The sequence below is a fragment of the Aliiglaciecola lipolytica E3 genome (assembly GCF_000314975.1).
Taxonomy (GTDB): Bacteria; Pseudomonadota; Gammaproteobacteria; order Enterobacterales; family Alteromonadaceae; genus Aliiglaciecola; species Aliiglaciecola lipolytica.
Genome location: NZ_BAEN01000049.1, coordinates 1 through 115343 on the forward strand (window position 1 = coordinate 1; position 115343 = coordinate 115343).

Consider the following 115343-nt stretch of genomic DNA (forward strand, 5'->3'; position numbering starts at 1 on the left):
TTATCAGATATTTCAGATCGTATTGATATCAACTTAGGTAATGATAAAGGTGTACATGATGGTGTGTGGTGGCAAGACAAGTTAGTTTTTACACAAGTCGATGGAGTTTTATTAATTTGTGATCCAGTACAACGAAAAATGATCGAAATAATAGACCCGTTTGGAAAATTAACAAACCGGCCTTTGGGGTGGTGTAGAGGTTTGCATATAGAAGGAGATATATTTTATATTGGTTTTTCTAAATTACGTAAGACAGGTGTGAAATCACGCTTAAAATTTTTGTCACAACGGAATTTTAAGTATGCTTCAGGCAATAACGCTCTAGTGGTCAAGGTTGATATGAAACTGAGACAAGTCGTCGATACCTTCGTAACTCCCGATGGTATGTTAGACGCTATTTATGGAATTTTACCTTCCGAAGAAACCCGTGAACAAACTTAGCGTCACTAAAAAAACCAATTCACTAGCCAGCGTCATTTGGTCTGTTTTGTCTCGTTGGGGCTCTAAGTTGATTGGTATGATAACTACCATTTTCTTAGCTAGATTATTGACCCCGAGTGATTTTGGGATTATTGCAATAGCAATGCTAGCTATAGGGCTGCTAGATGCTTTTACTCAAGCGGGCTTAAATTTATACTTGTTGAGAATAAAAGAAAAACAACGTTACATGTATGACACTGTGTGGACAGTTGGCATTTTTCAAGGTCTACTTATTTCCCTTCCTCTTGTGATATTCGCCCCCACAATTGCTGAATTCTATGATCAAGAGAATTTGCAATCAGTCATTTATTGTTTGGCGGCGATACGATTATTACAGTCATTTAGCAATGTTGGATTGTTAATAGCGCAAAAACACTTGAACTTTAAATTGGATTTTGTTGTTACTGTTTATTCCAGAATGCTGTATTTTATTGTCACTGTTAGTTTGGCTTTTTACTTACATTCTTATTGGGCAATAGTGTTTGGTCACTTCGCTAATGTACTAGCGATAGTGATATTGAGCTTTGTTCTGCACGAGTATCGTCCTAAGATTCGACTAACCGGTTGGCAAGATATATTCAGATACTCTAAGTCTACAGTGCCTTTAAGTATTGGTCGCTACTTCAATAATCAAGGTGATTCACTAGTCGTTGGAAGGGTAGCTTCAACTGATTTTCTAGGAATTTACAATGTATCTATGAACTTAGCCTCGATGTTTACTAAGGAGTTACTTATTCCCGTTATACGAGGACTTTTGCCTAACTTATCAATATTGCGTACCGACCCCAATTTCACACATCAATTAACATTGGTATTTTCATTGTCTATATACATTTTCTTACCGGTAGGTGTAGGTCTAAGCTTAGTATCAAAAGAATTTATATTGGTGTTCTTAGGGGAGCAATGGATTGAAGCTATACCTTTAATGTTTTGGTTTAGTTTATATGCCATGCTAGGCGGCATACTCATGTTTTTTAGTGAACAATTTTTAGTTATATTGGAAAAAGAGACGCTTTCAAATAATTTGATGTGGTTCCGTAACCTAATGTTATTGCTAGCAATTATAATAACTTTGTGTTTCTACGACGTTCAAACGCTTCCTAAACACCTGTTTTTCGCGATTAGTGCTTCCTTTCCAATAGTTTTATTCATATTAAGCCGAACATTAGAATTGTCATTGTTACAGATACTTAGAGGTTGGATTCGTCCCATTTGTGCGGTAATTGTTATGTATGTAATGCTCCAAAGTTTTCCTATTTTACAATTTCCAATTTTAACCATATTAGTGCTAAAAGTACTTACCGGTTTATTTGTTTATATGCTGACTTTAACACTTTTATATAAACTTTTTGGAAATCAACAAGCAAGCGTTGAATCTGTGCTGTACAACAGGTTTATTGGCGATAGAATACCCAACAACTCGAAGACTAGCTCAAATAAAGGTAGGTAGTAAAAGTGCACGAATCATCAACTTGGTTAACATTTGAACACGGTGAGAGAAAGGTTATTCACGTAGCCAAATCCCAGCATTTAGAATGGGCAAGTGGAGACTCAAATTATTTGTGCCTATTTGGCTATGTTTTTGTTGATGGATGCCCTGCAGATGCTACTGAACTGATGAGTATTTTTGATTTACAAGAAGATTTAACACAGGTTTATCAAAGGCTATCTGGTCAGTTTTGGGTGTTGTATGTTAACCAAAATCGTCCTGTTGTGTTGTTTAACGATCAAATTGGAGCGAAAAATTGCTATTTTCATGAAACGGAGAATGCTTTGTTTTTCTCTAATTGCTTAAAAGATATAAAGCTTCATGAAGATACAAATTTGCAGGTGAATCATCAGGCTCTTTATAATTATATTTATTTTCATTGTATTCCTTCTCCGACAACTATCTATGAATTGACGTCTAAACTCGAGCCTGGAAAAGCTGTTTTATTTGATTCAATTAATGGAAAAACAACTGAATTGTTGTATTCACCTATATTCGCAAGCTCTATTAACAATCAAAAACAAGCTCAAGAAGAGTGTTTGGAGATTGTCGAGGATTGTGTAAAAAGAGCAGATTTCGGTAAAGTTGGTGCATTTCTTAGTGGCGGTTTAGATAGTTCAACTGTAGCTGGAATGTTGGCAAAGATTAACAAGAATAAAGCGAAAACATTTTCTATAGGGTTTAAAGTTAAAGGGTATGATGAAACGGAATACGCATTAATTACAGCTAAACATTTCGATACGCAACACGAAGTACTTTACCTAGAGCCAGAAGAAGCTGCTAAGAAATTTGTGGAAGTCGCCCAACATTTTGATGAACCATTTGGTAACTCATCTGCAATGGCGGCATTTTTCTGTGCCAAATACGCTAAAGAGAAAGGCATTGAAGTTCTATTAGCCGGTGATGGTGGAGATGAACTGTTTGCAGGAAACGAGCGTTATGCTAAACAAAAAGTATTCGAATTGTATAATCGGCTCCCAAGTTTTATGGGAAATGTACTTAACAACGCATTTAATAACCGACTAGGACGAAAAATACCTGGCGTTCAAAAAGTAGCCAGTTATCTGGAGCAAGCTCGGGTAAAATTACCCGGCCGTCTTCAAACTCATAATTTTGTAAATCAGATGGGAGCAGAAGCAATATACTCTGAGGCTTTACTGGCAGGTGTAGATAAGCACATTCCCATTTTACAATTAGAACAACGATTTAATGAATGTAAGAGTAATCACCCAGTTGACCAAATGCTGTTTTTGGATTGGAAAAATACCCTCGCTGATAATGATTTAGTAAAAGTAACTAAAATGTGTGACTTAGCTGGAGTGGAAGTAAGGTTTCCTTTATTGGATAAAAAGCTTATTGATTTTAGTTGCAAAATTCCTGCGGAAACAAAATTACCAGGTGGTGAATTGCGCGATTTTTATAAAAAGTCGTGTAAAGGATTCTTAGCTGATGAAACGTTAAATAAAAGCAAGCATGGGTTCGGCTTACCATTTGGGGCTTGGATGAAGGAAAATCAACAACTTAAAGACATAACGATTGAAGCTCTGGCTAGCTTTAAGAAACGAAATATTGTAAAGAATTCGCTTATAGACACAGCACTTAATTCACACAATACCGTGCATACAAGTTATTACGGTGAGTTAATTTGGATCATGGTAGTACTCGAGCTATGGTTACAGAAGGAAGAGCCAGATTTCAAAGTTTAACTTTATTTATAAACAGCAACAGTCACAAGTGTTATTGAAATAAGCTTGTGACTGCTAGATTGCATTTATAAGTTTGCATTAATTTGTGTGGGCTTTTACGAATTCGTCTATAACTGCAGAAAGCTGCTCGGTTTTTTTCTCTCTTAACGATTTATTCGAGAGCTTGAACTCTTGCGTTTCAGCTAGTTTTTGTAATTGAGCTGCGACGTTCTTCAAATGTGATTTTTTACTTTCTGATGTTGGTGGAGGAGTCCAAGATTCAGGATGATATCCTATTCGTTTACTTAACCTTTTGACTTTGTTGATGAGCTTACTTTTCGTATTCAATCCAATGTCACCTTTCCAAGTCGGTGGAATATGTGAAAAAGATACTTCTAATTCCAAGGATTGCGCCCAATCTTGCCATTTAAAATCATTGATATAATCGTAGGCTTTCACTGGGTGCCACGGTACATTGTAAGCGTCAGCTAAAATTGCGCCATGCATGGCTTCAGTAAGCACTTTCTCACATTTGTTCAGCTCGCTGATAAACTTTTCAACGGACCACCTTGGATCGATAAATTTAATGCCTGCTAAATCACATACCTTTTGCCACTGACCAAAGATAACACTGTCTACGTGAGGAATATAGGCAACAGGGTACTGCTTTTTGATCTCTGGTTTGAAATAGTGCGGCATTAAGTATGCCCCGTCTAATAAACATTTTACATCCGAAGTATTTACAGCTTTTTGACTCTTGGGGCCTCGCAATGCAACAAAGTTCCACTCGCCCTTGTCTAAAGGTGGTGCGCTACCATACCCTACACCAGACGATAGTACTGTATATTGTTTAGCTTCAGGTATTCTATGGTTAAGCAATGTGCCTACACCAATAATCAAATGTGAATCGTCATCGTCGAGAACTTCACCAATTACCTTTGGCCATAGCCACGCGTTCAAGTCATCGCCAACATTGCCACCTTCAGCTTTAAAATAATATAATTTCAATCTTCTAATTCCATCTGTATTTTTACTTTTTGGGGCTGGTAAATATTGACTTTAAAATTGCTCTAAATAAAAACAGCCATGTTCTCAATGCGCTGGGCCTGCATTTTAGGGCCTGCCAAAACGACTGTACAGACTTTTTATACCAGCCCTGTTTATAAGCACCTAATCCATAATCAAAATATCGAGTAAAACTTCTACGTTTAAACTGATTTAAATTGGGTAACTTTCCATCAGGGCTGCACATTCCATATTTATTGATAGCAGAGCGAACTATATCACTAGCGAAATCTTTATTTTTTACCGTTTTCGTCAATGAGTCAGGAGCAACTCGATAATAGGTTAACGTTTGCTTGATTTTGTAAAATTTTGCAATTCGGCTGGCCCTAATAAATAAATCCCAATCTTCAGCAATTGTCAGCTCTTGATCAAATAAGCCTATTTGCTGAATAACTGAATATTTAAGCATAGCAGTACTGGTAAGTACCCAATTAGTGAGCAGTTGTTGATGATAAACCCACCCCGTCAATGATGGCTCTAATATAAATTCAGTGTATTTAGGGCACTTTCTTAATGGGTCATCAAAGTTACCACTTGCGTTAGGTCCCCATGCTGTAAACTCACTGAATATTACAGAGATATCTTCTTGTTTTTGAGCAAGCTGTGCGAATAATTCTAGCTTTTGAGGATGCCAAACATCATCACCATCTAAAAAAGCAATCCAGTCACCTGTTGCTGCTAAAATACCTTCATTTCGTGCAGAAGAGACTCCCCCGTTAGGCTTGTCGATGATTATCATATTCTCTATATTGCAACGTTCTATTGCTGCCAAAGAACCATCGGTAGAACCATCATTAATTACAATAATTTCGTCTGCAGGGTAAGTTTGATTTATTACGGAGTTTAGCGTTTCATTAATGAAAGCTTCACAATTATATACGGGTATTATTACACTGATTTTTATAGGTTTTACCATAATATTAAGAGTCATGACTAATATTCTAACCGTTACCTTTTACTTAGGCTACTTCAATTGTATTAGAAGCACTAAACGCATTATTCTGATATCTCGTATGTAGGTAAACTCTTGACGCTGTGAGCTAATATAAGAAAAACTGACGCTTATTCTTAGAAGCGAGTAGTTGCTATTTTCTAATAATTGTTAGCCAGTAGTTTTTTCTTGTATTTAGCGTTGTTCGTTTTTTAATGCAATAACATAGATACCAAGGTTAACAATTAACACAACGAAAAAGTGATTTCTTAAAAATTTTATTTATGTGGTTTATACGAAAGCCACCTACAAACAGTTGAAAATTTAGTCAATGGCCCACCAGAATGATTTCTAATCGTTCAAATGAGTAGTTATGATTTTTAATTCAGATGAAACATACAAGAAAGCTAACTTTTTATATTAGTAAAGTTAACAAGTTAATTGGCTAAAAATTGATTCTACTAAATTTTATATTAAAAAGTGAATCTAAATAATTCGTTTAAGTTGGAGCATGAGGATATGAATAATTTCTTAAGTTAAGTACCAACTTACTGTAGACTTGAAAAGCCTTAATTTCGTAAACGACATAGTTTTATAAATCTATGTAAAATATAAACTTAGTGATAAGAAATATACAAAAATATGTCATCATTGCGACGCGCTCTTCTATATTCATTTGCTGGTAAATATTCGGTTCTAACCATTGATTTTTTGGCAGTGATGTTGATATCTCGAATTTTGACACCTGAAGAGATTGGATTGTACTCAATTGCCGCAGCCAGCATCGTAATTGGACAAGTTTTACGAGATTTCGGATTGTCACTGTATTTGGTAAAAGAAAAAGATCTTACAACCGAAAAAATTCAAACCTGCTTTACTATATCTATTGCGATTTGTTGGGTTATTGCTATTTTTTACTATTTTATGTCTTCTAAGGCTGCTGAATTTTTTGGTCGTGCTGATGTTGAGACACTAATTAAAGTTTTATCAATAAACTTTGTAATTATCCCTTTTGGTACTTTGTCTTTGTCGTTGCTAAAACGGGAAATGTATTTCGATAAGATAATGAAATCCGATATCTTTAGTACTGTTTTACGAGTAACCGCAACGATAACTTTAGCAATGCAAGGGGAGGGGGTGTATGCCCTTGCAATAGGCTCGGTAGTTGGGACATTAGCTAGTGTGTTTTTTTTATTACGATATTCCAAGTTTATATACTACAGATTCAATTTAACTGATCTAAAAAGTGTTATTGGATTTAGTTCTGTTATCAGTTTTTCAAATTTAATTAGTGAATTTAGACAAATTCTTCCAGAGTTTGTAATTGGTAAATATCATTCAATCGAAGGGGTGGCTTTTTATTCAAAAGCATCTGCAACCTCAGGTATTTTTTCCAAGCTTATTCTACAAGCTATTTCTCCAACGATTCAGCCATTTTTAGCAAAAGTAAAAAATTCTAATGCTAGTTCAGCGCAGCCTATACTGAAAATTTTTAATTATATCCAAGTGTTTTCTATACCATTTTACGTATTTGTACTGGTTTTCGCGGATCCCATTGTAGTGCTTTTATATGGCGATCAATGGCAAAGTGTACCACCGCTTTTGGAAATCATTTGTCTATCAATGATTATTATTTCGTTATTACCTTCAGTTGAACAAATGTTGAATGTAATGGGGCAAGAAGTGTACGTTCTAAGGCTTACAATCGCTATGTTTGTTTTAAGAGTTGCCTATATTTTTGTTTTTGTTATTTACGACTTAGAATTAACCCAATTACTTTATTTGTTCATGACATTATCTGTTTTGCGACTAGTACTTTTACTTCCTCAAATTGTTAAAACATTTAATATAAATTTTAATAGTTATTTACGAGTAATGGGAATTAATGTATTGATCTCTATTGTATTGGGCATTGAGTTTTATATGGTTACACAGTTTACGAAACTGAATTTTTATAATCCATTTATAATGCTGACAATGCTATCAATGGCTTTTGCGACTTGGTTTCTAATGTTGATACTTACAAAACATGAAATACTGAGTGAATTGACTAGAATTGCAATGATTAACAATATATTGCGAAAAATGATGAGAGATTGATTTTGAAATTAGGATTTTTTGAATCTGAAAATAAAAACGTAGGTGATGATCTAAACCCTTATCTTTGGCATAGAGTTTTTCCAAATTTAGATAGCTCGACTGAAAACTCTATATTGATTGCGATCGGATCTATTTTCGACAACAGATTCGATGCTTACAAACATAAAATTGTTTTTGGTAGTGGGGCAAGGTCGAAAGATTCGCTTCCGCAAATTGACCAAAGTTGGGACATACGTTTTGTTCGGGGACCGAATACGCAAAAAGCACTTTTGTCACAGGGGATAAGCTCAAAATACATTACTGATCCGGCTATATTAGCCGCAAATTATTTTGAAAAATCAAAGCAAACCGACGATATTGGTTTAATACCTTATTTTCGAACGGAGCAAGCACCCTGGCAAGCAATTGCTGATAAATTGGGTTATAAACTTATTTCTCCTTGCTCATCAGTTGAGCATTTTATGGCTGAGTTAAGTAGTTGCAAACTTGTGGTGACAGAAGCTATGCATGGTGCGATATTGGCAGATACGTTGAGAATTCCGTGGGTACCTTATACTTCATTTACTTCATCATATGAGGGAGACACTCATCATTTTAAATGGGCAGATTGGTGCCTATCAATGGGGTTGGAGCACAACGAACTAGTTTTAAAACGTTTCTGGACTGATGAAGCAAAAAGCCTTTCAGGAAAATTAAAATATGAACTTAAAAAGAAAATGATTGCTTCTGATATTCGTAAAGTAGTTGCTTCAGGTAATTATTTTTTAAGTTCTGATGCAGCTTTTAAAAGTGCATTAGAAGCTGTAAACGAAGAAACTTATGCAATGAAAAAAGTTTATGACTTATAAGAAATCCCATATGAGCCATTGTGAATGTTAAAAATAGCAGCTTTTCCGTCTGAAGATAAAGGTAACCCTTACATTGAAAATTTCTACTCAGCTTTATGTGATGAAGAAATTGTAACGGTTCCTACAAAAGGTGCAGCCCAAGATTGGCTAAAAAATAACATTGAAGATTATGATGTTGCACATTTTCATTGGCTCATTGATTTTTATAATAATGAAAGCTGGAAAATATGTTTTAATCACGCTTTAAGATTCATTCGAACTTTGATCTTTTTAAAAAAGAATAAAAAGAAGATTCTATTTACCCTCCACAATACGTTTCCTCACGAGTCCCGCAGTCGCTTTATAGATTGGTTAGTTAGATTCTTTATTTTACATTTATGCGATTGCGTAATTGTTCACTCTAAGAGCGCAAAAAGACAATTAGCTTACTTATTTGGAAAGTTTTCAAATACCGTAGTTATGTATCATGGTCACTATAAAGAAAACTATTCTAATTTAGTCGATTCTACTGCAGCCCGCACCAAATTGAATATAAAGCCGAACGAAAAAGTCATTTTATTTCTTGGTGCAATAAGACCATATAAAGGTGTGATAGAATTAGTCGAGGCGTTCCAGAAACTAAAATCGTCTAAATTAAAACTATTGATAGCTGGCAGTTTGAAGCCCTCTCTGTTTGGCAGTAATTTAGAGGGTAAAATAGGCAAAGATAATAGAATTTTGTTTCACAACAAGTTTATTGAAGATGAAGATTTGCAAACCTTCTTCAATGCGAGTGACTTAGTTGTACTTCCTTTTAGAAATTCGCTAACTTCTGGCAGCTTGCTGTTATCTTATACTTTCAATAAGCCAGTTCTTGTTCCAAACATATCCTCTTTAAAAGAATATGAGATTCTTGACCTTACCTATACAATAGACTCTGATTTGGAGCTGTCAATATCAAAAACTCTTGAATCATTAACTACTCCAGATAAATCAATAGTCGATCTAGAAATGAGTAAATATAATTGGGATTCAGTTATCTTACCTGTAAAACGCAAGCTAAAACATCTTGGTTGGCACCAACAATAATTCTAAAGTGAAAGACTATTAGGTATTTTTTTACAATGAATCGTTCAATCTTATTCGTCACTAGTCATAGTTATTTACCTCAAAAAGTTGGTGGGGCAGAAGCTTCTACACATCAGCTATGTTTAGAAACTATAAAGCGAAACTGTAAGGTAGCTGTGCTCTCGTCCTTGGGGGCTGGAGACTTCATTTCTTTCAAAACGCGTGTGAAGATGAAAGTATTAAAGTCAGAAATTGTATCGGACAATATTATGAAGTATCCAGTTTTCCGAGTTTGGAATTTGGAAGAAAAATTACCGAAAATTATTAATCAACTAAAGCCTGACTGGGTTATTTTGCAGGCTGGAGAGTGTATTAAACTAGCAAAAATTGCACTGGAAACTACTGGAAATCATAATGTTTCTATATATGTAAGAGATGTAAACTTCTCAAAGCATGGTGGTGAGTATTTTGCCGCGGATAAACTAACTTATATATCAAACTCTAATTTTACTTCGCAAAAACTTTTAGAAAAATTTGGACTTCCGTCTACCGCAATCCCGCCTATGGTCGATTATTCAAAATACAAAGTTCCACTTACAGGTAAACAAATCGTATTTATATGCCCCTTTCCAGAAAAGGGCGTGGAGTTAGCAACAGAAATCGCAATTAACAATCCTCACTTACCATTTTTGTTCGTTGAATCATGGACATATACTAAAGAAGTGAAATCTTATTTAGCACAATTCGTAGAGCCATTGGTAAACGTTGAGCTGAAATCTAAACAGTTGGATATGAAGGCTATTTATTCAAAAGCCAAAGTTGTTATTATCCCTAGCCTGTGTGAAGAAGCTTGGGGAAGAGTTGCAAGCGAAGCTCAAGTTAGTGGTATTCCAGTTGTTGCCAGAGCAATCGGGGGGTTAATTGAATCGGTTGGCGATGGGGGAGTTTTAATGCCACCAGATGCCTCTGTGTCTGAATGGAGTGAAATTCTTAATAAGTTATTTAATGACAAATCATTTTATGAAAGTATTAGCCGCCGAGCAAAAGATTATTCTAAACGGAAAGATATTGCGGTAGATCAACTTACCGATTTGTTTCTCAATACAATTGAAAAAAATAAAAATTAAACTCTAGAATAAACTTTCATTAATTTAGCAGCCGTAGCTGCCAATGAAAAATGGCTTTCTGCTCTAACTCTATTTGCAGTTTGCATTTTTTGTATTTTGCGTTCGTTATTAAATAACTCTATGATTTGTTTAGATATTTTCTCAGAGCTGCTTGAAGGTTCAAATAAAATAGCGCCTTCTGTAGTTAAGTAATCACTTATCCCACCTACATCAGAGCAAACGATTGCTTTGCCACACGCCATCATTTCTAAAACTGCATTGTTTGCGGTACAGTCAATAAGTGGCATAAAACCTAAAGTGGCCTTTTGATAAACACTTCTAAGTTGCTCATCTGAAATTCCTGAAAGCAAATTGACGTTTCTAAAACTATCAAAACGATACCATTCGTTTTTTGGTATTAGAAAATCAAATTCGACATAATCACTACCCATTTTTTGAGTAAGAGTAGCAACCACTTCTTCGAGTAAATCTAAATCTCTCAATATTCCACCAAGGCTTACGATTCTTAGTTTTGATGATTGAGAAACGAGATCTTCTGGTTTAAAAAAGTCTGTATCAACATGGTGGTGGACAACATGTATATTCTCTTTCGGAAGATAATTTTCGAACCAGCCTCTCTGACTTTCAGACATTAGAATCACTGCATTTAAACGAGACAAAATTGCGCGATTTACTCTTTCATTTAATCTAACAGGTGGATAATGATAAGACGCAACTATCTTTTTGTGTTTATTTTGCCAAAGTGGAGTATAAAAATAGGTATCTTCACCATATATAAAATGACATATTCCGGGTTTAGATGATGCAACGGTCGATAAGGCTCTTAACTCGGGCATTAGACCTTCATCACCAACAGCTTGAGGACGTAGTGAATGGAGTCGCCATCTTAAACTAGTCGGAATGTGACTTGCAATTAATGATCTTAATCCACCTTTTGCATGCGGAATTTTCATATATTCGAATACAGTGTTGTAGCCAGAATGATTCGCATGATGCTTGATACGCCTATGGACTACAGATACGTTTAAGTTACTTAAATCATACGTTTCCGTCATAGATTGTTATACCTTACTGATTATCTTTAGTTGCCGCAGTATGTGGTTGTTTTTGTCGAGAGTTGTCGCTAATTTTTGAAGTGTCGTTTTCGTATTATCAGCAAATGACTTCTGGTCTAGTTGACTTACTTTTATCAGTTCTGGTCCGAGTAAATTCTGATCATCTATCTCGAACAATAGACCTTGTTGCTTTGTAATTTGATACACAGGGAAACTAGGATAGGTTGCTTCCCATCCACTAATTACAACAACTGGCTTTCCAAAAGCTAATGGTTCTAATACATTATGGTTTTTTCCAATATATGAAAAATCTGAAACTGCATATAACCCTCTTAATTCCCCAAAAGTATCTAGCACTAATACATCAAGGTTAGGCGAAATTTGGGTTTCTAGTTGAGAGCGAAACTCGTATTTAAATTCGTATTGGGTTAACAACTGTGCTATTTCATCTAATTGTTGCTGTTTTTCCGGATGGCGAGGAGCCATAATCATTATCGCGTCACTTTTATGTTCTTTAAATTTCTTAAAAGCATCGATTAATACTTTATATTCCGATTTGTCAGACAGAGAGCCTGCAACAAAGATGGACTGCTTATAACTCTTCAGTTGGTTATACAAATCACGTGCTTGAAGGCTTTTAAATTGAATTGTAAGATCACTAACAGCATCAAATTTTAAATTGCCAGTCACGTGTAAATTTGACTCTAAAGCACCTGCTTTGGATAACTTATCCTTAACTGACTCTGTCTGCACCATTAGCGCGTCAAATAATTTAACGTACTCTTTAGAAAACAACTTTCGCTCTATAGAGTCTTGTTTACAAGATGGTGCGTATTCATATAACCATGAGTTGACTGTCACTAAAGTAATCTTTTGTTTTTTGAGATATCGTAAAAATGCATAGGCTAATCGACAAGGAGCGTCGTTTGGTAAACACGGAATTTCACATAAAATGAAGTGGTGTGTAGGAAATAATTCGTAAATCGCTTTGGCTTCGTCTTTCCAACCGGTAAGTTGTACGATCACTGCATCTGGAAATTGCAGTTTGTAAGCATCTGCATAACAATCTCGATCAGTAATTAAAACCAAGGAATAGTCAGCAGCTAATGTTTCAATGATCGGTTTACATCCGTTTAATTCACCGATGGTTGAACAGAATACCCATATATAAGGTTTTCTTTTTAGCGTAGGGTTTTCGATTGTATTGGTATAGATAAGCGGTTTGTTTTTTTCACCTATAACGCCCAAAATTAGCGAGTAAAACCACCATTTGAATAATTCCATAACTTTTAGCAGATTTCTTTTTTTTAATAGTGTAAAGAGTTTAACGAACAATTAATATAGGGAAGATCGTTTATAACCAAAGATTTAAGGATAACATTCAATTATCCTGAACGCTTTTGACTCTAATAACCTAATCGGAGAGTGCATGTTCAATTTACTTTTCAAAATCCTGGGAAATAGTAAAAAACTCAGCATTTTGATTTACCATCAAGTCTTACCCGAATTCGATCCTATGCGACCGTATGAAATGTACGCAGAGGTTTTTGAGCAACAATTGAAATGGTTACAAGAAAATTTTGTTTTGTTAACGTTAAAACAAGCGGTAGAAATGCTTGAGCAAAATAGATTACCCAAAAATGCAGCAGTGATTACATTCGATGACGGTTATGAAAATAATGCTAGTGTTGCTTTGCCTATTTTGAAAAAGCATGACGTTGTTGCAACGTTTTTTATTGCCTCAGATTTTTTAAATGGGGGCACGATGTGGAATGATATTGTTATTGAATTTGTCCGTAATTGGCCGACAGAAAAATTAATATTGGAAGAATTTCCGGAAGAATACTATCCAACTTCAAACATAAATGAAAAGTACTCTAGTGCAGAAAAAATTTTACTAAAATTAAAGTACCTACCTTTCCAAGAACGCACGCGTATCATTCAACGATTAAAACCTTTAGCTTCGCCAAAAGGGCTCATGATGAGTGATACGCAAGTGATTGAGTTACATACATCTGGTATGGAAATAGGGGGACACACATGCAGCCATCCAATACTGGCAAAATTGGATGAGTCGAACGCTAGACAACAAATATCAGAAAATAAACACTATTTGGAAAGCTTACTAAAACAGCCATTATTTAGTTTTGCTTATCCAAATGGAAAGCCTCAGCATGATTACCTTCCAAGAGATGTGAATTTAGTTAAAGAATTAGGTTATGCCTGTGCTGTATCGACCGCTAACGGCGTTTCAACGAGAAATACTGACAGGTATCAGTTACTGCGATTTTCTCCTTGGAAACGTGATAAGTTCGGCTTTTTAACATTGTTAGCGAAGAATTACTTTTATTAATTTAATAAAGTAATAATGGCTACATTGTTAATTTTTACTAAATATTAGTTTTCCCATCGATTTGCAGCAATTAACATATTTTTTAAGCCAGGAAGTGGGTATCCCATTGAATATGCTTTTTTTGCATGTTCAAGAGCTTTCGTTTCATGCCCTGTCTGCATCAAAAATAAACCAAAATTATAATGGGCTTCGGCATTGTTTGAGTTATATTGGACCGCTGCTTGATAGTGTCTGCCTGCAACTTCATAATTTTTATATTGGTGGTAAAAAATAGCAATGACTAAATGCACTAATCCGTCATCCGGTGCTCGATTAAGAGCACGCTGAAAATAACATTCTTTTTTAGGCCAGAATCTGTCTTTACGTAATGAATGTTGGGGTGAATAATCGGGTCTCATTTGATTTTTTGCAGCAACTAGTAGTGCTTTTGGGTGGTTCGGGAACTTGTTTAATACATAATCTAAGTCTCCTTCTAGAGAGCTTGCGTTTCCGTATTCTCCTCGTTGAACACCTTTAGTGAAATGAGCGCCTTCAACTTTTTTTCGCAGTTCATTAGTTTTGTAATCCGTTCTGCGATAATCAGTTCCTTTTGGGGTGTGGCCACAATTGAATACACTATCAGTAAAATCGGGTGGTATTTTTGTTTCAACTGCTATTGAATCTGAGGTAGAAAACCAAAGAATTAATAGTAAGCAATAGTGTAAATGCTTGAATTTGCGTATAAACAACATAATATCCTCTACTTTATTGGTATTGCAGTGAACAATGACGCACAACTTTTAAGCTATTTTAGTTTTTTAGCAAGCCTAATTGCAAATTTAAACAATTTATTCGGATAAAAAGTGACGTGTTCTATTTCCCTTAGAGTCGAATCCAGTCGCTTATGCCATTCCATTGCCTTGCCGTAAAACTCAATATTGTTAATACCTTCAAGATCCCGATGCTGAGAATAATGTTTAATCATTTCAATTTTAAGCATAAGAGCTGGGGACTGCTTATTAAATTTTTCGTTATATGTCGTTTTAAGAATAATTAAGCAGTCGTCTTGCTGAATACACAAGTCTACCGCGACAATTTCTTCATTGATTAAGTAATACCAACAACAGGCTTTGTTGGAGTCCGCTAGTTCGCCTAATGCTTGTTGATAGAATTTGCCTTGTGTATTGTCCGGAGAAATAGCCGTCCCTTCATCACCTTTCCAACCACTACTTTCTAATTCCCCATATTTTATTATCGCTTGCTTAACTTCCGCTGGTGACGTTACTTTTTGCCAAGAAAGTCTATCTTCAGCTCTCGTAGCTCGGTTAATAACCTTGTTGTAGTTTTGTCGCATGTTTTTGCCAAGCGATTGAAAGAAACTATCGAAATCATCAGGAATAGGACGATTCCCTGACGTAATGTATGGCATAACATCAAAGTCTTCAGCAGGGGTGAAACTTGTATATTTAGAGTCCATTTGCAACATGTCAATCATCATGACTTTGCCCGGGAGGGCTTTACACAAAGTGCTCATTGTGTCTTTTTCGATTTGCGGTTGACGATGTAAAAATAGTCCAAGTGGACATTGAGATGGCATCGCTGTTGCCCAGCGTCCTTTGCCAAGTGGCTTAAAGAATCCTGCATATTGTAATTCTTCATTTTGATAGGCACATATAAATAATTCATCACCGTCAAAAAAGTGGGTGATTAAACCCCGAATAAATTCTGGCTCAAAAAAAGCTAGATTCATGGTTTTATGATTGAGTTCTGCCCAAGCATTTTGATGGTTAGAAAATTCAGAACAACTAAATACTGACAAATTCATAAATCTATCCTAGGGGTGTAGTTCATTTAAAGTATTTACAATAAAGTTTAATTGTTTAGTCGAAAGTTGCTGATGACATGGGATTTGAATGAGTCTTGAGCGATAATTTTGACTAACTTGGCATTCACTTACTGCAACTTCTTCCCAACGCAATATTTGAATCCCCTTTTTTCGAATATCAAAGAAGAATTTTTCGTCTGTTAGTAAAAAGGGAATCACATAAGGAATATCTTCTTCATTTAAACTTGTAAATAAAGGGGTCCCAACATCTGGGTTGTTAACATTGTTGATTATATATTCGAAATTCTTGCGTCTTTTTTTTCGAATCAATTTTAAATTACTATGACAAAATATGCTTTTAGTATTTCTATAGCTCGCTGACACTAAATCGATAGGTTGAAAATAGCGAAGTGCGATATCTTCGTTTTCAGCAGGTTCAAAAACTTCATTTTGACCAGAGTTTGCTACTTTTTTAAAAACGGATTTAATTTTACTAATAAATTGCGGTATACCAACTATAAAAGCACAAGCTTTCGCTTCTTCTGCCCAACCCACATGCGTTAATTGAGCTTCGTATTTTTGTTTTAGATACAAAGCGCCACCGTCAATGGTGGGAAGAATTTTATTGATACTACAAATACTCGCGCTTACATCTGGAACTTGTTTGCCGGAATCTGAAAAATGATCAACAAATCGAAATAACGAATGTGCGCAATCTTCGATAATCTCAACCGGTCGTGTATGTAAAAACTGAATCACTTCATTATTGTTTTGGCCAAAGCCAAAATACCTAACTACTACACAATGGGTAATATCACCTTTTGACATTGCCTGTTCTAATACGGATATATCAACAGACAGATCGGGTTTTACAGGGTAAAAACGGATTTCATAATCCAACCATATGAAAGGCTCAACTAGAGCAGGGCAGTGATAAGCAGGAATTAAAATGATATTTTTCGCGTTTTTCTTTTTTAGAGCACTGCCAGCAATACCGATTGCACCGCGTCCATTGCGTGTAAATGTGGTTTGTCTTACATCCCCCTTAGTATGTTGAGCTAAGTCTAAATCTCTGAGTCTAAATTTAGGTGTAGCTGCAACGCTCGGCGCAGGAAATTGACTTGCATCTGCAAGGGGATTTAAAAATTTAACTACCATGTGATTCCGCTAGTCTTTGCTTGGTGAGGCTTTTCTTCATGAAAAACTCAGAATTCCTAGGCGTATGCTAAGGTATGTTTAGCAAAATTGCTATCTTGAAACCCCAGTTTACTGCAAAGTTATTTTTATTGGCTTACGGTCAATTGAAAATAAACTAGAGAGCATAGTAATTTAGTATCATTGATGCCTTTTGATGTTTTGTAAGTTATTATCAACTTCCTTATAAAACATGTACCTACAGGAAGCAATTGTGATAAAAGGTTTTTTTCTACCCAGCGCCGAAGGCAACTTGTTTGTCAGTCAATATGGGCAGGCCAATCCGCAAAAAACAATTCTACTGCTTCCATCCATTTTTGAAGAGCTAAATCTGTGCAGGGCGGTCGTTACTAAGCAGGCAATTTACCTAGCTCGACAAGGCTATTGTGTTTTTTGTTTAGATTATTTAGGGACCGGTGATAGTGAAAAAGAGATCGAACAAGTCAATGTCACTACATGGAGAGAAAACATTGCTCGCGTACTGCAATGGCTGAAATCGTTAGAAATTAGCAGTATTTCCCTTTGGGGGGTGCGCTTTGGTGGATTATTGGCATTGACTGAATTGGTAGAGATTCAAAAAGTAATGCCAGTAAAGCAAGTTCTACTTTGGAAGCCAGTGACCAAAGGTAAACAGTTTATGACTCAGTTTCTTCGACTTAAACAAGCAAATAGTATGATGCAAGGGGAACAAAAAATTAATTGGCGAGATAAAATCTTATCTGGCGTCAATGTTGAGGTTGCTGGCTACACAATTACTGAAGATTTGCTCGGTTCGATTGATGGCTTAGAAGTTTCAAAAACACTTGAGATAACTTGCCCAGTCTCATGGCTGGAGCTTGCCAGCACTTCTGTAACACCTGCAGTTCAAATTCAAACTCAAGGATGGAATCAAGAGTACTTAGATATTAGAAGCATTGAGGGTACTGCATTTTGGCAAATCCCAGAAATTTTTGAACAAAGTCAGCTTCACTTACCTACGTTTAATGCCTTGCAGGGAGAGCTTTGATGACCCACGATATGCTTGAGTCAGCCGTTGTTTTTAGCAGTGAGAATTCTCAATTGATGGGAATATTGCATCAGCCGCAAACACCGATTAATACAGCCGTGCTTATTGTGGTTGGCGGACCACAATATCGAGTCGGCAGTCACCGTCAATTTGTGCAGTTGTCACGTGCCTTGGCAAAAGAAAATATTGCGTCACTCAGATTCGACTACACCGGTATGGGCGATAGTGAAGGTAGTAAAAAACCGTTTGACGAAATCAATGAAGATATTAAAGCTGCATGTGATCTGTTGTGTGAGCAGGTTGGCATTGAATCTGTGGTGATTTGGGGATTGTGCGACGCAGCATCCGCAGCAATGATTTATGCTCCGCAAGATGATCGAATTACCGGCTTATTTTTGCTCAATCCATGGTTAAGAAGTGATGCTGCTATGGGGAAAGCCATGTTGAAGTATTATTATCTACAACGCTTATTCTCGAAAGAGTTTTGGTCTAAGCTACTACGCGGTAAAGTGAATGTGGCGTCGAGTATTGGTGATGCTAAAGGGTTTGTTGCGGATAGTGTTTCAAGTCAGAATAATCACCAACAAGACTATCAAACACGGATGCAAAAAGGCTTAGAAAACTTTAAAGGCAAGGTATGTCTCGTATTAAGCGGCATAGATCTAACTGCAAAAGAGTTTGAACAACAAACCATAAATAACAAAGCTTGGAAAAAATTAAACAATAAGCAAAGCACAATTCATCGAATTTCAAAGGCGGATCATACTTTTTCAAGTGCAGAGTTTAAAAGAGAAGTAGAAAAATACACTGTGGAATTTGTGAATAAAAACAAATTGTCTTGTGTTTAATAGTTAGGCGCTGGCAATATAGCCGTCAAAAATTAGAAGCTTGTGCAACCTAACAGGCGTTCGCAGTTTTAAAAATATAGGATTTAATGTGTCAAACAATAGTCGTCAACATTTTGTTTTAAGCACTCTAATACAGCTTATTTTAATTGCTCTAACAGTATCACTTAGTTACAGCTTCACAAAACATTTCGAAATCATACCTGACAGCATTTTGCACCTTCCTGATGTGTACGTTAGCCATGCTGATATGCTGCAAATAGTAAAAATATTTGTGATTACATATGCGATTCAAATTGGCTTGGCATTTTGGCGAAATGGTACTAGTGCGTTTTCAAGTGCAAAGCGTTTTGCTAATGAATACATATGGTTTTTATACGCTTATACAACGGCCTCACTTTATCTTTTTATCGCCACCACCATAAATTACGATCCGCAGTTAATTGCCGCAATAGGCTTATTTTCAACTCTGTTTTATGTGTTGGCTTTTGTCATTTTACATAGCTTCTTATTTGGTGGTTCGTTATTGGCAAGTTTGGGTGGTGCAATCGCTGCGACATTCAAGCGCGTATTCAGTGTCACCGGGATTTTGGCATTAGTGTACTTTTTAGTTCCACTTGCAATGGGCAAAGCCTTTACATCTGATCGAGATATCGCTAATGCAATTACGCAAGTGCGCATCTGGTTTAACCCCGTTGAAACTTCAGATTGGGGATTTAAAAACTATCTACCAAAACTAAAATTTGCTCAACCGGTATTGGTCAGAGAAGGACCAGAAGGTAATGGCTCAGTTTACGTATTGGAGCGTGGTGGCAAAATATTCAAAGTCACAGATTTAAACAGTGACAATGCACAACTCGTTGTCGATGTGTCGGCTCTAATGGGTGAAGTTGAAATGGAAAATGGTGCTATCGGCTTTGACTTCCATCCTGACTATGCGCATTCGCAAACGCCTAAACCTTACCTTTATCTTTACTATACCGATACACGTGATGAAGCGTTTCAGCATAATCGTATCTCGCGATTTGAGATAAGCAGTGATGATGCAACGACTAATACTTCGACAGAGACGATTTTATTCGATTTGATCCGCAATAAATCAGGTTTTCATAACGGTGGTTCAATGGAGTTTGGAACTGACGGATTCCTTTATATTGGATTAGGTGAAGGAGTACATCCTGCAGAAGCGACAACATCCGCTGAAGTATTAAGATCAGGTATCTTACGTATCGATGTGGATATGGATCCTGAAAAGAGCATGCCAATCGATAACCCTATGGAATATGGAACAGTACAAAATTACTACATTCCAAAAGATAATCCTTTTTGGGGAAATGAAAATATTCGTAATGAATATTATGCATTGGGTTTACGTAATCCGTTTCGGTTTAAATTTGATCCAAAAACCAATGATTTATGGTTAGGTGATGTAGGCTCAACCATTTGGGAAGAAGTAAATAAAATTGAAGCAGGTAAACATTATCAATTCCCTGTAGTAGAAGGACGAAGCGAAAGTGGAGTAAAAGCATGGGAAAGCTTGGACATTCCGCAACAAGGGCCTGTTTATACATACGAACATAATGCTTACGACAGAGCTGTCATAGGTGGAATAGTGAACCGTTCAGAAATGTATCCTGAGCTAAAAGACAAATACGTTTTTGCGGATAATTATTCGGCAAAAGTGTTTGTCATGGATATTGATAAACCGCAAGTAGACAGCGTCGAACTTATTGCCAGAGCTAATCAGTACGCACAAAGAGGGATCAGTTCAGTTATTCAATTAAGTACCGGCGAAATACTCATTACCACTTTAGGCGCAGCGTCTGAACCTAGCGGTGAAGTGTTGCAACTAGTGCACGCAGACCAAGCTAACGTGTTTAGAGAAGAAGTAGATAATACGCCTGAAGGATATGACCAAGCTGCGACAGCTGGTCTTTTCGCAGTAAATTGCGCTCGTTGTCATGGTGTTAAAGGTGACGGCAAAGGGCCTGACTCCGGCTTGTTGGGCGTTAAAATGCCAGACTTAACCTCACCCATATATCATCATAATACGGATTCGGCAGCTATTAAGGCTATCATTGTTGAGGGTGGGGCTGCTGTGGGTAAAAGTCCATTAATGCCACCTTGGGGGGGATTTTTAAAACCTAAGGAAATCGAGCATCTGGTGACTTATATTGAATCTTTGCCTGATCAACATCATCAACATTAATATTTACGTGAAGAACGAAAAAGCCCCAAAAAATGGGGCTTTTTAATTTGTGCTAAATGGTCGTAAATCAGTTCATTTTTTTAGCGTTGCTCGAGTAAATACTTATGATGAAATCGTAAGTGTGACTCGATGAAACTGGCGATGAAAAAATAACTGTGATCATAGCCAGGATGATAATTAACAATCGCTGGGTAGTTCATTTGTTTGGCGACATGCTCAAAAGGTCTGGTTAGCTTTTGACTTTGATAAAAATCATCATCTAAGCCCTGATCAATCAATATGGGTAACTGCATAAACTGACCTTGCTGTTGCAATAAACAACATGCGTCATATAGCTCCCATTCAGCTTCGTTTTCACCTAAATAGGCGTTGAACGCTTTTTGACCCCAAGGACAATCAATAGGATTAACGATTGGAGAAAATGCTGAAATAGAAGTATATTTTTGCAAGTTAGACAAACCTAACGTCAATGCCCCATGTCCCCCCATCGAATGACCCGCCAACCCAGCTTTGGGAAGACAATTAAACGTTTGATTTATCAATCCAGGCAATTCATCCACAATATAGTCATACATGCGATAATGGGAATGCCAAGGCGCTTGAGTCGCGTTTAGGTAAAAACCAGCGCCTTGGCCAAGATCATAACTTTCATCGTCTGCAACATCGTCGCCTCTAGGACTTGTGTCTGGGGCAACAACAATCAGGCCTAATTCAGCGGCAACGCGAGCGGCACCTGCTTTAGTTACAAAGTTTTCATCTGTGCAGGTTAGTCCACTTAGCCAATACACAACTGGCAGTGGCGTGTCTTGCTCTGCTTGTGGTGGTACAAATACACTGACGTTCATTGAACAATTGAGTACGTCAGATGCATGGCGATATCTTTGTTGATGACCACCAAAACTTTTTGCGGATGAGATTAATTCCAACGAAGCCATTAGAAGTGCACTACCGATCTTATCGATTTCCCTTCATGCATTAGATCGAACGCTTTATTAATGTCTTCAAGACCCATGGTGTGGGTTATGAAAGTATCTAATTCAAATTCACCATCCATGTACCGTTGCACGTAATCAGGAAGTTGACTACGGCCTTTTACCCCACCAAATGCCGTACCACGCCATACTCTGCCTGTTACTAATTGAAATGGGCGTGTCGAGATTTCTTGTCCAGCACCAGCAACACCTATAATGATTGATTCCCCCCAACCTTTGTGACAACACTCTAAAGCAGAGCGCATAACATTCACGTTACCGATACATTCAAAGGAGTAATCAACGCCACCTTCAGTCATATCAACAATAACTTCTTGAATAGGTTTGTCGTAATCTTTGGGATTGACCACATCCGTAGCACCAAGTTGTTTTGCTGTTTCGAATTTATCTTCGTTGATATCTATGGCAATAATACGACCCGCTTTAGCCATTCTGGCACCAATCAACACAGACAATCCAATTCCACCTAAACCAAATACAGCCACCGTATCACCTTCTTTAACTTTAGCTGCGTTAGTTACGGCTCCCATGCCTGTGGTGACACCACAACCCAGCAAACATACTTTTTCTAACGGTGCTTCTTTGGGAATTTTCGCCAGTGCAATTTCTGGAACGACTGTATGTTCTGCGAACGTGGATGTGCCCATGTAATGATAGATAGGTTTACCATCTTTAGAAAAACGTGTGGTGCCATCAGGCATTAGTCCTTGGCCTTGGGTAGCGCGAATAGCCTGACACAAATTTGTCTTGCCCGATAAACAAAACTTACATTTACCGCACTCGGCTGTGTACAAAGGAATAACGTGATCACCAACTTCGACTAGGCTGACACCTTCTCCCACAGCTTCAACAATTCCAGCACCTTCATGCCCCAAAATAGCAGGAAAAAGTCCTTCGGGATCATCACCAGATAAGGTGTAGGCATCTGTGTGACAGACACCCGTTGCAATTATTTTAACTAACACTTCACCTTTTTGAGGTGGCATCAAGTCAACTTCTTCGATACTTAATGGTTTTCCTGCTTCCCATGCGACTGCCGCACGCGTTTTAATTGTTTGCATTTTTATGTCCTCTACTTACGTTTTCGGCGTACTATCGATTTGTTGGCATGTGCCTACGAATTCTATTGAACGTTCTAGCCATTTTATTTGCTCGATTTTATATCCATGTGGGCACATTTGATTAGATTCAAGTTCATTCTCTAGTCGTTTAATTGCAATATCTTCTAATTTCAGACGAGTTTCATTATCGATTGAAAACCTCGGAATTTGATGTTTAGTAGACTTTAAACCCATATTCGCAAATATACTGTTTTTTTGGTTACCAAACAGTTCTTCTGGGGGTAAAAACCAGGTCATTGAAAAAGCAAATCCGCTACTTTGTGTTGTAATACGTTTATCAAAAACGTGCCTGACATGCAATTGCGATTCATCATTAGCAACACAACCTGTTAGCAAAACTAATGTGCTAAAAGTGAATATACTGATTATTCTGTAAAACGGTGCTTTCATTTATTCAGCTAGCCTTGAGCATTGAAAGTGCGATTCATCTTCGCTGGAAAATCGATAAAGTTTAGAAATCGTCAGTCGATATTTTTTTATCTGACTGGTTTATTCGTTTAAAAAAACAGCGGCCTATTTAAGATCAAAAACCATTCTCCACTTTACTGCAATTGGCATGTAGTTTAAAACCCTGTTTGATTTTATTTTTGCTCGAAAAAGTCGTCACATTCGACATAAATTGGGTTAGTATATTAGCCCTAGTTTGAAACCAAACTTTGTTTTATAACCTGAATATAAACGCTGTTAGTAGCGTATTTAGATCATTTGAAGGATGAATAGTGAAACTTTCTCGTTGTCTTTTTTTAGTCACTTTGTTGTTTGTAAGTGGCCATGCAGTTGCGACAGACGATATGTATGGTAGTGCAATCGTAGGTTATGCCAAAACCGGATTTGATTCTAATAATACAAATTCAGCCACCTATAAATTAGCGGTAGGCTACCAATTTCACGAGAAATGGTATGCCGAGTTTGGGTATCACAAACTATCTGATCAATCTCTGGTCGAGACATTGCCCACAACGATGGATGATTTGAATAATACCGACTTTGGACTGAATGCGAATGCATTAGGTTTTTCAGTTCTAGGAAAAGCAGGTAGTAACTATGGTGAATTATTTTATCGATTGGGTGTCTTAAATGTTGATATAGAGGGACAAAGTGTAACGAGTGCCGATAGTTGCGAATTTGGTGTCGCAGCGCCATTTACTTTAGAAAGTGGTGAAAATTACACACTGTGTGAATATGACGAAGGAATAGCTGCAGCACAAATCGGAATTGGATTTGATTTCTACATTGGTGTTAATTTAATGCTTCGTACTGAAATAGAACATATACGTGGTCAACACGGTTTTGAACATAACGCAGCTTATGTAGGATTCAGATACAACTTTAGATAGTTTTCTGATTTTCACCGGTGTTTTATTTAGCTTTTTGAGGCTAAGGAGAATTTTGTGAAAAATGAAGTCGATAGTCGTTTTATTCTAAATGTTTTCGAAAAAATTCGGGAAAAAGGAGAAACGGTAGACGGAGGACATCTTTTCCAAGGTGTAAAAGCATACACAGATCACGATGGCTACACGGTTTTTTTAGAAGATGCTTTGGTTAACTTACGATTCGGATTTCATAATCAATATCACTTTGATTATGAAAAGCCGGAACACTTAGAACAGTTTGAAAAAAAACTAAAGGCCATCAGTCAAGCCGAATAGTAAGTTCGGCTAACTACAACTTAACGCGGCTCCTGAAATATTTTCATGAACACCATTTTTATCTGAGTCTTGACTCATTTTAACCCTTCCTTGTGGTGTCACCGTTAATTCTCTTGCGTAAGTAGCTTCTTTGCTATCGTGACAAATTAGAATGCTCGATTGTGCGTTTGCCGAGCCGTTTGGATTAAAGCGGATAGCCTGACCCGGCCCAGTTACATAGTTGTTTTCTGAGATGAGTGAGGTAGCGACAAGAATATCTTCGTCATCGCCACGTGAGCCATTGCCGTCCTCATCACCAAAGACCATTTTCACCTGATTCCAGTTGGTCGAGCAAGTTGAGAAATCGGCTGTCGGGCAAACAATAGTATTGAGCTGTTCGTCTACCGCATTAGCTCTAGCGAATTGAATTACGCCACTTATTTCATTTATTTCAGCTACAATCCGGTTTTTAACGATAATGCCTTGTGCCGCCGGAATAGCGACAACCAATATAATAGCGACAATCGCCAAACCTATCATTAATTCGACAAGCGTGACGCCTTTTTGTAAAGTATTGGGCATCATAGAGATGTTGACACTTTTCAAAGATACTCCAAATGTTGTTGCGTTGACTTAATCAAAAGGCAAATATTACGATTAATGGATACAATAGCGCATTTATACGAATTTTGGGTATACAATTACACATCAAAGTATTGGAGAAAGTTAATTCTTAATCTCTCGAAATATAATTGCTCTGAATATAAATAAAATAAGAACATACGCGCTTAAAAAGACGTCATATCTAGCTTTAACAATCTAATTAATCATAAGAGACCTGAGATGCACAAAAAAGCCATTTTAGATGAAATGCACGTACTTCCTGAAATAAACCCGCAAACTGAAATTGAAAGGCGAGTGGCTTTTATCCAAAATCAACTTACCTTATCTGGAATGAAAACGCTGGTTTTAGGGATAAGTGGAGGAATTGACTCTTGCACTTTGGGGCGTTTAGCACAATTGGCGGTAGATGGATTAAACCAGCAATCGAAAGGCGGCTATCAATTTATCGCTGTACGTTTACCTTACAGTGTTCAAGCTGATGAAGACGATGCTCAATTAAGTATTGATTTTATTCAACCAAGCCAAGCTGTTAGCGTTAATATTCAGCCTGGAGCGGATGCAATACATGAACAAACTTGTAAATCATTAGGGCAGATTGGTTTGTTGCCGGAAAATGCGTATAAACAAGACTTTGTAAAAGGTAATGTTAAAGCGCGCACCCGTATGATCGTGCAGTATGAAATTGCGGGGATGATGGATGGTTTGGTGTTAGGTACTGACCATTCGGCTGAGAATATAACCGGCTTTTATACTAAATACGGCGATGGTGCATGTGACCTGGTACCGCTATTTGGACTCAATAAACGGCAGGTTAGACAAATTGCCTCATATTTAGGTGCCCCTGAAAAAATTGTCACCAAAGCGCCTACCGCCGATCTCGAATCCTTGGAGCCGCAAAAAGCTGACGAACAAGCGCTGGGTATGACTTATGATCAAATCGATGACTTCTTAGAAGGCAAAGACGTTGATGCTGATGTAGAGTTGCGCTTAATTGAAATATTCACCAAAACACAACATAAAAGAGTACCCATTCCTACTGTCTACGATTAATTTAATAAAGGGGTTGGAATCGTCATTTAGGGTAAAACATTTGGCGAAACTTTGATTGGCATATTCAATAAACGTAATGTAAATTAAATGTAAAACGCATGCTGTATTATAAATCGTTTATAAATATCGATTTTTAAATTTTGCGACTTTTGTCAATTCAAAAGGACATTTAATGAAAAAAATTGAAGCAATAATAAAGCCTTTTAAAATGGAAAATGTGCGGGAAGCGCTGTCAGAAATAGGTGTGTCAGGCATGACAGTCACCGAAGTTAAAGGTTTTGGAAGGCAAAAAGGTCATTCCGAGTTATATCGCGGTGCCGAATATCATGTAGGATTTTTACCTAAGCATAAAATTGACTTAGTCGTTCCAGATGATCTTGTGGAACGGGCCATAGAAGTGATTTTGGACAATGCAAGAACGGGTAAAATCGGCGATGGCAAAATATTTGTATCAGATATCGAGCGCGCAATTCGAATTCGTACAGGGGAAGAAAACGAAGAGGCGGTGTAAATAGAAGTTCAGTTTGTAAATTCACTTTTATATATGATGAATTTATACGCACTGAACTTCTTCAATCGTTTTTAGTGGTGATGTCCACAGCCGCCTTCGGTATGCGGGTGACCATGGGCGATTTCTTCATCAGTCGCTTCTCTTACCGCTAAGATTTCAACATCAAAATTAAGCGGAACACCAGAAAGTGGGTGGTTGCCGTCTATGACCACTTCATCGTCTGTTTCATCTATTACCATCACAGACTGTTCTCCGCCGTCTGTCGTTGCTCTAAAGGTCATGCCAACTTCGACTTCCATACCTTCAAACATACTTTTAGGCACCATTTGCACTAACTCTTCGTGACGCTCACCGTAAGCGAGTTCGGGAGGCACATCTAACTCAAACTTGTCGCCTGCTTGGCGGCCTGCAAGGGCGTCTTCCAAACCTTTAATCAAATACTGGCTACCTTGCATATACACCATTGGCTGGCCGTCTCTGGAGGAATCAATCTGTGTTCCATCTTGGGTTTTGACGGTAAAATGCATGGTAACAATGGCGTTTTCTGTAATTAGCATAAAAATTTATTCTCTATATTGTTGAATCGGTTAAAACACGATCTTTAATCAATGTTGTAAGGTAATGGCTTTATCGTAAATGTTTGATCAGGTGCTTCTTTTGCTCTGAAAACCTGATCAATAGTTGCATCGTTTGGCAATATAGCTAAGGCATAGGTACCTTGTTGCAAAGTAGCACTACGTAATACTGTACCACTTCGACGCCAGTTTTCGCCAACCTTGCCCTCTAAAATATCGCCAGCCTTCAATTCATTGGTATGTTCAGAGTAGAGGATGAACGCAGCACGTTTATTTTTTCCTAAATACTTAGTCCGCGCTACCACCTCTTGGCCCATATAACAGCCTTTGTTGAAACTGATTGCATCAAGGGCTTGCAAATTCATCATTTGCGGAATAAATTCTGCGGAGGTTGCTGATTGAATGTTAGCCAATCCACTTAATATATCCAACGCTTCCCATTGTGCTTCTGCTGCATCTGAAAAAGTGAGTTCCTGTTGCAATTGTTGACTCAACTTACTGTGCGCCAAAACTAAATAGCGTATATGCGGTGTATCAAACCGAATGACCTTACCTTGTTGAGTGGCACAAACTTGACGATGTTGTTCGGGGAGTTGGCCGAAATGTTCCTCAAGAATATTTTCAGCTTCTTTTCCTGAGACCCCGAAAAAATCCCAGTCTTTTGTCGCGTCGGTGAAGTCAGCTTTTGAAAATACACCGTACTTTTTTAATTCGGCCAAAGAAGTGGGGATACTTTCTTGGTGGCAAACGAGATCAACCCCATTAGCGGTTTTGATTGCGTGAAATATATTCCAGGTTTTACCTTTGAAGTCACAGTGACAACCAAGTTGAACTTGGTCTTCAGTTAATGAATTCATGTCATTAGTGACTTTACCTTGTAGGTAACTTATTGCTTCTTCACCCTCAACAGAAATAATCCCCAGATTATTCAGTTTGCTACTGAAATTATCGGGAGTTGAAAAACTAGACTGCATATTTGCCGATACCTTGTTAATCTATCCTATGTTCCATCCTATAATGGGGTTTCACTACTCAGATGCAAGTCAAACTTGAATTTGTCTGAGATTTTTTACGTTAATCAGAATACAATCTGTTGCAAATTATTTAGACCACAGTTTGTTCGAGATATGTGGTTATTCGTATTATTTAAAATTACTACCTGGAGTCCAGATGTTTGATAAGAAAAGAGTGTCTAGGTTGAAGTGGGCATGTCGCCGCGGCATGCTCGAACTTGACGTCCTTTTTATGCCGTTCGTAGACGAAGCGTTTGACGATTTGGACGAATCTCAGCAGTTGATCTTTGAGCGTCTGCTTACCTGCGATGATCCGGATTTGTTTGCTTGGTTTATGGGGCATCAAAAATGTGATGACCCGGAACTTGCGCAAATGGTCGAGCATATTTTGAATCGTGTCAAAGTATAGGATATGTATATCTCAAAGTAGAATATGGATTTGGGTTCAAATCAGTTGGATTAGTTTTCTCATCACCAGTTTTTGGAGCTGGAAAGCATTTACTATTCCTGCACAATTAACGATTCAATGGCTTGCGACTGGATTAACTTTGCTCATAGGATGCCATTGGATTATAAAAGTGAAACACGCATTTAAGCCAAGAATAATGAACCTTGATCCCACTGGCCAGATTTCTTGGCTGTGTGAGGATCAGGAAAACCTTTGGGTAATTAGCTCCAAAAGTAAAATCTGCGGCTCCTTCGTTTGTTTACATTTGTTAAGCGATTTTGTTTGTACACCTAATAAATACTTGTGGTTAGCCAAAGACCAAATTAATGAACGTGACTTTAGGCGAATTTGTAGAACGATCCTTCGCTGCCAACATGAACCCAAAGAATAATAGAATATGATTAATATACTATGCTGAAATTAATAAAAGCCGCCTTCAAACGAAACCATTCGTTTGTGTTTGAATCAGCCTTGCTGCCTAAAATCCAATTGCAAACCCAACAACACATCCAAAAATTAGATTCTGTGCATATAGGGTCGTATCACAAGTGTGTTAAGTGGCGAGAAGCTTCTGAACTTCAGTTGCATCCATGCTATTTTCATCTACTCGCTTTTGAGCAACATATGCAAATAATGCTAAATGATGAATTCCCGTTTGCTCTATTAGGTATTGTTCATTTAAGTAATGAAATTGAGGTAATGGCATCTGCCGATTTTAAGGCCGGCTTTGAAGTATCGAGCGAGATTCGCCGTTTTAAACGACATCAAAAAGGCATAACATTTACTATTGAGTCGACAATTAGGCAGAATAAAAATCTAATTTGGCATTCAACAAGCGAATTTTTGGCAATCAATACGAAAGCGCGTACTGGTAAGTCTCGCTCTCAACCATTTCAGTTAGCAGATGATATGACCATCATCGACAATTGGTATTGTGACAAATTCGTAGGGTGGCAGTACGGAAAAATATCAGGGGATTTTAATCCTATTCATTTAAGCCCGTTAAGCGCAAAGTTATTTGGATTTAAATCCGCCATTGCCCATGGAATGTGGAGTAAGGCTCGATGTTTATCCGCGTTACAAAGTCAACTTCCTGAGGCATTCAAATGTAAAGTAGAATTTCACAAACCGTTGTTTTTGCCAGCAAAAGTGTCTTTGTACAAGGCAATTATTGAATCTGAATCACAGCGTTTCCAACTTACTAGTCACGCTGAAGACACTTGCCATCTTGAAGGCTATTTATACCGACATTAATTAATTCGTTTACACTAAAAAAGAATTATTCAGCCAGCTAACGCGACACACGACCCGCTAATACGGTTACTTTCGCTTCATCTAGCATGTCCGGATAATCGAGATTGTAGTGCAATCCTCGGCTTTCTTTGCGGTTCATGGCGCAACGAACAATGAGTTCAGCTACCGTGACGAGATTGCGCAATTCCAATAGGTTATTACTAACTCTAAAATTAGCATAATAATCATGAATTTCTTGTTGTAATAGTTCGATTCTCCGCAGGGCTCTTTCCAGACGTTTATTGGTTCTCACAATACCGACGTAATCCCACATAAACAAACGTAGTTCATGCCAGTTATGTTGAATAACCACTTCTTCATCTGAGTTGCCAACCTGACTTTCGTCCCATGCAGGAATTTCTTGTTCAAAAACAGGCTTGTCTTGTTTAGCTAAAATATCTTTTGCTGCGGCATGGGCAAATACAATACATTCTAATAATGAATTACTCGCCATGCGATTGGCTCCGTGTAAGCCGGTATAGGCAACTTCACCAATGGCATATAAATTATCTAAATCTGTCTTCGCATTGAAGTCAGTTTTTACACCTCCACAACTATAGTGAGCAGCGGGGACAACTGGAATGGGATGCCTGGTGATATCGATGCCCAATGAGCGGCATTTACGATAGATGTTAGGGAAATGTTTAACAATAAAGTCAGCGGACTTATGACTAATATCTAGATACATACAGTCTTTTCCAAGCCGCTTCATTTCATAATCTATTGCACGCGCTACAATATCTCGTGGTGCAAGGTCCCCTCTAGGATCAAACTTGTGCATAAATTTGCTGCCATCAGCATGACACAAAAACGCTCCTTCGCCTCGCAGTGCCTCAGTGATTAGAAAGTTCTTCGCTTCTGGGTGGAATAGGCAGGTTGGGTGAAATTGATTAAATTCCATGTTTGCCACAGAACAACCAGCGCGCCATGCCATGGCAATACCATCCCCACTAGAAACATCGGGGTTTGAAGTATATTGATAAACTTTACTCGCACCACCTGTTGCCAAAGCTGTGAAGCGACTACGAATAAATTCAACGTGTTCTTTTTTTCGATTCCAAACATATGCACCTAAACATTGGTTAGGTGCATCTTTGTGACGAACTAAATCGATAGCATTGTAGCGTTCAAAAAGATGAATGTTTGGATGCTGTAACACGGCTTCTTGCAAGGAGGTTTGCACAGCGTGTCCAGTCGCATCAGCTGCGTGTAAAATTCGGCGATGACTATGACCTCCTTCTCGGGTTAAGTGGAAACGCTCAACGCCGTGTTCGTCTTTTTCTTGATCAAAAGGGACGCCATAATTAATTAACCACTCCATGCAGGATTTTGCTTGGCTTGCGGTGAAACGAACCGCTTCTTCATCACAAAGTCCGGCTCCAGCATCTAATGTATCTGCAACATGCGATTCAATCGAGTCTTGTTCATCAAAAACTGCGGCTATACCGCCCTGAGCATAACGAGTAGAGCCTTCTGATAACGTGCTTTTACTCAGTACAATAACATTATATTTGTGCGCTAATTTTAATGCTAAAGAAAGTCCCGCCGCACCACTTCCGATAATCAAAACGTCACAACGATGTTCAACAGTAGAGCTCATAGAGTACAATAGCCAAATCGAATTATTTTGCAGACCCTATCAGAATTGTCTGCTTCTGAAAATAAGCCTTTTTAGAGAAAGTTTGCAATAATTCAATTTAATTCGAACTTTTAGCAAAATGCGCAGTCTACAATTGTGCTTGCGGGAGCCGTGGTAGTAAATTTATTGGGAGTGATGGCTCGAATGAGCGAGCAGATAACGGATCAACAGATTGTTGAAAAAGTACAACGCGGTGATAAGAATGCGTTTGGATTGTTGGTAACTAAGTATCAACACAAGGTAGCGCATTTAGTTTCACGGTATGTAAAAAACTCAGGTGATGTCGCAGATGTAACGCAAGAAGCGTTTATCAAAGCATATAGAGCATTACCTAATTTTCGCGGCGAAAGTGCTTTTTATACTTGGCTATACCGAATAGCGGTAAATAGCGCAAAAAATTATTTAGTAGCGCAGGGCAGAAAACCCCCTGCGAGCGATGTAGATGCAGAAGAAGCAGATTATTACGACGGAAGTGACGCGTTAAAGGAACAAAATTCACCTGAACGTAGTCTGATGTCAGAAGAACTCGAAAAAGTGCTGTTTGATGCACTTGATAAACTGCCTGAAGATTTGCGTATGGCAATTACCTTGCGCGAGTTAGAAGGGCTGAGCTATGAAGACATAGCAAATGTAATGGACTGTCCGGTAGGTACGGTTCGTTCAAGAATTTTTAGAGCGCGAGAGGCAATCGATAAAGTCTTAAACCCGCTCTTACAAAGATAAAATAATGACATTTGTAAAAAAATGTTGAAGAATGAAGCGTTAATTCAGGAATCTTTTATGACGCATAAGCATGAAAATTTGTCAGCATTTATTGATGGTGAAGCTCAAGATGGAAATTTCGTCTCGAATCTAATCAATGATGATGAAATGGGTGCAAAGTGGCATCGTTATCACATTATTCGTCAAACTTTGCGGAAAGAAATGCCGCAAAATGCAGATTTTGACATAAGTGCATCTATTGCTGTTGCCTTAGAGTCTGAACCAGCAATATTAGCGCCCAAACGTACTTGGCGCGATTTGCCTGTGATTAGTAATGTCGTGCCGTTAGTTCGTTCTGGTGGTCAGTTAGCTATTGCCGCGTCAGTGGCTGTGGCGGTAGTTGTCGGGGTTCAGCAACTGAATCAAGATGAACAGCAGATTTTTAATCCAGCTCCTGCTTCTTATCCTGGTATTCAGGGTGGTTTGTCTCCGGTTAGCCTTGAGCAAACTAGAGTGACGCCTGCGGTAAATGTTCGTGATCACCAACGACGCATAAACGCATTCATCAATGACCACATGGAACAAGTCTTACTTAAAGATAGCCAGCGTTTTTTACAAGAAGAAAGCGCAGTAATCGATGAAGTTGAATTAGATGCAAATCAACCTGAAGTACATCAAGAACGTGAGAACCTTCCTGAGTAAATATATATCGCTGCCTAAGCCTGTTTGGGCGGCTTTTCTCTTTTTTAGTTGCGTCAATCTAGCTGGTGCACAAATCGGATTGGTCCAAGATCCTAATGTGCTGATATGGTTAGATAAAATGGCCGAAGCAAAATCTAATCTAAATTATACAGCGTCATTTGTGTTGTCTAAACAAGGTACAGATCCACAACCGTATCGTTGGCGTCATGCTGTGACAGAAGATGGCATTGAAATGGAGCAATTAGATCAACTTAATGGTCCTGGCCGTGAAGTTATTCGGGTTGGCGACAAAGTCAGTTATTTTGAGTCTCATCGGCCTCCTTACAGTCTTGCTTCTGGCTATATCATTGGTCCTTTACCTAACAGATTATTAACCGAGCCTAGATCATTATTAAGTGCTTATGATTTTGTGATCATCGGTAAAAGTCGAATATCAGGAAAAGCGGCGCAACAAATACGCATGATTAGCAAAGATAAAAGCCGCTTTGGCTACAATTTGTGGCTTGATCAGCAAACTGGTTTACCGTTAAAGATAAATGTCGTGGATTTGACAGGTCAAAATGTTGAACAAATTCAGGTTACAGCATTAGAAGTAACCGAACATCCAGATCCGTATTTTACACGGCTTGAAACCGCAGCTATGCCAGCAGTGATACAACTTCCCACACAGGAAGAGGTTAAACAAAAATGGCAAATTGAATTCATTCCTGTGGGCATGGAACAGGTAAAACATACCGTTCGTCAATTGCCCGATAATGGTGGTCCTCTTGAATACTTGATGTTGAGTGATGGTTTAGTCGATATTTCAGTTTACATGCACCGAGCTACGGATCCATCTGCTGCTAGTGATATTGTTGCTAGATTTGGTTCGGATATTTATTATTCAAGTCGTCAAGGTACGGTTTTAGTGACTGTGATAGGTAAGATCCCCGCCAATACTGCTAATGCTATCGCTAGCTCTATATCTGTAGTGCAGTAAAATGATTGAAGAAATTGGAATTATAACTGCCGTGGACAAAGACCATATTTGGGTTGAAACCGAAGTGAAGTCTACTTGTGGCAGTTGTCAGGCACAAGATAACTGCGGTACAGGAGTTGTCGCTAAAGTTTTTACACCGAAAAAAGAAAAGTTAATTTTAAGATGTCATCAAGCCGCCGAAGTCGGTCAACGTGTGAGGCTAGGTGTGGCTGAGAATCAACTCCTTTCAGCGTCAGCTTTAATGTATCTATTACCACTTCTAGTTATGATTGTAACTGCGATTAGCGCACAATATCTATTTCCAATGATTGAGTTGGACCATGAACTTTGGGTAGTCGGTGCGGCGTTTTTTGCTACTTTTCTTACCTTTAGATTTTTAAAACGTTATGCAAATCAATCAAATACGAATAGATTTCAACCAAAACTATTAGCTGTTCTACCTATTCAAAACAAACCGTTATCCGCTGCCGACAAATAACACTTTCACAATCTATAGTTATAACGCCAAGCCCGTAAAATCAATTGTTGAGCGATTGTTGAGAACCTTATCGCAATGTGCCGCAGAACACTGTAAAATCCCCGCCAAATTATTTTTACTTGCTTCTGCAAATATCAGAGGCGCTAGCTGTAGGTATCAGTCTTAACACTATGCAACATAAGCACATTCGCAATTTTTCAATAATCGCCCATATTGATCATGGTAAATCGACCTTATCTGATCGTCTTATTCAACACTGCGGGGGTCTTACCCAACGTGAGATGTCTGAGCAGGTCCTTGATTCGATGGACATAGAGCGCGAACGAGGGATAACCATCAAAGCGCAAAGTGTAACGCTAAATTATACTGCAAAAGACGGCGAAACTTATCAGCTCAATTTTATCGATACACCTGGGCATGTTGACTTCACCTATGAAGTATCTCGTTCATTAGCAGCCTGTGAGGGTGCATTGTTGGTTGTTGATGCTGGACAGGGAGTTGAAGCGCAAACTCTGGCTAACTGTTATACGGCGATTGATTTGGATATGGAAGTAGTTCCTATCCTCAACAAAATTGACCTGCCTCAAGCCGAACCTGATCGCGTTGCAGAGGAAATAGAAGATATTGTCGGAATCGATGCTATCGATGCGGTGCGCTGTTCAGCCAAAACTGGTATCGGTATCGAAGATGTTTTAGAAGTCATTGTGCGTCGCGTACCCCCACCAATTGGCGATCCTGACGCACCACTTAAAGCCCTAATCGTTGATTCTTGGTTTGATAACTATCAAGGCGTTGTGTCGTTGGTACGAGTAATGGAAGGTAAATTAACCGCAAAAGACAAAATTCAAATTATGTCTAACGGTGCTGTACATCAAGCGGATAATGTAGGCATTTTTACCCCAAAACAAACTAAAACTGGCGAGCTTAAAACCGGAGAGGTTGGCTACGTAATTGCCGGTATTAAAGATATTCAGGGTGCCCCTGTCGGCGATACTATTACATTAGCTAAAGACCCAGCTACCAAAGCGCTGCCTGGATTTCAAAAAATAAAACCGCAGGTTTACGCGGGGTTGTTTCCAGTTAGCTCAGATGAATATGAAGATTTTCGTGATGCATTAGCGAAATTGACGTTAAACGATGCGTCGTTATTTTATGAACCTGAAAGCTCATCTGCATTGGGGTTTGGTTTCCGTATCGGCTTCTTGGGTATGCTCCATATGGAAATTATTCAAGAGAGATTGGAACGTGAATACGATCTTGATCTAATAACCACTGCACCTACTGTGGTGTATGAAGTGGAAACCACCAAAGGTGAACTACTTAAGGTAGATAACCCTTCAAAACTACCGCCTCTTAACGATATTGCAGAAATTCGCGAACCAATTGTAGAAGCGCATATTTTGGTACCACAAGATTACTTGGGTAATGTCATCACCTTGTGTATTGAGAAACGAGGTGTGCAAACTAACATGACTTATCATGGTAAACAGGTTGCCGTTACTTACGAATTACCCATGGCTGAAGTGGTGATGGACTTCTTTGATAGATTAAAATCCACAAGCCGCGGGTTTGCGTCATTGGATTATAATTTTGTGAAGTTTAATGCAGCAGACATGGTACGTTTAGATATATTGATTAATGGCGAACGAGTTGACGCTTTAGCCGTCATTACACATAAAGATAATGCCCAAGGTCGGGGGCGCGAGTTAGTCGAAAAATTACGTGAATTAATACCTAGACAAATGTTTGATATAGCAATTCAAGCAGCCATTGGTAATCACATCATTGCACGCAGTACGATTAAGCAATTACGTAAAAACGTTATTGCGAAATGTTACGGCGGTGATGTAAGCCGTAAGAAAAAGCTGCTACAGAAACAAAAAGAAGGTAAAAAACGTATGAAACAAGTAGGTAATGTAGAGTTACCGCAGGATGCATTTTTAGCCGTATTAAAGGTAGGAAAATAGATGGCAAATTACTTTTCATTATTTCTAGTTGTTTTAACTGTTGCGTCGGGATTAATTTGGCTAATTGATGCCAAGATATTTGCACCAAAGCGACGTCAAAAAGTGGTTGCGGCAAACGGCGGAAATGAGTTACCAGAAGGGATAGAACTGCCAGTTCCTTATGTGGTAGATACTGCGCAGCAAATTTTTCCGGTAATCGCATTTGTTTTGGTTTTACGCTCGTTTATATATGAACCATTCCAAATCCCGTCAGGTTCAATGATGCCCACATTGTTAGTCGGTGATTTTATTCTTGTTGAGAAGTTCTCCTACGGATTAAAAGACCCGGTTACGCGCACCAAGTTTTTTGAAACTGGTGCGCCTGAGCGCGGCGATGTGGTGGTTTTCAAATACCCAGAGAATCCTAAATTGGATTACATCAAGCGCGTTGTTGGCCTTCCCGGTGATACCATCAGCTATTCCGCCAAAGATTTATACATCAAACCTGCGTGTGCCAGTGGTGAGAATTGTGCGCCAGAATACAAAGTAGAACGTGATTTTTTAGGTCAATATAACTACCAAGGTTTTCAAGTCAACAAACTTAGTGAGCAGCTTGGTGATGTGAATCATGAGATACTAATTTTTCCTAGAAGACTTGACGATATCAGTCGCTACTATGAGCAAAGTGGCACCAGAATTGGTGAATGGGTAGTGCCTGAAGGCAATTACTTCGTAATGGGTGATAACCGTGATAACAGCGAAGATGGTCGTTTTTGGGGCTTTGTTTCGGATGATCATTTAGTTGGAAAAGCGGTGGCGATCTGGATAAGTTTTGAATTTGGACATGCGCCAGAAGATTTCTTACCTACTTGGATCCCAACCGGTGTGCGTTTTGAACGTGTAGGTGGCATTGATTAAATGTCGCAAACTGCCGCTTACCAAAAACTGTATAAACGGATTGGCTATCAATTTTTAGACGCTGATAATCTTACCCTTGCACTCACTCACAGAAGTTTTAAAAACGTACACAATGAACGTTTAGAATATTTAGGTGATGCTGTGTTAGGTTTGGTGGTCGCTGAAGAGCTTTTTAAGCGCTTTCCACAGCAACCAGAAGGAAAGCTGACTCGAATGCGAGCGACTTTGGTTAAGGGAGAAACGTTAGCTGAAGTGGGTAGAGAGTTTGAACTAGGTGATATCCTCTTGCTTGGCACTGGAGAGTTAAAAAGTGGTGGTTACCGACGTAGTTCGATACTCGCTGACGCAGTAGAAGCGATTATTGGAGCGATATACCTAGAGTCCGGCTTAGAGCGCTGCAAAACATTAATATTGAACTGGTTTGAATCACGTTTTGATGATCTGAATCCTAGCGCTCATCCAAAAGATAATAAAACACAATTGCAGGAATTTCTGCAAAGTAGAAAATTGCCGTTACCTGAATATGAAGTGGTCGAAGTGTTAGGCAAAGATCATGATCAGATTTTTATTGTTAACTGTTCAGTTGAAGGCTTATCAGAAAAAGTGTCGGGACGTGGTAGTTCGCGCCGAAAAGCTGAACAACAAGCAGCGAAGCAAGTGTTGGAGAAGCTGAAATGACAGATACAATAACCTATTGCGGCATGGTGGCGATAGTTGGTAGACCTAACGTGGGTAAATCGACCCTTTTGAATAAACTATTAGGTCAAAAAGTCAGTATTACCTCCAGAAAGCCACAAACCACGCGTCATCGTATTATGGGGATAGATACGGAAGTCCATCATCAAGCCATCTTCGTGGATACGCCGGGCCTGCATGTAGAAGAAAAGCGTGCAATCAACCGGTTAATGAATCGTGCAGCATCTAGCTCGTTGGCGGAAGTAGGCTTAGTTTTATTTTTGGTCGAAGGGACAAAGTGGACTGAAGACGATCAAATGGTGCTTAACAAAGTGAAGCAGTCTGGTTTGCCTTGTTGGTTGCTGATTAATAAAAGCGACAATGTCAAAGATAAAAACGATTTGATGACCCATATGCAATGGCTGCAGGAACAACACGACTTTGAAAAAATTATGCCCATTTCAGCTAAATTAGGTCGTAATGTAGAAGAACTTCGAGAAATGGTACATAGAACGTTGCCTGAAAGTGAGTTTTATTTTCCAGAAGATTACATCACCGATCGATCCAGTCGCTTTATGGCAGCCGAAATAGTACGCGAAAAATTAATGCGTTTTACTGGGGACGAATTACCTTATTCTGTGACGGTTGAAATTGAACAATTTTTACTGGCTGACAATGGTGTGTATCGAATAAACGGGCTAATTTTAGTTGAACGCGAAACCCAGAAACGCATGGTGATAGGCAAGGGCGGTCAGCGCTTAAAAACCATTGGCGCAGAAGCACGTAAAGATATGGAAAATTTGTTCGATAATAAAGTGTTTTTAGAATTATGGGTCAAAGTAAAATCCGGTTGGGCAGATGATGAACGTGCTCTTCGAAGCCTAGGATACGGAGACAATAACTCTTAACGGTGATTAACTAAAGGGTGTAGAGATGGCAAATATTCATGATCTCAGGCGAGACTACAATCTTGGCGAGTTAAAACAAGAAGACCTCGACGAAAACCCAATCAATCAGTTCAATGCTTGGCTTCAAACCGTGATTGATTCTGGCGTGTCTGATCCGACAGCTATGACAATAGCTACAGTGTCTCCTGATGGTCAACCTTCCCAGCGAATCGTTTTGTTAAAAGATGTCGATGACAGAGGATTTGTTTTTTATACTAATCTAGGTAGTCGCAAAGCAACCGAATTACGAGAAAATAATAAAATATCTCTGCATTTTCCATGGCATTTTATGGAACGCCAAGTCAAAGTGTGTGGCCAAGCTCAGCCGTTACCTGCCACGGAAGTCGCACGTTACTTTTTCTCTAGACCAAAAGAAAGTCAGTTAGCTGCCTGGGCGTCAAAGCAAAGTCAGCCTATTTCTACTCGGCAGATGTTGTTGAGTAAGTTCGATGAAGTAAAACAAAAATTTTCTTCGGGCCAAATCCCGGTACCTAAATTCTGGGGTGGATTTCGAGTCATCCCTCATGAAATCGAATTTTGGCAAGGGGGAGAGCACCGTTTACACAATCGTTTTGTGTACACCTTAAACAAAACTGAGCAAGACTCTCCACGTTGGCAAATTCAACGTCTAATGCCTTAATTGCGCAATTTTAGAAATGATCGATAGTCATTGCCATCTTGATTTTCAGGCCTTTGATGCAGACAGAACACAGGTTCTAAATCACTGTCTAGATATTGGGATCACAAATATTATTATTCCTGGAACCCAGGCAAAAAGTTGGCAAGCACTCATCAGTTTATGTAAAGAATCACCTATGCTGGAGTTTGCATTGGGTTTGCATCCTTATTTTCTCAAGCACAGTAAAACCGATGATTTAGACACGTTAAGTCGATTAATTGCGGAAAATCCACAACTTGTGGCAGTAGGGGAGATTGGTTTAGATTTCCAAGCTGATGATCTGCCAAAGCAAGCGCTCCAACAAGAGTTTTTTATCCAACAGCTTCAGATTGCTCAGCAGAATAGTTTACCCGTCATAATCCATCACCGGCGTTCACATAACCAAATCATTCGCATTTTGAAACAACAGAAATTTCAATTTGGTGGAGTTATCCATGCGTTTTCTGGGAGTTATCAAGAAGCAAAAAATTACTTGGATTTAGGCTTTAATCTCGGTTTTGGAGGAGTGATCACCTACCCAAGAGCGTCTAAGACAAGAGAAACGTTAAGAAAAATCCCATTAGAATCAGTTTTACTGGAAACAGACTCCCCAGATATGCCAATTTCTGGCCGTCAAGGGCAGCGTAATAGTCCAGAGTATTTGCCCGAAATTGTGCGACATATAGCGCATATTCGCGGAGAAGAAATCGATTACATAAAACAGCAAACCCGCAAAAATACACAGCGTCTATTTGGTCTTGAAGGTGCGTAAAAAAGAGCCGCGATGTTTTACTTTTTTACTTTCTGATAGTGTCTAAATCGCACTTTATAATATGCACGAGTAATTAGCAGCCCTACTAAACCTGCAAGTAGCATAAGCACTAAAAGTTGTTTGTAAATTTGATTTTGATATTCGGCGTGAAAAAGCATGACTTGCTTTTCATCTAGCATGAGCCGTATGTAACCTAAAATTTTGTCATCCAGTACAATTTCTTCCACAAACACCAATGGAAAATCGTCTTCAATCAAAAAGTTTGCTAGCACTGAACTATTTTGTTCGTTACTTTCAATTACTTCTCCACGTCGGTTATAAACTGATACGCCTGCGACATGGCTGTCTTTGGTTAGCAAATCTAGATAATTAAGTATTTGCGTATTTTGCTGCTCCTGAAGATGAGGTGCAATGATGTCAGCAGTGTATTTCGCTAAGCTGCGACCCAATTGAGATGCTTGATTATTGTGCCAATTTTGCGATTGCTCTGTGTTTAAAAGCCAAATGTTAACGCAAATCGCTGCCGCTACTATCAACAGGGTGAGATTCGCTACTCGTTTAAATATTGAGTAATTACTGGGGATTTTATGGCCTGATTCAGCCACACCTAATTTTGTCATGTCCATGGCAAAGACAATATGACAAATTGCTTCATTTGCCAATATTAGAATTAGTTTTATTTAATTCAAGGTTGTCATGCGGCCCGAATCAATCTAATTGTTCTATATCATAGGGATATCTTATTGCACAGCAAAGTGATTTAGGTAGAATCCGTTGTCCCAATGACTAATCTGGCGTGTTAACAGTGCTTACGACTAAATTATCTACTCAAGAGTGGCTTTCTGCTAAATTTCTCACCAATCTTCATCATAAAAATGTGAGTTTTGTTTTACCTGAAGCACATCAGGTTGAATTAACTGAGAACCCTGACGCGGCGAGTCAGCAGTTGATTTTGTTTTCTGAAAGTCTGAATTTAGAAAAGCTATACCAGATCCAAGGTGCGCTTGCTGAAGCGCTAAAGGTAACGGTTTATCAACCGGGGTATCAGGGTAATAATGGTTGTGCCATTGATGCCCAAGTCACAGTATTAGACTCATCAAACCTACCCGCTTTAATCGAGACGGTAGCAGTGCGTTTTCAAGTTGATATTAGTTTACTCGAGAAGCGTCCTACCTTAACGAAACCGGGCCTTTTATTGATGGACATGGATAGCACCGTAATTGGCATTGAGTGTATTGACGAAATTGCTAAGTTAGCTGGAGTGGGTAAACAGGTGTCAGAAGTCACTGAGTTGGCAATGCAAGGCAAATTAGATTTTGCGCAAAGTTTAACTAGTCGCGTGGCTTGTTTAGCTGGTGCTGACGAAAGTATCTTAAAAACCGTTCGCGATAACGTACCGATTAATCTTGGCATTAGTCGATTATTAGCTGAACTGAAAAACGCGAATTGGAAACTTGCTATCGCATCCGGCGGATTTACTTACTTTGCTGATTATCTGGCACAACGTCTGGATCTGGATTTTGCCATTTCTAATCAACTGGAAATTGTTGATGGCAAACTTACAGGTAAAGTTTTAGGGGAAATCATCGGGGCTCAAAGTAAAGCAGATACCCTAAATATGTTGGCTGAAAAGTATGCTATTGAAAAATCGCAAACGATTGCATTAGGCGATGGTGCAAATGATTTGGTAATGATGGCACAAGCAGGGTTGGGGGTGGCTTATCATGCTAAACCTGTAGTGCGTCAACAAGCTGATGCAGCATTACGTTTTTGCGCGGCCGATGGATTATTGGCGTTACTCACTACAAATGAACAGTAAGCAATAAAGAACATGCTGTCAGCAGCTTACAGCTCAATATGGTAAAGTCTACTATGCAAATATTTAAACCAAGCGCTAAAGCTTAAATTTGGTCAAACAAGAAACTCATTATGTCTATCACAAAAAATGCGCCTCAATCTGCTAGTTCAGAAATACTCGATAAAGTTCGTGTAGTTTTAGTCAATACTTCTCATACAGGTAATATAGGCTCAACTGCTAGAGCGATGAAAACCATGGGGCTTAGCCAATTGGTATTAGTTGACCCGGTAGACAAACCTGATGGCAAAGCCAGTGCATTAGCTGCAGGCGCGGGGGACGTTCTGGCCAATGCGAAAATAGTATCTACTTTGGAAGAAGCGGTTAAAGATTGTGGTTTAGTTGTCGGTACGAGTGCGCGTTCACGTACGCTGTCATGGCCAATGCTTGAACCACGCGAGTGTGGAGAGAAACTCATTAGTGAAGTAGAGCAGTATCCAGTCGCATTAGTTTTTGGACGTGAAAACAATGGATTAAGCAATGAAGAGCTCCAGCAGTGCCATTTCCATGTGTGTATACCCGCTAATCCTGAATATAGCTCATTAAACTTAGCAGCCGCTGTACAAACTCTTTGTTACGAAATTCGAATGGCGTTTTTAAATAAATCTCGTATACCAGAAGAAACCAATGAATATCCGTTAGCCGATGATTTAGAGCGTTTTTATAGTCATTTGGAACAAACCCTTTCAAAAACGAATTTCATCATTCCGCAACATCCCGGTATGGTGATGACCAAATTAAGACGTTTGTTTAATCGCGCACGACCTGAAACCCAAGAATTGAATATTCTGCGGGGCATTTTAGCGTCTGTTGATAAATCGATTAAAGCCAAAGATTAGGAAACTGCTAAGTAACAATATGTTTGAGCGAATTAAAGAAGACATCCAAAGTGTATTTCATCGAGATCCTGCAGCACGCACCACGTTTGAGGTTTTAGTTAATTATCCGGGGCTTCATGCTATTTGGTATCATCGCATTGCACACAGGTTATGGAAAGCAAATTGGAAGTGGCTCGCTCGCACAATTTCAACTTTTTCGCGCTGGATGACAGGCATAGAAATTCATCCTGGGGCTACTTTAGGTCGTCGGTTTTTTATAGATCACGGAATGGGTGTTGTTATTGGAGAAACCGCCGAAATCGGTAATGATGTCACGCTTTATCATGGTGTGACCTTAGGTGGAACCAGTTGGAATGGTGGTAAACGCCACCCGACGTTAGAAGATAATGTGGTGGTAGGAGCAGGTGCTAAAGTGCTTGGGCCGATTACCATGCATAAAGGGGCAAAAGTAGGCTCTAATTCTGTTGTGGTTAAAGATGTTCCCGAAAACGCTACTGTGATTGGTATTCCGGGTCGAATCGTTGTGCAAAAACAACAAAAAGATCAAGATAAACATCAACATCGTGATAAAATTGCGCGCAAATATGGATTTGACGCATACGCAGTCGCGCCCGACAATCCAGATCCGGTCGCCAACGCTATCGGTGTGATGCTTGATCATGTTCACTTGATAGATACGAAAGTAGAAGAAATGTGCAAAGCAATCAATCAAATGGGAGGCGAAGTTTGTGGTAAATCCCTACCTTCAATCACCCTCGATGACTTTCAAGATTCGGACTTAGTTGAAGATTTCCAAAAAGCGAAAGATGCATTTGATCCCTCCATTTAACGATATCTGATTAAAGGTAATACTTGACTAAATTACTTGGTCTAATACTTGACTAAATTAGTCAGGTATGTGAGAATTCCAACCATCTTATTAACTGGAATTTTCTATGAAACTTACTTCCAAAGGCCGATACGCTGTTACTGCGATGTTAGATGTAGCCTTGCACTCCCGAAGAGGGCCGGTCTCGTTGGCTGATATCTCGGAGCGTCAGGAAATTTCATTATCTTATCTTGAGCAATTGTTTTCACGCTTAAGAAAAGAAAATCTGGTTAAGAGTGTTCGTGGACCTGGCGGCGGATATAAATTAGGTCGCTTGCCAGAAGAAATAGCAGTGGGCGAAGTCATCAGTGCAGTAGATGAATCTGTAGATGCAACCCGTTGCCAAGGCAATTCAGATTGTCAAGGTGGTGAACGCTGCCTAACTCATAGCCTATGGCAAGATTTGAGTGAAAGAATTAGTCATTTTCTGAATAGCATTACGTTAGGTGAACTTATGGCCAAACAAGACGTAAAAGCTGTGGCAGGAAGACAAGACAGAAATAAACAACTTAATACGGTTGTTGCAAACGAAATCGAAATTAGTTTGCAATTATAAGCGGAGCCAAAAATGAGCAATATTAATTTACCTATCTATTTGGATTATTCGGCAACCACTCCGGTTGATCCGCGCGTAGCCCAAAAAATGATGGAGTGTCTAACACTAGAAGGAAATTTCGGTAATCCTGCCTCTCGTTCACACAAGTTTGGCTGGATTGCTGAGGAAGCTATTGACCTTGCTAGAAATCAAATTGCTGAATTGGTGAATGCGGATCCTCGTGAGATAGTTTTCACATCAGGCGCAACTGAGTCTGATAACCTTGCAATTAAAGGTGCAGCCCATTTTTACAGTAAAAAAGGTAAACACATTATTACCTTAAAAACTGAACACAAAGCTGTGCTAGATACCTGTCGTCAATTGGAACGTGAAGGTTTCGAAGTAACTTATATGGATCCTAAGCCGAATGGTTTATTGGATTTAGATGCATTTAAAGCCAATCTTCGTCCAGATACAGTACTGGTTAGCATTATGCACGTTAATAATGAAATCGGAGTTATTCAGGACATTCAGCAAATTGGTGAAATTTGTCGTGAAAATAAAACTTTGTTCCATGTCGATGCCGCTCAAAGTGCCGGTAAAATTGATATCGATTTACAAGCGTTAAAAGTCGATTTGATGTCTTTTTCTGCACATAAAATATATGGCCCTAAAGGTATCGGAGCATTGTATGTACGTCGTAAACCACGGGTTAGAATAGAAGCGCAAATGCACGGCGGTGGACATGAACGTGGAATGCGTTCAGGTACATTGGCAACACATCAGATTGTTGGCATGGGAGAAGCTTTCCGTATTGCCAAAGAAGAAATGGTCGAAGAAAATGCGCGCATTTTAAAACTACGTAATCGTTTATGGAACGGCCTGAAAGATATCGAGGAAGTGTACTTAAATGGTGACCTTGAGCAACGTGTCACCGCAAACCTAAATGTTAGCTTCGCCTATGTAGAAGGTGAGTCATTGATTATGGCACTTAAAGATATGGCAGTGTCATCAGGATCTGCGTGTACTTCTGCAAGTTTAGAGCCGTCTTACGTATTGAGAGCATTAGGCTTAAACGATGAATTAGCGCACAGTTCGATTCGTTTTAGTATTGGTCGATTCACTACTGAAGAAGATATCGATCACGTTGTTAGCGTGGTGCAAAATGCGATCGACAAGCTACGCGAAATGTCACCGCTTTGGGATATGTTTAAAGACGGTGTCGATCTGACAAAAGTTGAATGGGTTCATCACTAATTGATGGATCAGATAGTTTGGAATTAACGCGAGAAATCGTAATTTAAGAGGTAAGTAACATGGCTTACAGTGAAAAAGTTATTGATCATTATGAAAATCCACGCAATGTAGGTGGGTTTGATAAGAGCGACCCAACCATTGCTACTGGTATGGTAGGAGCACCGGCCTGTGGTGACGTGATGAAACTGCAACTTAAAGTGGGTGAAAATGGTGTCATTGAAGATGCTAAATTTAAAACCTATGGTTGTGGATCAGCAATAGCCTCAAGTTCATTAGTAACTGAATGGGTAAAAGGCAAAACGCTTGATGAAGCTGTGACAATCAAGAATACAGACATCGCTGAAGAGTTAGCGTTGCCTCCGGTAAAAATTCACTGCTCTATTTTGGCTGAAGATGCTATCAAAGCAGCAGTAGAAGATTATAAATCAAAGCACAGCAAAGCTCAGTAAAATAGTTAGAGGAGTCAGTTTTGGGAATTAAAGTGTCAGACTCAGCTGCAAAGCGAGCCAGAACATTTCTAGAAGGCCGAGGAAAAGGGGTAGGTTTACGCTTAGGTGTAAAAACCACTGGTTGCTCGGGTTTGGCTTATGTTCTGGAATTTGTTGACGAGTTAAATGCTGATGACCAAGTATTTGAAGATAATGGCATAAAAATCATCATTGATGGTAAAAGCTTGGTTTATCTTGACGGTACTGAACTAGATTTCGCCAAAGAAGGCCTTAACGAAGGGTTTTTGTTTAATAACCCTAACGCAAATGGTGAATGTGGTTGTGGCGAAAGCTTTAATGTTTAATGCTGTTGCCAGCAGCTTATCGGCTAGTTTGTTTTTAGAAAGTAAAACATCGTTATGAACTTCTTTACGCTTTTTGGTTTGCCAGAAAATTTTCAGGTGGACAAAACTCAGCTAGCTAACGTTTATCAATCATTAGCTAAAGTCACGCATCCAGATCGTTTTTCTAACGCAGGTGGTCAGGAAAAGCTCATGGCTGTGCAAAAGAATGCGCAAGTCAATGACGGCTATCAAATTCTTAAAAATCCTCTCTCGCGTGCTGAGCATCTGTTGGAACTCAGAGGTATTGAGTTGCAACATGAAACCCAAACCATGCAAGATCCAACATTCTTAATGCAGCAAATGGAATGGCGAGAACACTTGTCTGAAGTTGATGATGCAGCAGATCCTGAACAGGCATTAGCGGATTTAGATAAAGATGTTGCGATACACTCTAAACAACACTTTGAAACCTTAAGCGAATTGCTTGAAGAACAAACAGAGCAGGCGAATGCGCTTGCAGCGGCAGAAGTAAGAAAGTTAAAGTTCTTGAATAAACTGCACAAAGAGATCGAACTCAAAGAAGATTCATTATTTGAAGATTAACGCCTATGCGTGTCACTAAAAATTAAAAAGCGAGTTAGAACGAATTATGGCACTATTGCAAATTGCAGAGCCGGGTCAAGCGGCTGCACCTCATCAACGTAAACTAGCTGTTGGCATTGACTTAGGTACGACCAATTCATTGGTAGCGACCGTGCGAAGCGGGAAACCCGAAACCCTGCCAGATCAATTCGGTCGGCATATTTTGCCTTCTGTAGTTCAATATTCATCCTCTGAAACGATCGTCGGTGAGCAAGCTAAACAATCTGCTAATCTTGATCCTGCTAACACAATAGTGTCAGTTAAGCGTTTGATGGGAAGAAGCCTAAAAGATATCCAAACTCATTATCCCAATTTACCTTACGAGTTTGTAACTGACAAAGAACAAATAACAATTAAAGTCCCCGGTTCTACTGTTAACCCAATTCAAGTTTCTGCAGAAATTTTAGCAAACTTAAAAGCCCGCGCAGAAGACTCCTTAGGAGATGAATTAACGGGTGCAGTGGTGACAGTTCCTGCCTATTTTGACGATGCACAACGGCAAGGCACCAAAGATGCGGCGCAATTGGCTGGGTTGCATGTTTTACGATTGCTTAATGAGCCCACAGCCGCTGCGATTGCCTATGGGTTAGATAGTGGCCAGGAAGGGGTAATAGCTATTTATGATTTAGGCGGTGGAACGTTCGACATTTCTATCCTTAGATTATCTAAAGGCGTGTTTGAAGTTTTGGCTACCGGTGGTGACACGGCATTGGGAGGAGACGACTTCGATCAACTGCTGTTTGACTATATTTGTAAACAGGCCAATCTTCCCGCAGAAATATCGAAAGGTTTACGTCGTCGCTTACTCGATGATGCAAAACTTGCCAAAGAAGCATTAAGTAATGATTCGGCAGTTGATATCCAGTTCACTGATGATCAAGGCGATAGTCATGAGGTAGTTATTAGCTGTTTGACCTTTGAAAGTTTAATCGAACCTTTAGTGAAAAAGTCATTGCGGGCTTGTCGACGCGCAGTCAAAGATGCTGAAGTTGAGTTAGAAGACGTTTTACAAGTGGTAATGGTAGGTGGTTCGACCCGTGTACCTATGGTGCGTCATAAAGTTGGTGAGTTTTTTGGTAAAACACCACTTACATCAATTGATCCTGATAAAGTTGTAGCGATTGGGGCGGCGATACAAGCGGATATCTTAGCCGGTAATAAGCCAGACAACGAAATGTTATTGCTAGATGTTTTGCCGCTGTCTTTGGGGATTGAAACCATGGGCGGATTAACGGAAAAAATCGTTGCTCGTAATACCACAATTCCAGTTGCTAAGGCCCAAGAGTTTACCACGTTTAAAGATGGCCAAACGGCAATGATGGTGCATGTTCTGCAAGGTGAACGGGAATTAGTTAAAGATTGTCGATCACTAGCAAAATTTAATTTGACTGGCATACCTCCTATGGCAGCAGGAGCGGCACATATTCGAGTCACATTCCAGGTTGATGCAGATGGCTTACTTAACGTCACAGCAATGGAGAAATCCACAGGCGTGAAAGCTGAAATTCAAGTTAAGCCTTCCTATGGTCTTGAGGATGCAGAAGTGGCTGAAATGTTGAAGTCTTCAATGCTACATGCCAAACAAGATATGCAAGCGCGTATGCTGAAAGAACAGCAAGTCGAGGCCTCTAGGGTGGCAGAAACGCTAAACAGTGCTCTGCAAAAAGACGGTGACGAGTTACTCAGCAAAGATGAAAATGCGGCGATTAAAGACGCCTTACAACAGATGTTATCCCTAGCTGAAGGAACAGACATAGAAGCAATTAAAACTGCTATCGAAAAAGTCGACAATATCAGCCAAGCGTTTGCTGCAAGACGAATGGATAAATCAATTAATCAGGCACTTACCGGCCACTCAGTTAACGAAATTTAGGTTTTAAGGAGCGCGATAATGCCACAGATTATATTTTTACCGCATGCAGAGTTGTGTCCAGATGGCGCAGTTTTGGAAGGAGAGAAGGGCACTTCGGTGTTAGATTTGGCTTTGAAAAATAATATTGGTATTGAGCATGCGTGTGAAAAAGTGTGTGCTTGTACAACTTGCCATGTGCTAATTCGCGAAGGTTTAGATTCACTGGGTGAAGCAGATGATCTAGAAGAAGACATGTTGGATAAAGCTTGGGGTCTTGAGCCTGAATCTCGACTTGGTTGCCAAGCGATTATTCAAGATGAAGATTTAGTCGTGGAAATTCCTAAGTACACAGTGAATCAGGTCAGTGAAGGGCATTAGTCTTTCTGACTTGAAATAAATCATAAAAAACCTCGGACTACCGGGGTTTTTTGTGTCTTTTGAAACCTAACGTTTTGCTTATTGGATTTCAGTTACCTGATAAATCGTCACAGTACCACTGACTTCGTTACCGATAATCAGTAAGGCATTGCCGTTAGGGCTTTGCTCGGCTGGTACAAATTTAATGCTTTCTGGACCTAGGTCGCCTGAATCAGCCACTTCAGAACAATCCATACCTTCATTTTCGTCACACGGATTATCAAGATCATCATCCAATTCGAAATCAGTGGTGAAGTCACGGTTGTTGTTATGTGCAACAAAAGCAACATTAAATGGATTGGTTACGTCGTAGGTGAATAGATCGCCTGAACGCTCTAAACCGATAAACGCATAGGTACGTCCGTTCACTTCTCCCACTGCAATTGCTTCTGGCTCGCCACCTTTGTCATCTGAGCGATTGTCCCCTTTATTCTCAGTGTGAGCACTGTTAAAGTCGTTACCAAGGATAGCGGAAGAGATTTTTTCGAAATCATCGCCAGAATCGAAGACTTGATTAATGCTTTGATCCCAAATTGAGAAAGAGCGAGAGCCATAAGCGTAAAGTGCTTCATACACGCCATCTTCGTCAGCGTCACCCAGCTCTGTGGTTACTTTGAGACGTCCAAGACCGTCATCCGCACCACTGGCATCATATGCAGCTTGTAACTCATCTGACAACAGCATATTCAATTCGTCTGGATCTACTATGTCCTCAACCCGCACCTCTTCTGAAAATGCATCCCAATCACGTGAATCTCCTTCGTTGGCAGATAATATAAAAGTTGCCCCATTCCATTGGTAAGTTGCGATTGTGTCAGGTTGATACATACCGTAAAGACCAGCAACACTGCTGAAGCTTGGGACTTCATCTTCATTGCTGAAATCTAATTCGAATTTCCCCCAATCTTTAAATCCTAATCCTTTCACTTCTATGCTCATATCGTCTAAGTCGATAATCCCAATTGCATTTGCTTCTTGTAAGGATACATAAGCTTTTTTGCCATCAACGCTCATGGCAATGTATTCAGGTTCAAGATCTTGCGCTACTGTCGTGCCATCTGGACCGGCAAACTTAACTCCCATAGCTTCAAGAAGCGCTCTTCTTTCTTCATCTGTATCGTAGTCTTCTTCGTCTAAGGTATCGTTTGAAAATACCATGTCGGAGCTAAGGTTGATGTTTTCTGCCAGATCAGCAGGGACACCGTCGGTGACCGCAATTACTGAAATACTGCCTTCAGGATCAACATTGTAATCTGTATCTGGTTCCCCTTCATTTGCGACAAGCACTAAACTTCCATCTTCGCTAAAAGTCACCATATCGGGTAGGGCGCCGACTAAGACCGCTTTCACAAATGTTCCTTGCCCCATTGCGTCTAGTGTATAAAACAGTACGGCACCTTCATCCGTTTTTGATTCACCTTCAACCGCTAGTGCAAGCATATCCGCATTGATTGCTACTGAGTTTGCCGCACCTAATGCGATTGTTTGGTCAAGGTCGTTGGCATCTTTCACGGTTACACTGCTAGGAAACGTAAAGGCAGTAGAGGTTAGGCTCGTATCAGTTATTGGATTTCCAACTGCTACGGTTGGCAAGTTCACTAACGAAATAACTTCGATTTGATTCATGGCCGCATTGATCGCAAATGCTGATTGCGACGTTTCGTGGAACTGCACAATTTCGGCAGCACTTTTACCATAAACTTCGACGCCGCCAGCTGCAAATCTGCCAACAACTTCAATCGCCAATTCGCGAGGTAAACTTTGGCCATCCGCGCCATCAGCACCATTAATACCGTCTGCCCCCTGAGGACCAGTTGCACCATCTTTTCCATCGTCACCATCGAGCGTACAACCACTTAACGCGGTTACCACTGCTAAAGTAACTAACCCAACCTTTAACTTTTTTAGCTGCTCTTTCATTATTATTCCGTCATAGATATGTAGTGTTAAAATCAGCGGTTTACCTTAAGAGTTGAGAATGAAATATTTGCTACATTTATATGAACAAATTATGACGCTTATACTGTTGATATGGGCTTGAAACGTGAAAAGCAGAATGAAATTGGGGTGTTTTTTTCAACTGTGTTGATCTTTTGTTACAGCTAAAATAAAAAAGTTTGCGGAATTTACCAGATAAATTAGTCATTGATTGTAAAGTTGCATATAATCCGCGCGGAAATTTTAGCAATTATTTTTTTATATGTAATCGGAGACCTGTAAATGGCCTTAGAACGTACTTTTTCAATCATTAAACCAGACGCAGTAGCAAAAAATGTTATCGGTGCGATCTATAATCGTTTCGAATCTGCAAAGCTTCGCATTGTTGCATCAAAAATGGTGCACTTAAGCAAAGAGCAAGCAGAAGGCTTTTACGCTGAACACAGTGAGCGTCCTTTCTTTAACGCGCTTGTTTCTTTCATGACGTCTGGCCCAGTTATGGTTCAAGTGTTAGAAGGCGAAAATGCAGTTTTACGCCATCGCGAAATTATGGGTGCTACCAATCCTGCTGAAGCGCTAGCGGGTACATTACGTGCAGATTATGCTGCATCAATTGATGAAAATGCGGTTCACGGTTCTGATGCTGCTGAATCTGCAGCGCGTGAAATTGCGTATTTTTTCTCTGACGAAGAAATCTGCCCACGCACACGCTAAGCGTTTTGCTTTTTTCAAAAGGGGAGCATTGCTCCCCTTTTGTCGTAGTAAAGTTTGCGTATAAATTGTACAATTTGTTCCTGTTTAATTGAGGTTGTTTGTTTTATGTCTGTAGTCAGTCAAGTGGCTAAAACCAATTTGTTAGATTTTAATCGCCAAGGTTTGCGAGAGTTTTTCGCGTCAATTGGTGAGAAACCATTTCGTGCGGATCAATTGATGAAATGGATTTATCAGCAGGGGGAAACAGACTTTGAAAAGATGACTAACCTCAATAAGTCGTTAAGGGCTAAACTTGTTGAACGTTGTGAAATAAAAGCGCCGGAAATTGCTTATCAACAAAATGCCACTGATGGCACCATCAAGTTCGCCTTAAAACTTGAAGGTGGACAGGAAGTAGAGACTGTTTGGATCCCTGAAGCGGATCGCGCTACCTTGTGTGTATCATCACAGGTTGGCTGTGCTTTGGAATGTACTTTCTGCTCTACAGCGCAACAAGGATTCAATCGTAATCTAACTGTTTCTGAAATAATAGGTCAGGTATGGCGAGTCGCAACTACCATTGGCTTATCGAAAGATACGGCTAAAAGACCTATTACTAACGTTGTGATGATGGGGATGGGGGAGCCGCTTCTAAACCTGAAGCATGTGGTGCCAGCCATGGACATTATGTTAGATGATTTAGGTTTTGGATTGTCTAAGCGCAGAGTTACCCTAAGTACCTCAGGTGTGGTGCCAGCCCTTGATAAATTAGGTGATATGATAGATGTCGCTTTGGCTATTTCGCTTCATGCTCCTACGAATGATCTACGCGACGAAATTGTTCCTGTGAATAAAAAGTACCCAATCGAAGAGTTTTTGGCAGGGGTAAGGCGTTATTTAGCAAAGTCGAACGCGAATCAAGGAAAAGTCACAGTTGAGTATGTTATGCTCAACGGCATAAATGACAGCACTGATCAGGCGCACCAGCTTGCTAAAGTACTTAAAGAAACACCATGTAAAATAAATCTAATACCTTTTAATCCTTACCCTGGTTCTCCTTATACCTGCTCCAGTAATTCTCGTATCGACCGTTTTTCAAAAGTACTGATGGAGTATGGAATTACAGTCGTGGTACGTAAAACTCGCGGTGATGATATTGATGCAGCATGCGGTCAATTAGTAGGCGACGTGGTCGACCGCACAAAACGAATGCTGAAAAAACAACTGAAAGGTGAACAAATTTCAGTAAAATTAGCCAACTAGTTGGATAAGTCGCTAACAAGCAGTTAGCATAGGCTGAGTAAACAGCCCTCAACGTAAGTGAATTTTATGCGTAGTTTTTTGATTGTCGCAATGATATTTCTCTCAGCTTGTGTCAGTGAACCATTACCTGACGGTTTTAAAGCAAGTGATGATTTTGATCCTGTCGCTGCGGCAAAAAACAGAATCTCTTTAGGACTTACTTATCTTAAAAATGGCAATTTTAGTCAGGCTAAATTCAATCTGGATAAAGCACTGCAATTTGCACCTCGCCTAGCGGATGCACATTTTAGTATGGCCTATTATTACCAACAGGTAGATGAGATTAAACTAGCCGATGATGCTTATCAAAAAGCGCTAGACTTTGATCCTAAAAATCCCGATATCGCTAATTCATATGGCGCATTTTTGTGTGAAAACGGTAATTATGAAGAAGCCAAAAACTATTTTCTAAAAGCAGTGAATAGTGCGAACTATATTTCAACAGCTGAGACATACGAAAATTTAGCGCTTTGTAGTCAAAGTCAGGGGCAAATCGATGACGCGATTACCTATTTACAAAGTTCGTTAAATCATCAACCGTCTAGAGCTAAAGCACTGCAACTTTTAGTTGAATTGCAAATGCAACAGCAACAATGGAACGATGCAAAACTTAGCTTACGTCGACTTGAAAAAAACTCCAGAGTAACGGCGGACACGCTTTATATGTCAGTGGTAATAGAGCAGGCGCTCAACAATGATGAGCTTGCTAAGGGGTACGGCGATATGCTAATAAGCATGTATCCTAGTCATCCTAAGACGTTGGAATATATAAAAAATCGTAAAAACATAAGCAACTTGGTGACTAAACAAAAAGTTGTCAAACAGCTTAAACCTGCTACCGATCAAATTGTTAATAAAGAAACTCAACCCCCAGTTTCAGAAACATTAAATAATGCTAATCGTGACAATGAAATAACCGCGCAAGAAGAGCAGAATCTGGCTAAGCAACAACAAGATAAAGCACCGCTAAAAGACTATCCGGTAGAGGATCTTCCGATAGTCGAACCAGTTGAAAATGAGTCTGACATTTCAACTGAAAATGTAAAAAACAAACCGGACAGTGAAGACACTCAAATTGCCCAATATCATGTCGTTGAAAAAGGCGAAAATTTGTATCGTATTTCGTTGAAGTATAATGTAAAAATGCAGCGACTAATCGATTGGAACGAACTTCCAGATGCATCATCTATATATGTAGGAAAAAAATTAATTGTGATAGACCCTGAAGCGGTAGAACAGAAATGACCGAAGAACAACAAGAACAGCCAGTATCAGTAAAAGGACCTGGCGCTATTTTGAAAGAAGCGCGTGAAAAATCTGGGCTGACGGTCGGTGATATAGCTAATAAACTGCATTTAAAAGCAAATATCATAGCGGCGATCGAATCTGATGAATACGATCCTAAAATTTCGATGACCTTTACCAAAGGTTATTTGAAGTTGTATGCGAAACAAGTACAGGTAAAAGAAGAAGTCGTATTAGAAGCATTTGCTTCTCAATATGAACAGGAAAAAGAACCGGCTAAGCTGCAAAGTTTTTCAAAGCGCGTAGCAAAGCAAGCAAATGACGACCGCTTGATGCTGATCACCTATGGCATTGTCGCTGCAATGTTAGCATTGGTGGTTATTTGGTGGTTACAACAGGACTCCTCAGATAATTCAGTTTCAAACCCCGTTTCAACGGTTGAAACCACAGATACAGCACAAACTTTTGAAGAGCCGGAGTTGTCTGAACAACCTACAGCTGATGATCTCATCATCAGTGCGCAAATTGAACAAGATAATGCGGCTGAAATTGAAGAAAGTAATTTGCAACCTGAAGACACAGTTTCTGAGCCAGATACTATTGAATTGGCCACGGAAGAAACAACTGAGCAGCAAACCGCTGACCTGAAAAATATTGAACTGGTCTTTGAGTTTTCTGAAAATTGCTGGATGAATTTAGTTGACGCAACGGGTGAAGCAATAGCCTACGGCGTAAAAAAGCAAGGCCGTGTTATGACCGTGTCTGGGGTGGCCCCCTTTGAAGTCACATTAGGCGCACCACAAGTGGTACAAATAAGTTACGACGGTGTGCAAGTTGATATGTCCCGTTTTGACGCTGGTAAAACGGCGAAATTTTCACTACCATTTGCTCCGTAGTTAAAGGTATAGATATGTTTTCTGATTCTCCTATAAAACGACGTAAATCTACACGTATTAACGTAGGAAATGTGCCCATTGGTGATGGAGCACCCATCGCTGTGCAATCCATGACCAATACACACACCACAGATGTGGCAGCTACTGTTGCACAAATCAATCGAATTGTTGGAGTCGGTGGTGAAATCGTGCGAGTTTCAGTGCCAACAATGGATGCTGCAGAAGCGTTTAAAGAAATTCGTAAACAGGTGAACGTGCCGCTAATAGCTGACATTCATTTTGACTATCGGATTGCATTGAAGGTCGCCGAATATGGAGTGGACTGTTTACGCATTAACCCTGGTAATATTGGTAGTATGGAGCGAGTGCGCTCTGTAGTTGATTGCGCAAAAGATAAAAATATTCCAATACGTATAGGTGTCAATGGCGGCTCGTTGGAAAAAGAGCTGCAAGAAAAATATGGTGAGCCTACTCCTGCTGCATTAGTCGAATCAGCGATGCGGCATGTGGATATTCTAGATAAATTGAATTTTGACCAGTTTAAAGTCAGTGTTAAGGCGTCTGATGTGTTTCTCGCGGTTGGAGCATATAGAGAACTCGCTAAGAAAATCGATCAACCCTTGCACTTAGGGATCACCGAAGCTGGTGGGTTCCGTTCTGGAGCAGTAAAAAGCTCGGTCGGATTGGGAATGCTATTGGCTGAAGGGATTGGCGATACAATTCGTATTTCATTAGCTGCCGATCCGATAGAAGAAATTAAAGTTGGTTTCGACATTTTGAAATCGTTGCGAATCCGTTCTAGAGGAATTAATTTTATAGCGTGTCCTAGCTGTTCACGACAGGAATTTGATGTAATCGCGACAGTCAATGCCTTAGAACAGCGTGTAGAAGATATACTAACGCCCATGGATGTTTCAATTATAGGCTGTGTTGTGAATGGGCCTGGTGAAGCAGAAGTGTCGGATTTAGGTCTTACTGGCGCACGTAATATGAGTGGATTTTATTTAGATGGCAAACGTCAAAAGGAACGCTTGTCTAACGAAGATTTAGTTGATCAATTAGAAAAACGCATTCGAGCTAAAGCTTCTCAGTTAGATGCAGCACGAAAAATTGATGTTAAACAAGTGGGATAAAAATTTTTATCGCTTGTAACACTACTACCAAAGCCCCTATAATACGGGGCTTTTTTATTAGGGTATTGGCAATTTGGTAGCCAATACAGTTACGGATTTCAGAGTAAGTATTTAGTGACAAAACAAATTCAAGCTGTTCGCGGGATGAACGATTGCTTACCCGCTGATTCAGGTATATGGCAATGGGTGGAGAACAATATTCGTCGCGTCGTTGTCGCATACGGTTATCAAGAGCTACGTACGCCGATCGTCGAAAGTACCGATTTATTTAAGCGCTCGATTGGTGAAGTGACAGACATAGTCGAAAAAGAGATGTACACCTTTGCTGATCGTAACGGTGACAGCTTGACCCTTCGTCCAGAAAATACCGCGAGTTGTGTTAGAGCGGGAAATGAGCATGGTCTGATTTACAATCAACAGCAACGTATTTGGTACATGGGCCCGATGTTTCGTCATGAACGGCCGCAAAAGGGAAGGTATCGTCAATTCCATCAATTTGGTGTTGAAACCTTTGGCTTAGAAGGGCCGGATATTGATGTTGAAGTGATTATGCTCAGCGCTAGGTTATGGAAAGTGTTTGGGATAAGCGAGCATGTAACCTTGGAGCTAAATTCCTTAGGTTCTAATCAGGCGCGAGCTGAATATCGAGAAGCGCTTGTCGAATATCTCATAGAGCGCAAATCTCAACTGGATGAAGATAGCTTGCGTCGCTTGGAGTCTAACCCGTTGCGTGTGTTGGATAGCAAAAATCCCCAAGTACAAGAGGCGATTAAAGATGCGCCCACACTATTAGAATATTTAGATCCAGAATCAAAAACTCACTTCGAGTCTTTATGCACAAAATTAGACAACATGGGTATTGCTTATCGGGTAAACCCACGTTTAGTGCGCGGCTTGGATTATTACAATCGCACAGTATTTGAATGGGTGACTGATAGTCTTGGCGCACAAGGTACTCTGTGTGCAGGTGGACGCTATGATGGCTTAGTCGAGCAATTGGGCGGTAAACCTAGCTCAGCTGTTGGTTTTGCAATGGGGATTGAGCGTCTTGTATTGATGTTGCAAACCTTAGAGTTAACTTCCGATGTTCCTGATCCTGTTGATATTTATGTGACAGCCTTAGGTGATTCAACGGAACTTTACGCTATGAAATTGTCTGAGCAATTGAGAGATTTAGCACCACAGCTTAGAATCCAATTACATTGCGGTGGTGGAAACTTAAAAAAGCAGATGAAACGTGCAGATAAAAGCGGAGCATCAATTGTATTGGTGATCGGCGAAAACGAAATGCATGAAAATAAAGTGATGGTGAAATATCTACGTGAAGATATTCCACAAGTATCGATTGCCAGCGAAGAACTTAGCACTTTTTTAGGCCAGTATTTTAAAATTTAAGGTTGTGTCTGCATAAGTCATGACGAGTTGTACGAGGAAAACTAAATGGAACAATTAGCAACAGAAGAACAACAAGTAGAAGCAATTAAACGTTTTTGGCGTGAAAATGGCTTAGCGATTGCGGTTGGTGTGGTATTGGGCGTTGGCGGTTTGTACGGTTGGAGATATTACAACGATACGCAAATTGCTGAGAAAGAAGCTGCTTCAAAGTCTTACGAGTTGGTTACGACAACGTTGACTGCAGACAACACTGAAAAAGCGCAAGCTTTTGTTGAAAATAACGACAGTGGCTACTCTATTTTAACAGCGTTGCAGCTAGCTAAATTATCAGTTGAAAAAGGTGAGTTAGAAAAAGCCGCAGGTCATTTGAAGTTTGTTGCTGATAACGCCAGTGATGCTGCGATTAAGAGTGTAGCAAATTTACGCTTAGCTAGAGTGCAAAACGCATTAAGTCAATTTGACGAGGCGATGGCTAGTTTGACACTAGTTACTCAAGATGCGTTTGCGGCACAAGTCGACGAGATCAAAGGGGACATATACGTCAATCAAGAACAATTTGATGATGCAAAAAAAGCCTATAATGATTCGTTGAAAATAAACGCAAACAACCAATTAGTTAAAATGAAATTAGATAACTTAGCGGTTGCTATTAATGGGTAGTATTAGTATGCGCTTAGGTTGGATAAAAGTAGTGACATTTGTGAGTGTGATGACACTTGCAGGTTGTTCAACCATTTCTGGTTGGTTTATGGATGACGAAGAAATCGAAATCCGTACTTTACAGCCAATTGAGTCCCAGTTTACTGCTAACCGATTGTGGTCAGATAATCTTACTGGTGGAGTCGATAAGTTTTACTCCAGATTGCGCCCAGCTGTAGCCTATGACAAAGTCTTTGCCGCAAGCCGACAAGGTATTGTTGCTGCCTATGAGCTAGAGTCAGGAAAACAGGTTTGGAAGCGTGACTTAGCATTTTATCCAAATGATAAATGGTATAGTTTTATCACGAATATGTGGTCAAACGGCATTTCTGCAAAAATTTCCGGTGGCATTACAGTCATCTATGAAACTGTTTTCTTTGGGTCTGAAAACGGTGAAGTTTTTGCCTTAGATGTGAATACCGGTGAAACCAAATGGACGAGTAAAGTCCGTGGTGAAATTATTGCCTCACCTGCTGTTGATGAAAATGTCGTACTTGTAAATACTGGTTCTGGTGCATTGTTTGCCTTAGATGCCAGTACTGGAAAACAATTGTGGTTGTTTGAGTCAGACGTGCCTGCGCTTAGTTTGCGAGGTATCTCAGCGCCTGTTGCAGCAAACGGTGGTGCTCTAGTGGGAACAGCGACAGGTAAACTGGTTGTGAACATACTGGGTAGTGGTCAAACAGCTTGGGAACAGACTATTTCAGCGCCTTCTGGTGCAACCGAACTTGAACGTATTGTTGATATTGATAGTCAGCCGTTAGTCGTTGGCCCTAATGTGTACGTTATTTCTTTTGATGGCACACTAGCGTCAGTTGAACTGCGCAGTGGGCGAGTCATATGGAAGCGTGAATACAACTCCTATAGACGCTTAGGTATCGACGGCAATAGCTTGTACGTGACGGATAAAAACAGCAATATTTACAGCATTGACCGCCGTAACGGTGTAGAAATGTGGAGCCAAAGCAGCCTTAAGAAGCGGAATTTAACTTCCCCCGAATCTATAGGTAAATATATTGTAGTGGGCGACAAATACGGATTTTTACATTGGTTGGATAAAACGGATGGTAAAATTGTCTCGCGCATGGATATCGGCGGCGATGATGAAGATGAAGGGATATACGTTGCTCCGGTTGCTTTTGGCAACAAGCTTTATACACAAACTAGAGATGGTGAATTAATCGCGATTGAAGTACCTATAATCTAACTGGTTTATATAGGCTTATAATCACAGATTGTGCGTGTTGAGTGCTTAATAGTCTTATTCACATCACAGCTTTAGTACAAACATTGGCGGCTCAATTATCTATATAGGATACTTGAGCCGCGACTTTTTTATTGGAATGATATTATGTTACCTGTCGTCGCTCTCGTTGGCCGTCCCAACGTGGGAAAATCAACTTTATTTAATCGCTTGACGAATAGTCGCGATGCCTTGGTTGCGGATTACCCAGGATTAACCCGTGACCGTAAATATGGGCAAGCGAAATATGAAGGTCTACAGTTTATCGTTGTGGATACTGGCGGTATTAGTGGAGATGAACAGGGCATTGATGCTGAAATGGCGGAGCAATCTCTGTTAGCAATTGACGAAGCTCATGTGGTGTTGTTTTTAGTCGATGCCAGAGCCGGATTGACCCCAGCCGATATCGGTATTGCGAATCATTTACGTAAACAAGAAAAAACCGTTTATGTGGTCGCTAATAAAGTCGATGGTATAGATGGTGACAGTGAAACTGCTGAGTTCTACTCCCTTGGATTGGGTGAGATTTCCCAAGTTGCAGCCGCACATGGCCGCGGTGTAACCCAGTTACTTGAAAAGTCTCTCAAGCCGCTTGAAAAAAGTTATCCAGATATGCACATTCCTGAAGTTGTGCGTAATGATGATGGTGAAAATGCAGAAGCTGAGTTGCAAAGATTGCAGAGTCTGCCTATTAAATTAGCAATTGTGGGTAAACCGAATGTGGGTAAATCTACGCTCACCAATAGAATATTAGGTGAAGAAAGAGTCGTCGTGTTTGATATGCCAGGAACGACTCGCGACAGTATTTTTATTCCTATGGAGCGGGATGACCGAGAATATATTCTGATCGATACTGCTGGAGTTCGAAAACGCAAAAAAGTATCTGATGCCGTTGAAAAATTCTCGATAATTAAAACGCTACAAGCCATTGAAGAAGCAAACGTGGTGTTGTTGTGTATCGATGCTAGAGAAGGTATCGCCGATCAAGATTTAAGTTTGTTGGGTTTCGTACTCAATGCCGGCCGTTCGTTAGTTATTGCTGTTAATAAATGGGACGGACTGTCTAAAGATATAAAAGATGATATTAAGCGTGAGCTAGATCGCCGCTTAGGATTTGTGGATTTCGCTAGAATTCATTTTATTTCTGCTTTACATGGTACCGGAGTAGGGCATCTGTTTGAATCGGTTCAAGAAGCCTATGCGTCTGCTACAAAACGTATCAATACTTCAATGCTAACGCGCATAATGGAAATGGCTCAAGAAGACCATCAGCCGCCTATGGTGCGTGGCCGTCGGGTTAAAATGAAATACGCCCATGCCGGTGGATATAATCCGCCAGTGATTATCATCCATGGTAATCAAGTAGAGGACTTACCAGACGCCTACAAACGTTACATGATGAATTATTATCGTAAGTCTTTGCAAACTATGGGAACACCTATTCGCGTTGAGTTTAAAGAAGGTGCTAATCCATTTGAAGGGAAAACTAATAAGCTCACGTTATCGCAACAACGAAAACGTAAGCGTTTAATGACTCACCATAAAAAATAGAACCGCTGAATTTTCCACCGAAGCCTTATTAAACAAAGTTTAATAAGGCTTGAGGAAAGTTCACTAAATTTGGCAACGCGGTAATGAGTTGGTCGTCACTAAGTCCGAACCAGCGGCCCATTGGGGCCGCAAACTGCTCTACAGAAACAGATGGAATGAGTCTACCGTTTCCTGCGTCTGCGTCATGTTCAAAAGATGGTGGCGGAATTTTCCCGTATATTTGATTTCCATTGACCGCACCTCCCACTACGAAGTGATGTGCAGTTTTTGGTTCAATTTATTTGCTTAGGACTTTACTTTTTATTGAACCATCATGGAATCGACTAACAATTTCGTCATTCACATTTAATTGTTTACTTTGCTTAATAATTTCATCGCCTCTGTAGGTAATACTATAACCTCTGGATAAGGTCGAAAGCGGGCTAACGCTGTCTAACAATTCTGATGACTTGGCTAGTTGGAGTTGTTTTTTACCCAGAAAGTTCAATATGGATTTGTTTAGTTGTTTAGTTAAGTTCTGATTGTTCTGCAATTGCCGCTCGATACCATTTATTGGTGAGCGAGTCATCAATCGTTGCGACAAGGTAGCCATTTTCTTAGCACGTCTTTCTATGGATGCCTTTACTCTATGTTCCAATAACATTTGCATTTGATCTAAAAACTGCGCTTGTTGTTTAATCCGGTTTTCAGGATGAAGCGGTTTTAGTTGTTGGCTAGCTATTTGCGATCTATGTTTGTGAAATTGCAGATGACTGCGCATGCTACGTTGTAGCCGACCTTTAAGGTTTTGTATGTTTTGAATCACTTCGATGACGTCTGTACTAACTAATTCTGCGGCAGCAGAAGGCGTCGGCGCTCGAACATCTGCTACAAAATCCGCAATTGTCACGTCAACTTCGTGACCTACAGCGCTGATTGTAGGTAAAGGGCAAGAAAATATTTTTCGCGCCAAAGTCTCATTATTGAAACACCACAGGTCTTCCAGTGAACCACCTCCGCGGCCGATAATAAGCACATCTACTTCATTACGACGAGTTGCTTTATCAATCGCTTGGCACAACTGAAGAGGGGCTAACTCACCTTGCACTTGTGCAGGATAGACAATAACGGAAATGAGCGGATTTCTGCGCTTTAATACCGTTAAAATATCGTGCAATGCTGCGCCTGTGGCTGACGTTATGACGCCAACGCGTTGAATCGACTCGGGTAAGGTTTTTTTATGTGAGCTAGCAAACAAGCCTTCTTGGGCTAATTTAATCTTTAGCATTTCGAATTGTTGTTTTAACTGGCCTTCTCCTTCTGGCTCCATGAAATCCACAACAATTTGATAGTCTCCTCTGGCTTCATATAAACCTACGGATGCCCTAACCAATATTTTATCACCTTCCTTTGGCCGTAATTTTATCCGTGAATTGGCACCACGAAACATGGCGGCCTTTACTTGAGCCCGTGAATCTTTGAGTGTGAAATACCAATGTCCAGACGAAGCGGCAACAAAGTTTGAAATTTCGGCAGATAACCAAATTTGACCAATCTCTGTTTCCAACACAGAACGCGCCATTCTATTTAATTGACTGACAGTAAAGATATTTTTTGATGTAGATGTTTGACTCAACACGAATTCCTTTGATTTTTTGCCACCAAAATGCAAATAAATGTATACAGTGGGCACTTATACCCAAAAAACTTTTGAAATATTACAACAATTTCAGTTTACCTGATAACCCAAAACCGCTACAATCACGCCGCAATTAAAACCCGCTAAATATAGGTGTAATTGCATGTTGAGGATTGCTAAAGAAGCCCTAACTTTTGATGATGTACTCTTAGTTCCTGGGCACTCCACTGTGTTACCTCACACTGCCGATCTGCGCACCAGATTAACTCGCAGTGTATCATTGAATATCCCATTAATCTCTGCTGCCATGGATACAGTTTCTGAGGCGAGATTGGCGATTGCCCTTGCACAAGAAGGCGGAATGGGCTTCATTCATAAAAATATGACCATTGAAGAACAAGCTAACCATGTCCGTGCTGTGAAAAAGTATGAAAGTGGTGTCGTTTCTGATCCGGTCACTGTTAGCTCTAAAGCGACGTTGGGCGAGATCAACGCGCTCAGTAAACATCACGGATTTTCTGGTTTCCCAGTCGTTGATGAAGATAATAATCTAATTGGTATTGTTACTGGTCGCGACTTGCGATTTGAAAACAAACTTGATCAACCCGTATCAAGTGTTATGACTCCCAAAGAACGATTGGTCACTGTCCCTGAAGGTGCTGCATCCGATGAAGTACTGGAATTAATGCACGAACACCGTGTTGAAAAAATTCTAGTGGTTGATGATGCTTTCAAACTCAAAGGCATGATTACCGTTAAAGATTTCCAAAAAGCAGAAAGCAAACCGAACGCATGTAAAGATGAATTAGGTCGCTTGCGCGTAGGTGCTGCAGTCGGTGTGGGTGCAGGTACTGAAGAACGCATTCAAGCATTAGTTGAAGCTGGTGTGGATGTGCTGCTTATTGATACATCTCACGGCCACTCACAAGGGGTACTTGATCGCGTTTCTGCTACACGTCAGGCATTTCCGGATATCCAAATTATTGCAGGTAATGTCGCTACAGCTGAAGGTGCCACTGCGTTGGCTGATGCAGGTGTAGATGCGGTAAAAGTCGGTATCGGCCCTGGTTCGATTTGTACTACACGAATCGTGACTGGATGTGGTGTACCGCAGATTACAGCGGTAGCAGATGCGGTTGAAGCGCTGAAAGATAGAGATATTCCAGTAATTGCAGATGGCGGCATTCGCTTCTCTGGCGATATTGCCAAAGCGCTGGTAGCAGGAGCGAGTTGTGTCATGGTTGGTAGCATGCTAGCTGGTACTGAAGAAGCGCCCGGCGAAGTTGAACTTTATCAAGGTCGTTATTACAAGTCCTACCGTGGCATGGGCTCACTTGGTGCCATGAACCAAAGTCATGGCTCATCAGATCGCTATTTCCAGGATGCTAAATCCGAAGAAAAAATGGTGCCTGAAGGAATTGAAGGACGAGTTGCTTACAAAGGACCAATTGCCAATATCATTCATCAACAAATGGGTGGTTTGCGCTCAGCTATGGGCTTGACCGGTAGTGCAACTATTGACATTTTACGCACTAAACCACAATTCGTAAAAGTCACTTCGGCAGGTATGGGAGAGTCCCATGTGCACGATGTAAGTATTACTAAAGAAGCACCCAATTACAGATTAGGTTAGTTCCAGCAATTTATGCAGTCTTAGGTATTGGCTTTCTGCCAATACCTGCTTTTACACAATTAACACGAGATTTTCCATGACCACAAATATTCATGATCAACGTATTCTAATTCTTGATTTTGGTTCTCAATACACTCAATTGATAGCGCGCCGAGTGCGTGAAATTGGAGTTTATTGTGAACTTTGGGCATGGGATGTAAGTGAAGAGCAAATTAAAGAATTTAATCCGAATGGGATTATTCTTTCTGGTGGGCCTGAGTCGGTTACAGCAGAAAATTCACCACGTGCACCAGAATACGTGTTTAACGCCGGCGTTCCGGTTTTTGGCATCTGCTACGGTATGCAGACAATGGCAGCACAATTAGGTGGGCAAGTATTAGGCTCGGATAAGCGCGAGTTTGGTTATGCTCAGGTTGAAGTTATTAAAAATATACCTTTGTTAGCCAATATCGAAGATCACATGGGCGCTAACGGAAATGGCTTACTCGATGTATGGATGAGCCATGGTGATAAGGTGCTGACGATTCCAGAGGGCTTTGTGACAGCTGCGCAAACTCCGAGTTGTCCACATGCCGCTATGTTTGACGAGTCTCGTCAATTTTATGGTGTGCAGTTCCATCCAGAGGTAACGCATACACGCCAAGGAATGCGAATTTTGTCGCACTTCGTTATGGATATATGTGGTTGTGAAAAACTGTGGACTGCAGCTAGCATTATTGAAGACGCGATTGAACGTATCAAACAAAAAGTAGGCGACGATGAAGTCATTTTAGGTTTGTCCGGTGGAGTAGATTCGTCAGTTACCGCTATGCTTTTGCATCAAGCCATCGGTGATAAATTGACTTGTGTCTTTGTTGATAACGGTCTTTTACGTCTAAACGAAGGTGAACAGGTCATGGAAATGTTTGGTGACCATTTTGGCCTGAATATTATCAAGATTGATGCTGAGCCGCGATTCTTGGCCGCGTTGGCTGGAGAAAGTGATCCAGAAGCGAAACGCAAAATCATTGGTCATGAGTTTGTTGCCGTATTTGATGAAGAATCGAAAAAATTAAAAAATGCTAAATGGTTAGCGCAGGGGACCATCTATCCCGATGTGATTGAGTCTGCAGGCTCAGCCACCGGAAAAGCGCATGTTATTAAATCTCACCATAATGTCGGTGGATTACCAGATGACATGGAGATGGGGCTGGTAGAGCCACTACGCGAATTATTTAAAGATGAAGTACGTAAAATAGGTTTAGAACTTGGTCTTCCTTATGACATGCTTTATCGTCATCCTTTCCCTGGTCCAGGCTTAGGTGTGCGTGTATTAGGTGAGATCAAAAAAGAATACTGTGATTTATTACGTCGCGCTGATGCAATTTTTATTGAAGAGCTTCACAACGCCGATTTGTATCATAAAGTGAGTCAGGCATTTACGGTATTTTTGCCGGTACGTTCGGTTGGCGTGATGGGGGATGCGCGTAAATACGATTGGGTAGTTTCGCTCAGAGCGGTTGAAACAATCGATTTTATGACCGCACATTGGGCGCATTTACCTTATGAGTTTTTAGGTAAAGTGTCCAATCGTATCATAAATGAAATAGATGGCATTTCCCGTGTCGTGTACGATATTTCGGGTAAGCCGCCAGCCACAATTGAGTGGGAATAATTAATTTAAACGCTAAAGGCGATGTTTACATCGCCTTTATTTACAGTTTTTTAGGTTAAGCCGCTTTATCTCGACTTAAATTATCAAATTCACGTTTTAGTACGTATTTTTCGTCGGTAACTATGGCCTCTAACACGGCAATGCGTTCATTCATAACAATCAATTTTTGTTGTAAATCTGAATTTTCTTGATTTGTCTGGTTAACTTGTTTGGGCTCTTTTTTATCTCTATTGGTCAATTTGATTATGGTCCAACAAATAATTGCAATGATAACAATGGCAGTTAGGTTCATGGCGTTGTCTCCTTTGACTGATATAATGTAACCGTATTAGTATTCTTCTGCTTTAATTATGATTTGCATATTTTTAACCAACTTTAAATAGTCAATAAAATCAAATTGTTATGTTTTTATACGGTTTCTGATATTTAAATTAGTTAGTTAAAAAAGCAACTTTTTAAGCAAATTAACCAATGATTTAAGAAAGCATGAAATGACCAATATTATTCAACCTGATGAAGTGCGCTCTCAAGACGAGTATTGGATGGAGTATGCGCTGTCATTGGCAGACAATGCTTGGAATATAGGTGAAATTCCCGTTGGGGCTGTGTTGGTCAAAGATAACCAATTAATATCCCAGGGCTGGAACCAATCGATTAGTTTACATGACCCTTCCGCACACGCCGAGATGATCGCAATTCGCGAAGGGGGCCGAATCCTAAACAACTATCGTTTAGTAGATTGCACCCTTTACGTAACTCTCGAACCTTGCCCTATGTGCGCCGGCTTGCTTGTTCATTCGCGGATAAAGAGATTAGTTTTCGGGGCAAGTGATTATAAGACTGGCTTTGCTGGTAGCCTGATGAACTTGTTATCTGATCAAAGATTGAATCATCAAGTAGAGGTGCAAAGTGAGGTCTTAGCATCTGCATGCGCTAATAAAATCTCTGATTTTTTTAAAATGCGAAGGGAGCAGAAAAAGGCGCTTAAAATATCTGCCAATCAAGCAGAAGGGCTGGAATAGCCGAAGCTTAGATTAACTCGCTTCAGCGAAAGACTCTTGTAAATCAAACTGTTGATATTGCTGACGTCTAAGTAGCACTTTTTGGTGTAATCTTTTTAACATTAGTCTTCTACGACTGCCGTTGGAAGGTTTCAACTTTCTACTAAATGTATTTCTTTTTCTCATGGTAACTCCTTTAAGGATGATTCTCCTATTTCTTGGTTTTTAATTTCAGTTTATAAGTAGACACTTAAAATGCCGTTTTAGTTTCAATTAAATTATATTGAGTATAAATCTAGTAACTCAAGTCATAGATTCGCATGCCAATATGACGAATCTATGACAGTTCAGCGCACTAAAGGTACTAACATTAGCAATAATTTAAGGGGATTCGAGATCTTGAGATTGTGCGGCGTCTTCGGCTTCATCTAAGGTTTCGGCATCCTGCCCATCTAACCACATTAATGTATCATAATATCTGCGTATGTTGTCAACATAGGTCACAGCCTCATCTCCACGAGCATAGCCATAACGGGTAGTCTTGTAGTATTTTTTCTGGCGCAATTGCGGTAAGCGCTTTTTAACGTCAATCCACATATCTGGATTGCCACCTTGTTTTTGAGTTAGAACACGTGCGTCCTCCAAGTGACCTAACCCGATATTATAAGAAGCAAGCGCAAACCAGATTCGGTCAGGTTCTTGAATGCGTGCGGGAATACGACTGATCAAGTTGGCAAAGTATTTTGCACCACCGCGAATGCTTTGTTCCGGATCGAGACGAGATTCAATGCCTAAATCTTCCGCTGTGGCAAGAGTTAGCATCATCATTCCTCGCACACCAGTGGGAGATTTTGCTTTAGGATCCCAATGACTTTCTTGATAACTCATAGCCGCAAGTAACCGCCAATCGAGATTATGTGAATGTTGTTCGAACCAAGGTCTAAAGTTTGGTAAGTTAGTTCGGGCTGAACGAATAAATTCACGGGTATCAACGTAATTAAATTGTCTCACATGACCAAAATATTTATCTTCCAGTGCCGCTAACGTACCGTTCGACTGAATTAGCCCAAAGTATTCAATCAATGCGGCGAGTAGGGAGTCATCTTGACTTTTATCCAGTGCCCAAGCGACGCCTTGCTCTTGACTAATGGTAAAACCGATACTTAATTCGGGATGTCTTCTACGTAAAACGGCTAAAATATTCGAATCGACTATTGTGTAAGCAAGTTCGTCATTAAGTACCATTTCCATCAATTCTTCGGCATCTTTATCATCTGTTTCTTGCCAGCTTAAATGCGGATGGAACGGTTTAAATTCACGTAATGTTTCAGCGTGGCTACTGCCGGCAATAACTAGCAATTCTTCGTTTAAGTCAGTTGCACTTCTTGGCCGCTCATTCCCTTGTTTGAATACTACTTTTTGACTGATGTTTTGATAAGCCGGCCCAAAGCGGAACTGGGCAGCGCGTTCGTTGGTTACACTAATGCCGGCTGCGATAAGATCCAGATGATGATTTTCAAGTTGCGGAAAAAGCTCATTTAGAGTGTAGTAGGGGAAAACCTCCAGCCGAACACCTAAGTAATCGGCAAATCCATTGGCTAATTCGTATTCAAATCCTTCGGGTCCAACTGGACCATTATAATAGGTAGTAAGACCATAGTTGGTTCCTACTTTTAATACGCCTTGATCGAGAATGCGCGCCAATGTGCTGGATTGTTTCGGTTTTTCACATGCACTGAGTATTACTACTAAGCTCAGAAGTAAAAACCGTAAAGCTATGTTCTTCACAGATTCCCTTTTAAAGCACTTTAATTACCTCATTGTGACGAAAATGTTGTAAATCATCTAGAGGAATAATGCATTTGTTGACTAAAAGTTTTTAATTCATGCGGATTGATGCTTATCAATAGATTGATTTTACACTATAATTCGCGCCTCAAATCTTCCTGAAAACGTGAACTTTGCCAGACTAAATGGTCAAGTTCCAGTAACTTTGGTAATAGCCCTATGCTAGTCCTTCGTGGTGCTCCAGCGCTATCTGAATTCCGAGTTGAAAAATTACTTCAACGTTTTGCTTCGGCGCAACTTCCTATTTCTGAAATCTACGCTGAATATGCACATTTTGCGCAAATTGAATCAGCATTAACTCAAGACCAAACTTTGGTTTTAACAAAACTCCTAACTTATGGACCGGCTATTCATGCCCATGATCCAGTAGGAGAGTTGATGTTGGTCGTTCCAAGACCGGGCACGATTTCGCCTTGGTCTTCCAAAGCAACTGATATTGCACACAATTGTGGACTTGAAAACGTAAAAAGAATCGAGCGGGGCTGTGCTTATTATCTCAAAGTAGATACCGAATTAACGACGTCGCAGCGCAACGATTTAAGTCAAATATTACATGACCGCATGACCGAATCGGTGATGACTGATTTCGACCAAGTACAAACTTTGTTTGCTGAGGACTCACCTAAACCTTATAGCAGCGTTGACGTCATTCAGGGCGGTCGACAAGCTTTGGTTACTGCTAATGCCGAGATGGGATTAGCGCTTGCAGAAGACGAAATAGATTATCTGGTTGAAAATTTTCAGCGTTTGGGACGTAATCCCAACGACATAGAATTGTATATGTTTGCTCAGGCGAATTCAGAGCATTGCCGCCACAAGATTTTTAATGCTGATTGGACTGTAGACGGGGTTAAGCAGCCCAAGTCTTTGTTCAAAATGATCAAAAATACGTTTGAAAAAAACTCCGATTATGTGCATTCCGCTTATAGCGACAATGCTGCGGTAATGGAAGGCTGGAAAGCAGGGCGATTTTTCCCTAATCCTGAATCCCATGAATACGAATATCATCATGAAAATATCGATATTTTGATGAAAGTAGAAACTCATAATCATCCAACGGCTATCTCCCCTTTTTCTGGAGCTGCGACAGGATCAGGTGGTGAAATTCGCGATGAAGGTGCAACCGGTAGGGGCTCTAAACCTAAAGCTGGGTTAGTGGGTTTTACAGTGTCTAATCTGAATATTCCTGGGTATGCATTGCCATGGGAAGCGGATTATGGCAAACCTGAACGAATAGTTACTGCGCTGGAAATTATGCAACAAGGCCCTCTGGGCGGGGCTGCGTTTAATAACGAATTTGGTCGTCCAAATATCCTTGGCTACTTTCGGACTTATGAACAGCAGGTCAACAGTTTTAACGGTCTAGAAGTGCGCGGTTACCACAAGCCAATTATGTTGGCTGGTGGATTGGGCAATATTCGCCAGTCACATACTCAAAAAGGCGAAATTACGGTAGGTGCAAAACTTATCGCGTTAGGTGGCCCAGCGATGAATATCGGACTGGGTGGTGGCGCAGCGTCATCAATGACATCGGGTGAATCTAAAGAGGATCTCGATTTTGCATCAGTACAACGTGGTAATCCTGAAATGGAAAGACGTTGTCAGGAAGTCATCGACCGTTGTTGGCAATTAGGTGACAACAATCCGATTCAATTTATCCATGATGTAGGCGCGGGTGGTTTATCAAATGCATTCCCTGAGTTAGTCAATGATGGTGGGCGAGGCGGTAAGTTTGAATTACGTAACGTCCCTAATGATGAACCCGGCATGGCTCCTCATGAAATTTGGTGTAATGAATCCCAAGAGCGCTATGTTTTGTCTGTGGCACCTGAGAATTTGCCATTGTTTGAATCGATTTGTCATCGTGAAAGAGCCCCTTTCGCCGTTGTTGGTGAAGCGACAGAAGCGCCGCATTTAGCGTTGCACGATGAGCATTTTGGTGACTTACCCATCGACTTGCCTTTGGATGTATTGTTGGGCAAGCCGCCTAAAATGCATCGTGATGTCACCTCAACAACTTCGGTTGGTGATGATTTTGTCGCAAGTTCTGTGGATATTAATCAAGCAGCAGAACGTATTTTAAGATTGCCTACAGTGGCAGAAAAAACCTTTCTGATCACCATTGGTGATCGCAGTGTGACTGGTTTAGTTAGTCGCGATCAAATGGTCGGTCCTTGGCAGATCCCTGTTGCAGACGTCGCTGTTACGGCATCTTCTTTCGATACATACCAAGGTGAAGCTATGTCGGTAGGCGAGCGCACACCGATTGCATTATTGAATCACGGTGCTTCTGCTCGTATGGCAGTAGGAGAGTCATTGACTAACATTGCGGCGGCAGATATCGGCTCTTTAAATCGTATAAAATTGTCGGCTAATTGGATGGCAGCAGCAGGGCACCCGGGAGAAGACGCCGGATTGTATGAAGCGGTAAAAGCGGTAGGTGAAGAACTTTGTCCAGAATTGGGTTTGACGATTCCAGTGGGTAAAGATTCGATGTCGATGAAATCTCAATGGCAAGAACAAAGCGACGACGGGAATCTGGATAAGTCTGTTACCTCTCCCTTATCGTTGATTATCACAGCATTTGGTGCTGTGCGCGATATCCGAAATACACTCACTCCACAATTGCGCACTGACAAAGGTGACTCCGTATTGCTTTGCTTAGATTTAGGCGAAGGACGGAATCGCATCGGCGGCTCTTGTTTAGCGCAGGTGTACAGTAAGCTAGGTAATCAAGCACCTGATGTGGATACTCCTAAGACATTAAAATCTTTCTTTGAAGCGATGCAAAGCTTACTGCATAAAAATCTGTTGTTGGCATATCATGACCGCTCTGACGGAGGTTTGTTTACTACCTTGGTGGAAATGGCTTTTGCAGGACATACCGGCATTGATATTCAATTAGACAGTTTAAATGGCGATGCACAGTCAATTCTCTTTAATGAAGAATTAGGTGCAGTGATACAAGTATCTACCGCTAATCTAAGCCAGGTTAATGATATTTTGAGTCAATATGGCCTTGCTGAATTGAGTCATTCAATTGGTAAGTTAAACGATTCTGATCGGATTGAAATTAGTCATCAAGATCAATCACTCATTTCACAAACGCGTGGTTATTACCGTCTTATTTGGGCTGAAACCACAGATAAAATGCAAGCGTTACGCGACAATCCAGCGTGTGTTGCGCAAGAGTGGGAAACCAAGGGCAATGATCAAGACCCCGGATTGCATTGTGATCTGAGCTATGACGTCAACGAAGATGTTGCCGCACCTTATATTGCTAAGGGGATTAAACCTAAAGTCGCGATTTTACGTGAGCAAGGTGTAAACTCACAAAATGAAATGGCAGCCGCATTTAATCGAGCTGGTTTCAATGCGATTGATGTGCATATGAGCGATATAATTGGACAAAAAGTAGCGTTACAAGATTTTGCAGGTTTAGTGGCATGTGGTGGATTCTCTTATGGTGATGTACTTGGAGCCGGAGAAGGATGGGCCAAATCCGTGTTATTTAATCCTTATGCACGTGACCAATTTGAGCAATTTTTCCACCGTCAAGATAGCTTTAGTTTAGGAGTATGTAATGGTTGCCAAATGCTTTCTAACCTTAAATCTTTGATCCCTGGCGCTGATTTATGGCCGCATTTTGTCACTAATCAATCTGAGCGATTTGAAGCGCGCGTATCCATGTTAGAAGTGCAAGAAAGCAAATCTATATTTTTTGCGGGTATGCAAGGATCTAAGCTACCAATTGCAGTTTCTCATGGTGAAGGTCGTGCTGAATTTAAACATACAGGTCACCTTAGACAAGTGCAGAACAATCAACATATTGCATTAAAATATGTGGATAACTGGGGCAATGTAACCCAGCAATATCCTGCGAATCCAAATGGTTCTCCTGATGGAATTTCAGGACTCACTTCAGCAGATGGAAGAGCAACCATCATGATGCCTCATCCTGAGCGTGTTTTCCGCGCAGTTGCAAACTCTTGGCGTCCAGATGACTGGCAAGAAGATGGACCTTGGATGCGTATGTTCAGAAATGCACGCGTTTTCGCAGGTTGATTATTTAACCATTAGATTTTACAAGCAACTCGATTCATAAATTTAAAAGCGCCTAATTTTTTAGGCGTTTTATGAATTCACTTTATTTGATCGTTAGATCGTTGATTTGATTAAATAAAACGCTTGTCAATTAGAAAAAACGGGTTTAGACTAAAGTCTAATGCTCGGGTAGATCTGTCATTGAAGATAAAATTTGCCAAATGGAATTGCTTAGACTTACCGACAACAATTAATTTTTAAAATAATAATAAGAGATAAGAAATGAATCGTTCGTCAAAAGGTTTTGGTTTGGCAGGAGTGTTTGCCACAGTACTTTTTCTAGTTGTATTGGCTGTTGTCAGTGCCCCCGCAAGTTCTCATCCTACAGTAGATGCTAGCACTTCAAGTAATACTTAATTAGCCAAGAAATAGTCGTTTTTTCTAATTATTTTATTTGCCTATTTTTTTCGGTGTAATTCCCGATTGTTCGCTTTGTCGTGTTCGTTTTTCTTCAGTAATACGTAAAGTGACGCTAAGCCGCCGTGCTGATGCAGGGCCGTATGAAAAGCCAAAATTTGTGGCATTTGTTGCAACCATTTATACACATAACTTTTCATGTGCGCTGGGAATGGTTTACTTTTCAAACCGATCCCATGTTTGATCAACAGCGTTCTTACCCCTTTTTGTTGTGCTTGATTGACAGTATCAAACAAAGCTTGTCTAGCTTGCTCAAATTTGTGTTGTTGGAGGTTGAGGGTGAAATCAATTCGATATTTACCTAACCGTAAATTTTTAAATACACCATCCTGTACTCCTGATTTTTTATAACTTAGGTAGTCATATGGATCTATAGGCTCAACCTGTTCAACACTCAAATAATTTTGTTTCAGGTTCATTTCTCGCTGCAACGCTTCTCGTTTCAAGCTTTGTGCGAGCGTAGGCTTAGTTTTTAAAGTGACGACTTTGTCTAATTTGGGGAGCGGTTTGACATCTTGCATTGCATCCAGAAAAGTCGATTTTTCGACACTATTTTCTTTAGACATAACAACTCCTATTGTAATTTTTAGAGAAAATGGAGAGCAGCTATTTTGCTGCGGTTGCTTTCGATCGCATCTAGTTTTATGTCACAATCATATAAAAAGTTCACTAGGAAAATAAATGAAAAATATGCGCTATTTGGTATTTATCTGGATTTCGACACTGATTGCCTGCTCGAATTCAGAACATTCATCACAAACTAACGCTAATCAACCACCCCCGCATCCGCAAATAGACAACAGTAAAGATTATCATTCATTTGCTAATCCAGAGGCCGTCAAAGTAACGCATATTGATTTAGATTTAACTGCTGATTTCGAACAAAAGCAGTTAATTGGAAGTGCAACGTTGGTTTTTGAAAAAATAAAAGAACAGGCGAAAACCTTAATACTGGATACGCGCGGATTAACAATCTCTTCGGTAGCAGCAGAGGGTGAACCTACAAAGTTTGAACTGAAAAAAGCAGATCCTAATTTGGGAGCAGCACTCCATATTTCATTGCCTGAGAATGGCAATAAAGTGACGGTAAATTACCATACTTCAGAAGACGCTTCAGGTGCACAGTGGTTGACACCCGAACAGACCGCAGGCAAACAACATCCATTTTTGTTCACCCAAGCTCAAGCTGTTCATGCGCGCAGTTTCATTCCGCTACAAGATTCGCCGCAAGTAAGAGTTACTTATACCGCAACGATTCGAACGCCTAAAGAGCTACTAGCAGTAATGAGTGCAGCAAACGATCCAGAGACGGAACGTGATGGCGTGTATGAATTTAATATGCCGCAACCCATACCGTCTTATTTGATTGCATTAGCGATTGGAGATTTACGTTTCAAAGCAATGGGGGAGCGCACCGGAGTTTACGCTGAACCTGCTTTACTTGATGCCGCAGCCGCAGAGTTTGAAGATACAGAAAGCATGCTGGAAGCGACAGAAGAAACTTACGGACCTTATAGTTGGGATCGATACGATTTGCTGATCTTACCGCCATCTTTTCCTTTTGGAGGGATGGAAAATCCGCGTCTATCGTTTATCACACCAACTGTTATCGCCGGCGATAAAAGTTTAGTATCTCTGATTGCTCACGAACTGGCACATAGTTGGTCTGGCAACACGGTAACGAATGCAACATGGCGTGATCTGTGGTTAAACGAAGGCTTTACCACCTATCTAACCTACCGCATTATGGAAATGATTTACGGTACGGACCGTTACAACATGGAAGCGGTTTTGGGTTACCAAGATTTACAGGCTGATATCGAGGCTTTATCAAAAGAAGATCAGATTTTAGCCATAGATTTACGTGGCCGAAACCCAGATGACGTATTCTCCAATATTCCATATGAAAAAGGCGCGTTATTTTTACGTGAAATAGAACATAAAATTGGACGCGCTAATTTTGACCAGTTTTTATTAGAGTATTTTAATCACTTTGCATTTAAGAGTATCACCACAGACGAGTTTTTAGCTTATTTGGACGATACGCTATTAGCAATCTATGCTGATAAACTGGATAAGAAACGTATTCATCAATGGATTTTCGAACCGGGTATTCCTACAGGTGCACCGGTTCCTGAGTCGGACGCTTTCACAAAAGTCGACTCGGCTCGCGATGCTTGGCTAGAAGGGAGTAAAAAAGCGAATCAAATTGAGACCCAAGGTTGGACTGTACATCAGTGGTTATATTTCTTAAATAATTTGCCGGATGAATTAAACGATACTCAATTAGCTGATTTGGATAATAGCTTTCAATTAACTGCGAGTAAGAATAATGAGATAGCACACAGTTGGTTAATGATTGCGGTGAAAAACGAATATAAACCTGCTTATGACAGACTATATAATTATTTGGTGAGCATTGGACGTAACAAACTGGTTAAGCCACTGTATCGCGAGTTAGCAAAAACGCCAGAGGGTAAAAAATTTGCTAAACGCGCTTTTGAGCAGGCTAAGCCTGGTTATCATCCATTAACTGTGAAAGCAAACCAAGGTTTTGTTGAGTAATTTAAGTTAACAACAAAGCTTGTTCAAAAACGAATAATATTGCACTGGCCCCCAAACAATTGGACACAATTGCTGGGGGTCTTTTTATTCTATCAAGAAAAGGATAAGTCGCGAATGCCCAATACTAGGTAATTTGTTCAGGAAAATTATTGCGATTAAAGGCATTACGTTGCAAAGTGTTCTTTTGAAAGTAGAAAACAACTATTTTATAGATCTTAAGGAGAGCACTTGATCGATCTTACTTCCGCACTTGTTTTGGTTGGCCTGTTATCTATTTTTTGTCAGTACCTTGCTTATCGCATTAAACTTCCCGCGATTTTACCGTTACTTGTTATTGGCATCCTTGTAGGTCCCGTAACTGGGGTTATTGATGCAGATCAGATATTTGGTGATTTACTCTTCCCCGTTGTTTCACTTTCGGTGGCTATTATTTTATTTGAAGGCTCCTTAACCCTGCGATTCGGTGATTTAGGGGGGCACGGATCTATGGTGAGAAATCTGTGTACATCTGGGGCAATAGTCACCTGGTGTCTGGTTGCAGCCATAACCCATCTTATTATTGGTATTTCATGGGAAATGGCGTTTCTATTTGGCGCAATCGTTACTGTAACAGGGCCAACAGTTATCGTTCCCATGTTACGCACAGTGAGACCAAGCACTAAGTTATCAAATATTTTACGTTGGGAAGGCATAATAATTGATCCCATCGGCGCGCTATTGGCTGTGCTGGTATACGAATACATTATTTCAACGCAAGATGCGCTCAGTCATACATTGTGGGCCTTTGGCAAAACCGTTGGCATAGGATTAGTGATCGGCGCAATAATGGGCTATTTGCTTGGAATTGCACTGAGAAGTAATTTAATACCCCACTATCTGCGAAATACCGCTGTACTCACTTTGATGTTGGGGGCCTTTGCAGGCTCAAATATGATGGCCCATGAATCTGGTTTATTAACCGTAACTATCATGGGTATGTGGCTGGCTAACATGCGTGATGTGGATGTAGATGACGTCCTAGAATTTAAAGAAACCCTGAGCGTATTATTGATTTCAGGTTTGTTTATTTTGCTCGCTTCTCGTATCCAATTGGATTCTATCCTCAGCTTAGGTTGGGGAGCCGTGTTCATAATATTAGCGATCTTGTTTATAGTCAGACCCGTCTCAGTGGTGATTTCCGCACTTGGTACAGGTTTAAATTGGCGAGAGCAAGCATTTCTAGGCTGGGTAGCACCAAGAGGGATTGTCGCCGCAGCCGTGTCAGCGTTATTTTCATTGAAGTTAGAGATTCTTGAATACGAACAAATTGAATTGCTCGTTCCGCTGGTATTTTTAGTCATTATCACAACAGTTGTTTTTCAGAGTTTAACCTCAGTGCATGTGGCTCAATGGCTAGGTATTCGAGCACCAAAACCGAATGGCTATTTGATTTTTGGTGGTGGGGCATTTTGTAGAATGTTTGCTAAAGAGCTTTTAGCCAACGATATAAAAGTGTGTGTAGCTGATACCAACTGGGATGCAATCCGTTCAGCAAGAATGGATAATATCCCTACTTATTTTGGTAATCCCATGTCGGAACACGCATCTCGTACATTGGATTTTACCCTATTTGGTCGTGTGCTGGTCATGTCGCCGTATCGTCAACTTAATCCAATGGTAACCTTTCATTTTGAAGGGGAAATGGGCAAAGGCACGGTGCTTGGCTTAAGTAATAACGAACAACAACAACGTCCCAGCCATCAAATTTCAGAATCTTATGCCAAAAAGTTGGGATTATTTGCCGACGGAATTACCTACGGTAAGTTAGCTAGTTGGGTGGCCAAAGGGGCGAAAATTAAAACCACTCGTCTAACTGAAAACTTTTCAATGAAAGATTATTTAGAAGAGTATGAAGGTAACTTATTGGTCTTATGTGCTTTTGATAGCAATGATAAATTGCGTATGTTCACTAACAAAAAAACGTTAGAGCCGAAAGCCGACTGGCGTATCATGAGTTTGATCATTCCAAAACAAACTGAACTTGAAGCAGTTTCTAATCCTAAAGAAGTTAAAAAAATAGAAGAAAAATAAATGGAATGAAAGTCAGCATTGGTTAAAAACGTTTTTTTGTCCAATAAATTGTACGCAATTAAAGCACAGGCAAATTATTTTCAAACTTAAGCTCTGTGCTATATTGTGTGAATAACTAGAATAAACGGATTGCGAGTCAAATCATGAGCGATGTTAGTTTGCTTACCAATAAACTTAGGTCAATCAGCTACATCTTAGTCGCTGAAGACGACTTAGATGATCAAGAGTTGATTCGTGATGCCTTGTCAGAAAATGAGTTAGCGCTAGATAAAATTAAATTTGTTCAAGACGGAGAACAACTGATTTCTTGGTTGGATAACGCTGAAACCTTACCTAGTTTAATACTTTTAGATTTAAATATGCCGCGTAAATCCGGCAGAGAAGCACTCATTGAAATTAAAAAGGATGTTCAGTTTAAACATATTCCTGTGGTTATTTTCACTACATCTGATTCTGAAATCGACATTAAGGAATGTTATATCTTAGGAACTAATGCTTACCTAACAAAACCCAGCAACTATATTGATCTTGTGGCATTGATGAAAGACTTAATCAACTTTTGGTTTTTTCAAGCGAAAATAGTGCTCGATTAAATTTGCTCCGCTCAGGCGAAGCTCATCTTAAAAAAATGCAGGGCTTGGCGTCCCCTAGAGGATTCGAACCTCTGGCCTACCCCTTAGGAGGGGGTCGCTCTATCCAGCTGAGCTAAGGGGACTGCAAAGTCATCTCGACGCGGCCAGACTATACTAAAAATTGTGATATCTAGACAACCCCGTTACGGCCAATAATCGCCCTTAACTGACTAGGTTTATAAGCTACTGCCTGGACACAAAATCGTTGGCTTGCACGTTGGCAAGTAAACTTCCGTCTTTAGACATTGCGACGGCAGTGTTTGGAGAAACACTAACAACTCTGACAGCCGTGGGATGCAAGTTGAACTGGTTGAATAGTTGGCCGCTTGGATTATGTATTTGTTGCAATTGGAATAGGGTTAACTCGTCACCGTTTTGAACGCCTTGATTGCTCCCTATATTCAGGGTTAGCTGATCACTTCTCACTTGTAATATCCGGCCGTAAGCTGGAGAGCAAGACAATATTTCGTCAACATTGGTTGCGACATCTTTCAGGATCGAAGATATTGCCAAACCGTATTGGCTTTGCCACAAAGCGTTGCCGTTGGTATCTACATTTTGATGTAAATCAAACTCCCATGGCGCATCTAAGCCATAGGCCTTTTGCCATAATCTAGCTCCCGTATAACCATCATACAGTGAAACATGGTAGCTAAAGTTGCGGATCGGAATATCTTTTTCCCAAAATTGCCAATTTGTTCGTTGGCTAGTTGACACACTTAAGTCTGTAATAGTGGCAACTAATACATATTGCGAATTTGATTGCCGCGACAACGCCATCACATCTTGTACAGCTGATTGCTGATCAAGTGAATAATAAAAAGGCAAAATAGATTGGATGTTAGATTGCTGAGCGTGGAGATTGAAGCTCTGTTGTAGCACTTGAGGCAATTTAGTGCCAATGTCAAATATATGACCTGTGGTCGCTTGCTCTCGATTATGAATTGGGTGCCAGGTTGTTACTATACTTTTTTGATAAGCTGAAGATTGGCAGCTACGTGTATTCGAGAAAATATCCGCACGTAAGGAGACAGTTAAATATCCATTTTGCTGAACTTCATCAATTAACTCGATGCTATTTACTTCACCGCTAGCACGAATGGTTAAATCATCATTTTGCAGCACGCCATTCGCCATTTTTTGCACACTTTGCACAGAAGCACCTGCAAACAGAAGCACTTGTTTTATGGCTTCTTGGGTTGCGTTTTGCCGGGCTAACTCAATATTGCCGTTTCGAATTGCCGCCTGACCACTAGATTCGAACCAAGCCGCGTGGGTTTTTTGAGTAAATAGCGATGCTCCAATTATCATGAATACAAGTATGTTAAACATGCTAACTTGGCGTTTTAATTGCGTCATTCAGTCTATATCCAATAAAAACAATCGTTATAATTGGCTACATAGCCCTTGTTTGCTTATGTAACCATGATTTAAACGTTAATAGTTTAACTAATGCATCTTTTATACCTCTTTTAGAGGACGGTTATTTGGCATCATTCGTAGTCTTAAATCTGATAATTATTTGAGAAAGTGTTTAATCGAGATAAGAGGGAACAGATATTGCAACACACCCGACAATAACGTTTGGATTGCCACATGAACGCTAATCACAATGTGAGCTGATATTAAAACACCGAGAATAATTATGAAACTACTGCATATATTTACGATTTTAGGTTGCTTAGTCGGCCTGGTTGGTTGTCAAAATATCATTGATAAACAAGTAGAGTGGGAAACCATTGAGCCGGAAACTTATCCGGTGATCCGTTCCATTGGCTATGCGCCAATTGAAGCTCAGCAAGGCACTGACCGATCAACTAAAGTACTGATGGCAGTTAAAGCGTCGAAATTAGACGCTTACCGTGAGCTAACCGAACAAGTATATGGACAAAAAATTGACGGTGAACAATCGTTGGCGAACTTAGTATTGACCGATACACAATTGTTAGCGAGCGTACAAGGGGTTATTAGAGGCGCAAGGGTAGTCAAAAGCTATCCAGTTGGGAATGATTCTTACGCAACTGAATTAGAGCTTGATTTTGGTTTAGTACATGACTTGTATTTAAGTACCGCCAAACCTAAAAAAGTTAAAAAAGTACGTTACTACTAACGCAACAAGCTATTGCTTAAACGCTAACGCCTTTACCGGTTGTTCCACCTTTGGGCTTTCCACTTTTATCGTATGTCATACTTTCTTTGGCACGAGATTCTAATAAAAGTGTACGTAGATGTTGTAAGCGTAATTGACCTTGCTCAACAGCTTTTTGATTAATCTCTGTTCTGAATTTGCATTGCGACAAAGAATGATTGATTTCATCAAACAGATTGGTAACAGCGCTTTCATCAACAACACTGGGTTGCTTATTAACTTCTTTTTCTATGGATCTGTCAGTTGTGGATATCGCTTCTAACAAATCTGACTTTTCATTTATGACAGATGTTAGTGACTCCGCATCACGCGTGCTGATTAAATGCAATTCTGACTCAAGTAGTAACGTCAGTGCATCAAGTTGTTCTTTTTGTTTTTCTAGGAGGGTGATTAGGTTTTTCATTTAGCTTTGCTTTTATTTTATGAAGCTAAACGATATTTGGCACCAAAACTAATTTTTAATGCCAAATACTTGAGCTTCGAGTTTGCTAATTTTTTGTGCTAACACTTCAGGATTAACACGATATTCACCATTCTGGATGGCTTTTTTCAATTTGTCGACCTTTTCCTGATTAACAGGTGCGTCGTTTGATTTCTTTTGTACTTGACTAAGCTGTTGGGCAGACTGAGTCAAAGACACGGAATCTTGTCGTGGTGTCGTTGCTGACTTTGCTTGTTGAGCTGAAGTTTGTGCAGCAGCTTGTCCTTGAGATTGCTGTTGATTCAGCCTCTGATTCTCAAGTTGCGGTTTTTGATTCCCGCTATTTACATTGTTAATTGCCATAATAACCTCAAATACCTAATATGCCTCACTTACTTTATCGGCCAAAACTATAAATTCTTTAGCCAAAAGTTGAAAAATATTAAATACTACTTAAATAATTTAAAAGCAACGCTCGCATACTCTCCATAGAGGGTAGTCTACGCTAAATTGATTAAATCTGCACGACAACTTGGTGTGTATTTACAACCTGTGCATGGACTAATCGGTTCGATTTGGTATTTCGAACCGCAATGGTATCGCCTAAATTACCATCTTGTTGTGCTATGCCCTTTGTTTTAATGCTCACTCCACCGGTATCTGCGGTGATTAGAATACTATCTCCTTTACAAACGAAACAAAGTTGACCCGGTACGACAGGCTGGCCAGGGCGGCTTCGTTTCTTCATTCGAGCACCTACAACTGTATCTATATCGGCAAAAGTGCTGGTACGTATTAGATTTTTATCCATCATTACTATTTCAACATCACTTTCGATTAACACCTTACCTGGGCTTACTGAAGTAGTCAGTACCACGACTGGCTGAACGCGTGTGGCTTTTACCATCATATACAGATACCAATCGGTTGGTTCGCAACTTGCTCTCACCGTAATATTGTTCTGGGCTAGCGCTTCTTTGCTAGCAGAAATAGAAAACGCTTCGGGGCATTCTGGTATGATAATTCGTTGGTCAAGCGGCATTGCAGAAACGGATAGATTTTCGTCAGCACTTGCACCTGAATAACTTAACTGGGACTTAACGTAGTTCTCTGCAGCTTGACTTAACTTTTGGTGAGCTAAATTAATTTCTGTGGTTGCCGTTACACTAGCAGTGCTAAAAAGCATAATGCTGCATAGAAATAACCACGAAAAAACAATGATTGTACGTTTTAGTAATTTTTTCATGTTCAGTTGCCGCCGTTTTGTCTATGCTTAGTAAATCAATATTGGTATAACAAATAACGTCAAAATACAGGCACTCAATCAGGTTTAGCCTTCAAATTACGTTAAACTTGCTATATTCAACCGGTACAACGCAACAATTGTGCCTAGTTTAAAATTATTTTGGGGTGGTATATGTCAGGAATTCTTGACTCGGTTAATCAACGCACACAATTGGTTGGTCAAAATAGACTTGAATTATTGCTGTTTAAATTAAATGGCAGACAACGTTTTGGAATCAATGTATTTAAAGTGCGTGAAGTTCTGCAATGTCCTCCATTAACCTCGATACCCCGTCAAAATAAATTGGTCAGGGGAGTGGCCCACATTCGTGGTCAAACTATTTCTGTAATTGACTTGAGCATGGCAACTGGCGGGCGCAAAATAGAAGATGTTAAGAATGGCTTCATTATAATTGCTGAATATAACCGCTCCGTACAAGGCTTTTTAGTTGGCTCTGTAGAACGCATCATCAATACCAATTGGGATGCAATCATGCCGCCTCCTCAAGGTACGGGTAAAGCTAGTTATTTAACAGCGGTTACTGAAGTCGAGAATGAACTAATCGAAATTCTCGATGTAGAAAAAATCCTGAACGAAATATCACCACTAAATAGTACTGTCAGTGAAGATTTAGCTGCCGGTCTAAACATGTCTGAATCCCCGGCAAACGATAAAATTATTTTTATCGCTGATGATTCTTCTGTAGCGAGAAGTCAGGTTAAAAAAGCACTGACGGCACTAGGTCTGAAAATTGAAGTCACCAAAAATGGTCTTGAAGCATTAAATCGATTGAAAGAAATAGCTGCAGAAACAGGTGACGTAACTGACAGCGTTGGGGTATTGGTGTCGGATATTGAAATGCCCGAAATGGACGGCTACACATTAACCGCTGAGATTAAAAATACACCTGAACTACAAAAGTTGAAAGTAGTGTTGCACACCTCATTGAGCGGCGTTTTTAATCAGGTTATGGTGAAAAAGGTTGGGGCAGATGACTTTATTGCTAAATTTCATCCAGATGAATTAGCTTCGGCTGTTCAAAAATGGTTTAACAAGTAAAAAATCATTATTTTTATGGAAGCTAATTTTTGAAATCAGATGATTTGACGTCTCAAGAATTCTTTGAATTTGCCCAGTTTTTAGAACGTCAGTGCGGCATCGTTTTAAACGAAAATAAAAGCTATTTAGTGAATAGCCGTTTAAAGCCTTTGGTGCGCCAAGAAAAATTTTCTGGGTTGTCCGAATTACTTAAAAGTGCATATAGTGGCAATCAAAACAGTATGCGCGAAAAAGTAGTCGATGCAATGACCACCAATGAAACGCTTTGGTTTCGTGACAAGTATCCCTTTGAAATTCTAACGGATCGTTTATTCACTGATTTATCTAAGGTTAATCGCAAAGTTAGAATCTGGAGTGCGGCTTGTTCTTCGGGCCAAGAACCCTTTTCGATCGCTATGTGTATTCAGGAATATAAAAAACATCATCCACGAGCGTTTCCCTATGGTATTGAAATTATCGCAACGGATATTTCAGCGGATATGCTTAAACGTGCCAAGTTAGGGCGCTTTGACGGAATATCTATCAGTAGAGGCCTATCAGAAGAACGTAAAAGTCGATTTTTTAAGCAAACTGAAGATAACCACATGCAATTAAATCGCGATATTCTGTCGATGGTGGATTTTAGACCTCAAAACTTATTAACAAGCTACTCAGCCCTAGGTAAATTTGATGTGGTGTTTTGTCGAAACGTGTTAATTTATTTCTCACTCAGCAATAAACGAAAAATCCTGCAACAAATTGCCGCTTGCCTGCAAAACGAAGGATCTTTGTTTCTAGGCGCGTCTGAATCCATTGCCGAATTAAACGATTTATATACTTTAGTGCGCAACAATCCCGGTTTGTTTTATACTAAAAAGTCCTATTAATACAATCCCTTAACTTTGCCTTTCCTAGTTTTCTTTTAAATTACTCGGTGTCTTGGCATACCCTTTGCTAAATTTTTCTCAAGCAAGTTTTTAGAAAGAGAAAATCATGGCAATCAGCCTCGACAAATTAACCGGTTTGCACCACAAAGCATTACTCGTTAGAACAGACGCAATGGAAGTTATTTCCGGTAATTTAGCGAATGCTAATACGCCAGGATATAAAGCGCGCGGCGTTGATTTTCAAAAAGCCATGCAGTCAGCCAATCAAGATCGTCAGCAAAATATGACCCGTACCCACGAAAAGCACTTTGAAGGTCGCATGCAATCGCAAGCCAGTATTGAGTTTCGCGTTCCACTGCAGCCCGATACAGGCGATGGTAATACGGTTGAAGTACAAGCTGAGCGTAATGCATTCCTTGAAAATGGCATGCGTTATCAAGCTAGTATTCAATTTTTGAACGGCAAGATTAAAGGTATGAAAAAAGCTATATCTGGAGGCCAAGGTCAATGAGTTTATTTAGAGTTATGGATATTGCTAGCACTGGCATGGGCGCAGAAAGCGTTCGCTTAAACACGACTGCAAGTAACATTGCTAACGCAAACAGCGTTAGTAGCAGTTACGACGCGACATATAAAGCACGCCATCCGGTGTTCGCTGCGGAATTGCAACGAGCCACAGACTCTCAGTCAAAAGGTGCAGGTGTTCAAGTGTTAGGGATTGTAGAAAGTCAAAAACCTTTGCAAATTGAATACAGTCCTGGTCATCCAATGGCTGATAATAATGGTTATATTTATAAGCCAAACGTGAATGTAGTTGAAGAGATGGCAGACATGATGTCCGCATCAAAATCCTATGAAACTAATGTGCAGTTGGCAGATACAACTAAACGTATATTTAGACGTGTATTGCAACTTGGTCAAGGTCAATAAATCACTGGTTTAGTGAGGAAGATAACGTGGAAATTTCAAAAACAACAGGATTAGATTCCAGCTACTACCTTCAAGAAGATACTGTGCCAATTGATGACGGTAGTAACCAAAGATTAAGTCAGGAAGATTTTTTCGCGCTGTTAACTGAACAACTGGCAAATCAAGATCCTACTAAGCCTGTAGACAACGACCAGATGGTTTCGCAAATGACGAGCTTTAGTATCTCTGAAGGAATCGACGAGTTAAACGTTAAGTTTTCTGATTTCGCGTCAACAATGACGTCGAATCAGGCATTACAAGCTTCTAGTTTGATAGGTCAGGATGTATTGCTGCAGGGCAATGTCGGTTATCTAAGTGATACCAGCAATGGCATGTCTGGTGTCGTCATCACTGATCAAACTACACAAGATATGCAAATTACGATTGAGTCTGTCGCTGGAGAGTTGATTAAAACCATCGATGCAGGAACGCAATCTGCCGGTAATATTCAGTTTAGCTGGGACGGTAAAGATGCGAACGGCAACGATTTGCCTGCCGGCAATTATGTGGTTTATGCGCAAGGTATACAAAATGGCGAGTCGACTACCTTACCCACAGGCATTAATCGACATGTGGATAGCGTAAGTTTTGCAAGTAATAACCAAGGTGTCATTTTAAATTTAGATGGCGAAACAAGTATCAATTTGAATGAAGTCATTCAGATCGGTGGCTAATTAAACAAGTGGTAGCCCATAAGTTTAGGAGAGAATAAACGATGTCTTTTAATATAGCGCTAAGTGGTGTATCAGCCGCCCAAAGAGACCTTGACGTGACAGCAAATAACATTGCAAACGTTAACACGGTAGGTTTTAAGGAATCTCGGGCTGAATTCGGTGACGTGTATGCAGCGTCGTTATTGTCAGGCGGAAAAACCAAAGTAGGTGATGGTGTTTTAACTCAAGAAGTTGCTCAACAGTTTTCCCAGGGAAGTTTACAATTTACTAATACTGCGTTGGATTTGGCGATAACTGGTAATGGTTTCTTTGCTACGACACCAGAAATAACCTCACGTGATTTTTCTTTCACTCGAGCGGGACAATTTAAGCTTGATCAAGATAACTTCGTGGTTAACTCCAATGGCGACAACTTAATGGGATTTCCAGTCAACTCTGATGGAACATCCGCATCAGTTGCTTTGAGTACAACAGTACCAGTCAGAATTCCAGACTCGTCTGGTTCTCCACAAAGAACCACCGAAGTGTCGCCTCGTTTTAATTTACCTGCAGGCGATGATGCAAAAGACGTAACATTGTTTGATCCAAACGATCCTCTTACCTATAACGCGGCAACGTCGATTACGGTTTATGATTCATTAGGTGACAGTCATGTCATGACCTATTACTTTATGAAAGATTCCGCCGCAACTAATGAATGGGTTGTTGTAAATTATATTGATGACACACCGGTCAACACGGCTGGTGATACAGATAATGTTGCAGGTGCTGATCCTGCTAATATCGCCGGTGCTGTCTCGTTAGGTGCAAATGCAGTTTCTGGATTCAGAATGCAATTTAGTAGCGGTGGTGATTTTATCGGCATTCAAAATGGTGATGGAACTCAGGTTGCAACAGGTGATGTAACCACTGTTCAATTGGGAAATCCGCCTTTAACCAATGGCTCCGATGTTACCCAGTCAATCGTGACGAATTTTACATTAGATACTGCTAACGCAACGCCTGATGAACCTACTCAATTTGCGTCTTCTTTTGAAGTAACCTCATTGGAGCAAGATGGTTTACCGGTTGGTCGATTAACTGGTATAGATATTGGTCCAGATGGATTAGTAAGAGCGACTTTTTCTAACGGAACATCAGAGCCAGTGGTTCGTGTTGCTTTAGTGCGCTTTTCAAATGAGCAAGGCTTAACCCAACAAAGTAATACCCAATGGCAAGAAAGTATCTTGTCTGGTGAAGCTTTAGCAGGGGAGGCTACAACCGGAACATTTGGTGATATTAATTCATCTGCGCTTGAACAAGCTAATGTGAACTTAACAACAGAACTTATTGACTTGATTATTGCGCAACGGAACTTCCAAGCAAACTCTAGAGCGTTGGAAGTAAACAATCAGCTCAACCAAACCATTCTAAATATCCGTTAATAAAACGACATTAATAATGTTACCGCTCTCGCAGGAGAGCGGTATTTTTTTATTGTTTTTCAATCTCTTATCTGTTTTCTATTGGTGATGAAATCTTAACCTGATTAAATTCAGTTTTCTGTGTAGCGATGGCATCTTTATTGCAATCTTTTAGGTTACGTTAACCAGAGTCAATAAGTTGTCATGGATAAATTACTTTACATTGCAGCAAGTGGTGCCAAACAAGACCTGTTGGGCACGGCTGTACGCGCAAACAATTTAGCAAATGCACAAACGACCGGCTTCAAAGCAATGTTGGAAAACGCACGGGCAATGCCGGCCTACGGCGAAGGTTTGCCGACTCGGGTATTTTCAATGACTGAATCGCCTTCAAATAATTATGAAGGTGGAGCCATGATCCAAACTGATCGTGAACTAGATGCGGCAATTCAAGGGAATGGATGGTTCAGTGTATTGGATGCCCAAGGTAATGAAGCTTATACCCGCGCAGGCAGTTTGCAATTAGGCGCAGACGGTGGTCTTGAAGATGCACATGGAAACACCTTATTAGGAGATGCGGGCGGTATTTTTCTGCCGATTCCTTTATCCAATATTAACATTGCTAACGACGGCACTATTTCTGTTCGGCCACAAGGTGCGCCAGAAACCGTGTTAGAAGAAGTTGGTAGGTTAAAGCTAGTGAATCCTAACGTAGCCGACATGGAACGAGGCGATGACGGCTTGTTTAGACTGAAAAATGGCCAAGAAGCAGCCGAAGATATCAACGTCAGAATTCGAACCGGAATGTTAGAAGGCAGCAACGTTAACGCGATTGACGAAATGGTCAATATGATCAGCCTGCAGCGCCACTATGAAATGCAAGTCAAGATGATGAAAAAAGCCGATACCCTTGATATGCGTGGCAACCAATTACTGAGAATAATTTAGTACTAAAACATTAATTAGCGGAGGTGAAATATGCACCCAGCACTATGGATAAGTAAAACCGGACTTGATGCAGCACAAACAGATGTATCAGTTATTTCTAACAACCTGGCCAATGCCAGTACTGTAGGTTTTAAGAAAGATAGAGCCATTTTTGAAGACTTGCTTTATCAAAATATCAATCAACCCGGTGGTCGTTCATCGGCTGACACCGAACTACCTTCAGGTTTGATGCTTGGGGCTGGTAGTAAGGTAGTAGCTACACAAAAATCTCATACCCAAGGGAATATGCTAACTACTGAAAATGCGTTAGATATGTCAATTCAAGGGCGTGGTTTTTTTGAAATTTTACAACCGGATGGCACTATCGCATATACCCGTAATGGGCAGTTTACCCTCAATGATCAAGGCCAAATCGTAACACCGGGTGCGGGTTTTCTTTTGCAGCCAAATATTACGGTGCCTGAAGATGCACAGCAAATAACCATTTCTCAAGATGGAGAAGTATCCGCCACTTTACGCGGGCAGGCAGATCCGGCCGTTTTAGGTCAAATAAGTTTATCAGATTTTATCAATCCAACGGGGTTACAACCTATTGGACAAAACCTCTATGTTGAAACGGCTGTTAGTGGTGCGCCATTGCAAGGTGTGCCTGGACTAGAAGGGTTAGGATCAGTGATTCAAGGCGCGTTGGAAACCTCAAACGTTAACGTGACCGAAGAATTAGTGAATCTGATTGAAAGTCAGCGATTGTATGAAATGAACTCTAAAGTGATCTCATCCGTGGACCAAATGTTAGGTCAGGTAATTCAGCAACTATAATGGGCTTGAAAATGGCTAGATTTACAGTTTTTCTGAGCATAGTTTCAATTTTGGGGTTGAGCGGTTGTGTGTCTTCACCCACAGTTGGACCATCACCTAATGATCCCATGTATGCACCCGTAGTCCCCGAAATGCCAGAGCAAAAAATCGCGCAAGATGGTTCGATTTTTCAGGCAGATATGGCAAATAGTATTTATTCAGATGTTAAAGCTCGTCGAATTGGCGACATCATCACCGTAAATTTGCAAGAAAATACCAGTGCGACTAAATCCGCAGGCACAACCACTTCAAAAGAAACCGATGTGAATGTAAATCCAATTATTGGATTAGGTGGTCAGGCTGTTAATTTAGGCAACCAAAGCATTCAATTAGGAATAGGTGCCGACAATGAATTTACAGGTGATGCTCAGGCTAATCAAAGTAATAATTTAAGCGGTAATATTTCGGTCACAGTAATTCAAGTTCTACCTAACCAAAACTTGGTAGTGCGGGGTGAAAAGTGGCTAACGTTAAATAATGGTGATGAGTATATTCGTTTAACTGGAGTTGTCCGTCCAGCCGACATTAGCCCTGCGAATGAAATCGAATCGACCAAAATTGCTAACGCACGTATTCAATACAGCGGCACAGGCACATTTGCTAACGCCCAAAAACAAGGCTGGTTAAATCAGTTCTTTTCTTCTGAATGGTGGCCATTCTAATGAAAATTCTAAACCTCCGTGCTGCTCTTATTTATATGTTGATGCTGTCTTTGGTTAGCCCTCTGACTTATGCTCAGCGGATAAAGGATTTAGCTTCCATCCAAGGTGTAAGAAGTAACCAATTGGTGGGGTACGGGTTAGTTGTGGGGTTACCTGGAACCGGTGAACAAAGTCCGTTTACTGAACAAAGCTTCCGTACTATGTTAAGTAACTTCGGTATTAGCCTAGATTCTAGTGTAAAACCTAAAATTAAGAATGTGGCTGCAGTAGCAGTGCATGCAGAGTTACCTGCGTTTATGAAACCCGGTCAGACTATTGACGTCACTGTTTCTTCAGTGGGTGAAGCCGCAAGTTTACGTGGTGGTACTTTGTTGCAAACATTTCTTAAAGGTCTCGATGGTAATGTTTATGCAGTAGCGCAAGGCAGCCTGGTGGTCAGCGGATTTGGAGCAGAAGGTGCTGACGGCTCGAAAATTGTCTCAAATACACCGACGGTTGGCCGAATCGTTAATGGCGCTTTGATCGAACGCACGGTTCCTAGTGGCTTAATGCAGAACGATTTCTTGACGCTAAATTTAAATTATCCAGACTTTTCCACTGCTAAATCCTTAGCCGATACCATTAATAAGCGTTTAGGGGCAGATCCTGAAATGGGCTATACGATAGCCACACCAATAGATGCTGCTTCTGTAAGAGTGTCAGCACCAAGAGACGTTGGTCAAAGGGTAAGCTTTGTCGCAACGTTAGAAAACTTCACGTTTACCCCTGCTGATGCACCAGCGAAAGTTATTATAAATAGCCGAACTGGCACAATTGTAATTGGTAAAGATGTGCGATTGTTGCCGGCAGCCATTACTCACGGTGGATTAACTGTGACAATTTCAGAATATCAAACTGTGTCTCAACCAAACGCTTTGGGGCAAGGGCAAACTGCGGTGACTAACCAATCCATCGTCGATGTAAGTCTCGATGATAGCCGTATGTTTAAGTTTGATCCCGGCGTGAGTTTGGATGAACTGGTGCGTGCAGTAAACGAAGTAGGTGCTGCGCCAGGTGACTTAATGGCTATTTTAGAAGCATTGCAACAAGCAGGAGCTTTGCAAGGCGAGTTAATTGTAATTTAACGCTGGTGAATAGTTGAAATTAGCATGGAATTAAACAATCACATTAATCAACAACTTGAACTGTCACGCAATGTGCATGACGTGCAAGGTATTGATAAATTGCGCCAAGCGGCGCAACGTGGTGACAAACAAGCATTAGATGAGGCAGCAAAGCAGTTCGAGGCGATTTTTGTACAGATGATGCTTAAATCTATGCGTAAAGCCCAAGATGCATTAGCGGATGAAGACAGTCCGTTTAATTCTCAACAGGTGAAGTTTTATCGTGACATGCATGACCAGCAATTAGCTGTTGATCTATCTTCTCGCGGTGGAGTGGGGATAGCTGAATTGATAGTGCAACAGTTGAGCCCCGGTGAGAATGGGTTTATGCCTGCCAGCGCGATCAGAGAAAATGCCAATTTAGCTAACATGGTACGTCAGCCAAGCGTTGATTTCTCTGACCCAACAAATACCGCCGACTCGCAATCAAGCCAAGCGAACAATGCTACAAAACAAAGTGCTTTTGCGTCTCCTTCAGAGTTTATGCAAACTTTATTGCCTCATGCTCAGGAAATAGCGCAAAAAATAGGAATCGATCCCAGAGCGTTGCTGGCTCAGGCGGCAGTTGAGACCGGTTGGGGGAAATATATGATCCACACCGGAAGTGGTCAAAACACCCATAATTTATTTGGTATCAAAGCAGATAATCGTTGGCAAGGCGAGTCTACCGCGATCAATACAGTAGAATTTCAACAAGGCATCGCTAAGCAACAAAAAGCCCAATTTAGAAGCTACGATTCTTTTGCCGATGGTTTGCAAGACTACATTTCTTTTGTGACCGAAAATCCAAGGTATCAGCAAGCTCTAGAGAAAGTCAGCGACCCCAAAGCGTATTTTAACGCGCTGCAAGACGCCGGTTATGCTACTGACCCTCAATACGCTGACAAAATACTGTCAGTGTTAAATAGTGAGACATTTAAGTCTGCTTTATCGTTTGGAAACCATCATGTTGAATAATGAGGTATATCCACAGTGATTAAAGCGGCCGATCTTTATACCATAGCAACCAGTGGTGTGCGTGCGAGTAATCAGCTATTAGCAACCACGAGTAACAATATTGCAAACGTAAACTCGGAAGGGTATGTGCGTGAACGCACCACTTTCGATAGTCAGCTTGTTGGTGGTGTCGGACGTGGCGTCACTGAGCGAGTCATCAATACGTTTGCTCAAAATCAATTGCGCCGCGACACAACCCAAGTCGGCGAGTTCGAAACATATTTTCAACGCTCTTCAGTGCTAGACAATATATTCGCGAGTGAAGCCAATAGCTTATCTAGTAGCATGAGTCGTTTTTTCAGTTCTATGCAAACGGCCAGTGATGAGCCCACTAACATGGCTGCTAGACAATTAGTACTAGGTGAAGCCAACGCATTAGTAGGGCAAGTGAGTACGTTATCCAAATTCATGGACGACAAAGAAAAAGAATTAAACTATGAGCTAGATGCGACGATTAATGAGGCAAATAAATTAATTGAAACCATTGCGGAGCTAAACGCCAATATTCGGGTAGCGGAGGGAAATAACCTCTTTGATGAACCTGGGGTGCTGAAAAATGAGCGTGACAATGCAATTTTGAAGTTAGCCGAAATTATGTCGATTGAGACCAGAGACAATGGCAGAGATGATGGTTCAGTTATGGTGAATTTAACCTCTGGTGAATCGCTGGTGTTAGAGGATGGTTCTTTCAACCTGTTTCAATTAAGCGGTGATCCTGATCCTGATTATCGAAACTTGTATCTTGCAAGTACAGGCAAACCAACGACGTTAAGATTACCTGAACAAAATCTAGGTGGACAAATTGGTGGTTTATTCCGTTATCGCGATGAAGTTCTGGCAGAAGGGCAACGTGAACTTGGACAAATAGCCATAGCGCTTACAAGTGCCGTTAATCAACAAAACAGATTAGGCATGGACTTCGATCAGCAACTCGGCGGTAACATATTTTCAAATCCTGAATTTCAAGGATTAAACTATGCGGCCAACTCAGACTTATCACTCACCATGAATGGCAGAGTGGCTGAAGATGGTGCTAGTAATATTACAGCGGCTGATTATTTAGTCGAAATTACTGGCACTAATTCTGGTACACCAGATACCGTGGATATTACTGTCACGTTAGTCAATCCAGACGGTTCGTTTGTTACTGATGTTGATGGTAACGCTATTACACAGGCATACACTGGATTAGACGCAGAGAACAATACGTTTACAGAAGTCATTGGCGGTCTAGAATTAGAGTTCCCCAATGGTGATAGTTATGCCGTTGGAGATCAGTTTTTATTTCAGCCAACCAAAAGCACAGGGCAATCAATCGATGTCATTATGACTCGACCTGAGGATATTGCGTTGGCCTCGCCGTTTCGCGTAGATAGTAATTTAGATAACTTGGGAGATGCGAGATTAACTGATTCCAGTATGAGCAATACGTTTGTAGATGCAACTCTGACCGACCCAAGAGCATCCGCATTTGATGGTAATGGCGGTTTTGTCGCTGGAAGTCCAGCTAGAATTGTGTTTAACAGTGAAACCGAATTTGAAGTGTTCGATGAAGCCAATAATTCGTTGGTCGTTGTATCTAATATTTCAGATTATAATAATCTTATGCAGCAAGCTGCTAATGATGCTGGGTGGCCATTTAATGCCTTACCTGATTTTCCGGGGTACGATTTTAGCTTGCAAGGAACTCCCGTTGCTGGTGATGAGTTTACGATTGCTTATAATACCGACGGTGTTGATGACAATCGTAATGGGTTAGAATTAGCAGGGCTTCAAGATCAAGACATCATGCAGCAAAACAATAATGGAGGCGGCAATTTAGTGACGTTCCATGAATCTTACGCCAACATTGTAAGTTCTATTGGTGCAAAAACTGCGTCAGCAAATATTTCATTGCAAGCTGCAGAGGCGATGAAAACGCAATCAAGCGATTGGTTTCAATCTGTCTCAGGCGTGAATTTGGATGAAGAAGCAGCAAATTTAATACGGTTTCAACAATCCTATGCGGCATCAGCACGGATTTTGACAACCGCGAGAGAGTTGTTTGACACCATTTATAGTGTCACAAGGTAATTTGGACAATGACTAGAATATCCACTAATCAATTGTATGACAGAAGCATCAATTCAATTACCCAAAATCAGGGGACCTTGTCTGATGTGCAACAACAATTAGCATCAGGTAAAAAGTTGCTGCGTCCTTCAGACGATCCTGTCGGTGCAGCCCAAGTCGTCCGACTTACTGAAGATCTAGATAAAATTACCCAATACAAGCGCAATAATGATTTGCTGACCAATTCTTTACAGCAAGAAGAAGTGGTACTGAGCAACATTAACAGTGCGTTAGATAGAGCTAGACAGTTGATGATCCAGTCTGGAAATGGGGTTTATGACAAAACGGATTTAGAGGCTATTGGTATCGAAATTGGCGCTATCAGAGATGAAGTATTTGGCTTAATGAATACGCAAAACTCTAACGGCGAATATATTTTTGCGGGATTCCAGTCGCAAACCGAAGCTTTTAGCTATAACCCATCTGCCAGTGGCGAGAAATACACGTTTTCTGGTGACGACGGTGTGAAAAAGATTCAGGTGTCAGATGCGGTTAGTATACAAGCAAACAGTTCTGGAAAATCGGTGTTTGAAAATGTTCAGGCTAGATTGAATTTTACCGTGACGGGGCAAGTTGGGATTAGTTCTATCGAAACTAGAATCACTGAACAATCTGCGTTTGATAAGTTTCACAAAACTAATTATGACGCAGTGACACCTGCGAACAATCAATTTCAAGCAACAATTCTAGCCGGTAACCAAATCCAAATTGATAATGTGGGCAGTGGGAATACCGTTGCCACGGTTAATTTTACTTCAGGACAGCCATTTGTTTTTAATGGAATGGAGTTTGATGTTAGCGGCAGTGTAGGGGATACATTTGATTTTCAATTGGACAAGCCCGAAAAGAATAATATTGCAGAGACATTAAATAATTTTTATCTGGCACTTAATGATGGTGAATTAACAGATAAAGAACTCAACGAAGCTATTTCTGACGCATTAGTGGGAATCGACAACGGCTCAAAATCATTGGCGAATGCTACGTCCTCGTTAGGTGGCCGGTTAAATGTGGCCGAGTCGGTTTTAGAATCTAATTTAGACTTGGAAATTGCCAATAAATCAGCTCGTTCTAATATTGAAGATGTGGATTATGCTGAAGCAGTGTCTGAGCTAAGTAAACAAGAAACAGCCCTGCAAGCTGCCCAAGCGACCTTTTCAAGAGTAACCGGTCTTACTTTATTCGATTATATCTAAAGTTAAGGTAAAGCTATTCGTCCAGTTGGGCTAAATATATATGGCTTTGATTATCGATGTGACTGGAATAATAACTTACATACAACTGCCCATCGTGTTGTACCATCCCGGCGTAACTGCAATCACCGCCTGACGGCAAAACATCTATTAGTTGTAGCTTTTTAGTCTCTAGATTTAAGTTCCACAGCGCTGTTTTAAATCGTTTGTTGAGCCAAGCTCGCCCACACACAAATACATTTTTCTGGTCTTTGGCTAATATCACTGGCGCACCAATATACTCCCCAAGATCAAACCACCGCCACCGTCGATAAGGCGCTTTGGCATGGCCAATTTGTGCAGTGAAAGAGTCGGCATCCCTACGCACGACCGCGTATAGATCTCCATTTTGCATAAAACACAAATCGCTTTCATTTGGATAACCTAATCCGTGAGTCGCTAAACTCATTACGTTCGGATTAATGCATTCGAACGTGCGTAGAGGGTTGCCTGCGTATAAGTTCAATTGTTGCTGTGCTCGGTTGTATGCTAAACCATAAGCTTGTCCTTGTTGCCAACGAATTCGCCATACCCACCAGTTTTTTTCAGCAAACCAGTGTGAGCCTGACCAACTTAAACCGTCTAAAGAAAACCAACATAGTGAACGACTGTACCGCCATTTCCCGTGTTTAGAATAACATCGCGAATAGGCGGTCATTAATAATTTACCGTCAGGGGTTATCGTCAGTTTAGGATCGCGTAAATCACAATTGTGGATTTTGATTAGCGTCGTGTTAATTACCTTTCCGTAAAAATCACAGCTAATAATTCGAACACCGCCATCAATACCCATGTGATCGGTTGCTTCTCTGAAACTTATGAAAAGCTGGTCTTTGAACAGACACATATCTGTGAACGCATTATGTTTAGGTCGATTCCAAACCGACTTTGTCCAATTAATTTTCATTTTAAAAATTTTTTTAGCTAAAAAGCTATTGAATCTCAATTAATTACATTTTGCAAAGCGGTAATTTTTTGCCGATTTGAAAAAAAACGGCAAATTTTAGTTAAAGGGATTTTTCAATCCGTCGATACCCTATTCGAGAGAGCCAGTAACACCAATTTATTTTTTGAATAAATTGATGTTCTTGAATGTGTTTTTTAACCGCCGAGTTTTTCGGTTGCCAGCGAAACGCTGGACTGAGAGTGTAGGAGATATCCCATGGGATTATTCGTCAATACCAACGTTTCGTCTTTAAATGCGCAACGTCAATTATTTGATTCATCAAACCGATTAGGCACGTCTTTTGAGCGTTTGTCTTCAGGTTTCCGTATAAACCGTGCAGCGGATGATGCTGCTGGTTTGCAAATCACAGACCGTTTGACCACTCAGGTCCAAGGTCTTAACCAAGCCGTTAGAAATGCCAACGACGCAATTTCATTAGCGCAAACTGCTGAAGGCGCGTTAGGTGAGGTAACTAACTCACTTCAACGTATTCGTACTTTGGCTGTTCAGTCTCAAAACGGTATTAACACTTCAGCTGACCGCTTAGCGCTTCAAAAAGAAGTTTCAGCATTAAAAACTGAGATTTCGCGTATCGCTACAGATTCTCAGTTTGCCGGTGTTGATATTCTAACTGGTGGCTTCTCTGCCGCATTCCTTGTGGGTGCGAATGGTGGACAGACTATATCTATTAACTTGTCTCGTACGGGTGGATATGGTGCCTCTGGTTTAAGCCTTAGTGACACGTCTGTGGCATCTATTGCAGAATCTTCTGCTGCCCTTACCGCAATTACTGCTGCAATTTCAACTGTAGGAGCTGTGCGTGCCGATTTAGGTGCGTTACAAAACCGTTTCCAATCAACTATCAGAAACCTAAGTAATATTTCTGAGAATGTTGCCGGCGCTCGTTCACGAATTCGTGATACGGATTTCGCCACAGAAACGGCTGAATTGACACGTAATCAGATTATCCAACAGGCAAGTTTAACTGTATTGTCTCAGGCTAATCAGCGTCCACAATCAGCGCTTCAGCTTCTAGGTTAATAGAATACGATTGGGAAATTAAAGCCAGGGGGTAGTGATTCTGTTTTTAATGGCCCGAAACGTAGTGAGTGCGCTCTTTCTCTCCTAACGTGAGAGCGCTTAGCCGGCTTTTTAAGTCGGCTTTTTTCTCAACTTAACCATTTGATATTTATAGGAAATAATATTTAGCGTTAAAATTTGCTAAAGGATTTTTCGATCCTGTTCGATAAAGATTGCAAGAGCGATGTACAAACTAAAAAAATAATAAGTACACGCCTAAATAAGTGACGTAACAAAACTAATAATAGCGCACTTAGAATCACCGCAAAGACCACTAATAATAAAAATAGGTTTGGCGGCTTGCATAAATCGTTAGGAGAAAAAAATGTCTTTATTCGTCAACACTAATGTGTCGTCGTTGAATGCAACTCGTCAGCTATTCACGTCGAACAATAATCTAAGTACCGCGTTTGAACGCTTGTCATCCGGTTTTCGCATCAACAATGCGAAAGACGATGCTGCTGGTCTGCAAATATCCAATCGACTTACCACGCAAATTCTTGGCCTTAATATGGCGGTAAGAAATGCAAATGATGGTATTTCACTTGCGCAAACTGCAGAAGGCGCATTGGCCGAAACAACTTCTGCCTTGCAACGTATTCGTGTACTGGCAGTACAATCTCAAAATGGTATTAATGGATCCGCTGATCGATTAGCACTGCAAAAAGAAGTGTCTGCTTTAAAACAAGAAATAAGTCGTATTGCCGCAACGTCGCAATTCGGAGGCGTAAATATTTTAGGTGGAAGTTATTCATCTGCATTCTTGGTTGGTGCCAATCCAGGTCAAACTATCAGCGTTAATATCTCAAGACCAGGTGGTTATGGGACGTCTGGCTTATTTGGTGACCAGAGTATTGCTGCAAATTTAATTTCAGTCGCAACTGAAGCTGATGCTTCTCGAGCAATGACAGCGGTACTTGGAGCGATTTCTATTATAGATGCTAAGCGTGCCGACTTGGGGGCGATTCAAAACCGATTCCAGTCCACAATTCGTAATCTAAGTAATATTTCGGAAAATGTTGCTGCTGCTAGATCGCGTATTCGTGATACGGACTTTGCTGTAGAAACCGCTGAATTAACACGCTGGCAGATTATACAGCAAGCTAGTATCACAGTGTTAGGGCAAGCAAATCAACGTCCTCAAGCTGCATTGCAATTGCTGCAATAACGGAGCATAAATCATGAAATATGATGCTGAGCAAGCAACAGGGGCAGGCTGCAACATTGAAGAATGATTAAAAATTGAAGAAAAGAAAACGGTCGGATTGCAAAATGTGGGGGCAGGCTGCAACCGACCGAAGAAGGAAAGTTTTACTATAACAACTAGTTAACTCACGCTGTACATAAGCGGGTGAACTCTCATTCCATTGCAAAGCTAGACGCTTTTTTAATGGGCAGTCGACTGGCAGAAAAGACGCCAGGAGGTAGTGAGAGGTATTGAGGTATAGGCCATCAATTCCACCCGTCGACCTGAGCTTTCGCTCTCGCTTTTTGTACAGCTTTGTCAAACGTAATTGCTTGGCAAAACTGTCAGTCAGATTAATGACTGACATTAGAACTTAAGCATCATGTGTGCCAAAGTTTTAATCACCTGAGTTATCTACTGTTCTATGTCGTAAAACTACTATTAAACAATAGGTTAAATATAGCGTAGGAGTGTGGGTAATGAGCTTATTTGTAAATACAAATATTTCATCTATTAATGCCAAGCGGCAATTGATTACCACTAATAATGATCTTAGTACCGCATTTGAGCGTCTTTCATCCGGTTTCAGAATTAATGGGGCTGATGATGATGCTGCTGGATTGCAAATTTCCAATCGCTTAACCACCCAGATTATGGGCTTAGATATGGCGGTTCGAAATGCGAATGATGGAATCTCATTAGCGCAAACGGCCGATGGGGCACTCGCTGAAACCACAGTAGCCTTGCAACGAATTCGAGTTTTAGCAGTACAGTCGCAAAATGGTATTAATAACTCCGCAGACCGGTTAGCGCTTCAAAAAGAAGTGTCGGCGTTGAAAACTGAAATCAGTAGAATTGCCAGTTATAGCCAGTTCGGTGGAGTGAATATACTGGATGGCATTTATTCCTCGAAGTTTTTAGTGGGTGCAAATGCCGGACAAACTATCAGTGTAAATATTTCTCGTTCTGGTGGATTCGGTACTTCTGGTTTATTTGGAGGGTACAACCTTTCGGTTATTACAGAAGCACAAGCATCAAGTGCACTAACTCGCATTATTGAGGCAATATCAATAGTGGACGCAAAACGCGCAGATTTGGGAGCCATTCAAAACCGTTTCCAATCCACTATTCGTAATTTAAGTAATATCTCTGAAAATGTCTCAGCGGCAAGATCACGTATTCGAGATACAGACTTTGCCACCGAAACGGCAAGTCTTACCCGTTCCCAAATATTGCAGCAAGCAAATTTAACCGTTTTGTCCCAGGCGAACCAACGCCCGCAGGCAGCACTGCAATTGCTTGGAGGTTAGAGTGGATAAAGTATTTCTGAGGGTAGGAAATGAGAGGCCAACCCTAAGACGCTAAGGGATAGCGTCTAGTAAAACCCAGGGATGGCGGTGGTTACGGCACCACCTAAATAAAAAGCCGACTAACAGGACTGAGAGTGTAGAAGTTTGGTTGAGAGGCCAGTATTCATTCTCTAACCCTGCCAGCCGGACAGAAACAGTATTTGCTCGTACTCCTAACGTGAGCAAGTTGGCCAGGTCATTTGATCTGGCCTTTTTTTATTCTTGTATGCCAGAATCTTGGCTTTGCTTGTTCGCTGCACGCTTTCGTAAAATTATTAGCAAACGCTGTGCCAATTAAATGTACTTCCTAAAAGTAGCTAGTAGACAGCATTCCTTAAACGCTGTTCATGTATTTTTAAGATATCTGAAAATGTCCCTTAAACATCATTATTTTTTTAAATTAATTTTAGGTATTTTTGCATTAATTTAAAAATTCCTTATTTATCAACAAGATAAAATTCGCAAAAAAAATGCAAAAAAAACTAAAGAATATCAAGTTGGGGTCGATAACCTTAGTTGAGGGGAATTCTAAGTAAAGAATTTTTAATTTGAAAATAGGTAGAGGTGCCGATTTTCAAAAAAAGTGAGGTGGCTAGAAAGATTCATTTCTTAATAGTCAAAATTGAGGCGAATTACCTTATCAGTTAATAGGTAGTTCTCAGGAGGTAAATATGGGTTTATTTGTAAATACCAACGTTTCGTCTTTGAATGCTCAACGTCAGTTGTTTGATTCAGGGCAAGCGCTAAGCACATCTTTCGAAAGATTATCGTCTGGATTTCGTATCAACCGAGCTGCAGATGATGCGGCTGGTCTACAAATCTCAGATCGTTTAACCACTCAGGTACAAGGCTTGAATCAAGCTGTACGTAATGCAAACGATGCAATTTCTTTAGCGCAGACGGCTGAAGGTGCATTAGGTGAGGTAACCAACTCGTTGCAACGTATTCGTACGCTGGCAGTACAATCTCAAAATGGTATTAATACTTCAGCTGACCGTTTGGCTCTGCAAAAAGAAGTGTCTGCATTGAAAACGGAAATTTCACGTATCTCAACAGATTCGCAGTTTGCTGGTGTAGATATTCTAACCGGTTCATTTTCTGCTGCATTCCTAGTAGGTGCAAATGGCGGACAAACTATTTCTGTTAACTTATCTCGTTCAGGCGGATATGGTTCATCAGGACTAAGTATCGGTTCGTTGACAGTAGCAACCACTGCTGGAGCATCTGCAGCACTAACATCGATTGATAATGCAATTTCAACGGTGGGTGGTGTGAGAGCTGATTTGGGTGCGCTACAAAACCGTTTCCAATCTACTATTAGAAACTTGAGCAACATTTCAGAAAACATCGCAGGTGCACGTTCACGAATTCGTGATACGGACTTTGCTACTGAAACTGCAGAACTAACCCGTAATCAGATCGTCCAACAGGCATCTTTGTCTGTACTTAGCCAGGCAAACCAACGACCTCAGTCGGCGTTGTCTTTGCTAGGATAATTTGATTAACTTTTACGGTTAGTCTAACAATGATAATGCCACTATACTTTGATAGTTAGTGGCAAATTGCTTTTAAGTGGAGGTGGAAGATGGATGTCAATTTTTCACAGTATGGCCAGAATTTTGCACAGCAAGAAGCTGTCGCGCCGGTTTCTGTAAATGTTACTGAACAGAGCTTGCTCAAAAGTGAACAAAAAGTCGCTACAGAACAGCTCCAAAACGGTCAAGAAAAAGAAAGGCAAGCCGATAACAATGCATCAAACAATGAAAGTTCATTGAACATTGAGAGTGCGGTTAGCGAAATCAGTGATTTTCTACAGGCAACTAATCGTCAATTGTCGTTTTCTGTTGATGAAAAAAGTGAACGACAAGTAGTGAAAGTAACAGATTCGGAATCAGGAGAAGTGATCCGTCAGATTCCATCTGAAGAAGTGTTGGCTTTGTCTGAGAGAATTAAAGAACTCCAATCTGACGTTGGAAGCGCAGTGGGAGTATTGTTAAACAAACAAGCTTAATTTTTATTAAAGAGGTTCGTCATGACAATCCAATCATTGGGTGTCGGTTCAGGGTTGGCGTTAGATGATTTAGTAACTCAGCTAATCGCTGCTGAAAGAGCGCCTAAACAAACTCGTTTAGATGAAAAAGAAGAAACTTTAGATTCGCAGATTTCGGGTTTAGGTAAACTCAAATCTAAAATGAGTGATTTCCTCGACACTGTAGATGAGCTAAGAAGCGACAACAATCTACAGGGACGTGAGCCTACTATCACTAATCCTGATGAGAGTAACGAACCCTTTACCGCCGAAGCGGCACATAGTGCTGTTAAAGGTGAATACCAAATCGCGGTAACACAACTTGCAAGTGGCAGTCGTTTAGAAACAGCCAATGCGGTTGATGGCGGCTTTTCGAGTAAAACTGACTCTGTGCTATCTTCAGGTAGTGGCAGTTTGACGTTTAAAATTGATAGCACTGGTGACAGCTTTAATATCAACGTTACAGCAGGCCAAACACTTCAACAATTAGCTAATGCGATTAACAGTTCAGATAATAATTTTGGGATTAATGCGAGCATTATTGACACCGGAACCGTAAATGGCGGTGCTAAACTGGTGTTTAGCTCCACAACCACTGGCGAAGGTAATGATCTGGTAATTGTTAATAATAACGATTTGGCAGATCTTGACCGTGTAGCGACGACCGATTCCACCGAATCTTCAACTTATCTCACTCCTGTGGTAAATGCACAAAACGCTAAAGCCACTATTGATGGAATAGAAGTTGAATCAACCACCAATGAATTTGAAAACACGATTTCCAGTGTATCCTTCGAAGCGTCTTCTGTTTCTTCAAAAGACTCATTAGGAGACTTTCAAACTTCCACGCTTAAAATTGGTTATGACACTGAAGGTTTAGATAAAAAAATTCGTGACTTTGTCGATAACTTCAATGCGCTAGCAAAAGAAATTGATACTTTAACTAAATACGGTACATCTGAGCTAGAAGATGACGGTTCGCTGGCTGGTGACTTTATGGCGCGAAGCATTACCTCTGGGTTGTCCAGTATTATCGGCTCTAGTGTTGAATCCTCTGCACTTGGTGGCTTGTTTGCGATTGGTGTTGAGCTTAACTCAGATGGCGAATTAGAAATAAGTTCAAACGATGAATTTGGTATTGGTAGTGGTGAGGAACGCTTAAAAGCGTCGCTTGAAGACAACTTTGATGATATAGCTGCTTTATTCACTGATGAAGAAAATGGTATCGCATCAAGACTTTATGACTACACCAAAGAATACACAACATTCAGTGGTTTATTGTCTACTCGTGAGCGCTCGATTAAAGACGAAAAAGATCAATTAGCCTCTGATAGGGAGCAGTTCGAACTTAGAATGTTAAGCTTTGAACAAATATTACGAGATAAATATTTAAACCTTGACCAAACTGTTGCCAAATTAAATCAAACTGGCAGCGCGTTATTAGCATCACTAGGTCAGGCTTAAGGAGTAGTAAATTATGGCACTTAAAGGCATCAATGCGTATAAGAAAGGCAATTTGAAACAAGATGTGGCTTCTGCCGATCCACATAAAATTACGCTAATGTTGATGCAAGGAGCACTAGACAGAATGGCCTATGGAAAGGGCTGTATTGAACGTCGCGATTTCGAAGGTAAATCAGATCATTTATCTAGAGTATCAGCAATTTTGATGAACTTACGCGACACGTTAGATTTAGATATTGGCAGCGAAGTAAGTCAAAACTTGTTCAATTTATATGACTATATGATTCAACGAGTTACGGACGCCAATATTCAGAATGACTTGAACATCATGGATGAAGTGATTAACCTGTTGCTACCAATTAAAACTGCCTGGGCGAGTATTCCCGAAGATGCAAAACAACAAGCTTACGAAGCTCAAAGGCAAAAACGTACTGCGGTCGTGTGAATAAATTAACTCTGAACCATGAATACACTCCCGATAAACTCTCAGAGATAAATCAACAATTGAAGTCGGTGTTAAGTGCCGACTCTGTTGATGACGCTCAATTAAAATCCCTTATCGACCAACGGGATATTATCGTTTCTGAACACCTACAATCGCTAGATGCTGATGCTGAAAAACGATTTGCTGAGTCAGAGCTTAAAGTGAATGAATTGCTTACCCGCGAGCTAAAAAATCAACTTAAGGACTCGTTGAATCAATTGAGTGGGTTGATCCGGGGACAAAAGAAAGTGGATAAATACAAATAAAAGTCCAACGTTTACTCCCTTATCGGCCAATCAAGATTTTTCACTTCAAGACTTAATAGTTTTTTTATTTTCACCTTAATATGCAATATATTTGACAGAAATTAACTTTTATTCAAATAGTTAAGCTGTACGGAAAAAAGGTGATTTTTTTGGGAATAAATATTGCTTGGTCAGCATTTAACATCTACCACGTTCAATAGTTTGACGTTTAGGTATATGAAGACCAAACGTTGATGCGTCATCGTTGTGGGTGAGGTAGCAAAACAGTATATTTTTAAATCTACTAGAATGTAGAAGGCCTTATTTGTCTGTACAAAGCTAAATAGGCGTAGAATTAAAAGCATATATAAGCCAACATACCGTTATAAGCAGAAAAACAGCGTAGTTTTTTGCATGACAACAGATTTAGGTAGATAAGATAAATGTTTGAAAATAAAAGCATATTGATTACAGGCGGAACAGGTTCCTTTGGCAAAAGATTCGTTGCACACCTATTAAAAAATCATAAACCTAGAAAAATCATCATTTATTCTCGTGACGAACTAAAACAATTTGAGATGCAACAGCAGTTTGATGCCCCTTGTATGCGCTATTTTATCGGAGATGTAAGAGATAAACATCGCCTTAAATCGGCCATGAAAGACGTAGATTACGTGATTCACGCAGCGGCATTAAAGCAAGTGCCGGCTGCCGAATATAATCCCAACGAATGTATTAAAACCAATATTAATGGTGCGCAGAATGTTATCGATGCTGCTATCGAGACCGATATTCGCAGAGTGATTGCTTTATCTACCGATAAAGCTGCAAACCCAGTCAATTTATACGGCGCTACTAAATTGGCATCAGATAAGCTTTTTGTTGCAGCTAATAATATTTCTGGTGCTACGGGTCCACGTTTTGCAGTGGTTCGCTATGGCAATGTAGTGGGGTCAAGAGGTTCCGTTGTTCCTTTCTATCGTAATTTGCTCGCTCAAGGTAAAACAAAACTTCCCGTTACACATGATGAAATGACACGATTTTGGATTACCTTAGATGAAGGTGTGCAATTCGTAATAACTAACTTTCAACGCATGCAAGGCGGCGAAATTTTTGTGCCCAAAATCCCTTCAATTCGAATTTTAGATTTGGTCGAGGCGATGAGTGGCAAACGTGACTACGAGATTATTGGTATTCGACCTGGTGAAAAGCTACATGAAGTGATGGTTCCAGAAGAAATGGCGCATCATTCCTTAGAATTTGACGACCATTATGTAATCACACCTGCGATTAAGTTTTTTGATAAAACGGTTGATTATCGTATCAATAAATTAGGTGAGAAAGGTAAGACAGTAGCGGACAAATTTGAGTATCATTCTGGTACAAACCCTCACTTTTTAACCGTTCAAGAGTTGGAAGCATTAGATAAATTAACCTTTTAAATATAAGGGAAATAAGTGAATAAGCATTCTACTATTCCTTATGGTAAACATTACGTTGACGATCTCGACGTTGCCGCTGTGGTGGATGTTCTTCAAAACCACTTCTTAACACAGGGAAGTATTGTTCCCAAATTCGAACAGGCGTTACTCGATTACTCCGGTGCTAAATATGCCACTGCTGTGAACAGCGCAACTTCCGGTTTGCATGTTGCGTGTTTAGCTTTAGGCGTCACTCATGGTGATTGGGTGTGGACCTCACCTATTTCCTTTGTCGCCAGTGCGAACTGCGCTTTGTATTGCGGCGCTAAAATTGATTTTGTTGATATTGATGCACAAACAAGAAATATTAGTGTTGAAGCGCTTCAACATAAATTAAGTAACGCTAAGAACGCCAATACATTGCCAAAAGCATTAGTGGTTGTACACTTTTCTGGCAGAAGTTGTGACATGCAACAAATTTCGGCCCTATGTAAGCAATATGATGTCAGTATTATTGAAGATGCTGCGCACGGTTTGGGCGGCAGCTATCAAGGTAAAAAAATAGGTTGCTGTGAATATGCCGATTTAGCCGTACTAAGTTTTCACCCAGTAAAGTCAATTACAACAGCTGAAGGTGGGGCTGTGTTGAGCAATGATAAAGACTTAGATAAGCGAGTGAAGTTGTTTGCAAAACATGGCGTTACACGTGAGCTTGAACAGATGAAAAGCCCATCTGATGGTCCTTGGTATTATCAACAAGTTGAATTAGGCTACAATTATCGTTTAAGTGATTTGCATGCAGCACTTGGCATTTCACAGTTGAAAAAGCTGGATGGTTTTATTGAAAAACGTCAATCACTAGCAGAGCGGTATCAGCAACTTTTAAGTCATTTACCGCTCAAATTGCCCCAAATGCCAATGGACGGACAAAGCGCTTGGCATGTTTATACGGTGGAACTCACAGCGCATCAGCGTGACAGGGTTTACGACGCACTTATCGAGCGTGGAATTGGTGTCAATGTGCATTATATTCCGATCCATTTGCAGCCTTACTATCAAAATTTGGGATTTTCTAAAGGGGATTTCCCTTTAGCAGAAAAATATTACCAAAATGCGTTAACTTTGCCTTTATTTCCTAGCATGACAGCCGATGAACAAGACAGAGTTGTACAAGCATTAAATGAGGTATTGTCTTGAATTTGGCCATTATTCCCGCACGCGGAGGTAGCAAACGGATTCCTGGGAAAAATATCCGTCAGTTTGCAGGGAAACCACTAATTGCTTATTCTATTGAGGTCGCGCTGGAATCTGGCTTATTTGATAAAATTTGGGTGTCTACGGATTCTCAGGAAGTAGCGGATGTGGCGATTAGCTATGGCGCAGAAGTGCCTTTTCTAAGACCCCATGAATTGTCTAATGATATTATTGGGACGCGACCGGTAACGAGTCATGCTATTAAATATTGTATTGAGCATTATCAAAAGCCGGATTACTGTTGCTGTATTTATGCTACAGCGCCTTTTTTACAGGCCATGTACCTTAAAAAAGGTTTAACACTATTAGAACAAAGCGCAAATAAATCCTTCTCATTCGCGGTTACTTCATTCGCGTTTCCAATTCAAAGGGCTATTAGCCTTCATCAAAATAACGTTGCTCCAATGTTCCCAGAAGCGATTAACAAGCGTTCTCAAGATCTAGAAGAAGCATTTCATGACGCAGGTCAGTTTTATTGGGGTAAGACCGATGACTATTTAACTGACAAACCGATTTTTTCCGAGCATAGTGTTCCCGTTGTTCTACCGCGCCATTTAGTTCAAGATATTGATACGTTGGAAGATTGGCAACGCGCCGAACTAATGTATCAAGCTTACGTGAGAGGTATGCAAGATGAGTAATATTTTGGTCATTCGCATGCTAGAAATGGGGGATGTTGCAAGTATTGCAGTGCCCACGATCCGACAAATAAAACAGCAAAATTCTACAGCGAATGTGTTTTGTTTAACACATGGTCAAGGTGCAGAAATATTACGTTTGGCAGTACCGGACATTCAAATTTTAACGCTTCCTAATCAGCAGTGGCCCGATAATATATTGCATGCGTTAGAGGCTTTCCTAGGACTTGCAGAACAAATAATAGACATTAAGTTCGATCAAATAATCAATCTTGATACGGCTTTTATGCCTTGCTTTTTAGCACGGTTTCTCAAAGATGCAGGAGAGCCTGTTCAAGGTAACTACCTTAGTGTTTCGTTACAGACTCTAATAGAGCAAATTCAGAATCAAAGTTTACAGGCAGATTACGTCAATAATATTTCTGAATATATGCAAAGTACTTTTATGGGAATGAGTCGTTGGCACAGCCAATGGTGGTTATCTGACAATCTTCCCGATGGTGGCTACCCAGAATATTATCTAACGTTATGTTGTGGTTTCAAAAATATTGCAGCAAATACACTTATTGACGTGGAAGATGACCCTCAATATTCGAAGGTTACTAAACGTATTATCTACTTAGCATTACACGATGCGCTTAGACCATACCAACAACTACATGAGCTAGTTTCAGTTTTGCGCAGTAACGGTTATTTAGTGATAGAAGACAATGAAAATGAATCCGTAGGTATCCGTTTACAAGCTTTAAAAGCAAGTGACTTGCTAGTGTGTCTACCTAACGCTATGTTCGCTTTGGCCAATTGTGTAAATACGCAAACTTTGCTGATACCCGGCGTGTTAGATCCGCGTATTTTAATGCCTGATTATGCTACTGAACAAGCCGAAGAGTATCCCACAGCGAGTGAATTAGCACAGAGCATTACATCTATATTTGAGGCACAAACAAGTGAATGAGATAACCATAGGTAATCATATAATTGGACCGTCTCATCCTCCTTTTATCATTGCAGAGTTGAGTGGTAATCACAGTCAAAACTTTGATTTGGCGATGGCAATGGTTGAAGCGGCTGCAAAAGCGGGAGCGCATGCCATCAAATTGCAAACCTATACTGCAGATTCGATGACATTGAATGTCGACTCGAAAGATTTTGTTATTCAGGAACAAGACAGTCTTTGGCATGGTGAAGCCTTACATGGGCTCTATCAAAAAGCCGCAACACCTTATGAGTGGCACGCGCGCTTATTTGCACGTGCTGCAGAGCTCGGTATGCAAGCATTTAGCTCCCCGTTTGATGAAAATGCAGTCGACTTTTTAGAAAGTTTAGATGTTCCTTGTTATAAAATTGCGTCATTTGAGCTTACAGATATCCCGTTAATACGCAAAGCTGCGGCAACTGGGAAACCCTTGATTATGTCCACCGGAATGGCCACTTTGGCTGAAATTCAGCAGGCTGTTGAATGTGCTAAAGATGCCGGCTGTGAGCAAATGATCTTATTAAAATGTACTAGTACTTATCCTGCTAGCCCCGAAAACACAAACCTTTCGACTATTCCACATTTACGTGACGCATTTAACACTCAAGTCGGGTTATCCGATCACACTGCCGGGATTGGAGTGTCAGTTGCAGCCGTGGCAATGGGAGCGACAGTGATTGAAAAGCATTTTGTATTGGACCGAAATGCTGGTGGCGTAGACGCTGCGTTCTCGCTTGAGCCCGCTGAATTAAAAGCGTTAGTTGACGAAAGCAGAAGGGCGTTTGCGGCATTAGGGAAAGTGACTTATGGCGGAAGTGCAGCTGAAGAGGCATCTAAACATTATCGACGTTCTATATTCGTGTGTAATGACATCCAAGAAGGGGAAGTTTTAACCTCTGAGAACCTCAGAATTGTGAGGCCTGCATCGGGATTGGAGCCAAAGCATTGGGACGTTGTATTGGGTAAAAAGGCCAAAACATCTTTGCCTGCAGGAACTCCGCTCAGTTGGGAGCTGTTTGAATAATGCTATTTTTTACTAACAAACTCTGCATTTCATTAATTTAGATTTGCATGCAACATATTCTTTTTCGAGTAAACGCAAGTATTGCCTCTGGTTTGGGTCATCTAATGCGCTGTTTAGCACTGGCGCAAGCGGCCGTAAGAAGTGATTTGTTAGTGGCATTTATGCTAAATCGGGATGCGCTAGTTATCAGTAAGCAACGTCTAGATTGGGTTGGTGAGGTGCTTGAAGTGCCTGACAATTATACGGACGAACAAGAGATTGCAATGTTCTCTGAATTCTGTAGTCAGCATGCTGTCGTTGCGGTGGTGATTGATGGATATCAATTTAGTCCACAATACCGTCAAAAAATTGCTAATTTATCGCGTCCCGTTGTGTGTTTTGACGATATGAACAACAGCGGAAATCTGTTCGCGAATCTGATTATTAATGGTTCTGCAAATGCGCACCAGTTGGGATATCAACTAAATCAGCCGGCTACGCGATTATGTATTGGTGAAAAATTCAGAGTGTTGCGTCAAGAGTTTTGTGATCTTACTCCACTTCCTATAAGCCAAAGATCAATGTTAACCATTAGCCTAGGTGGCAGTGACCCAGCCAATTTAACTTTGCCGATTTTGCAGGCATTGGAACAACAAGAGTTCACAAACAAAGTTCAGGTGATAACTGGAGCAGCTTATCCGTATCTTTCTGAGTTACATCTGTTTTTAGAGAATACACAGTTAGATTTTGTACATATTCACGACTGCCAAAACGTTGCACAATGTTTCTTGCAAAGTCGATTCGCGATTTCTGCCGCTGGCGGTAGTCAATTCGAATTACAAGCGACTGGAACGCCTAGTTATTTATTGGTAGTAGCTGAAAATCAGTTGAATGCTACTCAGGTGGCTACTCAGCAAGGGGGAAGTCTCGCAGAAAGCTTCGTTAAGGTTAAAAATAAACAGGAACAACATGCGTTGGTGAAGACTATTGTGACTCGTACATTGGCATTATGGAAAGACATTGACGCTCTTGAAAAAATGCAGTGGTATTTAATCTTAAATGCCGATACCAATGGTGCCAAGCGCATTGTAGAACAGATTAAGGAGTTGGTTTTACATGGCTGAAACCCATACTCATCATCCTGAATTAACTGGCTATCAGATTAGTCTACGTCCGGTATCAAAGGATGATTTACAGCAATTAAAAAATTGGCGGAATGATCCTGAAATAAGCCGATTTATGTTGTCACAAACAAAGATTAGCGATGAGCAGCAAACGGCTTGGTTTAATAAAATTTGCCGTGATAATTCGCAGCAACACTATATTATTGTTTACAAAGATCAGGATATTGGTTCACTAAATATTAAATCTAAAATACGCGCTAAATCTTTGCTCGAAACACCTATTATAGAGCCAGGGTTGTATATTGCAGATCCGCGCTATCGAAATAATATTTTAGCATTTTCACCGACTCTTTTGATTAACGACTATTGTTTTGAAACCTTACGATGTGAAAAGTTGGTTGCAACTGTTAAATCTGACAACCAAGCAGCATTAAATTACAATTTGAAATTGGGTTATCAGATCGTTAAGCAAGGAGAACTAATTGAAATTGCTTTAAATTTCGAAGATTATCAGAAATGTAGTAAATCGTTAAAAGCTTTACTTTCCCGCTCTCCAAGGCCGGTTAAGAAAGAGCAAAGGAATTGAATATGAATAATCTAGAAAAATTGAAAAAAGCCTTCTCAGAAAGTTTGGCAATACCACTTGAACAAGTTACAGATAATCTTACGTATAATACGATTCCTGAGTGGGATTCTACCGCGCATATGATCTTAATTGCTGAATTGGAAAACCAGTTTAACGTTATGCTGGATACCGACGATATAATAGATATGAGTTCAGTCGCCAAAGCCAAAGATATATTGGCTAACTATGAAATAGAGTTTGATGCTTGATCAAAAAGTAATTCTAATTACCGGTGCCAGCGGTGGTATCGGTCATGCAACAGCAGTTGAATGCGCCAAACAAGGCGCATTTGTGTATTTAGCTGGGCGAAAAGAATCGGTGTTGCTCGATATAGCTAAAAACATCCCCAATTCTCAGGTGCTCACCTATGATGTGACAGATGACAGTCAGGTTAAACAAGCCTTTACACGCATAATGAAACAATCTGGTCGGCTTGATGGCTTGGTAAATTGCGCTGGGGTGATGCTCGATAACAGCTTTATGATGACTAGAGTGAGTGAGCTGCAACAGCAATTATCTACCAATACGGTTTCTGCCTTTACCCATAGCCAGCTAGCTTTGCGCTTAATGGCAAAAAATCGCTCTGGAAGCATAGTTAATTTGTGTTCAGTGGTTGGAGAGCAAGGTAGCGCTGGACAAAGTGCATATGCTACGAGTAAAGCTGCGTTGTCAGGCTTAACTAAATCCCTGGCAAAGGAATTAGGCAGTGTTGGTGTGCGTGTTAATGGTGTTGCCCCAGGTTTTATCGAAACAGCAATGACACAAAGCTATCAAGGTGAGAAAAGACAGCATTTGATAACGTCCACCGCTTTAAATCGAATTGGTTCTGCTGAAGATATCGCTGCAGTCGTAACGTTTTTGTTATCCGACAGTGCAGGATTTATTACCGGCCAAATTATTGGCGTTGATGGTGGATTGAGTCTTTAAGTCATGTTTTATAGTAATCTGTCACGCTATTCAAATAACCCCGCAGCGATTGAAGGGCAAAAAAGTTTAAGTTACATTGAACTCGAACTAGCATGTAAGGCATTGCAAACAAAGTTAAACGGCAAACTCAAACATCAAACCAACCTTGTATTTATTTTAGCGTACAATGGCTTATCGACACTGATTGCATATTTAAGTGGGCTAAGGTTAGGGTACTGTGTCATGCTGATTAACCCTGACACTCCAGCTTCTTCTTTGCAAAAGTTATATGCTCAATATACGCCTAGCGCCACTTTAGATTGTGGTGAACAGCAACAAATCAGTGTTCGTTTTCATCAACCGCAAGTTCAACTCATTAGCACAAGCGTAAACTTACTGCTTTCAACCTCCGGTTCTACTGGTAGTGCTAAACAGGTTGCATTAAGTGCTCAGAATTTACAGTCTAATGCAGACGCAATATGTGCCTATTTACCGATTGAAAATACGGATAAAACACTTTGTTCTTTGCCTTTTTTTTACTCATATGGTTTGTCCATTATCAATTCGCATTTAAACGCCGGTGCATGCTGTGTGTTCAATAATGCAAGTCCTGTAAGTAGGGAGTTTTGGCAGCTGTTCGAAAATGAAAAGATCAGTAGTTTTGGTGGTGTCCCATTTACATATGGCATGTTGCTCAGGTTGCGATTCAACCTTAAAACGTTACCGCATCTTCGATATTTTACACAAGCTGGTGGAAAGCTTTCCGCTGAGGCGATTGTATCACTTGCTGAATTTGCACAACGTAATCAAAGTCAGTTTTTTGTGATGTATGGGCAAACCGAGGCAAGCCCTAGAATGGCGTATTTAGCACCTGAAAAAGTACTAGAAAAACCTGAGTCTATAGGTCAGGCAATCCCCAACGGACAATTTAAAATATTCGACTCGAATCACGCACAAATCGAACAAGCTAATAGTGTGGGAGAATTGTATTATTCTGGTCCGAACATCATGTTAGGTTATGTAGCAAATATAGCGGATATTAACGCCTTGGAAATAGACGCTAACCCGTTAAAACAAAAGTGGTTGGCAACGGGTGATCTGGCATATTTTGATGAACAAGGGGATGTGTTTATTACTGGCAGAAAATCCCGTTTTTTAAAGTTGTATGGGCAACGAATTGATTTGGACGACATTGAGAATAGTCTAAAAGAGCTTGAAATATCTGCTTTGGCCTGTGGCAACGACGATTACTTAGTAATTGGCACACAAACGTCAAGCGACGATCAACAGCAGATTGATGTAAAAGCATGGCTAAGTCAGTTTCTTGGATTGCACCCGAGCGCAATAAAAGTGGTTGAGTTTGCAAGTTTGCCACTAATGCCAAATGGTAAAATGGATTATCAAGCTTTGCTTAAAAGCGCGTTAGGCGATTCGCTATGAATAATTATTTAAGTTTGTTTGAACGATTGGTTAACGCTCAGGTTTACGGTCTAAGTCAGGTTGAAAAACAAGCAGTGTTGTTGCCTGTGTTGAACGCGCTTCACCAGCACCATCAATTACACAGCTGTGAGTATCGAAATATTGTTAACCAACAAACCGCTGAAGTTGATAATTTGCCTGACCTGCCATTTTTAGCCGTTAGACTATTTAAGCAGCGCAATTTAAAAAGTGTCCCTGATATTGATGTGTTCAAAGTATTACAATCCTCTGGGACAACGTCACAAACACCCGCCACCATTTATTTAGATAAAGCCACTAGCGCCAGACAAAGTAAAGTGTTAGTCAAAATTTTGCAACAGACACTAGGGCGGCAACGCTTACCAATGTTGATTATTGACTCACCAGATATTCTAAAAAAACCAGAATTTAGCGCCCGCGCGGCAGGTATTCAAGGGCTAGCCTTTTTTGGTCGAGACCACACCTATGCGTTGGATGAAAATATGCAACTAAATTGGCCAGTGATTGAAGCATTTACCAAAAAATATGGGCAACAACCTGTGCTGATTTTTGGCTTTACTTTTATGGTTTGGCTGTATTTTTTAACTGCCTTAAAACACAGTCAAAAACGTGTTTCGTTGCCACAAGGGATGCTAATTCATAGTGGTGGATGGAAAAAGCTGGTTGATCAACAAGTTGATAATGCGACATTTAAAAATACCTTAAACGAACTAACTGATGTTTCGCGTTGCTATAACTTTTACGGCATGGCTGAACAGGTCGGTTCAATTTTTGT

The 115343-nt window shown here is 40.3% G+C and carries 115 protein-coding genes and 1 tRNA gene (1 of these 116 running past the window's edge); 88 read left to right on the plus strand and 28 right to left on the minus strand.

Annotated elements, in window-relative coordinates:
- The 3 genes from GLIP_RS22060 to GLIP_RS11980 all read left to right on the plus strand — a co-directional run.
- Positions 1–441 (plus strand): hypothetical protein (locus GLIP_RS22060; RefSeq protein ID WP_040522792.1); only part of this gene is annotated, 441 nt, incomplete at its 5' end.
- Entirely contained in the window at positions 428–1930 is a 1503-nt protein-coding gene (locus GLIP_RS11975; RefSeq protein ID WP_008844897.1) for an oligosaccharide flippase family protein, read from the plus strand. The genes GLIP_RS22060 and GLIP_RS11975, both read left to right, overlap by 14 nt.
- A gap of 5 nt (positions 1931–1935) precedes the next feature.
- Positions 1936–3675, plus strand: coding sequence for an asparagine synthetase B family protein (locus GLIP_RS11980; protein ID WP_008844898.1), 1740 nt, complete (start codon positions 1936–1938; stop codon positions 3673–3675).
- A 78-nt stretch (positions 3676–3753) separates the two neighbouring features.
- Here the strand turns inward: GLIP_RS11980 and GLIP_RS11985 are convergent, their stop codons facing one another.
- Positions 3754–4662 carry a polysaccharide pyruvyl transferase family protein gene (locus GLIP_RS11985; RefSeq protein ID WP_008844899.1) on the minus strand — a complete coding sequence of 303 codons (909 nt, stop codon included), beginning with the start codon at positions 4660–4662 and terminating at the stop codon, positions 3754–3756.
- A gap of 22 nt (positions 4663–4684) precedes the next feature.
- The gene (locus tag GLIP_RS11990; RefSeq protein WP_083880112.1) at positions 4685–5650 is read right to left on the minus strand and encodes a glycosyltransferase family 2 protein; all 966 of its coding nucleotides are present in this window, start codon (positions 5648–5650) and stop codon (positions 4685–4687) included.
- A gap of 642 nt (positions 5651–6292) precedes the next feature.
- Between GLIP_RS11990 and GLIP_RS11995 the strand changes: the two genes are divergently transcribed.
- Genes GLIP_RS11995 through GLIP_RS12010 form a run of 4 tightly spaced genes read left to right on the plus strand, consistent with a single transcriptional unit; the run spans position 6293 to position 10772 of the window.
- Complete coding sequence (locus tag GLIP_RS11995) at positions 6293–7750, plus strand: oligosaccharide flippase family protein (protein ID WP_008844901.1); 1458 nt, start codon at positions 6293–6295, stop codon at positions 7748–7750.
- Between the two features lie 2 nt (positions 7751–7752).
- Complete coding sequence (locus GLIP_RS12000) at positions 7753–8598, plus strand: polysaccharide pyruvyl transferase family protein (protein WP_008844902.1); 846 nt, start codon at positions 7753–7755, stop codon at positions 8596–8598.
- Positions 8599–8622: 24 nt separating this feature from the next.
- Positions 8623–9666 carry a glycosyltransferase gene (locus GLIP_RS21455; RefSeq protein ID WP_008844903.1) on the plus strand — a complete coding sequence of 348 codons (1044 nt, stop codon included), beginning with the start codon at positions 8623–8625 and terminating at the stop codon, positions 9664–9666.
- A gap of 35 nt (positions 9667–9701) precedes the next feature.
- The gene (locus GLIP_RS12010; protein WP_040522797.1) at positions 9702–10772 is read left to right on the plus strand and encodes a glycosyltransferase; all 1071 of its coding nucleotides are present in this window, start codon (positions 9702–9704) and stop codon (positions 10770–10772) included.
- Here the strand turns inward: GLIP_RS12010 and GLIP_RS12015 are convergent.
- Entirely contained in the window at positions 10769–11827 is a 1059-nt protein-coding gene (locus GLIP_RS12015) for a glycosyltransferase family 4 protein (RefSeq protein WP_008844905.1), read from the minus strand. The genes GLIP_RS12010 and GLIP_RS12015 overlap by 4 nt on opposite strands.
- 6 nt (positions 11828–11833) lie before the next feature.
- Entirely contained in the window at positions 11834–13111 is a 1278-nt protein-coding gene (locus GLIP_RS12020) for a 3-deoxy-D-manno-octulosonic acid transferase (RefSeq protein ID WP_008844906.1), read from the minus strand.
- A gap of 145 nt (positions 13112–13256) precedes the next feature.
- Between GLIP_RS12020 and GLIP_RS12025 the strand changes: the two genes are divergently transcribed.
- Positions 13257–14180 (plus strand): polysaccharide deacetylase family protein, encoded by a 924-nt coding sequence (locus GLIP_RS12025; RefSeq protein WP_008844907.1) that lies wholly within the window; start codon positions 13257–13259, stop codon positions 14178–14180.
- A gap of 44 nt (positions 14181–14224) precedes the next feature.
- On the opposite strand, the gene GLIP_RS12030 is transcribed toward GLIP_RS12025, so the two are convergent.
- From GLIP_RS12030 to GLIP_RS12040, 3 genes are read right to left on the minus strand one after another with little or no spacing between them, the layout of a single operon-like run.
- Positions 14225–14911, minus strand: coding sequence for a hypothetical protein (locus GLIP_RS12030; protein WP_008844908.1), 687 nt, complete (start codon positions 14909–14911; stop codon positions 14225–14227).
- A 53-nt stretch (positions 14912–14964) separates the two neighbouring features.
- Entirely contained in the window at positions 14965–15984 is a 1020-nt protein-coding gene (locus GLIP_RS12035; protein ID WP_008844909.1) for a GNAT family N-acetyltransferase, read from the minus strand.
- Between the two features lie 9 nt (positions 15985–15993).
- Positions 15994–17142: a DegT/DnrJ/EryC1/StrS aminotransferase family protein gene (locus GLIP_RS12040; protein ID WP_008844910.1), complete on the minus strand. Its 1149-nt coding sequence runs from the start codon at positions 17140–17142 to the stop codon at positions 15994–15996.
- A 250-nt stretch (positions 17143–17392) separates the two neighbouring features.
- On the opposite strand from GLIP_RS12040, the gene GLIP_RS12045 reads away from it, so the two are divergent.
- From GLIP_RS12045 to GLIP_RS12055, 3 genes are all read left to right on the plus strand, one after another.
- Positions 17393–18184, plus strand: a complete 792-nt coding sequence (locus GLIP_RS12045) for an alpha/beta fold hydrolase (RefSeq protein ID WP_008844911.1) — start codon at positions 17393–17395, stop codon at positions 18182–18184.
- Positions 18184–19032 (plus strand): hydrolase 1, exosortase A system-associated, encoded by an 849-nt coding sequence (locus tag GLIP_RS12050; protein ID WP_008844912.1) that lies wholly within the window; start codon positions 18184–18186, stop codon positions 19030–19032. Before GLIP_RS12045 ends, GLIP_RS12050 begins: the two co-directional genes overlap by 1 nt.
- An 88-nt stretch (positions 19033–19120) precedes the next feature.
- Positions 19121–21238 carry a PQQ-dependent sugar dehydrogenase gene (locus GLIP_RS12055; protein WP_008844913.1) on the plus strand — a complete coding sequence of 706 codons (2118 nt, stop codon included), beginning with the start codon at positions 19121–19123 and terminating at the stop codon, positions 21236–21238.
- An 80-nt stretch (positions 21239–21318) separates the two neighbouring features.
- On the opposite strand, the gene fghA is transcribed toward GLIP_RS12055, so the two are convergent.
- The 3 genes from fghA to GLIP_RS12070 are packed head-to-tail and all read right to left on the minus strand — an operon-like array spanning position 21319 to position 23741.
- Positions 21319–22173, minus strand: a complete 855-nt coding sequence (gene fghA / locus GLIP_RS12060) for an S-formylglutathione hydrolase (protein WP_008844914.1) — start codon at positions 22171–22173, stop codon at positions 21319–21321.
- The gene (locus GLIP_RS12065) at positions 22173–23291 is read right to left on the minus strand and encodes an S-(hydroxymethyl)glutathione dehydrogenase/class III alcohol dehydrogenase (RefSeq protein WP_008844915.1); all 1119 of its coding nucleotides are present in this window, start codon (positions 23289–23291) and stop codon (positions 22173–22175) included. The genes fghA and GLIP_RS12065 overlap by 1 nt, the downstream gene beginning before the upstream one ends.
- A 15-nt stretch (positions 23292–23306) precedes the next feature.
- Positions 23307–23741: a hypothetical protein gene (locus GLIP_RS12070; protein WP_008844916.1), complete on the minus strand. Its 435-nt coding sequence runs from the start codon at positions 23739–23741 to the stop codon at positions 23307–23309.
- Between the two features lie 329 nt (positions 23742–24070).
- On the opposite strand from GLIP_RS12070, the gene GLIP_RS12075 reads away from it, so the two are divergent.
- Positions 24071–24688 carry an outer membrane beta-barrel protein gene (locus GLIP_RS12075; RefSeq protein WP_008844917.1) on the plus strand — a complete coding sequence of 206 codons (618 nt, stop codon included), beginning with the start codon at positions 24071–24073 and terminating at the stop codon, positions 24686–24688.
- Between the two features lie 54 nt (positions 24689–24742).
- Entirely contained in the window at positions 24743–25000 is a 258-nt protein-coding gene (locus GLIP_RS12080) for a DUF3081 domain-containing protein (RefSeq protein WP_008844918.1), read from the plus strand.
- 9 nt (positions 25001–25009) lie between these two features.
- Here GLIP_RS12080 and GLIP_RS12085 read toward each other — a convergent pair whose 3' ends face one another.
- On the minus strand, positions 25010–25585 hold the full coding sequence (locus GLIP_RS12085) for a GspH/FimT family pseudopilin (protein ID WP_304503359.1): 576 nt from the start codon (positions 25583–25585) through the stop codon (positions 25010–25012).
- A gap of 237 nt (positions 25586–25822) precedes the next feature.
- Between GLIP_RS12085 and nadE the strand changes: the two genes are divergently transcribed.
- Both nadE and GLIP_RS12095 read left to right on the plus strand, forming a co-directional pair.
- Positions 25823–26653, plus strand: coding sequence for an ammonia-dependent NAD(+) synthetase (gene nadE, locus GLIP_RS12090; RefSeq protein WP_008844920.1), 831 nt, complete (start codon positions 25823–25825; stop codon positions 26651–26653).
- A 172-nt stretch (positions 26654–26825) separates the two neighbouring features.
- On the plus strand, positions 26826–27164 hold the full coding sequence (locus GLIP_RS12095) for a P-II family nitrogen regulator (RefSeq protein ID WP_008844921.1): 339 nt from the start codon (positions 26826–26828) through the stop codon (positions 27162–27164).
- A gap of 71 nt (positions 27165–27235) precedes the next feature.
- Here the strand turns inward: GLIP_RS12095 and GLIP_RS12100 are convergent, their stop codons facing one another.
- The gene (locus GLIP_RS12100; protein ID WP_008844922.1) at positions 27236–27721 is read right to left on the minus strand and encodes an FKBP-type peptidyl-prolyl cis-trans isomerase; all 486 of its coding nucleotides are present in this window, start codon (positions 27719–27721) and stop codon (positions 27236–27238) included.
- A 44-nt stretch (positions 27722–27765) separates the two neighbouring features.
- On the minus strand, positions 27766–28713 hold the full coding sequence (gene ygfZ, locus GLIP_RS12105; RefSeq protein WP_008844923.1) for a tRNA-modifying protein YgfZ: 948 nt from the start codon (positions 28711–28713) through the stop codon (positions 27766–27768).
- A 196-nt stretch (positions 28714–28909) separates the two neighbouring features.
- Here ygfZ and GLIP_RS12110 point away from each other — a divergent pair, with 196 nt between their 5' ends.
- From GLIP_RS12110 to GLIP_RS12115, 3 genes are read left to right on the plus strand one after another with little or no spacing between them, the layout of a single operon-like run.
- Positions 28910–29161 carry an FAD assembly factor SdhE gene (locus tag GLIP_RS12110; protein ID WP_008844924.1) on the plus strand — a complete coding sequence of 84 codons (252 nt, stop codon included), beginning with the start codon at positions 28910–28912 and terminating at the stop codon, positions 29159–29161.
- Positions 29148–29591, plus strand: a complete 444-nt coding sequence (locus GLIP_RS22505; protein ID WP_226992220.1) for a protein YgfX — start codon at positions 29148–29150, stop codon at positions 29589–29591. The genes GLIP_RS12110 and GLIP_RS22505 overlap by 14 nt, the downstream gene beginning before the upstream one ends.
- A 20-nt stretch (positions 29592–29611) precedes the next feature.
- Positions 29612–30454 (plus strand): MaoC family dehydratase, encoded by an 843-nt coding sequence (locus GLIP_RS12115; protein WP_008844925.1) that lies wholly within the window; start codon positions 29612–29614, stop codon positions 30452–30454.
- A 37-nt stretch (positions 30455–30491) separates the two neighbouring features.
- Here GLIP_RS12115 and nadB read toward each other — a convergent pair whose 3' ends face one another.
- The gene (gene nadB / locus GLIP_RS12120) at positions 30492–32093 is read right to left on the minus strand and encodes an L-aspartate oxidase (RefSeq protein WP_008844926.1); all 1602 of its coding nucleotides are present in this window, start codon (positions 32091–32093) and stop codon (positions 30492–30494) included.
- A gap of 183 nt (positions 32094–32276) precedes the next feature.
- On the opposite strand from nadB, the gene rpoE reads away from it, so the two are divergent.
- The 10 genes from rpoE (at position 32277) to GLIP_RS12170 (ending at position 40909) form a co-directional block, all read left to right on the plus strand.
- Complete coding sequence (gene rpoE, locus GLIP_RS12125) at positions 32277–32855, plus strand: RNA polymerase sigma factor RpoE (RefSeq protein WP_008844927.1); 579 nt, start codon at positions 32277–32279, stop codon at positions 32853–32855.
- 57 nt (positions 32856–32912) lie between these two features.
- Positions 32913–33536, plus strand: coding sequence for a sigma-E factor negative regulatory protein (locus tag GLIP_RS12130; RefSeq protein WP_008844928.1), 624 nt, complete (start codon positions 32913–32915; stop codon positions 33534–33536).
- Entirely contained in the window at positions 33487–34515 is a 1029-nt protein-coding gene (locus GLIP_RS12135) for a MucB/RseB C-terminal domain-containing protein (RefSeq protein WP_226992221.1), read from the plus strand. The genes GLIP_RS12130 and GLIP_RS12135 overlap by 50 nt, the downstream gene beginning before the upstream one ends.
- A gap of 1 nt (position 34516) precedes the next feature.
- A complete protein-coding gene (locus GLIP_RS12140; RefSeq protein WP_008844930.1) occupies positions 34517–34993 on the plus strand; it encodes a SoxR reducing system RseC family protein in 477 nt (158 codons plus the stop codon).
- A gap of 170 nt (positions 34994–35163) precedes the next feature.
- Complete coding sequence (gene lepA, locus GLIP_RS12145; protein ID WP_040522801.1) at positions 35164–36960, plus strand: translation elongation factor 4; 1797 nt, start codon at positions 35164–35166, stop codon at positions 36958–36960.
- Positions 36961–37857: a signal peptidase I gene (gene lepB, locus GLIP_RS12150; RefSeq protein ID WP_008844932.1), complete on the plus strand. Its 897-nt coding sequence runs from the start codon at positions 36961–36963 to the stop codon at positions 37855–37857.
- A complete protein-coding gene (gene rnc, locus GLIP_RS12155; protein WP_008844933.1) occupies positions 37858–38535 on the plus strand; it encodes a ribonuclease III in 678 nt (225 codons plus the stop codon).
- Positions 38532–39440, plus strand: a complete 909-nt coding sequence (gene era, locus GLIP_RS12160) for a GTPase Era (RefSeq protein WP_008844934.1) — start codon at positions 38532–38534, stop codon at positions 39438–39440. The genes rnc and era overlap by 4 nt, the downstream gene beginning before the upstream one ends.
- A 25-nt stretch (positions 39441–39465) precedes the next feature.
- A complete protein-coding gene (gene pdxH / locus GLIP_RS12165; protein ID WP_008844935.1) occupies positions 39466–40119 on the plus strand; it encodes a pyridoxamine 5'-phosphate oxidase in 654 nt (217 codons plus the stop codon).
- Between the two features lie 16 nt (positions 40120–40135).
- Positions 40136–40909: a TatD family hydrolase gene (locus GLIP_RS12170; RefSeq protein ID WP_008844936.1), complete on the plus strand. Its 774-nt coding sequence runs from the start codon at positions 40136–40138 to the stop codon at positions 40907–40909.
- 17 nt (positions 40910–40926) lie between these two features.
- Here GLIP_RS12170 and GLIP_RS12175 read toward each other — a convergent pair whose 3' ends face one another.
- A complete protein-coding gene (locus GLIP_RS12175; RefSeq protein ID WP_052154980.1) occupies positions 40927–41535 on the minus strand; it encodes an AhpA/YtjB family protein in 609 nt (202 codons plus the stop codon).
- A 179-nt stretch (positions 41536–41714) separates the two neighbouring features.
- On the opposite strand from GLIP_RS12175, the gene serB reads away from it, so the two are divergent.
- The 10 genes from serB to fdx all read left to right on the plus strand — a co-directional run bounded on the left by serB (position 41715) and on the right by fdx (position 49907).
- Positions 41715–42728, plus strand: coding sequence for a phosphoserine phosphatase SerB (gene serB, locus GLIP_RS12180; RefSeq protein ID WP_008844938.1), 1014 nt, complete (start codon positions 41715–41717; stop codon positions 42726–42728).
- Positions 42729–42838: 110 nt separating this feature from the next.
- Complete coding sequence (gene trmJ / locus GLIP_RS12185; RefSeq protein WP_008844939.1) at positions 42839–43603, plus strand: tRNA (cytosine(32)/uridine(32)-2'-O)-methyltransferase TrmJ; 765 nt, start codon at positions 42839–42841, stop codon at positions 43601–43603.
- Between the two features lie 19 nt (positions 43604–43622).
- Entirely contained in the window at positions 43623–44432 is an 810-nt protein-coding gene (gene cysE, locus GLIP_RS12190) for a serine O-acetyltransferase (protein ID WP_008844940.1), read from the plus strand.
- A gap of 106 nt (positions 44433–44538) precedes the next feature.
- Positions 44539–45027, plus strand: coding sequence for a Fe-S cluster assembly transcriptional regulator IscR (gene iscR / locus GLIP_RS12195; RefSeq protein WP_008844941.1), 489 nt, complete (start codon positions 44539–44541; stop codon positions 45025–45027).
- Positions 45028–45039: 12 nt separating this feature from the next.
- The gene (locus GLIP_RS12200; RefSeq protein ID WP_008844942.1) at positions 45040–46263 is read left to right on the plus strand and encodes an IscS subfamily cysteine desulfurase; all 1224 of its coding nucleotides are present in this window, start codon (positions 45040–45042) and stop codon (positions 46261–46263) included.
- Between the two features lie 59 nt (positions 46264–46322).
- Entirely contained in the window at positions 46323–46712 is a 390-nt protein-coding gene (iscU, locus tag GLIP_RS12205; RefSeq protein WP_008844943.1) for a Fe-S cluster assembly scaffold IscU, read from the plus strand.
- A 20-nt stretch (positions 46713–46732) separates the two neighbouring features.
- The gene (iscA, locus tag GLIP_RS12210; protein WP_008844944.1) at positions 46733–47056 is read left to right on the plus strand and encodes an iron-sulfur cluster assembly protein IscA; all 324 of its coding nucleotides are present in this window, start codon (positions 46733–46735) and stop codon (positions 47054–47056) included.
- A gap of 54 nt (positions 47057–47110) precedes the next feature.
- Entirely contained in the window at positions 47111–47638 is a 528-nt protein-coding gene (gene hscB, locus GLIP_RS12215) for a co-chaperone HscB (RefSeq protein WP_008844945.1), read from the plus strand.
- A 46-nt stretch (positions 47639–47684) separates the two neighbouring features.
- Positions 47685–49550 (plus strand): Fe-S protein assembly chaperone HscA, encoded by a 1866-nt coding sequence (hscA, locus tag GLIP_RS12220; protein ID WP_008844946.1) that lies wholly within the window; start codon positions 47685–47687, stop codon positions 49548–49550.
- 18 nt (positions 49551–49568) lie between these two features.
- The gene (gene fdx, locus GLIP_RS12225; RefSeq protein WP_008844947.1) at positions 49569–49907 is read left to right on the plus strand and encodes an ISC system 2Fe-2S type ferredoxin; all 339 of its coding nucleotides are present in this window, start codon (positions 49569–49571) and stop codon (positions 49905–49907) included.
- A 78-nt stretch (positions 49908–49985) separates the two neighbouring features.
- Here the strand turns inward: fdx and GLIP_RS12230 are convergent, their stop codons facing one another.
- Positions 49986–51866 carry a choice-of-anchor I family protein gene (locus GLIP_RS12230; protein WP_008844948.1) on the minus strand — a complete coding sequence of 627 codons (1881 nt, stop codon included), beginning with the start codon at positions 51864–51866 and terminating at the stop codon, positions 49986–49988.
- A gap of 300 nt (positions 51867–52166) precedes the next feature.
- On the opposite strand from GLIP_RS12230, the gene ndk reads away from it, so the two are divergent.
- The 9 genes from ndk (at position 52167) to der (ending at position 62041) form a co-directional block, all read left to right on the plus strand.
- Entirely contained in the window at positions 52167–52598 is a 432-nt protein-coding gene (ndk, locus tag GLIP_RS12235) for a nucleoside-diphosphate kinase (RefSeq protein ID WP_008844949.1), read from the plus strand.
- Positions 52599–52703: 105 nt separating this feature from the next.
- Complete coding sequence (locus tag GLIP_RS12240; RefSeq protein WP_008844950.1) at positions 52704–53840, plus strand: bifunctional tRNA (adenosine(37)-C2)-methyltransferase TrmG/ribosomal RNA large subunit methyltransferase RlmN; 1137 nt, start codon at positions 52704–52706, stop codon at positions 53838–53840.
- 66 nt (positions 53841–53906) lie between these two features.
- Positions 53907–55124 carry a type IV pilus biogenesis/stability protein PilW gene (pilW, locus tag GLIP_RS12245; protein WP_008844951.1) on the plus strand — a complete coding sequence of 406 codons (1218 nt, stop codon included), beginning with the start codon at positions 53907–53909 and terminating at the stop codon, positions 55122–55124.
- Positions 55121–56020 carry a RodZ domain-containing protein gene (locus tag GLIP_RS12250; protein ID WP_008844952.1) on the plus strand — a complete coding sequence of 300 codons (900 nt, stop codon included), beginning with the start codon at positions 55121–55123 and terminating at the stop codon, positions 56018–56020. The genes pilW and GLIP_RS12250 overlap by 4 nt, the downstream gene beginning before the upstream one ends.
- A gap of 14 nt (positions 56021–56034) precedes the next feature.
- Complete coding sequence (ispG, locus tag GLIP_RS12255; RefSeq protein ID WP_008844953.1) at positions 56035–57153, plus strand: flavodoxin-dependent (E)-4-hydroxy-3-methylbut-2-enyl-diphosphate synthase; 1119 nt, start codon at positions 56035–56037, stop codon at positions 57151–57153.
- 114 nt (positions 57154–57267) lie between these two features.
- Complete coding sequence (gene hisS, locus GLIP_RS12260; RefSeq protein ID WP_083880114.1) at positions 57268–58548, plus strand: histidine--tRNA ligase; 1281 nt, start codon at positions 57268–57270, stop codon at positions 58546–58548.
- 45 nt (positions 58549–58593) lie between these two features.
- Positions 58594–59208: a YfgM family protein gene (locus GLIP_RS12265; RefSeq protein WP_008844955.1), complete on the plus strand. Its 615-nt coding sequence runs from the start codon at positions 58594–58596 to the stop codon at positions 59206–59208.
- 7 nt (positions 59209–59215) lie between these two features.
- Positions 59216–60454: an outer membrane protein assembly factor BamB gene (gene bamB, locus GLIP_RS12270; protein ID WP_008844956.1), complete on the plus strand. Its 1239-nt coding sequence runs from the start codon at positions 59216–59218 to the stop codon at positions 60452–60454.
- A 144-nt stretch (positions 60455–60598) separates the two neighbouring features.
- On the plus strand, positions 60599–62041 hold the full coding sequence (gene der, locus GLIP_RS12275; RefSeq protein ID WP_008844957.1) for a ribosome biogenesis GTPase Der: 1443 nt from the start codon (positions 60599–60601) through the stop codon (positions 62039–62041).
- Between the two features lie 28 nt (positions 62042–62069).
- Here the strand turns inward: der and GLIP_RS12280 are convergent, their stop codons facing one another.
- On the minus strand, positions 62070–62288 hold the full coding sequence (locus GLIP_RS12280; protein WP_008844958.1) for a hypothetical protein: 219 nt from the start codon (positions 62286–62288) through the stop codon (positions 62070–62072).
- Between the two features lie 30 nt (positions 62289–62318).
- Entirely contained in the window at positions 62319–63656 is a 1338-nt protein-coding gene (gene xseA / locus GLIP_RS12285) for an exodeoxyribonuclease VII large subunit (RefSeq protein WP_008844959.1), read from the minus strand.
- A 166-nt stretch (positions 63657–63822) separates the two neighbouring features.
- Between xseA and guaB the strand changes: the two genes are divergently transcribed.
- Positions 63823–65292, plus strand: coding sequence for an IMP dehydrogenase (guaB, locus tag GLIP_RS12290; protein ID WP_008844960.1), 1470 nt, complete (start codon positions 63823–63825; stop codon positions 65290–65292).
- A gap of 76 nt (positions 65293–65368) precedes the next feature.
- A complete protein-coding gene (gene guaA, locus GLIP_RS12295; RefSeq protein ID WP_008844961.1) occupies positions 65369–66946 on the plus strand; it encodes a glutamine-hydrolyzing GMP synthase in 1578 nt (525 codons plus the stop codon).
- Positions 66947–67001: 55 nt separating this feature from the next.
- On the opposite strand, the gene GLIP_RS12300 is transcribed toward guaA, so the two are convergent.
- Complete coding sequence (locus GLIP_RS12300; protein WP_008844962.1) at positions 67002–67238, minus strand: hypothetical protein; 237 nt, start codon at positions 67236–67238, stop codon at positions 67002–67004.
- 199 nt (positions 67239–67437) lie between these two features.
- Here GLIP_RS12300 and tadA point away from each other — a divergent pair, with 199 nt between their 5' ends.
- Complete coding sequence (gene tadA, locus GLIP_RS12305; RefSeq protein WP_008844963.1) at positions 67438–67968, plus strand: tRNA adenosine(34) deaminase TadA; 531 nt, start codon at positions 67438–67440, stop codon at positions 67966–67968.
- Positions 67969–67980: 12 nt separating this feature from the next.
- Here the strand turns inward: tadA and GLIP_RS22135 are convergent, their stop codons facing one another.
- The gene (locus tag GLIP_RS22135) at positions 67981–68133 is read right to left on the minus strand and encodes a hypothetical protein (RefSeq protein WP_008844964.1); all 153 of its coding nucleotides are present in this window, start codon (positions 68131–68133) and stop codon (positions 67981–67983) included.
- 195 nt (positions 68134–68328) lie between these two features.
- A complete protein-coding gene (mltF, locus tag GLIP_RS12310; RefSeq protein ID WP_008844965.1) occupies positions 68329–69735 on the minus strand; it encodes a membrane-bound lytic murein transglycosylase MltF in 1407 nt (468 codons plus the stop codon).
- A 219-nt stretch (positions 69736–69954) separates the two neighbouring features.
- Between mltF and purL the strand changes: the two genes are divergently transcribed.
- Positions 69955–73860: a phosphoribosylformylglycinamidine synthase gene (gene purL / locus GLIP_RS12315; protein WP_008844966.1), complete on the plus strand. Its 3906-nt coding sequence runs from the start codon at positions 69955–69957 to the stop codon at positions 73858–73860.
- Between the two features lie 261 nt (positions 73861–74121).
- Entirely contained in the window at positions 74122–74256 is a 135-nt protein-coding gene (locus GLIP_RS22420; protein ID WP_008844967.1) for a hypothetical protein, read from the plus strand.
- A 41-nt stretch (positions 74257–74297) separates the two neighbouring features.
- On the opposite strand, the gene smrA is transcribed toward GLIP_RS22420, so the two are convergent.
- Complete coding sequence (smrA, locus tag GLIP_RS12320; protein WP_008844968.1) at positions 74298–74882, minus strand: DNA endonuclease SmrA; 585 nt, start codon at positions 74880–74882, stop codon at positions 74298–74300.
- Between the two features lie 115 nt (positions 74883–74997).
- Between smrA and GLIP_RS12325 the strand changes: the two genes are divergently transcribed.
- From GLIP_RS12325 to GLIP_RS12335, 3 genes are all read left to right on the plus strand, one after another.
- Entirely contained in the window at positions 74998–76881 is a 1884-nt protein-coding gene (locus tag GLIP_RS12325) for a M1 family metallopeptidase (protein ID WP_008844969.1), read from the plus strand.
- Positions 76882–77109: 228 nt separating this feature from the next.
- Positions 77110–78951: a cation:proton antiporter gene (locus GLIP_RS12330; RefSeq protein WP_008844970.1), complete on the plus strand. Its 1842-nt coding sequence runs from the start codon at positions 77110–77112 to the stop codon at positions 78949–78951.
- A gap of 143 nt (positions 78952–79094) precedes the next feature.
- Positions 79095–79544, plus strand: coding sequence for a response regulator (locus tag GLIP_RS12335; RefSeq protein WP_008844971.1), 450 nt, complete (start codon positions 79095–79097; stop codon positions 79542–79544).
- 45 nt (positions 79545–79589) lie between these two features.
- On the opposite strand, the gene GLIP_RS12340 is transcribed toward GLIP_RS12335, so the two are convergent.
- Both GLIP_RS12340 and GLIP_RS12345 read right to left on the minus strand, forming a co-directional pair.
- Positions 79590–79666: transfer RNA gene (locus tag GLIP_RS12340), tRNA-Arg, on the minus strand.
- Between the two features lie 100 nt (positions 79667–79766).
- On the minus strand, positions 79767–80942 hold the full coding sequence (locus GLIP_RS12345; protein WP_008844972.1) for a flagellar assembly protein T N-terminal domain-containing protein: 1176 nt from the start codon (positions 80940–80942) through the stop codon (positions 79767–79769).
- 286 nt (positions 80943–81228) lie between these two features.
- Here GLIP_RS12345 and GLIP_RS12350 point away from each other — a divergent pair, with 286 nt between their 5' ends.
- The gene (locus tag GLIP_RS12350) at positions 81229–81693 is read left to right on the plus strand and encodes an LPP20 family lipoprotein (protein ID WP_008844973.1); all 465 of its coding nucleotides are present in this window, start codon (positions 81229–81231) and stop codon (positions 81691–81693) included.
- Between the two features lie 16 nt (positions 81694–81709).
- Here the strand turns inward: GLIP_RS12350 and flgN are convergent, their stop codons facing one another.
- From flgN to flgA, 3 genes are all read right to left on the minus strand, one after another.
- A complete protein-coding gene (flgN, locus tag GLIP_RS12355; RefSeq protein WP_008844974.1) occupies positions 81710–82135 on the minus strand; it encodes a flagellar protein FlgN in 426 nt (141 codons plus the stop codon).
- 48 nt (positions 82136–82183) lie between these two features.
- Complete coding sequence (gene flgM / locus GLIP_RS12360; protein WP_008844975.1) at positions 82184–82516, minus strand: flagellar biosynthesis anti-sigma factor FlgM; 333 nt, start codon at positions 82514–82516, stop codon at positions 82184–82186.
- 151 nt (positions 82517–82667) lie between these two features.
- A complete protein-coding gene (gene flgA, locus GLIP_RS12365) occupies positions 82668–83399 on the minus strand; it encodes a flagellar basal body P-ring formation chaperone FlgA (RefSeq protein ID WP_008844976.1) in 732 nt (243 codons plus the stop codon).
- 171 nt (positions 83400–83570) lie between these two features.
- On the opposite strand from flgA, the gene GLIP_RS12370 reads away from it, so the two are divergent.
- From GLIP_RS12370 to flgL, 13 genes are all read left to right on the plus strand, one after another.
- Positions 83571–84497, plus strand: coding sequence for a chemotaxis protein CheV (locus GLIP_RS12370; RefSeq protein WP_008844977.1), 927 nt, complete (start codon positions 83571–83573; stop codon positions 84495–84497).
- 29 nt (positions 84498–84526) lie between these two features.
- Complete coding sequence (locus GLIP_RS12375; protein WP_008844978.1) at positions 84527–85363, plus strand: CheR family methyltransferase; 837 nt, start codon at positions 84527–84529, stop codon at positions 85361–85363.
- A 106-nt stretch (positions 85364–85469) separates the two neighbouring features.
- A complete protein-coding gene (gene flgB / locus GLIP_RS12380) occupies positions 85470–85874 on the plus strand; it encodes a flagellar basal body rod protein FlgB (RefSeq protein ID WP_008844979.1) in 405 nt (134 codons plus the stop codon).
- Positions 85871–86293, plus strand: a complete 423-nt coding sequence (gene flgC, locus GLIP_RS12385) for a flagellar basal body rod protein FlgC (protein WP_008844980.1) — start codon at positions 85871–85873, stop codon at positions 86291–86293. The genes flgB and flgC overlap by 4 nt, the downstream gene beginning before the upstream one ends.
- A 26-nt stretch (positions 86294–86319) precedes the next feature.
- Positions 86320–87006 (plus strand): flagellar hook assembly protein FlgD, encoded by a 687-nt coding sequence (locus GLIP_RS12390; protein WP_008844981.1) that lies wholly within the window; start codon positions 86320–86322, stop codon positions 87004–87006.
- A gap of 41 nt (positions 87007–87047) precedes the next feature.
- Positions 87048–88430, plus strand: coding sequence for a flagellar hook protein FlgE (gene flgE, locus GLIP_RS12395; protein WP_008844982.1), 1383 nt, complete (start codon positions 87048–87050; stop codon positions 88428–88430).
- 183 nt (positions 88431–88613) lie between these two features.
- On the plus strand, positions 88614–89357 hold the full coding sequence (locus GLIP_RS12400) for a flagellar basal body rod protein FlgF (protein WP_008844983.1): 744 nt from the start codon (positions 88614–88616) through the stop codon (positions 89355–89357).
- A gap of 30 nt (positions 89358–89387) precedes the next feature.
- Complete coding sequence (flgG, locus tag GLIP_RS12405; protein ID WP_008844984.1) at positions 89388–90176, plus strand: flagellar basal-body rod protein FlgG; 789 nt, start codon at positions 89388–89390, stop codon at positions 90174–90176.
- On the plus strand, positions 90176–90877 hold the full coding sequence (gene flgH, locus GLIP_RS12410) for a flagellar basal body L-ring protein FlgH (RefSeq protein ID WP_008844985.1): 702 nt from the start codon (positions 90176–90178) through the stop codon (positions 90875–90877). The genes flgG and flgH overlap by 1 nt, the downstream gene beginning before the upstream one ends.
- Before the next feature lie 35 nt (positions 90878–90912).
- On the plus strand, positions 90913–92001 hold the full coding sequence (locus GLIP_RS12415; protein WP_226992225.1) for a flagellar basal body P-ring protein FlgI: 1089 nt from the start codon (positions 90913–90915) through the stop codon (positions 91999–92001).
- Positions 92002–92025: 24 nt separating this feature from the next.
- Positions 92026–92997 (plus strand): flagellar assembly peptidoglycan hydrolase FlgJ, encoded by a 972-nt coding sequence (gene flgJ, locus GLIP_RS12420; RefSeq protein ID WP_008844987.1) that lies wholly within the window; start codon positions 92026–92028, stop codon positions 92995–92997.
- A 15-nt stretch (positions 92998–93012) separates the two neighbouring features.
- Positions 93013–95109 carry a flagellar hook-associated protein FlgK gene (flgK, locus tag GLIP_RS12425; RefSeq protein ID WP_008844988.1) on the plus strand — a complete coding sequence of 699 codons (2097 nt, stop codon included), beginning with the start codon at positions 93013–93015 and terminating at the stop codon, positions 95107–95109.
- Positions 95110–95117: 8 nt separating this feature from the next.
- The gene (flgL, locus tag GLIP_RS12430) at positions 95118–96344 is read left to right on the plus strand and encodes a flagellar hook-associated protein FlgL (protein ID WP_008844989.1); all 1227 of its coding nucleotides are present in this window, start codon (positions 95118–95120) and stop codon (positions 96342–96344) included.
- 13 nt (positions 96345–96357) lie between these two features.
- On the opposite strand, the gene GLIP_RS12435 is transcribed toward flgL, so the two are convergent.
- Positions 96358–97287: a hypothetical protein gene (locus tag GLIP_RS12435; protein ID WP_040522863.1), complete on the minus strand. Its 930-nt coding sequence runs from the start codon at positions 97285–97287 to the stop codon at positions 96358–96360.
- A 255-nt stretch (positions 97288–97542) separates the two neighbouring features.
- On the opposite strand from GLIP_RS12435, the gene GLIP_RS12440 reads away from it, so the two are divergent.
- The 19 genes from GLIP_RS12440 to GLIP_RS12530 all read left to right on the plus strand — a co-directional run.
- Positions 97543–98367 carry a flagellin N-terminal helical domain-containing protein gene (locus GLIP_RS12440; RefSeq protein WP_008844991.1) on the plus strand — a complete coding sequence of 275 codons (825 nt, stop codon included), beginning with the start codon at positions 97543–97545 and terminating at the stop codon, positions 98365–98367.
- 364 nt (positions 98368–98731) lie between these two features.
- Positions 98732–99574 carry a flagellin N-terminal helical domain-containing protein gene (locus GLIP_RS12445; RefSeq protein ID WP_008844992.1) on the plus strand — a complete coding sequence of 281 codons (843 nt, stop codon included), beginning with the start codon at positions 98732–98734 and terminating at the stop codon, positions 99572–99574.
- Positions 99575–100071: 497 nt separating this feature from the next.
- Positions 100072–100902 carry a flagellin N-terminal helical domain-containing protein gene (locus GLIP_RS12450; protein ID WP_008844993.1) on the plus strand — a complete coding sequence of 277 codons (831 nt, stop codon included), beginning with the start codon at positions 100072–100074 and terminating at the stop codon, positions 100900–100902.
- A 710-nt stretch (positions 100903–101612) separates the two neighbouring features.
- Positions 101613–102437: a flagellin N-terminal helical domain-containing protein gene (locus GLIP_RS12455; protein ID WP_008844994.1), complete on the plus strand. Its 825-nt coding sequence runs from the start codon at positions 101613–101615 to the stop codon at positions 102435–102437.
- A gap of 89 nt (positions 102438–102526) precedes the next feature.
- Positions 102527–102952, plus strand: a complete 426-nt coding sequence (locus tag GLIP_RS12460; RefSeq protein WP_008844995.1) for a flagellar protein FlaG — start codon at positions 102527–102529, stop codon at positions 102950–102952.
- Between the two features lie 21 nt (positions 102953–102973).
- The gene (fliD, locus tag GLIP_RS12465) at positions 102974–104434 is read left to right on the plus strand and encodes a flagellar filament capping protein FliD (protein ID WP_008844996.1); all 1461 of its coding nucleotides are present in this window, start codon (positions 102974–102976) and stop codon (positions 104432–104434) included.
- A gap of 13 nt (positions 104435–104447) precedes the next feature.
- On the plus strand, positions 104448–104879 hold the full coding sequence (fliS, locus tag GLIP_RS12470; protein WP_008844997.1) for a flagellar export chaperone FliS: 432 nt from the start codon (positions 104448–104450) through the stop codon (positions 104877–104879).
- Positions 104876–105184 carry a hypothetical protein gene (locus GLIP_RS12475; protein WP_008844998.1) on the plus strand — a complete coding sequence of 103 codons (309 nt, stop codon included), beginning with the start codon at positions 104876–104878 and terminating at the stop codon, positions 105182–105184. The genes fliS and GLIP_RS12475 overlap by 4 nt, the downstream gene beginning before the upstream one ends.
- Positions 105185–105606: 422 nt before the next feature.
- A complete protein-coding gene (pseB, locus tag GLIP_RS12480; RefSeq protein ID WP_008844999.1) occupies positions 105607–106605 on the plus strand; it encodes a UDP-N-acetylglucosamine 4,6-dehydratase (inverting) in 999 nt (332 codons plus the stop codon).
- A 15-nt stretch (positions 106606–106620) separates the two neighbouring features.
- Positions 106621–107781 (plus strand): UDP-4-amino-4,6-dideoxy-N-acetyl-beta-L-altrosamine transaminase, encoded by a 1161-nt coding sequence (pseC, locus tag GLIP_RS12485; RefSeq protein WP_008845000.1) that lies wholly within the window; start codon positions 106621–106623, stop codon positions 107779–107781.
- Entirely contained in the window at positions 107778–108479 is a 702-nt protein-coding gene (gene pseF, locus GLIP_RS12490; RefSeq protein ID WP_008845001.1) for a pseudaminic acid cytidylyltransferase, read from the plus strand. The genes pseC and pseF overlap by 4 nt, the downstream gene beginning before the upstream one ends.
- Positions 108472–109431, plus strand: coding sequence for a glycosyltransferase family 9 protein (locus tag GLIP_RS12495; RefSeq protein WP_008845002.1), 960 nt, complete (start codon positions 108472–108474; stop codon positions 109429–109431). The genes pseF and GLIP_RS12495 overlap by 8 nt, the downstream gene beginning before the upstream one ends.
- A complete protein-coding gene (pseI, locus tag GLIP_RS12500) occupies positions 109424–110476 on the plus strand; it encodes a pseudaminic acid synthase (protein ID WP_040522808.1) in 1053 nt (350 codons plus the stop codon). Before GLIP_RS12495 ends, pseI begins: the two co-directional genes overlap by 8 nt.
- Positions 110477–110523: 47 nt before the next feature.
- Positions 110524–111579 carry a UDP-2,4-diacetamido-2,4,6-trideoxy-beta-L-altropyranose hydrolase gene (pseG, locus tag GLIP_RS12505; RefSeq protein WP_008845004.1) on the plus strand — a complete coding sequence of 352 codons (1056 nt, stop codon included), beginning with the start codon at positions 110524–110526 and terminating at the stop codon, positions 111577–111579.
- Positions 111572–112165: a GNAT family N-acetyltransferase gene (locus GLIP_RS12510; protein ID WP_008845005.1), complete on the plus strand. Its 594-nt coding sequence runs from the start codon at positions 111572–111574 to the stop codon at positions 112163–112165. Before pseG ends, GLIP_RS12510 begins: the two co-directional genes overlap by 8 nt.
- Before the next feature lie 2 nt (positions 112166–112167).
- On the plus strand, positions 112168–112413 hold the full coding sequence (locus GLIP_RS12515) for an acyl carrier protein (RefSeq protein ID WP_008845006.1): 246 nt from the start codon (positions 112168–112170) through the stop codon (positions 112411–112413).
- Positions 112406–113131, plus strand: a complete 726-nt coding sequence (locus tag GLIP_RS12520; protein ID WP_008845007.1) for an SDR family NAD(P)-dependent oxidoreductase — start codon at positions 112406–112408, stop codon at positions 113129–113131. Before GLIP_RS12515 ends, GLIP_RS12520 begins: the two co-directional genes overlap by 8 nt.
- Positions 113132–113134: 3 nt before the next feature.
- Positions 113135–114550 carry an AMP-binding protein gene (locus GLIP_RS12525; RefSeq protein WP_008845008.1) on the plus strand — a complete coding sequence of 472 codons (1416 nt, stop codon included), beginning with the start codon at positions 113135–113137 and terminating at the stop codon, positions 114548–114550.
- Positions 114547–115343, plus strand: partial view of a LuxE/PaaK family acyltransferase gene (locus GLIP_RS12530; RefSeq protein WP_008845009.1) — the 5' portion only. Its footprint extends 289 nt past the window's final position; 797 of the gene's 1086 nt are visible here — the first part of the coding sequence; the start codon lies at positions 114547–114549; its stop codon lies off the right edge, out of view. The genes GLIP_RS12525 and GLIP_RS12530 overlap by 4 nt, the downstream gene beginning before the upstream one ends.

Excerpts from the sequence above, each read along its gene's own strand:
- GLIP_RS12070 (WP_008844916.1), bottom strand. The coding sequence starts at position 23,741 with ATGAAAGCACCGTTTTACAGAATAATCAGTATATTCACTTTTAGCACA.
- GLIP_RS12240 (WP_008844950.1), top strand. The coding sequence starts at position 52,704 with ATGTCTGTAGTCAGTCAAGTGGCTAAAACCAATTTGTTAGATTTTAAT.
- nadE (WP_008844920.1), top strand. The coding sequence starts at position 25,823 with ATGCACAAAAAAGCCATTTTAGATGAAATGCACGTACTTCCTGAAATA.
- GLIP_RS12140 (WP_008844930.1), top strand. The coding sequence starts at position 34,517 with ATGATTGAAGAAATTGGAATTATAACTGCCGTGGACAAAGACCATATT.
- flgB (WP_008844979.1), top strand. The coding sequence starts at position 85,470 with ATGGCAATCAGCCTCGACAAATTAACCGGTTTGCACCACAAAGCATTA.
- GLIP_RS12335 (WP_008844971.1), top strand. The coding sequence starts at position 79,095 with ATGAGCGATGTTAGTTTGCTTACCAATAAACTTAGGTCAATCAGCTAC.
- tadA (WP_008844963.1), top strand. The coding sequence starts at position 67,438 with ATGACCAATATTATTCAACCTGATGAAGTGCGCTCTCAAGACGAGTAT.
- pseB (WP_008844999.1), top strand. The coding sequence starts at position 105,607 with ATGTTTGAAAATAAAAGCATATTGATTACAGGCGGAACAGGTTCCTTT.
- GLIP_RS12370 (WP_008844977.1), top strand. The coding sequence starts at position 83,571 with ATGTCAGGAATTCTTGACTCGGTTAATCAACGCACACAATTGGTTGGT.
- era (WP_008844934.1), top strand. The coding sequence starts at position 38,532 with ATGACAGATACAATAACCTATTGCGGCATGGTGGCGATAGTTGGTAGA.
- GLIP_RS12030 (WP_008844908.1), bottom strand. The coding sequence starts at position 14,911 with ATGTTGTTTATACGCAAATTCAAGCATTTACACTATTGCTTACTATTA.
- lepA (WP_040522801.1), top strand. The coding sequence starts at position 35,164 with ATGCAACATAAGCACATTCGCAATTTTTCAATAATCGCCCATATTGAT.
- purL (WP_008844966.1), top strand. The coding sequence starts at position 69,955 with ATGCTAGTCCTTCGTGGTGCTCCAGCGCTATCTGAATTCCGAGTTGAA.
- hscA (WP_008844946.1), top strand. The coding sequence starts at position 47,685 with ATGGCACTATTGCAAATTGCAGAGCCGGGTCAAGCGGCTGCACCTCAT.
- iscR (WP_008844941.1), top strand. The coding sequence starts at position 44,539 with ATGAAACTTACTTCCAAAGGCCGATACGCTGTTACTGCGATGTTAGAT.
- GLIP_RS21455 (WP_008844903.1), top strand. The coding sequence starts at position 8,623 with ATGTTAAAAATAGCAGCTTTTCCGTCTGAAGATAAAGGTAACCCTTAC.
- GLIP_RS12455 (WP_008844994.1), top strand. The coding sequence starts at position 101,613 with ATGGGTTTATTTGTAAATACCAACGTTTCGTCTTTGAATGCTCAACGT.
- GLIP_RS12230 (WP_008844948.1), bottom strand. The coding sequence starts at position 51,866 with ATGAAAGAGCAGCTAAAAAAGTTAAAGGTTGGGTTAGTTACTTTAGCA.
- ispG (WP_008844953.1), top strand. The coding sequence starts at position 56,035 with ATGTTTTCTGATTCTCCTATAAAACGACGTAAATCTACACGTATTAAC.
- GLIP_RS12010 (WP_040522797.1), top strand. The coding sequence starts at position 9,702 with ATGAATCGTTCAATCTTATTCGTCACTAGTCATAGTTATTTACCTCAA.
- GLIP_RS12300 (WP_008844962.1), bottom strand. The coding sequence starts at position 67,238 with ATGAACCTAACTGCCATTGTTATCATTGCAATTATTTGTTGGACCATA.
- GLIP_RS12265 (WP_008844955.1), top strand. The coding sequence starts at position 58,594 with ATGGAACAATTAGCAACAGAAGAACAACAAGTAGAAGCAATTAAACGT.
- smrA (WP_008844968.1), bottom strand. The coding sequence starts at position 74,882 with ATGTCTAAAGAAAATAGTGTCGAAAAATCGACTTTTCTGGATGCAATG.
- iscU (WP_008844943.1), top strand. The coding sequence starts at position 46,323 with ATGGCTTACAGTGAAAAAGTTATTGATCATTATGAAAATCCACGCAAT.
- der (WP_008844957.1), top strand. The coding sequence starts at position 60,599 with ATGTTACCTGTCGTCGCTCTCGTTGGCCGTCCCAACGTGGGAAAATCA.
- GLIP_RS22135 (WP_008844964.1), bottom strand. The coding sequence starts at position 68,133 with ATGAGAAAAAGAAATACATTTAGTAGAAAGTTGAAACCTTCCAACGGC.
- rpoE (WP_008844927.1), top strand. The coding sequence starts at position 32,277 with ATGAGCGAGCAGATAACGGATCAACAGATTGTTGAAAAAGTACAACGC.
- nadB (WP_008844926.1), bottom strand. The coding sequence starts at position 32,093 with ATGAGCTCTACTGTTGAACATCGTTGTGACGTTTTGATTATCGGAAGT.
- pilW (WP_008844951.1), top strand. The coding sequence starts at position 53,907 with ATGCGTAGTTTTTTGATTGTCGCAATGATATTTCTCTCAGCTTGTGTC.
- GLIP_RS12015 (WP_008844905.1), bottom strand. The coding sequence starts at position 11,827 with ATGACGGAAACGTATGATTTAAGTAACTTAAACGTATCTGTAGTCCAT.
- flgG (WP_008844984.1), top strand. The coding sequence starts at position 89,388 with ATGCACCCAGCACTATGGATAAGTAAAACCGGACTTGATGCAGCACAA.
- guaA (WP_008844961.1), top strand. The coding sequence starts at position 65,369 with ATGACCACAAATATTCATGATCAACGTATTCTAATTCTTGATTTTGGT.
- GLIP_RS11995 (WP_008844901.1), top strand. The coding sequence starts at position 6,293 with ATGTCATCATTGCGACGCGCTCTTCTATATTCATTTGCTGGTAAATAT.
- GLIP_RS12020 (WP_008844906.1), bottom strand. The coding sequence starts at position 13,111 with ATGGAATTATTCAAATGGTGGTTTTACTCGCTAATTTTGGGCGTTATA.
- GLIP_RS22420 (WP_008844967.1), top strand. The coding sequence starts at position 74,122 with ATGAATCGTTCGTCAAAAGGTTTTGGTTTGGCAGGAGTGTTTGCCACA.
- GLIP_RS12440 (WP_008844991.1), top strand. The coding sequence starts at position 97,543 with ATGGGATTATTCGTCAATACCAACGTTTCGTCTTTAAATGCGCAACGT.
- GLIP_RS12525 (WP_008845008.1), top strand. The coding sequence starts at position 113,135 with ATGTTTTATAGTAATCTGTCACGCTATTCAAATAACCCCGCAGCGATT.
- GLIP_RS12325 (WP_008844969.1), top strand. The coding sequence starts at position 74,998 with ATGAAAAATATGCGCTATTTGGTATTTATCTGGATTTCGACACTGATT.
- GLIP_RS12450 (WP_008844993.1), top strand. The coding sequence starts at position 100,072 with ATGAGCTTATTTGTAAATACAAATATTTCATCTATTAATGCCAAGCGG.
- flgH (WP_008844985.1), top strand. The coding sequence starts at position 90,176 with ATGGGCTTGAAAATGGCTAGATTTACAGTTTTTCTGAGCATAGTTTCA.
- cysE (WP_008844940.1), top strand. The coding sequence starts at position 43,623 with ATGTTTGAGCGAATTAAAGAAGACATCCAAAGTGTATTTCATCGAGAT.
- GLIP_RS12400 (WP_008844983.1), top strand. The coding sequence starts at position 88,614 with ATGGATAAATTACTTTACATTGCAGCAAGTGGTGCCAAACAAGACCTG.
- GLIP_RS12040 (WP_008844910.1), bottom strand. The coding sequence starts at position 17,142 with ATGGTAGTTAAATTTTTAAATCCCCTTGCAGATGCAAGTCAATTTCCT.
- flgA (WP_008844976.1), bottom strand. The coding sequence starts at position 83,399 with ATGAAAAAATTACTAAAACGTACAATCATTGTTTTTTCGTGGTTATTT.
- GLIP_RS12250 (WP_008844952.1), top strand. The coding sequence starts at position 55,121 with ATGACCGAAGAACAACAAGAACAGCCAGTATCAGTAAAAGGACCTGGC.
- GLIP_RS12035 (WP_008844909.1), bottom strand. The coding sequence starts at position 15,984 with ATGAATTTGTCAGTATTTAGTTGTTCTGAATTTTCTAACCATCAAAAT.
- flgJ (WP_008844987.1), top strand. The coding sequence starts at position 92,026 with ATGGAATTAAACAATCACATTAATCAACAACTTGAACTGTCACGCAAT.
- GLIP_RS12170 (WP_008844936.1), top strand. The coding sequence starts at position 40,136 with ATGATCGATAGTCATTGCCATCTTGATTTTCAGGCCTTTGATGCAGAC.
- GLIP_RS12345 (WP_008844972.1), bottom strand. The coding sequence starts at position 80,942 with ATGACGCAATTAAAACGCCAAGTTAGCATGTTTAACATACTTGTATTC.
- fdx (WP_008844947.1), top strand. The coding sequence starts at position 49,569 with ATGCCACAGATTATATTTTTACCGCATGCAGAGTTGTGTCCAGATGGC.
- GLIP_RS12510 (WP_008845005.1), top strand. The coding sequence starts at position 111,572 with ATGGCTGAAACCCATACTCATCATCCTGAATTAACTGGCTATCAGATT.
- bamB (WP_008844956.1), top strand. The coding sequence starts at position 59,216 with ATGCGCTTAGGTTGGATAAAAGTAGTGACATTTGTGAGTGTGATGACA.
- ndk (WP_008844949.1), top strand. The coding sequence starts at position 52,167 with ATGGCCTTAGAACGTACTTTTTCAATCATTAAACCAGACGCAGTAGCA.
- GLIP_RS12350 (WP_008844973.1), top strand. The coding sequence starts at position 81,229 with ATGAAACTACTGCATATATTTACGATTTTAGGTTGCTTAGTCGGCCTG.
- flgE (WP_008844982.1), top strand. The coding sequence starts at position 87,048 with ATGTCTTTTAATATAGCGCTAAGTGGTGTATCAGCCGCCCAAAGAGAC.
- GLIP_RS12520 (WP_008845007.1), top strand. The coding sequence starts at position 112,406 with ATGCTTGATCAAAAAGTAATTCTAATTACCGGTGCCAGCGGTGGTATC.
- guaB (WP_008844960.1), top strand. The coding sequence starts at position 63,823 with ATGTTGAGGATTGCTAAAGAAGCCCTAACTTTTGATGATGTACTCTTA.
- flgM (WP_008844975.1), bottom strand. The coding sequence starts at position 82,516 with ATGGCAATTAACAATGTAAATAGCGGGAATCAAAAACCGCAACTTGAG.
- GLIP_RS12445 (WP_008844992.1), top strand. The coding sequence starts at position 98,732 with ATGTCTTTATTCGTCAACACTAATGTGTCGTCGTTGAATGCAACTCGT.
- GLIP_RS12460 (WP_008844995.1), top strand. The coding sequence starts at position 102,527 with ATGGATGTCAATTTTTCACAGTATGGCCAGAATTTTGCACAGCAAGAA.
- GLIP_RS12095 (WP_008844921.1), top strand. The coding sequence starts at position 26,826 with ATGAAAAAAATTGAAGCAATAATAAAGCCTTTTAAAATGGAAAATGTG.
- ygfZ (WP_008844923.1), bottom strand. The coding sequence starts at position 28,713 with ATGCAGTCTAGTTTTTCAACTCCCGATAATTTCAGTAGCAAACTGAAT.
- flgC (WP_008844980.1), top strand. The coding sequence starts at position 85,871 with ATGAGTTTATTTAGAGTTATGGATATTGCTAGCACTGGCATGGGCGCA.
- GLIP_RS12050 (WP_008844912.1), top strand. The coding sequence starts at position 18,184 with ATGACCCACGATATGCTTGAGTCAGCCGTTGTTTTTAGCAGTGAGAAT.
- GLIP_RS12135 (WP_226992221.1), top strand. The coding sequence starts at position 33,487 with ATGCAAATCAACCTGAAGTACATCAAGAACGTGAGAACCTTCCTGAGT.
- flgL (WP_008844989.1), top strand. The coding sequence starts at position 95,118 with ATGACTAGAATATCCACTAATCAATTGTATGACAGAAGCATCAATTCA.
- GLIP_RS12515 (WP_008845006.1), top strand. The coding sequence starts at position 112,168 with ATGAATAATCTAGAAAAATTGAAAAAAGCCTTCTCAGAAAGTTTGGCA.
- GLIP_RS12175 (WP_052154980.1), bottom strand. The coding sequence starts at position 41,535 with ATGGACATGACAAAATTAGGTGTGGCTGAATCAGGCCATAAAATCCCC.
- GLIP_RS12495 (WP_008845002.1), top strand. The coding sequence starts at position 108,472 with ATGAGTAATATTTTGGTCATTCGCATGCTAGAAATGGGGGATGTTGCA.
- GLIP_RS12200 (WP_008844942.1), top strand. The coding sequence starts at position 45,040 with ATGAGCAATATTAATTTACCTATCTATTTGGATTATTCGGCAACCACT.
- GLIP_RS12065 (WP_008844915.1), bottom strand. The coding sequence starts at position 23,291 with ATGCAAACAATTAAAACGCGTGCGGCAGTCGCATGGGAAGCAGGAAAA.
- flgN (WP_008844974.1), bottom strand. The coding sequence starts at position 82,135 with ATGAAAAACCTAATCACCCTCCTAGAAAAACAAAAAGAACAACTTGAT.
- fghA (WP_008844914.1), bottom strand. The coding sequence starts at position 22,173 with ATGGCTTCGTTGGAATTAATCTCATCCGCAAAAAGTTTTGGTGGTCAT.
- fliS (WP_008844997.1), top strand. The coding sequence starts at position 104,448 with ATGGCACTTAAAGGCATCAATGCGTATAAGAAAGGCAATTTGAAACAA.
- fliD (WP_008844996.1), top strand. The coding sequence starts at position 102,974 with ATGACAATCCAATCATTGGGTGTCGGTTCAGGGTTGGCGTTAGATGAT.
- GLIP_RS12100 (WP_008844922.1), bottom strand. The coding sequence starts at position 27,721 with ATGCTAATTACAGAAAACGCCATTGTTACCATGCATTTTACCGTCAAA.
- GLIP_RS11990 (WP_083880112.1), bottom strand. The coding sequence starts at position 5,650 with ATGACTCTTAATATTATGGTAAAACCTATAAAAATCAGTGTAATAATA.
- GLIP_RS12025 (WP_008844907.1), top strand. The coding sequence starts at position 13,257 with ATGTTCAATTTACTTTTCAAAATCCTGGGAAATAGTAAAAAACTCAGC.
- GLIP_RS12435 (WP_040522863.1), bottom strand. The coding sequence starts at position 97,287 with ATGAAAATTAATTGGACAAAGTCGGTTTGGAATCGACCTAAACATAAT.
- pseG (WP_008845004.1), top strand. The coding sequence starts at position 110,524 with ATGCAACATATTCTTTTTCGAGTAAACGCAAGTATTGCCTCTGGTTTG.
- GLIP_RS12110 (WP_008844924.1), top strand. The coding sequence starts at position 28,910 with ATGTTTGATAAGAAAAGAGTGTCTAGGTTGAAGTGGGCATGTCGCCGC.
- hscB (WP_008844945.1), top strand. The coding sequence starts at position 47,111 with ATGAACTTCTTTACGCTTTTTGGTTTGCCAGAAAATTTTCAGGTGGAC.
- trmJ (WP_008844939.1), top strand. The coding sequence starts at position 42,839 with ATGTCTATCACAAAAAATGCGCCTCAATCTGCTAGTTCAGAAATACTC.
- pdxH (WP_008844935.1), top strand. The coding sequence starts at position 39,466 with ATGGCAAATATTCATGATCTCAGGCGAGACTACAATCTTGGCGAGTTA.
- rnc (WP_008844933.1), top strand. The coding sequence starts at position 37,858 with ATGTCGCAAACTGCCGCTTACCAAAAACTGTATAAACGGATTGGCTAT.
- GLIP_RS12415 (WP_226992225.1), top strand. The coding sequence starts at position 90,913 with ATGTTGATGCTGTCTTTGGTTAGCCCTCTGACTTATGCTCAGCGGATA.
- GLIP_RS12130 (WP_008844928.1), top strand. The coding sequence starts at position 32,913 with ATGACGCATAAGCATGAAAATTTGTCAGCATTTATTGATGGTGAAGCT.
- GLIP_RS12115 (WP_008844925.1), top strand. The coding sequence starts at position 29,612 with ATGCTGAAATTAATAAAAGCCGCCTTCAAACGAAACCATTCGTTTGTG.
- lepB (WP_008844932.1), top strand. The coding sequence starts at position 36,961 with ATGGCAAATTACTTTTCATTATTTCTAGTTGTTTTAACTGTTGCGTCG.